We start from the raw sequence: 115,343 nt of genomic DNA, 5'->3' as shown, positions 1-115,343 counted from the left end.
GTGATAACTTAACCTCCATTACCGTTGGGATAGTGCTTTCTAACTATTTATTCGGCAATTCATGGATCAAACTAAAGCTGGGCCGATTATTCGGCTCCGCTTTTTTTTGTTGACGACTTCAGAGAAAAATGTTAGATTGGTTTTACGCAATTGAATTGCATGCAATTAAAATGACGAGGGAGAGATTAGACATGGAAACATTATATACAGCAATCGCAACAGTAGAAGGTGGACGGAATGGCAAGATTACTTCCTCCGACGGTGTGCTTAATCTGGATTTGCGTATGCCGAAGTCGCTGGGCGGTAACGGTGAAGAAGGTACGAATCCGGAGCAGCTGTTCGCAGCAGGCTACTCGGCTTGCTTTGACAGTGCATTGAACTTGGTGGCTCGCTCGCAGAAGGTTCAGCATTCCGGCACGGATGTAACTGCGCACGTGAGCATCGGCAAAGATGCGGAAGGCGGATTCGAGCTGGCTGTACAGCTTCACGTGAACATCGATGGCGTGGAGCAGCACACGGCGGAAGAACTGGTCAAAGCGGCGAAAGGCGTATGTCCGTACTCCAAAGCAACGCGAGGCAACATCGAAACGAAGCTTGTTGTAAATGGACAGCCTGTAGGCTAAAACTTCGATTGTACTTGTGCCATTCCCAAAAAAATGCTATAAAAAAGAGAGTGTTTAGCACTCCGAAAGCTAGAGTGCTAACGACATGACTGCGACATTTTTTGGGAGGGTATCGACTAATGATCAAGCAAGAGTTTAAGGCAGAGTCCAAGCGACTGCTCGAAATGATGATTAATTCCATCTACACGCAGCGAGAAATTTTCTTGCGGGAGCTGATCTCCAATGCGAGTGATGCCATCGATAAGATCTATTACAAGGCCTTAACAGACGATAACCTGGTATTTAACCAGGCTGATTATTATGTGAAAGTGACGGCAGATAAAGAAGCGCGCACGCTCACGCTCACGGATACCGGTATCGGCATGACGCAAGAAGAGCTGGAGAACAATCTTGGCGTCATCGCGAAGAGCGGCTCGCTCGCGTTTAAGAAAGATAATGAAAGCAAGGATGGCCACAACATTATCGGCCAGTTCGGCGTTGGCTTCTATGCAGCGTTCATGGTGGCGGACCGCGTGACGGTAACGAGCCGTGCGCTTGGCAGCGACGAAGCGTTCAAGTGGGAATCCGAAGGCGCGGATGGTTACACAATCGTGCCAAGCGAGAAGGCAACTGTCGGCACGGAGATCGTGCTCCACATTAAGCCGAACACGGAAGACGACAACTATGACGAGTTCCTTGAGGAATACCGTCTGCGTTCCGTCATCAAGAAATACTCGGACTTCATTCGTTATCCGATCAAGATGGATGTGAAGGGTCAGCGTCCGAAAGCGGGCACTGAGGGCGAAGAAGAGGCTGAGCTGGAATCGTACGTGGAAGAGCAAACCGTGAACAGCATGGTGCCGATCTGGCGCAAGAATAAGAGCGAGCTGACTGCAGCCGATTACGAGCAGTTCTACAATGAGAAGCGTTACGGCTTCGATAAGCCGCTCAAGCATATCCATATCAGTGCAGACGGCGCGGTTGTGTACCAAGCGATTCTGTACATTCCGGAGAGCACGCCGTTCGATTATTACACGAAGGAATACGAGAAAGGGCTTGAGCTCTATTCCAACGGCGTTCTGATCATGAACAAATGCGCGGATCTGCTGCCGGACTACTTCAGCTTCGTCAAAGGAATGGTCGATTCCGAGGATCTATCGCTGAACATCTCCCGTGAGATGCTGCAGCATGACCGTCAGCTGACGCTCATCGCGAAGAACATCAAGAACAAGATCAAGAGCCAGCTGCAAAGCCTGCTGAAGGACGAGCGCGACAAGTACGAAACCTTCTACAAAGCTTTCGGCCGCCAACTGAAATTCGGTGTGTACAGCGACTACGGCATGAACAAGGACACGCTGCAGGATCTGCTGCTGTTCCACTCTTCCAAGGAGAAGAAGCTGGTTTCGCTGGACGAATACGTGTCGAGAATGCCTGAAGACCAGAAGTTTATCTACTACGCTGCAGGTGATTCCATCGAGCGGATCGAGAAACTCCCGGCAATCGAGGTTGTTTCGGACAAGGGCTATGAAATTCTCTACTTCACCGACGATATCGATGAGTTCGCGATCAAGTCGATCATGAGCTACAAAGAGAAGCAGTTCAAGTCCGTCTCGAGCGGCGATCTCGGTATTGAGTCGGATGCGGATAAGGATGCGCAGGATGCAGAAGAGAGCGGCAGCAAAGAGCTGTTCGAACAGATGCAAACGATCCTTAGCGGCAAAGTAATCAAGGTTAAAGCGTCGAAGCGTCTGAAGAGCCACCCGGTATGCCTCTCCAGCGAAGGCGAAGTATCCATTGAGATGGAGAAAATCTTGAAGGCGATGCCGAACAACCAAGACGTGCAGGCGGAAAAGGTGCTTGAGATCAACGTCAATCATCCGGTATTCCAATCGCTGAAGGAAGCGGCTGACAAGGATGCGGAGAAGCTGAACCTGTATACGCAGCTGCTTTACAACCAAGCGCTGCTGATCGAAGGCTTGCCGATTCAAGATCCGGTTGCTTTTACGAATGCGATTTGCAAAGTGATGGTATAGATATGAGAAAGAGACCTCGTGTGAGGTCTCTTTTTTCGTGCGCTCTTATTCAGTTCATCCGGCTGAGCTTCTAGCTTATTGCAACGTATTCGAGGCGCCGTATGGGAACTGACTGGAATAGCCGTTGAACTGCTGGTAGGCTTCGTCGAGCTTCGTCTGCTCTTCGGCTTCCAGCTTGTAGTGTCCCTTGCGGAACATCAGCTCGAAGATCTCATGCTGGCATTGATGCGTCTCCGTCAGCACCGTCATAATATCCTGATGGAGGGAGGAATGACTCGCTTCATTGGCTGCGATGCTGAAGCTGTCACCCAAATACTTTTCCGTCGCCAGGATATCGTTGATGCGGTCGCGGTCCGTTAACTCGGGGCCTTTTACCTGCGACTCATAAGGCGGTTTCGGATTTTGGATCGAATTCTGATTGTTCGGGCTCACGATCGGTGTACCTCCTTTCTAATGTTGAGGAACGTTCTTCATTTCCTGCGTGTTGTTGTTCTGCAGATGCTTGAGCAGAAGGGTATAGTGGCGTTCATGCATCATGCCTGCTTTATGAATGGCTTGGCCGATTTCAGGGTCAGAGCATTCTCGGGCAAAATGGCTGCACTTCTTCATGGCCAATAGAAGCCAGGACAATTGGTCTTTCAAATAAGACGCGTCTTTGGTCGTGATGACTTTGGGCGGCACCGGCATGATGCCTGCCTGCTGCTGAGTGGATTGCGTTTGCTGCACGTGAAATGACCTCCTTTACGTATTCCCGTATAGCTTGCGCAATTCCGCCAAAATAACTCGCGTGCTTCTATGGTTCACTTTTATTGCCATGGTAACTTATGACGATTTTAAGCTTTTCTTAAGATTTAGCTTCTATAGTGTTGGGATGTGATGATGATTCGAAACAAGAGGTCACGGTGTGGAAGCCGCGACTACACATACAGACCATACAACAAAGGGGTGCAGCATAATGGACAACAACTTAGAAACGACATCGATGACGCCCAGAAGGCGAACTTCCCATCCTGTGAAAAGCACAAAGAAACGTTGGCAGCGAACGGTCAAGCGGCTGTCTGCCTTACTCGTTGTGGCCGTGCTGGCTGGCAGCGCATGGTTCTACCTGACGCCATCCGGCTCCGATATTCGGTACATGATGGCCGATACGCTGATTACGAGCAAGCATCGGTATTTGGCGAAATATTTGATCGGACAAGCAGAGCTCGATAACCGCGTTGCGGCCTATAACGAGCAGTTCGATGCGATGGCGGACGTCAAAGATAATCATAATGTCAATCTGGCCTCGCACCCGAAGGGGACGGTGACGGTTGAACCGATTTCGCGTAAAGGGTTCAAAGGGTATCTCATGTATGTGCATGATCCGAAAATGATCCGTGTCGTCACGACCAGCATAGTCGGTTCAGGCGAACGAGTGGAGAGTATGGTGAAGCGGACAGGTGCGATTGCCGGCGTGAACGGCGGCGCATTCGATGATCCGAACTGGAATGGTAATGGGTTTAAGCCGGCCGGTATCGTCATGTCAGGCGGAAAAGTGCTGTACAAAGGCAATGGCATGAACGCGAAAGTGAATGTCGTCGGTATCGACCGCAACGGTTTGATGGTGGCAGGTCGTTATTCGCCTAAGCAGCTGCTGGCTATGGGGGTATCGGATGCGGTAACCTTCCAGCCCAAATTTATCGTAAACGGCAAAGGCCTTATTAAGAGCGAGGCCGACGGCTGGGGAATCGCGCCTCGTACTTGCATGGCTCAGTTGAAAGACGGCACGATCGTATTCGTCGTGATTGACGGACGTCAGCCTGGCTACTCGGTCGGCGCAACGTTGTACGATGTGCAGAAGATTTTGCTTGAGAAGGGTGCTGTAACGGCTGCGAATTTGGATGGCGGATCATCCACGGTCATGGTGAAGGATGATGAGGTAGTCAATAAACCTTCGAGTAAGTACGGAGCGCGCTACTTGCCAACGGCTTTCCTTGTATTTGATCATCCCGAGGATGCCGACTTGCCGAACATCTGGTCAGGCATCGATATGAATAACTTCGACTCTACGAAGAAGCGTACGCAGCAGCAGGCCTCATAATTTATTTGTTAGCAAATGCCTTCGTGTCCACTTTAGTATGGTGGACATGGAGGCTTTTTATATGCGGGTCGGTCGCTGTTTGGAGGATAAATCCCAGTTTGCGCGCACATAGTATAAGGTGTTGAATGGATGAACAGGAGGAACGCATGTGGTTGTGGTATGGCGCTGCTCGGCAGTTCTGCTGTGCTTGGGCCTGTTATGCGGGTTTCAGCTGCCGAAGAAAGACCGTTATTTCTATGAGAGCCGGGGGGATATCATATGGGAGGTGCCGCTCGATCAGAAGAAGATTGCGCTCACCTTCGACGATGGTCCCTATCCGGAAATGACGAATGACATCCTGGATCTGCTTAAGCAGTACAATGCCAAAGCGACGTTCTTCGTACTGGGTTACCGAGTAAAAGAATTCCCGGAGTTAATTAAGCGAGAAGTCGCGGAAGGTCATGAGGTTGCCAATCATACATATAGCCATGCTTTTCTGACGAAGGGTACCGCGCTATCGACGATTCAGAATGAGATTATGCAGACGGAAGATTCGCTGGTTGCGCTAACCGGTAAGAAGCCGCATTTATTCCGCCCCCCGGGCGGCTTCTATAGTGATCAGACGATACAAGTTGCACGCAAGCTCGGCTACACGACAGTGCTCTGGTCTTGGCATCAGGATACGAGCGATTGGCGCAGTCCGGGCGTGAATTATATTGTGCGCAAGGTGCTCAAGAATGCAAGGAACGGCGACATTGTTCTGCTTCATGACTACATCCCGGGTTCGATCCATACGGTGAAGGCGCTTCGGATTATCCTTCCGGAGCTTGCGCGGCGAGGGTTTAAGTTTGTCACCGTATCGGAGCTGATTGAAGAGAAAGCACATGCATATCCGTAACACAGACGTTCCCATAAGGGAGGGTGATGGCTTCTGGATCCAAAGACGGCCAAGGAAACACGATGTTTTAAAGTGTCGCGGGTATTCCCGACAGATGTAAACAACCATGAAACGTTGTTTGGCGGGAAGCTGATGTCGTATATCGACGACATCGCTTCCATCTCCGTATCGAAACTATGCCGTGCCGCGGCGGTGACCGCTTCGACGGACTCTGTCGATTTCCTGCAGCCGATTCGCCCCACGGACTCGGTATCGCTGGAATCGTTCATCACATGGACGGGTACGAGCTCGATGGAGGTCTTCGTGAAGGTCATCCGCGAGGACCTAAGAAGCGGCGACCGCAAGATTGCCGCGACCGCCTTTCTCACCTTCGTCGCCCTCGACGAGAACAATCGACCAACGACCGTTCCCCAGATCGTACCGGAGACGGAAGAGGAGAAGAAGCTGCACGAAACCGCCGAACTCCGAGCCGAAATGCGCAAGCATCGCAGAGACGAAAGCAAAAAGTTCGCCGATTACTTGCTGACGAAGTATCCTTGGGAGTAGCTTGTTTGTGCTAGTATGCCTTTGATCGCCAGTGAACGTCTATTTCCGCCTTCTGCGGAAGTGGGCGTTCATTTTGTTGTAGCAGAGTAGCTCCCAAGACCATACATCCGCCGAAACGCGGCGTATTGGAGCAAAGAGTAGCCTCCAGGACTACACATCCGCCGAAACGCGGCGTAGTGGAGCAAAGAGTAGCCCCCAGGGCTACACATCCGCCGAAACGCGGCGTAGTCGAGCAAAGAGTATCCCCCAGGACTACACATCCGCCGAAATGAGGCGGGTTAGGGGATGGGCTTCAAAGTAAAATAGCTCCCTATGTGATCGATAACAGGGATATTCGCTCAAAAACCACCAAAGTGGCTCACTAGGTTCCCATTTAGCACCCCTGGTACGCTTCATGCGCACATTCCGCCCAATTCGCACGAATGTAGACTTGCTGGTACGCTACATGCGCCCAATCCGCCCAATTCCCACGAATGTAGACTTGTCGGTTCGCTACATGCGCACAATCCGCCCAATTCCCGCGAAAGTAGACTTGCTGGTACGCTACATGCGCACATTCCGCCCAATTCCCACGAATGTAGACTTGCTGGTTCGCCTCATGCGCACATTCCGCTCATTTCCCACGAATGTAGACTTGCTGGTTCGCTTCATGCGCCCAATCCGCTCATTTCCCACGAATGTAGACTTGCTGGTAAGCTTCATGCGCCCAATCCGCTCATTTCCCACGAATGTAGACTTGCTGGTTCGCTTCATGCGCCCAATCCGCCTAATTTCCACCTAAGCAGCTCCCTAGTTACCCCAGTCATTCTCACAATCCGCCAACCGACCACCGAAGTAGCTAATCACTGCGACTTCGAGTCAACGCAGCTTGCGAATGACCGCCAAACATTCACGACTCCCCTAGAAATTGGTGAAACGTTTCGCAGCCCCGCCTCATTATCCCATTTCCACAGCCGATTTCCCCTGTAGAAACAGCCCTTAAACAAGTAATCTTAATTTTGGTCACTATCATATAAGAAATGATCCGTATTCATCTTGAAAGCGCTTCATGTATAGTGTGGATATAGAAATGAAGGAGGTAGACGGGTACCTGATACGCACGCGATCTCCATTGGAAAGCGTATTCAATAGCGAAGCGTTGAAGAAACTCCCGGTCTTTTGAAACGTTTCTATTTTGTGGAGAAGCAAGTCGTGCGAACGCTAAGCTCATGAGTCGGAGTTACTCAGCAATTGGCCTAAAGTGAAGTTTGGAAATAGCGGATTTGCACCATCACTTCAAGTAAACAGGGGGATTTCAAAGATGAAAAAGAATTACAAAGTTAAGCTTGCCTCTCTTACATTGTGTCTATCGTTATCGCTATCACTCGCAGCTTGTGGAAACAACAACAATGATGGAGCTTCGTCGGATTCAAATGAAACCGCTGACATCTCTAAACTGCTAGATCCGAACTCGGAGCCGAAAGACCCGGGCAAATATTCGCCGGCAATCGAAGTCACAACCGTTCACACGAACAACGGCGTTCTACAGAACATGCCGAAAGATATCACGATTGAAAACAACATTTACACAAAGACTTGGGAAGAGAAGCTTGGCATCAAGCTGAAATATAACTGGACTTCACCAGGCGAGCAAGCCGAAGAGAAGATGAACCTGATGATCGCAAGCGGCGACTTGCCTGACTTCTTCTATGTAACGCCGCCGCAATTCGAGAAGCTGGCATCGACCGGCCAATTGGAAGATATCACGAAAGTCGTGCAAGACTATGCTTCCAAATACACGAAGCAGTATCTGACAGGCGACTACTTGGGATTGCTTGAAGGCGTAACGAAGAATGGCAAAATCTACGGTTTGCCTAACGGTATGACTTACCACGACCAAGGCAACATGCTGTGGATCCGTGAAGACAACTTGAAGAAAGCCGGCCTAGAGGCGCCTAAGACAGTTGCGGATCTGGACAAAGTGCTCGAAGCGTTCAAGAAGAACGACTACGACGGCACAGGCGGAGAGAAATACCCGATTCCACTGGCAGACGCTAGCATGGATTCTGTGAACTGGGGTATCGGCGGCGCGTTCTTCAATATGTTCCATTCATATCCGGACATTTGGGTGAAGAACAGCAAAGGCGAGCTCGAGCACGGGATGTTCGGTTCAGAAACACGTGAAAACACGCGTGCTGCGCTTCTGAAGCTGCAAGAGTACTACAAGAAAGGCTATATCCACCCAGACTTCGCATCGCTTGACAGTGCGAAATACAACGAGCAAATCGTGAACGCGCAATCGTTCGTCGCTTTCGGCGGTCTGTGGGATGCTTGGTGGCCGCTTAACCTAGAACTTGAGAAGAACCCGAATGCGAAATGGGAGCCGGTAGGCATTCCGTCCGTAGACGACAAACCGGGCAAATCGTCCGTAACAGCAGCAACCGTTCTTGGTGTCAATGTAGCGAAGAAGGGCGTTAAACACCCTGAGGCGCTTGTAACGATGGCGAACCTGTTCCATGATCTGAACAACAATCCAGAGACGATGCAGTTCGGTAAATACAACACAGATCCAACAACGAACGCAGGTATTTTCCAATTGTACTCGATGCCGATCTACAACCCGTCGTTCAACTATCAAGCATTCCTAGACATTAGCGATGCGTTCAAAACAGGCTCGACGGATAAACTGTCCGAAGCATACAAGCTGTTCTATGATCAATCCAAAGCGTATGCAGACAAGAACGATGCTGCCGGATTCCCGTCCTACCTGTCCTATACAGACAAAGGTTCCCTTGCAGTTGTAGATCAATACATCAAGGAAAAAAGATTCGCAATGAACGAGTACACAGCGATGCCGACACAAGAAATGCTCGACAATGCACCAATCATCAAAAAAGCATGGGATGTTATGTTCCTGAACGTAGTGAAAGGCGCAGACATCAAAGCGTATGACGATTTCTTGGCGCAATACGACTCCATGTATGCTTCCGCTGTAAATCCGGTTGTGAACAAATGGTTCGAAGCGAAGAACAAAGAAAGCGTTCAAGAGTGGTTTGAGAAGAAATAAGGAACTGGAGTAGAACATGCAGAGTACGGATGTCACGTACATCCGTACTCTGCATCTATTCTTAGCCTTAAATTTAGTCATCGTAAGGGGCGAGCTTATGAACGCTTTCAAAATTCCGAAGAAGCAGCTGGCGCTGTATCTCATGCTGATTCTCCCAGTCGTAGTCGTATTTATTTATTCGTATCTCCCGATGTTCGGGGTTATCATGGCTTTCCAGAAATATGAGCCGACGCAAGGTTTCTTTGGCTCCAAATGGGTAGGCTTGGATCATTTCAGACGTCTCATGCAAATTCCTGATGTGAAGCAAGTCGTTGCCAACACGCTCTTTATTGCCACGATGAAAATTATCGTCGAAACGTTCGCAGCCATTGCGGTTGCCATTCTACTTAATGAAATTGTATCCAAAGTGTTCAAACGTACCGTGCAAACCATTGTTTATTTTCCTTACTTCCTTTCGTGGGTTATCCTCGGCGGTATCTTCCGGGATATGCTCTCTCGTGACGGTTTAATTAATGTGATGCTTGGCAAAATGGGCTTCGACCCGATTATTTTCCTAGAGAAAGCTTCGTGGTTTCCTTATATTCTTGTAGCTACTGAGACATGGCAAATAACCGGCTTCGGTACGATTGTATATCTTGCGGCAATTACGACAATCGATCCGACGCTTTACGAAGCGTCTGTTATGGACGGCGCAAGCCGCTGGAGACAAACGCTGAATATTACACTTCCAGGCATGAAATCGACCATTGTTCTGATGGGGACACTAAGTCTTGGCTACATTCTGAATGCAGGTTTTGAACAAGTACTTATGCTTTACTCTTCGGCTGTCTACTCGACAGGCGATGTTATCGATACCTGGGTCTATCGGATGGGGATTCAGCAGGCTCAATATTCGTTAGGTGCCGCGATCGGCTTGTTCCGTTCCGTTGTCAGCCTAATCCTCATTGTTGCATCGTACTATCTGGCCCGCAAAATATCGGATCATCGCATTTTCTAAAGTCTGGAGGGGAAATTAAATGGTAGATCGTTCGTTAGGCAGACGTATTTTCTTGAACTTGAACGGCTTGCTGTTCATTCTGTTCTCACTTGCCTGTCTCATTCCGATGCTTCACGTACTTGCGATTTCTTTCAGCAAGAGCAGCGCGGTAACGGCCGGCGAGGTTACGTTCTGGCCGGTACAGTTCTCGCTGAAGTCGTATGAATATATTCTAAGCAACTCCGAATTTTGGACGGCGATGTTCGTTTCTGTGAAACGTGTGTTTCTTGGTGTGGCAATCAGCATGTTCCTTACGGTACTAGCGGCTTACCCGCTCTCCAAGAGCCAAGCGAACTTCAAGCATCAGTCGTTCTTTGCCTGGTATTTCGTCGTTACGATGCTGTTCTCCGGCGGTCTTATTCCGACCTTTATGATCGTGAAGAACACCCATCTGTACGGCACGATTTGGTCGCTCGTCATTCCGGGTGCGATTTCGGTATTTAACGTGCTGCTCCTCTCCAACTTCTTCCGGAATATTCCGAAGGATATTGAAGAGTCGGCGTACATGGACGGCGCAGGACATTTCCGCATTCTCGGCACGTTGTACCTCGCTTTGTCGATGCCGATCATTGCCACGCTGATCGTATTCTCGGCGGTCGGACATTGGAATGCATGGTTTGACGGCTTGATCTATTTGAAAAGCCAGAAGGACTATCCGCTGCAGTCTTACTTGCAGACCATCCTTGTGGAATCGAACAGCAGGCTGCTTACGAAAGCGCAAGCACAGCTGATGAACAAAGTATCGAACCGTACGATCCAAGCGTCGCAAGTGTTTATCGCTTCGCTTCCGATTCTGATCGTCTATCCGTTCATGCAAAAGTATTTCGTATCCGGCATGATGGTCGGTGCGGTAAAAGAATAGGCATGCAGCTAAAAAGCCGACCCTTGTGGGGTCGGCTTTAATCTTGTCTGTCAACAGCGATGGTCGGGCGTCCATGCATTTTCTACTTCGCTGGATGCTGGGCTTCGCCGAATTGGCGAGGCGTCATGTTCGTATGTTTCTTAAATACTTTGAAGAAATGTCGCTGACTCTCGAAGCCGGTCTGCATCGCGACCTCGCTAAGCGGCAAGGAAGGCCGCGAGATGAGCAGCTCCTTCGCTTTGATGACCCGGAGCTGCTGGATATAGGCGAGCACATTCATGCCGGTTTCTTTCTTGAACAGATGGCTCACATAGTTGGGGTGCAGGCCGACGTGCTCCGCAACGGAACTCAGAGACAGATCTCTCACGTAGTTCGCTTCAATATACTCCAGCATTTGCTTGCTGGCTTCCGGCTTCTCCACATAGTCATGCTCAGCGACCTCAGTGAAGGTCTCCTGCTCTTCGGCCTCATGTTTCTCGTGTTCGGCGAGGGCGGCTTGGCCAAGCCGGGTGAGCAGCTCTTCAAGCTGTTCATCATCGATAGGCTTGAGCAGATAGTCGATGACCTGCAGCCGCAGCGCATCCCGCGCATAAGAGAAATCATCATAACCGGACAAGATAATGAAGCGGCTGCATAACCCTTCGTTCTTAGCGGTTTGGATGAGTTCCAGCCCGTTCATCTCCGGCATGTTAATGTCGGTCATGACCAGATCAGCCCCATGCTGCCGCAGCGTCTCCAGTGCTTCCGCCGCGCCGGAGGCACCTGTAATGTCCGTAAAGGGGGTATGGAATTGGTTGATTTTGCGCAGCAATCCCCGCAAGATTGGCGCTTCATCTTCAACGATGAGTAGCTTCAACGGCATTTCCCTCCTTCGGCATGGATAATGTAATCGTCGTTCCGACTCCCAGTTCGCTCTCAATTATAAGCCCATAGGCAGGTCCGAAATGGCTGATCATTCGCTCATGAACATTCATCACGCCGATTCCGCCTTGCTCCTGTTCAGGCTCCTGTGCACTCGCGAAGCCATCAAGCTTCTGACGAAGCATCTCAAGGCGTTCCGGCGGGATGCCGGCCCCGTCATCTTGAATGCGAACCAAGGCTAAGGGGCCTTCGCTATACAAGCGGATGCGCAGCGTGCCTGTGCCGAGCTTCTGAGATATGCCGTGCACGATAGCGTTCTCCACCAGCGGTTGGATGATAAATCGCGGACAGGCGATGCGAAGGAGGCTTTCATCCTCGACATCAATTTCGTATTGAAGCCGCTCTTCCATCCGAACCTTATAAATTTGCAGATAGCTGCGAATATGCGAGAGCTCGTCCCGAAGCACGACATACTGGCTCTTCGATAAGCTGTATCGGATCGATTGCCCGAGCGCAAAGATCATTTTGGCTACGTCAGGGCTATCGCTTTCCTCAGCGGCCATTCGAATGGCTTCAAGCCCGTTGTAGATAAAATGAGGGTTAATCTGGGCCTGCAGCGCCAGATAAGCGGCTTCCTTCTGCCGGAGCTGCGAAATGTCAACTTTGCTCATCAGCTCATCGTTGCGATCGATCATTTTATTGTAAGAAGAGACGAGGAAGGCGATCTCATCGCTGTCTTGTTCTTCTTTATATTTGGCCAGCAGATTGCCTCGCATATGCTTGCCGAGCTTGACGATCCGTTGCACGACGGTGGAGACGGTAAAGAAATAGGCGCATGAGAGGATGAGCAACAAGGCGCTGATCATCAGCAAGTAGAATTGAACGGAATTTTTCGTTTTCTGGAAGAGCTCGCTGGTCGGTGTCACGGTCAAGATGGTGGAAGACAACCGCGGAACATAGAAACTGTTCATCATCAGCTGGCCAAGCTCCGAATCCAGGTACTGCAGCGATTTGGATTGCTGAACGGACGAGTAGATCCGCATCTTGTCGGAACTCTCGAGCGGCAGCTTGGCCGATAACGCCACAATTTCGGTATGGGTGATGCCCTTTCTCGGATTGCTGTCTTCGGCCATGTAATAGTGCAGCGGCGTACCTTTCACATCAGAGGTGTGGAACATGCTGGAGAGGAACGTGTATTTCAGTCGGATCTCCATAAGTCCAATCGCTTGGCTGAAGTTCTCATTGTACAGCTTCTTGTAATAGATCATTTGCAGCGCAGACGGCGTAGACATTTCCTGCAGCCAATAGCCTTCCCCGACCTTCAAGTCGGAGGCTCGCGACGGGATGCTGCCATCGCTGTCCACGATGCTTGTCCCCATGCTCCGCACCTTGGGGTCTGTCTTATAGATGCGGATCTGATCGATGTAGAACGAATTGCTTTTATAGAAGGAAAATAACGGCACGAGCTCCTTCAGATAGACGCCAACTTGCTCAGACTCCTGTTTGTACTTGCCGGATAGCAGGCCGCTCAGCACCTTATTCGTTTGAAAAATATCATGAATCATCTCGATCTGATTCATGTTCATCGTCAGGGAGGAGCCGAACTGTTGGATGAAGTATTCGCGGTTATTGGCAAAATCCTTCAGAGCATTATTATGAATCTGTTTATAGTACAGCAGCCCGATGCAGATAGTGGGCAGCAGAATGATGACGACATAGCCGATAATCATTTTCTTCACGATGCCGATTCGAGGTTTGCGCAGTTTCAGTCCATTCACCTTCTCTGATGTAAGCGTGATCTCCCCACAATTATAATTCACTTGAAGTGTAATATACTACATGGCATAGGCATTTAATATCATTCAATTTTCATGCTATGATGGAAGCAGCACGGCAAGCAACCGGGAGAGGGGGCTATTGCGAATTGAACAAACTAATGAAAGCCGTTTCTTTAGTTATGGCAGCATCCTTAGTATTGGCAGGCTGCGGAGGCGGCAACGCGGACAAGACCGGGAAGATCGACAGCGATGAGGCCAATCCCGAGAAGATTGATTATTTCAAGCTCCCGGAGCCGGTGGAAATGAGCGTTATTAAATCCGTTGGACCCGGTCTGAAGTTGAAGCCCGGCGAAACGATTGAAGATAATGAATATACGGATTATGTATTTAACAAAACGAATATTAAGACCAAGGTGCTATGGGATGCTTCCTCTACGGATTTCGATCAGAAAATGCAGCTTGCGATCGCAAATGACGAGATACCGGACGCGATGATTGTGGATGAGAAGACCTTTCGCGCCATGGCTGCGGCCAATCAGCTGGAGGACCTAACGACGGTCTACAAGCGATATGCTTCGGCTCAAATGAAGGATTTCTACAAGTCGACAAAGGACAAGGCGCTGGAGAAAGCCACGTATGACGGCAAGCTGATGGCGCTGCCAAGCGTGGCGATTCAAGCGGATGCGCCGTCCATTCTGTGGCTTCGCAAGGATTGGCTGGATAAAGTGAAGCTCAAGGCGCCGAGGACGATCGATGAGCTGAAACAGGTACTCCACGCATTCATCGAGAAGGACCCCGACGGTAATGGACAAGCGGACACGATCGGACTAACGGGGAATAGTTTTCAACTTGCAACAGATGGCGGCGGCATTCATGATTTCAAAGGCATCTTTAATGCCTTTCATGCCTATCCGATGATCTGGATCAAGGACGAGAATGGCGACGTGGTATACGGATCTACGACATTCGGTACGAAGCAAGCGCTTAGCGAGATTCACGAGATGTATGCGGAAGGCTTGATTGATAAGGAGTTTGCGCTTCGCAAAAATCCGGACGAGCTGGTTCTAAACGGTAAGAGCGGAGCCTTCTTCGGCCCGTGGTGGGTGCCGTGGGCACTCGTCGATGCGGTGAAGAAGAATCCGAAGGCGGACTGGATGCCATTCATGATTGAGGATGAGAAAGGTCAATATAATATTGCGAGCGTTCCGGTAAGCAACTCTTTTCTCGTTGTGCGCAAAGGTTACGAGCATCCGGAGGCGGCGGTTGTGTACTCCAACATGCGCGTGCAAGCGGAGCGTACGCCAGATGAGCAGGCAGTCAAGCTGGACCCGGGACATGGCCTATGGCCGCTGCTGATGACGATCGACTATGCCGATGCGGCTACGCGTAAGCATGATCTGCTGCTGGATGCTTTGGCCGGCAAGGTGAAGAAGGAAGAGATGGACGGCGAGATGCAGCTGGTCTATGAGCAAGAGCTGCGTGACCGGATGAATCCGAGAAAGAATGCAGATGATTGGGCTCCGCCTGCAGCATATTTAATGGGAGCGGGCATACTGAAACTACCGATGAACGTAACCGAACCGGTGTATTCGGCTATGACGAAGACGATGGAGACGCGCTGGGCGAACCTGCAGACGATGGAGACCGAAACCTTCTACAAGATCGTACTGGGCGATGAGCCGATCAATGCGTTTGACCAGTTCGTCAAGGACTGGAAGGAGCAAGGCGGCGACAAAATCGTCGAGGAAGTCAAGGAAGAGCTGAAGAAGTAAGCGGCTCTTTCCGTGCCCTATTAGGACATGGCTGGAAGTAAGCGTGGTTTTTCGTAATAACGATTGATAGAGTAACCGTTTTCGGGTTATAATAACGTATTCCGTGCCCGCGCACGAAGTTCGGGACTGGTTATTATTATACGTATAGGAGTGAGTATGAATGGCAACAAGAATTTACCTGATTGGCGCAGGCTTCATCGCCCGCACACACGCAGAAGCAGCTTATAAATTTTACGGGGAAACACCGACAGACATCGAACTGAAGGTTGCGGATCCGAATCCGAAAGCATTGGCTAGCTTCGTTGAGCAGTTCCCGCACGCGGTTACGTTCAGCGATATGAAGGATATGCTGGCAGAAGAAGCACAAGAGCATGATGTCGTTGTTGTATGCACACCGCCATTCACGCATTTCGAGCTGTCCAGCTATGCGCTGAAATCAGGCCGTCACGTGCTTTGCGAGAAGCCGCTTGTTATGAACGCTGCCGAAGCAGATGAGCTTTCGCAGCTGGCGAAGGACCAAGGCAAGCTGTTTGGCGACTGCAGCGACCGCTTTATCGGTCTGCCTAAGACGGAGCAAGTGAAGGCGATTGTGGCTTCCGGCGCCCTGGGCGAAATCTACAAAGTGAGCTTCATTCACCGCGATCAACGCGGAAGAGCAGGCGTCGAGTACCAACCGGAGAGCCGTTGGTTCTTGAACAGCAAGCTTTGCGGCGGCGGCATTCTGACGGACTGGGGTCCGTACGACTTTACCGTACTTGCTGATATTCTTCAGCCATCGGCTGTAGATGTGCTTGGCGGCTGGATCGCAAAACCTATAACAGGCGCAGATCCGCAAGATGTCGTGTACGATGTAGAGCATAACTCCGGCGCTCTCATGCGCTATCATGCACAAGGCCAAGACCGTCCTGTGCTTGTACAATATGAGCGTTCTTCCTGTACGCATGGCGAAGCTTATTCCTTGGTTGAGATTGAAGGAACGCTTGGCGCAGTGAAATGGTCGCCGTATTTCGGCGGCGATGCAGTCGTTCAACGCTTCGACGAGCAAGGCTCCGTAGCCGAGAAAGAAGCTCAAGTTCCGAATGACAATGCGTACAGCTTTATGGATGCGCCGCTTTACTTCTTCGTAGAACGCGTACTGGGTCATGATTCGGCTGCGCTCTTGAATGAAGATGCGGTGTTTAACTTCAAATGTATCCAAGCGGTATATGAGAGCGCGGCATCCGGCAACATTCAATCCGTTACACGCGGTTAGTTTGTAAAGGGATAGACGTCTTAAGGAAAAAGCGATCATTTCCGGCATTTTGCCAGTAAATGGTCGCTTTTTTGCCTTATTTGCCCGCGCACAGCGATTCATAATTGAAGTATAATGGGTAAAATTAAGGTTTAGCGAGTAGTTGATGAAATAGGTATTGTAATTCCGAGTATTCCGATGTATGATTACGAATATCAATTGAAACTCTTCATAGAGATACTTGGAGGATGAGAGAATGCGCAGCAAGAGAAGTTTACCCGTCGTTATCGTACTAGCCCTACTTACCCTGGTAATCAGTGCATGCTCCGGTGGCAATTCGAACTCGAACAACACAGCTTCGAATAACGCTCCGGCCAATAATACGCAAGCGTCTGACAATGCGGGTACCGACGCATCGCAGCCGAAGGATGGCGGCAGCCTCATTATTGCTGTAGCAGCTGATCCGACAATCCTTAACCCGAACTATGCAAGCGACCGTGTCAGCCTGACAATTGACCAAGCTCTATATGCACCATTGTTCCAAATCAACAACGGCAAGAAGACCTTCTATCTTGCAGAGAGCTTAACACCGTCTGCTGACAACCTTACTTATACATTGAAACTGAAGAGCGGCCTGACTTGGCACGATGGCGAGAAGCTGACTGCCGATGACGTTGTCTTCACATTCAATAAAATATTGGAAGAGAAACAAAACAGCTTTCTGCGCGGCAACCTGATCATTGGCGGCAAGCCAATCGAAGCGGTTAAAGTGGATGATACTACGGTTGACTTCAAGCTTCCGAGCGTAAGCCCGGCATTCGAAGCTACCTTGGTACAAATCACGCCGATTCCGAAGCACATCTTCGAGAACGAAGCGGATATTGAGAAAAGCACGAAGAACGCAGCGCCAATCGGTTCCGGTGCGTTCAAATTCAAAGAATACAAAACAGGCGAGTACCTGACGCTTGATCGTTTCGATAACTATTTTGGCGGTAAACCGCATCTGGATTCCATTACGTACCGTGTTGCGAAGGATGCCAATGCAGCGAACCTTGCTCTGCAAAGCGGCGAGATCAACGTGAAATACTTGGATCCGCAAGATGTAGCGACAATTGATGCAACAGGTAATTTCGAAATTAAGCCTTATAGCGAAGGTCGTCTGTCTTACCTGAACTTCAATGCAAACAGCGACACTGGCATTCTGAAGAAGAAAGAAGTTCGTCAAGCGCTGTCTTATGCGCTAAACCGTGAAGAGCTCATCCAAGCGGCTTACTCCTCTGCTGATTATGCAGAACAGGCTCATTCGATCCTGACGCCGGATACCCTGTACCAAACGAATGACGTTGCTTCATTTGACAATGATACAGCGAAAGCGAAAGACCTGTTGAAAGCAGCAGGCGTTAAAGAAGGACAGAAGCTGCGTTTCATCGTGTCGAGCGGCAACAAAGTGCAAGAGTCGGTTTCCTTGTATGTACAACAGAAGCTTAAAGAAGTTGGTCTGGAAGTAGAACTGCAGAACATGGATGCATCGGCTTTCGGCGATAAGGCTTACGATCCGAAGGCAGCTGATTTCGAATTCTTCGTGGGTGGTTACATTATGGGTTCTGACCCTGATGCCTACAGCATCTTGTACGCTACAGGTGCTGACTACAACACTTCACATTACTCCAATGCGGAAGTAGACGGTTTGTGGAAACAAGGCGCTGCAGAAGGCGACACTGCAAAACGCGGCGAAGTGTACAAGAAGATTCAAGAAATCGTTGCGGATGATGCGCCACTGTTCCCAATCGGTTACACCAAAACAATCGTTGCTATGGACAAGCGCTTTGGCGGTATTGACGAAGCGGTTCTGAAACCAGTCGTTATCTTCGAAGATCCGTCCAAACTATATTTGAAATAAGAACGTTCAAAAAATAAGCTGGATCGTTCCAGCTTATTTTTTGCTACTTGAAAGCAAGGAGAATTCAGCATGAGACAGCTCATCGCCAAACGATTATTGCAGACCATTCCGATGCTCTTCTTCGTCTCGGTTGTCTGCTTCGCTATGATTAAGATGGCTCCGGGCGATCCGGTGCTTTCGTTCGTTACGCCAGCTATGCATGCGGACGATATAGAACGGATTCGGCATAATATGGGGCTCGATCAGCCCGCGATTGTACAGTATTGGGAGTGGCTGAAAGCTTGCTTAACAGGTAACCTGGGTTACTCCTTCATTAATCATCAGCCGGTGACGGAGCAAATCATCGATCGGCTGCCTGCAACCGCAGGGCTGATGGGCGCCGCGATTGGTTTGGCAGTACTGCTTGCGATCCCGCTGGGGCTGCTGGCGGGGGCATACCGTAATAAATGGGTGGACAAGCTGATTAATTTCCTGTCTTATATCGGTATTTCTGTGCCGCTGTTCTGGCTTGCCATTCTGTTTATTTATTTCTTTGCGGTTAAGCTGCACTGGCTGCCTAGTATGGGCATGCGGACAATCGGTACGAACTCTGCATGGGATGTCATCAAGCATGGCATGCTGCCTTGTCTTGTGCTGGCATTCGGGTTCATGCCCGGCTATGTTCGCTATATCCGTTCGAGTACGATCGGACAATTGAAAGAAGACTATGTACAAATCCAATATGCATTCGGTTCAACTCGAATGAAGATTCTATATCGCCATGTCATGAAGCATGTGCTGCTGCCTGTTATTACGCTGCTTGGGATGTCCATGGCCGATTTGGTGGCAGGCGCTATCGTGACGGAAACGATATTTTCCTGGCCGGGTATCGGATCACTGGGCATGACAGCCGCGAGGGGAATGGATTATCCCGTTATTATGGGCATAACGCTGTTCTCATCCGTGATGCTGATAATAGGGAATCTGGCCGCGGATCTGCTGTACGGCATTGCCGATCCGAGAATCAAACAGACGAGGTGACTTCATGAATCGCACCAAATGGCGCAATGTTAGAATCGAGCTACTGTCGAATAAATTTGGGATCGCGGCCGTCGTTATTTTGGCGGTGCTGACGATTGGCGCTATTCTGGCGTTTCTCTCCTCGCAGGATCCCAATCAATTGAATGTATTGGAGCGGCTGAAGAAGCCGAGCTCGGCCCACTGGTTCGGGACGGACGACTTCGGTCGTGATTATTTTACAAGGGCATTGTTTGGCGGTCGTGTGTCCCTAATGGTTGGTTTCGCCTCCATGTTAGTGGCTACGGGTATCGGCGTCACCATCGGGGTGGTAAGCGGCTACTTCGGCGGCAAGCTGGATAATGTACTGATGCGGGGCGTGGAGGTCATCATGTCGATTCCTTCGTTCCTAGTCCTGCTCTTGCTCAGCATATTCTTAAAGCCGAATGTCGGCAGCATTATTCTAATTATTGCCTTATTAATGTGGATGAATATCGCCCGAATTATAAGGGCGGAGACGATGACGGTGAAAGAGCGTGAATTCGTGCTGTATGCCAAAGCATCCGGGCAGAGTGCCGTCGGCATTATCATTCGGCATATTCTGCCGAACCTGATGCCCGTCATTATCGTAGGCGCTACGAATACGATCGGTAACGCGATTATGATGGAGTCATCTCTTAGTTTTCTCGGCTTTGGGGTGCAGCCGCCAAGCGCGACATGGGGCAGCATGCTCAACAATGCGCAGGGTTATATCGCACAGGCGCCTTACTTGGCGGTGTTTCCAGGATTATTTATACTACTGACGGTTCTTAGCTTCAACGTGCTGGGCGATATTTTGCGCGTCGGTTTTGAACCGAAGCTCACTCGGAGATAACCGGTGAACAGCAGGCCACAAGGGAGTGAGTCACAGATGACAAAACGGTTACTGACCGCCACGGACCTTAAGGTTTCATTCTTCACCCGTGAAGGGGAGAATCAAGCTGTCCGGGGCGTCAGCTTTCATATTGATGCAGGGGAAACCGTCGGTATCGTCGGCGAATCCGGGAGCGGGAAGAGCGTAACAGCCAAAGCGCTGATGGGACTTATTCCGCCGCCTGGCAAAGTGCTTCAAGGGGATATTGAGTTTGACGGGAAATCAGTCACCAATCTAACGGATAAAGAATGGCGGAAGCTGCGCGGCAATCGGATCGCGATGGTGTTCCAGGACCCGATGACGGCGCTCAATCCCGTGCAGCGGATCGGCAAGCAGATGTCGGAGATTATTGAGCGGCATCGCGGTTTGAAGCCGAAGGCCGCGCTCGCGGAAGCGATCGAAATGCTGCGTCAAGTCGGCATTACGGAGCCGGAGCGGCGCGTACAGCAATATCCGCATGAATTCAGCGGCGGCATGCGCCAGCGGGTTATGATTGCGATGGCGCTGTCCTGCCAGCCGGAGCTGCTCATTGCCGATGAGCCGACGACGGCGCTCGACGTGACAATTCAGGCGCAAATTCTGGATTTGCTCAAGGAGCTGAAAGAACGCTCCCAGACTGCGATTGCGCTCATTACGCATGATTTGGGCGTAGTGGCGCAGGTGTGCAGCCGCGTAGTCGTTATGTACGGCGGCATGGTGATGGAGGAAGGACCGGTAGAGCAAATCTTCTATCATCCGCAGCATCCATATACACAAGGACTGTTGCGCTCCTTGCCAAAGCGTGACAATGGTTTTAAGGAAAGGCTTGTCTCCATTGAGGGTACGCCGCCGAATTTACTGGACCCGCCGCCGGGCTGCCCGTTCATGGCGCGTTGTCCTCATGCCATGTCCAAGTGCGCGGCGCTACCGACGGTCGCGGAGGTTTCGCCGGGGCACCGATCGCTGTGCTGGTTAACGGTTGATAAGGAGGTCGGCAACCATGAGTGAACGACGTGATGATTTGCTCGTCGAAGTGCGAGGACTGAAGAAGCATTTCACGAAGAGCACAGATGTATGGGGCAGACCGACCGAGGTGCTGAAGGCCGTTGACGGCGTCAGCTTCGGCATCAAACGCGGAGAAACGTTCGGTCTTGTCGGCGAGTCCGGCAGCGGCAAGTCTACTGTCGGCCGCTGCTTGCTTCGGCTTTATGACTATACAGCGGGTGAGGTTCGCTTTGACGGCCACGAGCTGTCATCGCTTGGCGAGCGGCAGTTGAAGCCGTTCCGCCGCCGCATCCAATCGGTTTTCCAAGATCCGTATTCATCGCTTAATCCCGGCATGAACGTGCTGGAGCTAATTGGGGAGCCTATGGATATTCACGGGCTGCATCGCGGTTCTGAACGCAAGGATGCCGTGGCTGCACTTCTCGAGAGGGTCGGACTGAAGCGGGAGCATCTGCTTCGTTATCCGCATGAGTTCAGCGGCGGTCAGCGTCAGCGGATCTCGATTGCCAGAGCGTTGTCGGTGCGACCGGATTTCGTCGTATGCGACGAGCCGATCTCGGCACTCGACGTATCCGTTCAAGCGCAGGTCATTAACATGCTGGAGGATTTGCAGCAGGAGTTTGGCTTAACGTATCTCTTTATTGCGCATGACTTATCGATGGTGCGGCATATTTCGGACCGGATTGGCGTTATGTACGGCGGCCGATTGGTTGAGGTAGCATCAAGCGAGGAGTTGTACGAGAATCCGCTGCATCCTTATACGAAGGCGCTGCTATCCTCGATCCCGGTACCGGATCCGCGTGCAGTAAGCGAGCGCGTGATCTGGACGAAGGAAGCCGGGGCAGTCGTGCCGGAATTGCGGGAAGTCAGCCCGGGTCATTTTGTAGCGTTGGAGTAAGAGCTATTAGTCGTACCTTGACGTCCACATGAGCGGGATTGCGGAGTTTTCGGCGCAAGAAGCGTACGTGGACGTCTACATGTGCGAGATTGCGGAGTTTTCGGAGCATGAAGCGTACGTGGACGTCTACATGAGCGAGATTGCGGAGTTTTCGGAAGATGAAGCGTACGTAGAGGTCTACATGAGCGAGATTGCGGGGTTTTCGGAGCATGAAGCGTACGTGGAGGTCTACATGAGCGAGATTGCGGGGTTTTCGGAGCATGAAGCGTACGTAGAGGTCTACATTGATCGATACAGCGAGGAGGAAATCATGATGACAGCAGAAGGAACGGAACGGGTGAAATTATCCCAATGGGACGCAATGCTGATTGAATCGCTGCGTGTACTTGGCTGGTCGGATGATGAACTGATTCATCGTACTCAGCAAGGCGACCTGCCGAAGGATGACACCAGCATCTATGAGTTCAACTACGAGGAACTGGCGGCCTTCGCTGCCAAAGAACCGGCGACGTTCGAAGCGGCGGTTCGCTCGGGGTATCAGATCAAGTACAATACCATTCGCGGCATCCGCAGCTGGATCGCCATTGCATTCGTTCAGGAGCCTGAGCTTGTGCTGGAAGAAGGTCGCGAAGCGGTTGTCGCTACACTGACGCCGGCTGAGAAGGCGCGCCTGTCGGCAGTCTTGTCGCATGGCTGGACGATTCTCGGCGGCGAGGATGAGGCCGGGGCTGGCGCAGGTGCGTCGGTGTATCGGATCGTGCCGCAGCCGCAGGCTTAACGGCCTAAAGTAGCATCATGAAAAGCTGTTGCCCAAGTGCGTCGTGTGACTTGGTGAGCAGCTTTTTTGTGTTGAAGAGTTGGTGGGCCCCCTTGATGCAGGATTTCCACTATCGCTCGGGGTGGTTTTGGCTCTAACAAATCCTATTTGGGCTAAATCAGCGGACCACCGAAGTCCCTTCCAACTAGCACATGTGTAGCACTGAGAACCACACATCCGCCGAAGTCCCCGCCAACTAGCACATGTGTAGCACTGAGAGCTACACATCCGCCGAAATCACCGCCAACTAGCACATGTGTAGCACTGAGAACCACACATCCACTGAAGTCCCCGCCAACAAGCACATGTGTAGCACTGAGAGCTACACATCCACCGAAGTCCCCTCCAACTAGCCCATGTGTTGCTCTGAGAACCACACATCCACCGAAGTCCCCGCTAACTAGCACATGTGTAGCACTGAGAGCTACACATCCACGGGAAGCGTCGCAGTATTGCTCGCGCGGCGCGTCTCTCCTCTAAACTAAGGCAGCGCCTCCGGCCGCATGTACCGGTCGCGGAACACAGAGGGCGTCACGCCTTCGGCGAGGCGGAAGCGCTCGATATAGTAGCTCGGCTTCGAGAAGCCCGCCTCAAGGGCGATTTGCTTCACGGGTTTGGACGTCGTAATCAACATCTGCTTCGATAGCTCAATGCGCAGCATATTGAGATAGGTTAGCGGGGGCATCCCCATCTGCGTATGGAAAGTCCGGCTGAAATAAGCCGGGCTTATTCCGCATTGATCGGCCAGCTTCTGCAAGGGCAAATCCTTGGCGCAGTTCATGCGCATGAATTCGGCGGCGCGTCTGATGGCATGCACCAAGCCGGGCTCGCTTGGCGCGTTCAAGTCAGCGGAATGGAGCAGAATTTCGAGCAGGATCTCATACGTTAAGGCGGCATACCGTGGCACATAGGCCATATCGTTCTTGCTTGCCGCATCCCATAGTTCTTCCATCAGCGCAATCAGCCGCGTATTGCCTTCGAACGAGAAAGCCCAGACATCTCCAATCCGCTTATCGCCAATCAAATCCCGGATCCCTTCCCCGCTCAAGTAAATCCACCACACTTCCCAAGGGTCATCTGCGTAGGTTCCGAAATGCTGATACTGATCCTCCGCATAGACGAAGCCCATGCCGGACTTCAGTTCAACGGATCCGACACCAGTTCGGAGCCACCCGCTGCCACGTACAACAAAGTGAATATTATAGAAATTCTGCCCATAGCGCATGCCGTTAACAAGGTGGTTCGGCTCATCGAAGATATGACCGACACCGATCGGATAAGCAGGGAAACGGTTGAAATCAGGTTTGGCTAAAAAGTGGGCATCGTACATCTTCATCAGCTCCGCAAAAAGTTGGTATACAAAACGCAAAAAACAGGCATCCGATTGCTAATAGTAATAGTATATATTGAGGTTATGAAAGAAGAAATAACAAAATCATCATACTTCTTAAGTGAAAGGACGCTGAGGCATGGAGTATACGACATTTGGACGAACGGGACTGAAGGTATCCAAACTTGGCCTTGGAGGGGCACCAATCGGCGGCGACTTCAAGGATGTCAATGAAGCGGAAATCGAGCGCGTCATTCACGAGTCGCTGGATCTGGGCATTAATTTCATCGATACGGCTCCCTTGTACGGAAGCGGTTTATCCGAAGAACGCTTCGGCCGGGCGCTCGTCGGCGGAAGACGCGAGAAGATTGTCCTCGCCACGAAAGCGGCGCGTTTCGATAAGGATTACGATTACGAGGGCATCATGAAGTCCGTTGAAGAAAGTCTACAGCGCTTACAGACGGATTATATCGATCTGCTTCAGCTCCATGATGTGGAGAAGAAACCGTATGACGTCATTATCAACGAAGCGATTCCGGCGATGCTGAAGCTGCGGGAGCAGGGCAAGATTCGTTTCCTCGGCGTGACAACACGCAATTTGGATTTGCTGAAGCGGTATATGGAGACCGACGCATTCGACTCCATTCAGTTCTACGCACGCTATATGCTGCTCGATTATTCGGCTGCCAAGGAGATCATTCCGCTCGCCAAGGAGAAGAACATTGCAGTTATTAACGGCAGCGTTCTCGGCATGGGGCTTCTCGCGGATGCGCCTGCGAAGTTCCTGAATGAAGAACTGACCAGCGAAGCAGCCAGACGCATGGAGAGTTTAGCATTCCTACGGCGCACGGAGCCCAAAGGGTTGGTTGAACCGGGGATGCGGTTCAGTTTGCAGAATCCTGATATTCATGTCACGCTGACCGGCACTGCTTCAAGCCGTTCATTGCGCGCCAACATCTCCTATTGCGACGGCCAAGGCTTGGCGCCCGAGGATCACAGCCGAGTGATGAGTTTGTTCGCCGACAGCCCGTCTTTATTTGTCTAATCCCATTAATAATCACACACTAATTAACCATCTAAAGGAGCGTATACGACCATGACCTATATTGTGAAAAACACCCATACGATCAGCGACGAATTGCTGGAGGAATTGAAGCTTGTCAGTGTCAGCACGGCTTCCCATACCCTTGTTGAGATGGGATACCGCAACGCATATATGCAAGGCATTATGCCATTAAGCTTTCCCGAAGGTCAGGAAAGCGCGGTAGGCCGCGCGGTAACCTTGCGTTTCGTTCCACTGCGCGAGGATCTCGTGAAACAGCAGTACGATACCCTTCCGGAGTCGCCGCACCGGGTTGCGCTGGAGTCCATTACGCCGAACGATGTGCTCGTGATCGATACCGGCAGTCATATGGAAACCGGCGTTGTCGGGGATATTTTTACGCGTCGTCTGCGTTACCTGGGTGGTCAAGCCATTATCGTCGATGGTTGCATTCGTGATTTGCAGCGGGTAAAAGCCGTGAATTTCCCGGTGTTGGCCAGAGGCGTTCACGGCGGCGCCATTCCGCGGTCGTTAATGTCCGTTGGTTTTAATGAACCGATTCGCTGCGGCGGAGTGTCAGTCGTGCCGGGCGATATTATCCTGGTCGACCGTGATGGCGCTGTAGCGATTCCGCCGCAATGCGTGGAGGATATCGTGAAGATTGCCAGAGCGCATGACGAGCTGGAGGAACGCTGGATTAAGATGAAGCTGGACGAAGGTGCGTCACTGCATACTCATTACCCGCCAAACGCAGAAGCGAAGATCGAATTCGAGAACTGGAAGAAGGAGAATGGCTATGCTTAAACTGCATGCTAATCTTGCTTTCTACGAGCCGCCGAAGTGGGCGTTGCTTGAACGGCAGCTCATCAATCTGATGAATGATGCAGTTGAGCCGCTTATCGAACGCTATATCCGCCCTGACGGCACGATTCTGTGGCCTACCACGGATACCCATACCGGCATTGACGCGCTGGATGACATGTATGAGAGCTTTTTCAATTGGCCGTTGTTCTATATCTTGGGCGGTCATGAGAAGTTTAAGACGTTGTCCAAGAAGGAATTCGACGCGATTACGACGCAATTCGCGCGTTACGATTCCGGCACCGGCCACAAAATGGTCGAGAAGGAATATGAGCAGGGCTACGACTGGTTCCACCAAGGCGAAGGGTATACGATGTTTTACCACATGGGGTTAATGGACCCGAATGATCCCGTTATCAAAGAGCGTGCGAAGCGTTTTGCCGGACTATTCTTAAACGAAGACCCGGAAGCGATCAACTATGACCCGGAGCACCGCATCATTCCTTATCCGCATTCCGGCAGTAAAGGGGCGACGGACCGCAATTTCACGACTCATTTCAGCGGCTGGTATTATATCGATTGGATGAGGCATTACGGGCTGCATTTTCAGGATGTGCCGGGCGTGACAACGTTGGATGATTTGAAGCATGACGAGGGCGCGCTGGCGATGGGCAAGGCGATTGTCGAACGTGCCTCTCGCGGCGATATTCCGCTGAATTTGCTCGCCACCAGTATGGTGACGAATGCTTATCTGCACACGGGCGATCCCAAGTATAAAACGTGGGTGAAGGAGTACGTGGATGCTTGGATCGACAGGGCCAAACAGAACGGCGGCCTGATTCCGGATAATGTCGGCTTGAACGGAATCATCGGGGAGCATAACGGCGGCAAATGGTACGGCGGCTGGTATGGCTGGACTTGGCCGCATGGCTGGGTAAGCATTGGTCAAGGCGTTGGCGTAGCTGTGCAAAATGCCCTGCTGCTCGAACGTGATCCGGCATACATGGAGTTTCTGCGCTCACAGCTGACCATCATGAACGACAAGGCGATCGTTGGGGAAGATGGCACCCGCTATCTGCCTAATAAATTCGGCGATCCGGGTTGGTATCAGTATACGACCTCGAATATTATTCTCGATGACGATGGGAAGACGGTGACATGGAAGGATCACGCTTTCGAGTTCACGACCATCGAGCCGTTCTATCCGACACATCTCTGGTACATGTCGATGGAGGAAGCCGACCATACGCTTCTGAAATCGCTACGCAATTATGCGAAGCCGGACTACAATCAAATCCGTTATTTCCGGAACAAGGACCAAGCCGGACACGATTATTGCTGGGTTTCCTATCTAGAAGGGGAATATCCGAGCTATCCGGAAGAGATCTTGAACTATAATTTGACCCAGATCTATCAGCGTCTGAGCTTCATGCGGACGGACACGGAAGATCCTGCAGGCTATCGCGACGATTACTTGCAAATTCGCAATACGGTAACGCTGGAAGGGTTGCTGCAGCTAACACTCGGTGCGCCGTCTCCGCTCTATAACGGCGGCTTGCTGCAGGCGCGACTTCGTTACTACGATGCCGATGCGAAGCGGCCGGGATTGCCTGCCGACGTTGCGGCACTGGTTGAGAAGCTGGAAGCGGATCGGACGACGGTGAAGCTGGTCAATCTTCACCCTACGGAATCACGCACCGTTATCCTGCAAGCGGGTGCATTCGGCGAACATCAATTTACGGATGTGGTGTATACGGTGTTTGGTGCTGCTGTGAACGATGGCAGCCAGCTTAGCGCGTCCACGACGATGGAGAAGCTGCCGAGCGGTTTGTTCAATCCACAATCGACAACAGCTACCGCAGAGGTAAACGATAAGTGGCTGCAAGTGACCATTGAGCCAGGCAGCCATACGACGCTTGAACTCGGCATGGTCCGGTTCGCAAACGATCCATCCTATCAGGAGCCTTGGAGTGAATAACATGTCTAATGACATCGAACGGATCATCTGGATTTCTGCCATTAAGCCGGGTATGGAGGAGGCGTTCCTGACCGAGCTGGCTGGCGCGGATGCTTCATTAAAGGCGCGGCTGAAGCAGTGTGGCGTGGAAACATGCAGCGTATTTCGCGAAGGGCGGTACCTCTTCACGTATTTGGAGCAGCTGCTGGGTAGCGCTGCTATCGAGCGGGCTCGCTTATGGGCTGCGGACGAGAAACTGTTGTCGCTGCTGGAAACTTGGCCGAGTATCGACGGTGCCAAGGGTACGTACGAACTGCGGATGAACGATATTTTTCACGATGACCTTCCGCAGTCTGACGTACCTTGGCGGCATCCGGATTACCGGCCGACGCAGCGGGTCGGCAGTCTGTCGAGGCTGAAGCCGAATCAGTACGCCAGCTATGTGTTCTTGCATTATCAGCTGCAAGAAGAGAAGCCGAGACTGTTTAATAAGTATTATATAATCGGCAGTCTGGGCGAATATATCTTCTCTTATCAGGAGCTCCCTGCCATAGTGGAGGCACCTCGAAAGGGGCTGCTGTCAACGAAAGAAACGCCGCCGGATTGGGGCGTGGCGATGGAGCCGCATTTCGAGCCGTGGACGGATAAACCGGAAGCGGAGCGGCTGTGGTGCGTGATGGAAGAGCTGTTCTACATGGGCAGAGAGGAATAGTACTCGCTCCATAAGAAAAACCTTACCAAGCTTGGAGATGCCGCGAACGTTGCGAGCCACCAAGGCAGGGTAAGGTTTTTTCGTTTGTTTAAGCCGACTGTTTATCGAATAAGTTGAACATGCTGTTGTAAATGACCGCAGAGAGCGCGGCGAGCACGGCCAGCAGCGTGAACGTCCATGTGAAGCCAATCCAGCTGGTTAGCGGGATGGTAAGCGGCGAGAGTGTCCGTCCGAGCGTATAGCGTAAGCTGGCTGCGGCAAAATATTGTCCGCGCATATCCTCCGGCGCGAGCCTTGCGATGAAAGCCTGCTGCGGTCCGGCGGACATCAGCTCGGCCAAGGTGAAGATGGCAATCGCGAGCGCGAAGCCCCAGAAGGTGGACATGAGGCCGAACATCTGAATGCCTACGGCATAGAGTAAGGCGCCTCCGATGAAGATGTACCGATCGCGGAAGCCGACGATCCACTTGGTGACAAGGACGGTGAAGAGGGCGACGAGCAGTCCGTTCTCCGATACAATCAGGCCGAACAGCTGTTGTCCGGTGACTTCCAGATGCCAGTCCTTGAACGAGAAGATCGTGGCCTGCTGAACGGTTTCCTTCAAGAAGACCGGGAACAAGAGGTCGAGCTGCATGAACGTTTGCGAGAGCAGAACGCCGGCTATGGTGAAGAGCAGAAAGACGCGGTCCGACGCGATAACCTTGTAGTCCCGCAGTTGTACAGCGACTGCGCGGTACCAAGGATCGCCGGCGTTCGAGCGTTTGCGTTCGGTGAGTTTCTCCGGAAGCGTCTCTTGCAGACGATAGTTCATGAAGAGCGCGAGCAGCATACAGATAATGGCGGCTCCCAGCAATACCGAATAGGGATTATCCTCGTATAACAGCGACCCGAGCAGCGGTCCGACAACAACGGCTACGTTGGCCGCAGTATAGAAGATGGCGAAGACGCTCGCCTGGTCTTTCTCCTCGACCACATCGGCGACCATTGCTTGGCTGGCAGGCCAGTACAAGGCACCGAAGAAGCTCGCCATGGTGAAGCCGGCGAAACCGAGAACCGGCATGGACAGCCATGGAGATGCGGCAGCGGCGAACAGTCCATATCCGACGGCTTGTCCATATGCCGCAAACACCATCATGCGCTTGCGTCCGAATCGGTCCGCGCAGTAACCACCGAGCAAGTTCGCAAATACGGATAACAGTTGAGACAATACGAGGAGGATACCGGTCCAGCCTTTGCCGAACTCACGGGTGAAATAGATGGAGAGGAATGGAAAGAAGGTCCAGAAAATAACGTTAAAAGCTGCTTCCCCGCCAAGGCGGATTTTTAAATTTGAATCCCAATCTCTGATTTTCATGGTGTGCAAATCCCTCTGGTTCTAAGTGTTTAACCATCATACACCTTCTATTCATATTGAAACAACAAGAAATGGCTGTCATAATTGAACGAACAGCACAAATGACGAAGAGGTGTCTATGTCCAGCGATACGTCTTATACGACCGAAGAAATAGCCAAGCTGCTCAAAATATCCAAGCTCACCGTGTATGATCTAATCAAGAAAGGCGAGCTCCCATCTTACCGGGTCGGGAAGCAGATCCGCGTGGATGCTTCCGCTCTTGACGTGTACAAGCATCGGGCCCAAGGAACTGGAGCCTCCGGTCAAGGAGCCGCGCAGCAGGCAATTATGTCACCGTCCTCGACTATTCCGTATACACCGCCGCCAAGCATAGCTTCAGAACGCTCGCTTGTCATCACCGGACATGATATTAGCCTCGACATGCTGAGCAAGCATATGGAGAAGCAATTGCCAGGCTATCGGCCGCTGCGTGCATTCGTCGGCAGCATGGACAGTTTGATCTCCATGTACAAGGGCGAATCCGACATCGTAAGCACCCATTTGCTCGACGGAGATACAGGCACTTATAATTTGCCCTATATTCGGAAACTGCTTGTCGGCAAGCCGGTGATTGTCGTTCATCTGCTCGCGCGCTCGGCTGGCTTCTATGTCAAAGAAGGGAATCCGAAGCAGGTGCAGACATGGGCGGATTTGAGCCAGCCGGGGCTAAGAATCGTGAACCGCGAGCAAGGCTCGGGTGCGCGCGTGCTGCTCGATGAACAGCTGAGGCTGCATCAGATTTCGGCGCAGCAGCTGAAGGGTTACCGGGATGAAGAACATAGCCATCTAGCTATCGCCGGCAAAATCGCTTCGGGTGAAGCCGATGTTGGCGTTGGGATCGAGCAGGCAGCAAGCATCGTCGGAGGCGTTGAATTCGTGCCGCTCATTCAGGAGCGTTACGATCTGGTCATGCTGAAGCGACCGGATAATCTGCGGTGGATTGAAGCCGTCGTGCAGATTCTGCAATCCGACGCTTATCAAAGCGAGCTGCGGAGCATTCGCGGTTATGATTTACGGGAGAGCGGACGAATTCTGCTCGATATGTAATGATAAATAGAGCCCCTCGGCGAGCACTTCATTTCGATGTGCGCGCCGAGGGGCTCTTATGCGGAAAATCCCCTTCACCACGCAGCATGCGAGGCAAAGGGGATTCTTCAATTAGTGATCTTCTTTGGTTATTCGATTGACGATCAGGAGCATGATAAAGGAGAGCGCCACCATGGATCCGGCCCACGCCCATGCCATCCGCATGCTGCCTCCGTCCATCGCAACATAGATGGCGGTAGGAATCGTCTGCGTTCGGCCCGGAATATTCCCGGCAATCATGAGCGTTGCTCCGAATTCGCCGAGCCCGCGTGCGAAGCCTAGAATATAGCCTGTCGTCACGGAGCGAAAAGCAAGGGGAAGCGTAATGTAGCGAAAAACCTGCCATTCCGAAGCTCCGTACACCCTTGCCGAATTTTCCAGTGAGCGGTCTATTCCCTCAAAGCCGGCTTTCATTGTACGATAAGCTAGCGGAAACGCGACGACTACAGCAGCGATGACGGCAGCTTCCCAAGTAAAGATGATCGGTCCGCCGAACAGCTTCTCATACAGCTTGCCGGGCCAGCTGCGCCGTCCGAAGACTACGAGCAGGATGAACCCGATGACCGTTGGCGGCAGCACAAGCGGCAGCATCAGAATCGCATCGACGATGCTTTTGCCGAAGAATCGCATGCGGGCCATCCGCCAAGCAATGAAGACGGATAACACCAGCATGATGACGCTGGCGATCAGCGATACTTGGATGGAAAGCGATATGGGTTCAAGAAAAGTTGGCCAATCCATTGTTCATCATCCTGTCTTATGGCAGCATAAAACCGTATTTGACGAATATAGCATCAGCCTTGCTGCCTTGTAAATACGAATAGAAATCCGCAGCTTCTTTCAAATGTTTCGTGTCCTTCACGATACCGGCCGGATAAAGAATCGGCTTATGAACGCCCGGAATAATACGAAGAGCCACTTTTACTTTCTTGGAAGTGAGCGCATCGGTCTTGTAGACGAAACCTGCATCTACATTCCCGGTTTCAACGTAAGTTAGCACTTGACGAACATCTTTAGCGTAGACAAGTTTAGACTCTACGGAATCCCATACTTTGCGGGTAGTTAATGTGTCTTTCGCATATTGACCGGCCGGAACGGATTCCGGTTGACCGATGGCAATGGTTTTCACATCTTTATCCGCCAATTGCTTAACCGTGTTGAAAGCTTTCTTGCTAGTGGTTGGCACTACCATGACAAGCTCATTCTTTAGCAGCAGGGAGCTGCGTTCAATCAGCTTCGCATCCGTCAGTGCATCCATTTGCTTCTGACCTGCGGAGAGGAACAAGTCAGCTGGCGCGCCTTGCTCGATTTGCTTCTGCAAGGTACCGGATGAACCAAGGTTAAACACCAAGTCAATCGTAGGATGGCTGGCTTCATAGCCTTTCTCGATTTCAGCGAGGCTGTCCTTCAAGCTTGCGGCAGCCGAAACAAGCAGCTCTGTTTTCTTCGAAGCAGCGATTGCAGGTTGTGCCGTTGCAGCAAGAAGAGCTACCGGTAGGGCGATGCTCAGCATTATTTTCGACGTGCGTTTCAACATAAGTAATAACACTCCATTTCATCGTCTATGAAATTATCTATGTGATATATCGTAACATAGTAGACTACTGATTTGAATGTCTATTTTATATTTATATCTATTTAGTATGGTTTAGTTATAAATAGAATGAAAGCTAATCTGCATAATCGGGAGAAGATCCTAGTGAATAGACGTTACAAGCGCAAGCTTCTTATTCTGTGCATTGGTTTTATCTTTGCAATTCTATCCTTCACTATTGGCGTGAATCAGCTGCTTACCTACAAGAAAGCGGTGGTTGTATTCGCCTCGGGCAGGGAGTCGGAGGTTCAGATTCCGGTGCTCTGCTATCATTCGATCACGGATAAGAAATCAGGGGAGTATGTGGTCAGTCCGGCTCACCTCGAGGAACAGATGCTTTGGCTGCACGAACAAGGTTATCGGAGCATTAATCTGAATCAGTTTGAGCTATTAATGAAAGGAAAAATACCGAACGATGGACGCAATGTGCTGATTACGTTCGATGACGGGTATAAGGACAACTATACGAATGCCTATCCGATCTTGAACAAGTACGGGTATGCAGCTGTGGAGTTTCTGGTGACCAACTGGGTTGGCGGGCCGGACTATATGAATTGGAGCGAAGTTGATCAACTTGGCAGGGGCGGCTGGGATCTGATGTCGCACACGCGGACGCATCCGTATCTGCCCCTCCACACGGCGAAGGGCCAGGTCGATGAAATTGCCGGTTCCAAGGCCGCGCTTGAGAAACATCTGTCCAAACCGGTTCGCGTCATCGCTTATCCGTATGGACTGCGCAGCTTTGAGACCATGAAGATCGTAAAGGACAGCGGGTATGATTATGCATTTACGTTCGATGACGGCATGACAACCTCGTTGCAGGATCCCTATCTTCTAAAGCGCTTGTTCATCTCCGGCGAGATGGAGCTGCCTGCGTTTGAGCAGAAGATGGAGCCGGATCGTGAAAGCTAATCGTTCGTATGGATGAAAAAAGAACCTTCAACGTCACTGCAGCAGTGGGTTGAGGGTTCTTTTGCATATGCGTGTTATTCGGTTGTGTATCCCTGAAAGAACTGTCCGTTCTCGAGCTGATGGACGAATTGCTGCAGCCATTCATAGTAACGTACGGCATGTTTTAATTTATGGAGGTCCTTGAGACATAACATCCGCTCTTCCTCCGAGGTATCCAGCTCGAGGATCATCTCCGATAAGGAAGGGAACACTTCGTCAATGGCGCTGCGCATGACATCAATTTCCCGCTGCAGCTTCGCTGCGAAGAATTGCTGGAACGCTTTGAAGAAATCCGTCTCGACTTCATAGAGCTCTTTGCGGTCAGCCTTCTCTTCGAGCTTGACCATCATTTTGGAATCGATTAATGCGCGGACGGCGTAGCTCATATTGCTCTTGCTCATGTTCATGCTGGCTTGCATCTCTTCTTGGGTCATGGGCCGATCCTCGAAGAGCATAATGCCGTAGAGCTGGCCGAAGGAATAATTAACGCCGTACAAGTCCATTGTTTTGGCAATGGCATCGATGACCTTCATGCGAAACTGCTCGCGCGGCGACACCGGTTCTTTCAGTTTCCCCGAAGTGACTTTCTTCACGTTCTCCGCCTCCGCCTACGAATGTACAAGGGTTCCGAAAAATTATACCAAACCGATGGGGGAAACGAAATAACCATGTTTATTTCGTTCAAAAATTATTGAATTTAAATCATTTATCACGTAATAAAGCTATTATTAGATGAAAATTAAATATTTATTGAACAAATTAGGATTGATGAAGGCGTATGATATGAGTATAGTGGTGTAGAGGGGGCGACGACTTGAATCAATTGACAGCAGCAGGTAACCGTTATCCGATTGATGCTATTTTATTTGATAAAGACGGCACGTTGATCGATTTTATTTTCACTTGGGGACGATGGAGCGAGCATATGCTGGAAGCATTCGCTAACCAGCTCGAGGCCAAGCAGCTGCCGCCGATGCAGCTCGATATGGCAACCTTGTGGGGGACTCGTCATGCCTCGAACGGGGAGATTATCGACTACGATCGTAATGGTCCTCTTGCGATGGGCACGATCGATGATCTGATTGCCGTGCTCGCCTGGCAAGGATATCTCGCCGGTATGTCATGGGCCGAGGCGAAGCTTGCCGTGCAGCAATGCCGGCAATATGCGGATGCGCAGCTTCATGCAGCGCGAGCAGCCAAAGCGCTTCCCGGCGTTATTCCATTCTTGGAGCAATGCCGCGAGAACGGGCTTATACTTGCTGTCGTAACTGCGGACGAGACAGACGCAGCCGTCAAGCAATTGGAGTGGCTGGGGCTTACGTCTTATTTTGCAGCCTGTATCGGTACGGATCAGGTGGAGCGGGGTAAACCGTTCCCGGATATGGTGGAGCTGGCCTGCTCAAGACTGTCGCTTTCTCCTTCGCGGGTGGCTGTCATTGGGGATACCAATGGCGATATGAAGATGGCTAAGTTTGCGGGAGCGGCCGTTGCCATCGGTATTGCGTCTGACGCTAGCGATGGCGCTAGGGCGAAGCTGTCCGATGCGGATGCCGTTATCGTCTCGATGTCTGAATTAGAACTGCGTAAGCAGCTATGATGAAAGGTGAGAGCACCGTGGGTTGGATTTTATTAGCGATAGCTATCGCTTTCGAGCTAACCGGTACAATTTCCATGAAATTGTCCGCAAGCTTCACGAAGCTGATTCCTTCCATTATCATGTTTGTCTGCTATGCAGCAAGCTTCACATTAATTAATTACGCGCTTGGTTATTTGCAGGTTAGCATTGTCTATGCGATTTGGTCAGGTGTCGGAATCGTGCTGATTACGATTGCCGGGTATTTTATTTTCGATGAAAAACTGCCTCCGATCTCCTTCTTATGGATTGGTTTGATCCTTGTTGGCGTAATCGGATTGCAAGTGAGCAGCAAAGGACATTGAAACCGAAATTCAAAGGGGATATTTGAAATCAATGGAAACGACAATAAACCAAGAGCAGTCGGAGCGGCCTTTACTCTCCTTCCAAGTCATAACGGATACGCATATTACCAATGATCCGGCGCATGAGCATAATCGCAATTTGGAGTGGGCATTAGCTGATATTGCGGCGAATGGAGAAGGAAGCTGCGGTATCATGCATGCGGGGGATTTGACGGATAACGGGATTATCGAGGAATATGAGGAATTTCATCGGATATGGAATGCGAGCAGTGAGGCGCTGCCGAAGCTCTATGTGACAAGCGGCAATCATGATATTGGTGATGAATGGCGGCACCATATGGAGCTATTCTTAGCGCAAACGGGCATGACCGGTATGTACCATGACCACTGGATTGATGGATATCATTTCATCTTCCTCGGAACGGAGGAGGGGATCGGTCTGTACTGCACCTTGTCGGAGACGCAGCTTGCTTGGCTGGATGCGAAGCTTGGGGAAGAGGCCTCGCCCGATAAGCCGGTGTTTGTATTCTTGCATCAGCCGTTGAAAGATACGGTAGCAGGCTCGCTTGAGGCGCAGAACTGGTACGGCGTTACGCAGGACGAGGAGCTCAAAGCGGTTCTGGCCAAACATCGCCAAGCGATCATGTTTACCGGTCATACGCACTGGGAGCTGGATGCACCGCATAATTTCTTTGACGGAGGCGGGCAGCTGCCCGCGATGTTTAATGCCGCTTCGACGGCATACCTATGGACGGATGAGGATGAGCATAAGGACGGCAGTCAAGGCTATTATGTAGAAGTGTATCCCGACCGTGTACTTGTGATAGGCAGGGACTTCGAGCGAGGCGAATGGGTAGAAGGCGCGCAATTTCAAGTGAAATATCCGGTCTCATTTTAGATGCAGTAGGGCACCTTTGCGGGTCAAAGTCATGGAGTTAAGACTTAACTTCATGTCATTGACCTAGGGGTGTCCTATTTTATTGTTGTCATTCGGACTTTGTGGATGTATTATTTTACCAAGTTAATTGGCGGGAGGACGCTGTGAATGGCATTGTATAAGCATAGCTTGCAGACCGAAATCAGGAAGCCGATCTCGATTGGCTATCAGCTGTTTCTGCCATCGGCTTATGACGAGCATGAAGAGAAGGACTGGCCGCTGATCGTGTTTCTTCACGGCATTAATCGTCGGGGCGACGATCTGAGCGCGCTTGACGGATACGGACTGCCGGCGATTGCGGAGAGCCGCGGTATTTTCAAATTCGTCGTCGCGGCTCCGCAGTGCGGGACACATTCGTTCTGGCCGATCGAGCGTGATGGCGTGATGGCGATGATCGATCATCTCGTTGCGACCTGCCGAATCGATGAGCGGCGTATTTATTTAACCGGGTTTAGTATGGGCGGCAACGGGGCTTGGGATCTGGCGGCTCGTTATCCGGAGCGGTTCGCGGCGGTGGCTCCGCTCTCCGGCTGGTACCAGCCCGAGGCAGCGGCCTTGCTGAAGGACGTCCCGATCTGGGCGTTCCACGGCGAAGATGACGATGTTGTGCCAGTGAGCGGTTCGCGCGATATGGTGCAGGCGCTCCAAGCGATCGGCGGCAATATCGCCTTCACGAGCTACCCGGGGCTGAAGCATCCCATCATGAATGAAACGTACCGAAATACGGAGTTGTACCAGTGGTTTTTGCAGCATGAACGGAGAGAGAACCCAGCCGGTTAGTGGCTGGGTTTTTTGCATGAAGCGGAGCTGTCCGTGTGCGTGCAACCTTCTGTGTAAGGCGGCCGTCTGTTGAGGTGAAAAGGGGGGCTTGCGTTGAGAAGAACTACGATTATACTGATTGCGCTGTTCGCGCTCGCAGGTGCATTCTATGGAGGTTTCTTTGTCGGCTCGCATCAGAACAAGGCAGGGGAAGGGGCTGTCCAAGAAGCAATTGCTTCAAGATGGGTCAAGGCGGAAAAACCTCCATTACCGAAGATTATTATCGTTGGGGAAGCGATCCCTGTGAAGTTGAGTGCGTACTCGTGGTGCGGTCCATCCGTAGGCGATTCAGCGACCTGCACAAGTGTAGATGCGTCCATTCCGGAAATCGAACCTGTTGTCGTGAAAGGCGGTTCTCTGATTGAGCAAGTCCCGCCACCGAGAATTAAAGAGTTTTCCTTGACCAACACAAGCAAAGCTGCCGGTGGCAGTGACGATCCTTATTACGTCCCCGCCGAGAAAGGTGTTTACTTGTACCACATCCACTGCGAGTGGTTTTTGGACCAGGGGCAGGCAGAGTTTTATTTTGCGGTTGAGGTAAAATAGATCGGAATAGAGAGGCGACCTATGATGGGTCGCCTTGTTGTTGACTCCAATTCCCTTCAACTGGGGGTGTCCGCTATCCTCGCTCGATTGTCGAGACCATCTCAACAGTTTCTCAGCAGACTTACACGCTAACGAACCACTGAGGGCTTATTTTGGGGAAAAGAGTGCTTTTGAAAATCTAACGGATTCTACAGGTCTTATTATTGAATTTATAGCCTTATATTGTTTGAATTCACCGAATAAGACCTGTACGGTTCGTTAGAAAAATTCAGGTGCTGATTTTCCTTAAATAAGACCTCTACGGTTCGTTAGAATTTTCGAATCGTAAAATGACAACAAGTGGACGGTTCAGGAACAAGCTGCTTGGTTTGCAGGAGCGGCGAACGAGGCATCTGCAGCGCGCAGAAGCGGCACAGTCGTGCCACAAAAAAAAGCTTCCTCAAAAGCCGCCTGCTGCGGCACTTCTGAGGAAGCTTTGTTTATCCTACCATCCAATCGCGGCGCAGAGTGAACATGTCCTTCAGCGCTTCGGTTGACAGTTCGGTGATCCAGCCTTCGGAGCTAGTGATGACGTTGTCGCTCAGCTGCTGCTTGCTCTCCAGCATTTCGTCAATCCGTTCCTCCAGCGTGCCGAGCGAGATGAACTTATGCACCTGCACATCGCGCGTCTGGCCCATCCGGTAAGCCCGGTCGGTGGCTTGGTTCTCGACAGCCGGGTTCCACCACCTGTCGAAGTGGAAGACATGGTTCGCCGCCGTCAAATTCAGTCCAACACCGCCGGCCTTAATGGACAACACAAACACGTTCGGCTGTTCGGCTGCCGGGAGCGACTGTGACTGGAACTGCTCGATCATCCGGTCGCGGCCCGTCTTGGACGTTCCGCCGTGCAGATAGAGCACCGGCTCCTGCAATTCCTGCCCCAGCACGCGCTGCAGCATTTGCCCCATCCCAATGTACTGCGTGAAAATCAAACAGCGCTCGCCTTCCTCGCGCAATTCTCTCACCATCGCGAGCAGCCGCTCCAGCTTAGCAGACCGGCCAATCAATGGCTCTGTTGCAAGCAACCCTTCCTCATCCGGCTCCGGAATCGGTTCCTTCGTGAGCAGCATCGGATGATCACAAAGCTGCTTGAGCTGAGTGAGTGCAGCGAGAATGGCCCCTTTGCGCTCAATGCCTTCCAGCGACTGCATCTTCTCCATCAGCTGATTAACCGTCTGATCGTAGAGCGCGCCTTGTTCAGCAGTGAGGTTAATGTAGGTTTTCATCTCATTCTTATCCGGCAGATCGAGCTGAATCGCGGGATCCTTCTTCTTCCGTCGAAGCATGAACGGCTTCACGAGCTTCTGCAAATCCTGCGTACGTTCTTCATCGCGCGCCTTCTCGATGGCTTGGCTGAACTGCTCATTGAAGGCGCGAGAGCTGCCAAGATACCCCGGATTAATAAAATCATAGATCGACCATAGCTCGGACAGTCGATTCTCAATCGGCGTACCGGTCAGCGCGATACGGTGCCTAGCCGGGAAGCTACGAACGGCAACAGATTGTTTGGTCCCGGCATTCTTAATGTTCTGCGCCTCATCCAGACAGACAGAAGACCAGGTAAAGCTGCTGATGGTATCCTGATCCAGCGCAGCGGTAGCAAACGATGTGAGCACAAGATCCGCTTCCTTTACCTCTGCGAGGAAAGCTTCGCCGCTCTGGCGCCTGCTTCCATAATGAAGCATGATGCGAAGCGAAGGAGCGAAACGCTTGAGTTCCTTCTGCCAATTGCCGAGCACGGAGGTGGGACAAATCAGCAGAGACGGTACCGTTTCAACGCCGCCGTTAAGATCAGCCATCTCCTTCACGTGGAGGAGATAGGTGATAAACTGAACGGTTTTGCCAAGCCCCATGTCGTCGGCGAGACAAGCACCAAGCCCGAAGCGGCGCAGGAAGGCGAGCCACGCAAAGCCGTCCCGCTGATAGCTGCGCAGTTCCGCCTGCAAGCCTACGGGAATAGGGACCGAAGGCCATTCCGTCTGCTGCGTCAGCTGTGCCATGAGCTTCGTCAGATGCTCGTTAAGCTCCACTTCAAGCTGAACGCGGCCCGAATCTGCCTCGCCGCCGCCAGCGCCGCCGCTATCTGCTGCACCGTCACCCGTACCTTCCGCACCGTTCCCGAGCAAATGCAGCTGCATAATATCTTGAAAAGACAAGCCGCTGCTGCGATCCACGCTTGCCATCGCTTTGCGAATTTGAGCGAGCAGCACCGGATCCAGCGGCACCCAGCGGCCCCGGAAACGAACGAGACGTTCGCCGCGGGCAACAAGCTCCGCGAATTCAGCCTCGGTCAGATCGGTATCCCCGATCGCGATGCGCCAGTCGAAATCCACGAGCGAATCAAGACCGAACAGTGAACCGCCTGCGCTTGTGCGATCGCCGCCTGCGCCCGGGCGAACCTTCGCCCGCAGCCGCGGCTTCTTGCGGCTGGCTGCTTCCCACCACGCGGGAAGCAGCACTTGCCACCCCGCTGCGAGCAGCCGCTGGCTGCCCTCGGTCAAGAACTGCCAGGCATCCGCATCGGTCAGCGGGCAGTTCAAGACGTCGTCGTCGCCGCCGTCAAGCCGTTCTGCAGGCAAGCTTGCCTGCAGATGCGTCAGCCAAGCGGCTGAACGCTCGCGCACATGCGGCGTCCACGAAGCCGGCCACGAGCCTAGCGCCGAGCCATCCCTCGTCAGCCGCAGCGGAACGAGCAGCGAGGGCTCGCGCTTATCTTGCAGTACGAGCGCAAGCTGCCACTCATCCTGGCCTTCATCCGACGGCTCAAGCAGCTGAAGCAAGGGCCGGAACGGCGACGTATCGGCCTTCCAGCCGGCAGCGACTAGCCAGGCTTGTGCATCCATGCCGGCAACGGCCGATGCGCGATCCTTCGCGAAGAGCAGCGGGTAGTCGCGGCGCAAATCCGCCGATGTCTCTTCTGCCCCGTAATAGCGCGAGAAGACGGCCGCTGAGAACGCGGCTCGCAAACCGGCGAAGAAAGCATCATCCCCGCCTTCTTCACCTTCATCTTCACCGGCTTCGGCCTGTAATCCATACTGCCGAAGCAACCGCAGCTCCTCGGCTTCCAACTGCGCCTCGTCCCAGACCCACTGCAGCTTGCCGCTCCGGAAAGCCGCGAAGCTCGGCACATATTTCCGCTCCGCCAGGCACGCGGCGAGAACAGGGGCCAGCACTGTCAGCGTCTCGGCATCATGTTCCCAATTCCACTCCATATGCTCAAGCAGCCGGCGCTCGCCGAAGAAAGGGATGACATGCTCCGAAGGGAGTACAACAAGCTCCATGTCCTGGACCTTCTCGATCTCCAGCTCCGTTCCGTAGAAGGACGGCTCATGCCATGCGAACAGCCGATGCTTCACGTACACGCCGGTTACGAGGAGGCCCGGTATCGTACCGTGAATGAGTGCGTCGCCATGCGAAGTCAGGCTGACTTGAATCGAAATCGTCTCCGTGTACGTGCTCATGACAGCAATCCTCCTTTCCGAAGCTCTTCTTGCAAAGCGCGAAGGCGGCTATGGCGTGCAACAAAGCCGCTGATGAAGACTTCCCAGCGCTCATCCTGTTTGGTTTTCTTGTACAGCTTGTTAAGACGTTTCAACAGCTTCACGGCAGCTTTATAGCTGTCTCTATTCTTCAGCAGCACGTAGCGCTCAACGGCTTGATGGTAGAAAGGAAGCAGCAGCTCCGGCGCTTCTTTCTCGATTGGCTTGAACACGCCAACCTTGAACTCAAGAGGCTCACGGCCTGAGCTGATTTGATAATCCATCCACTGCTGCCATCTGCCGTAGGACAGCAGCGCTTCTTCGTAGAGACTTCGGGAATAGGGGAGCATGGCGCCGAGTGTCGCCCACATCCGCGGCTCCGCATCATGAACATGCGTGAGCGCAGTCTCCCAATAGCCGCCATAGGCATTGAAGTCATCGCTTCGATAACGGCTTAGCATTGGACCTACCTGCTCCAGCCAGTTCACGAGTCTCGGCCATGCCTCGGCCTGCACGAGCGCTTCTAATAAAGGGTCTACTTGGCTCGGCTGCAGAGAGGCTCGTTTACCTTCTGCTTGCAGCAGCGCCCAAGCATCCTCGTCTTGGTGAAGTTCGAAGAACAGCAAGCATTGCGCCAGCATCCAAGGCACACGGGACAGATGCTGCCCATGTACGTCCTCGGCCTGCTGCAGCTCGCGTAATTCCTCTTGCACCAGCCCCTCATCATCCAAGTTTGGCCGGACCCACTTCATCCAGAACAGCTGATACAGCTTGGCAAAACAGTTCAAGCTGCGATCTTCCCTCAGCATATGCGCTCGCAAATAAGCCAGCGTTTCCTTCACGCGCGGCCAATAGTCAGACTCCGAACCAATAGGCAGCGGCTCGGTCAAACAGCGAAGCGCGGCTTCGAGCAGTTCATCCATCGCAAGCTGGGTATGATACCCCATGAAATGGCCGGAATGGCGCCAGTCCTCTTGGGCGGGCTTCACCAGCTTCTCCAGCACGAACAAGTAAGCATGCAGATTAAAGAGCTGCTCCGGCACCAGTGTGAGAGGCGGCTTCATGCTGTGGATGCCCGCGAGCATTTCCTTCGCTTCCTGCAAGAAGCGAGGACTGTGATTGAGTGGGCCTAATGATTTGCTAAACCTCGCATGCCACTCGGCAATGCTCAGTGCTGCGAGCTCATCGGCACTAAATGCTGCGGGACGAACAAGTTGAGCCTTTCCGGTCCCAATAGCGCCTTTAGCCGCGGTATTTGCATTGGCTCCTGCCGCGGAGCGAGCATTTACAATAGCATGCACGGAACGCCCTTGCGAGGCGGCGTAATAGAGCAAGACTGCGATAATATGCTTGCAGCCTTTCGTTTTGACAGGACAAGTGCACATACTTTCTAGAAAATCATCCAGATACAAACTTACGTCGTACATCTCTGAGCCATCTACGGCAGCTTCCACTGTTGTAGGTTCAAGCATCATAACCGTATGGACCCGGTCTTGCTTATAGTATTGAAAGCCTCTTTTAATTGTAAGGTCGTCGAAGTGCTTGCCCACCTGCAAGACAAGTTCAGTCCACTCGGCGTCACTGATGGAAAAAGGGAGTGATATCGTCATAATTGGCGTCTCCTGCAAATGAATTCTTAAACTGCATTCTATTATATCAGGTTTCGATTCACACAAAGGCGAACAGAGACAATATTCCTGTACATTTCATTAGCAGCCCATTGGGTACGTGTGTCTATGACCTTCCCTATGCTTGCAGGTTAGGTTTTTTTGATTTGGGGGAAGCTAGGTCAACAAGGTTTACAGGAGGCGCTGCAAGACATGGACAACCTATTTAAGCTGCAAGAACGTGGTACTACGGTGTCAACGGAAGTGATGGCAGGGATTACGACGTTTCTAACCATGGTTTATATCGTCATCGTAAACCCGGGTATTCTGAGCGAAGCGGGCATGGATTTCCACGGCGTATTCATCGCAACGGTGCTGGCCAGTATAGTCGCCACGCTAATTATGGGGTTATTCGCAAACTATCCGATCGTGATTGCGCCCGGGATGGGGTTAAACGCCTATTTTGCCTTCAGTGTCGTAGGTGGAAGCGGGATATCTTGGCAGGTGGCGCTTGGAGCTGTGTTTGTTGCGGGAATTCTGTTCGTGCTGCTGTCTCTCACTTCGTTCCGCTACGCCCTGCTCGATGCGATTCCTACCAGTCTGAAGCATGCCATCACAGCAGGGATCGGGTTGTTCATTACCTTCATAGGCTTGCAAAATGCGAAGATTATCGTCGACTCCCCGGCAACGCTGCTGACACTGGGCGATCTCTCTGCTCCGATGACGCTGCTTACTATAGTGGGTCTTGTTATTTCACTTATTCTAATGGCTTACGGTGCGCGAGGTTTCCTATTTATAGGCATGATTATTACAGCGATCATTGCGTTGATAAGCGGACAAATGCACTTCCCCGATGCGATTGTTGCGATGCCAAGCGGACTGTCTGCAACGGCCTTCCAATTGGATATAGGCAGCGTGTTTACGAAAGGGCTCTATTCGGTGATTTTCACCTTCCTGCTGATCACGTTATTTGATACAACGGGTACGATGCTGGGGGTGGCCGAGCAGGCCAATCTGCTGCAAGACAATAAATTCCCGCGTTCGCAAGGAGCGCTGCTGGCTGATGCTGCAGGTACAACGATCGGTGCGCTGCTAGGAACAAGTCCGACTTCCGCTTATATCGAATCCAGTGCAGGCGTTGCGATCGGCGGCAGAACAGGGCTTACCGCTGTAGTCGTGAGTATCCTGCTTGCGGTAACCTTATTCTTCTCACCTGTTGTGTCCGTACTGGCCGGCATTCCGGCGATTACAGCGCCTGCCCTTATTATCGTCGGTTTCTTGATGCTGAATGTGCTGCGCAAAATCGAATGGCATGACATCGAAGAAGCATTTCCTGCCTTCCTCATCGTCGTCCTTATGCCGCTAACATATAGCATAGCGACAGGCATCGGTGTCGGCTTTATCGTCTATCCAGTTCTGAAGCTCGTACGCGGCAAAAGCAAAGACGTCCACCCGATCTTCTATTTGTTCGCTGTGTTATTCTTCATCCAGCTCACATTCTTCAATCATTAAAAAGTTTGAAAAGTATGAGTGAAACTTTCTTGAATGCAACTTGTACGCTAGATAAAATCTAACATTTTCTTGCTATACTGGAAGAGTAGTATGCAAATGTAACCGCCACAGGGGATAGGAGTCAGTCAGCATGAATAGAGTCGTTGGATTGGGAGAATGGGTTTGTTCAGGCAACCAAGTAGAGACTATCACAACCTTCTCCCTGTCCACCTGTGTGGCGGTTACAGCATACTGCCCGGTTAAGAAAGTAGCGGGCTTAATTCATATTGTGCTTCCGCAGCCGCTTTCCGTGAAGGACGAGCTCAAACGGCCGGGCCATTTTGCCACTACAGGCGTTCCACTCCTTATTCGCAAGATGGTGGAGCAGTTTGGCTGCCGCAAGCACAACCTGATTATCCAGCTGTTCGGAGGCGCACAGCCGAAGAAGCGTGATTACTTTCGAATCGGAAGCCGCAACTTGGAGCAAGTCCAGCTCATGCTGCAGCATATGAATTTAGAACCCATCAAGGCTGAAGTCGGCGGCCAAGTAAGTCGTACGCTTATTATGAGCGTGAAGACTGGCGAGATTAAGCTCTCCACGTTACCTCTAAGTTCGTAAGAAGAGTAGACATGCAGTGGTATTACATTTAGAGGGAAATTCACCATTGTTGTCGAATGATGACTGATAAACCTATCAAGCAGGTGTGCAGACATGACGACTTGGATCAGTACAACAACAATTATAGTTGCAATTTCAGCGGCTCTCTTATGGGGCCGCTTCTATTACGTTCGGATGAACGGAGCGGTGGCGCAGTTCAAGGCGCTTCAGTTGGAGTATGCGACCTTGCTGCGGGAGCAGCAGGGGGTTACGTTTAAGATTAAGAAGGTAGATGGACGCTACCACTACACGATGGCAGACGGCCAACTGTTCTATCGGCTTGGACTGACGCAAGCGGATATCGGCAAAACCATGGAAGATATCGTACCGGAAAGTATGCATGCTTATATTAGAAGCGTTTACGACCGAGCATGGGCAGGGGAACAGTTTCAATATGAGTCCGAGCTAAAGGGGTATACCTATCTGAACAGTGTCATGCCGATTAGGAAAGACGGCGAAACGGTGGAAGTCATCATAGTTGGCAGCGATATCACCGGGCGGAAGAAAGCGGAGCAGGACATGCAAGAGAGTGAAGACCGCTATCGCCGTTTAGTAGATCTGTCGCCGGATGCGATTATGGTTATCGCGAACAGCAAGCTTGTGCTCGCCAATCAGAAGGCGGTTCAATTTCTCGGTGACGGCAGTCTCGAACGGTTGATGGAGCGTCCGCTTCGGGCGATGGTGCATCCCGAATATGTGGCAAGAGCAAGCAAGCATGTCCAGCAAGTGCTTGAGAACAGGGATGTCCTGCGGCCCTTCGAGAGTGTCTATTTACGCGTGGACGGGAAGCCGATCGATGTGGAAGTGACGGCATCTTGGATGCAATATAATGGCGAGCCTGCCGTTATGATCATTTTCCGAGACATCACGCAGCGTAAGCTTGAGAAACAACTATTGCAGGAAACGAATAAGATGCTTGCTGAGCTGGCCCACGTCGACGGACTGACGGGCATTGCTAACCGCCGACATTTCGATGACCTGTTCGACAAAGAGTGGGAGCTGGCCGTTCATGGGGCGCTTCCGCTGTCGGTTATCCTTTGCGACATCGACTATTTTAAAGCGTATAATGATAGCTATGGACATCAAGAAGGGGATACCTGCTTGCGGCAGGTTGCCGGCGTACTAAGCAGTTTACCGCTGCCGAACGGCGGTTTCGTTGCGCGATACGGCGGTGAGGAATTCATCGTGCTGCTACCGGAAACGAACCTTGAAGATGCAGCGGTGTTTGGCAGCATGCTGGGCAATCAAATCAAGAAGCTGGGTATCCCGCATCGTGCTTCGCGCGTAAGCAGCTCGGTTACAATTAGTGTAGGTGTAGCGGCCTTAACGCCGACGGTCTTGATCGACAAAGAGATGCTCGTTCGCCATGCGGACAAGGCGCTCTACGAGGCCAAGCAGCAGGGACGGAATCAGATGAAGGTCTATGGCAGTGAATCTTTCATTAAAGAAGGTGTGTAGGTAGGTGGCCAAGCAGAAGTTTTATGTCGTTTGGGTAGGAAGAAAGCCAGGCGTATACAGCAATTGGAGTGAGTGTCAGGCTCAAACGAGCGGATTTGACGATGCGAAATTTAAGTCCTATGAAACAAAAGCAGCAGCCGACGAAGCCTATCAAGGCGGATGGAAGAAGCATTGGGGACAAGGCAGCAGCAGCGCTTCAAGCAGCTCCGGGCAGCACTTTAAACGCAAGAGCTCCGCAGTGGAAGCAGGCAACGAAGAGATCGATTATAACAGCATCTCCGTAGATGTTGGCACAAACGGTAATCCCGGACCTGTGGAATATAAAGGCGTGGATACGCAAACAGGTGAAGTGATCTTCGCTGTAGGCCCGGTATCCAAAGGCACGAATAACCTCGGAGAGTTTCTCGCCATTGTACATGGACTAGCTTATTTGAAGAAGCTCGGCAGCAATAAGACGGTGTACAGCGATTCAATGAATGCACTCAAATGGGTGAGGCAGAAGGAAGTATCCTCTACGCTTGTCAGAGATGCGTCCACGGCGGAAATCTGGGGCATGGTAGACCGCGCCGTCAAGTGGCTGCAAACCAACTCGTATTCGAATAAAGTGCTCAAGTGGCAGACGAAGCAGTGGGGCGAGATTAAAGCGGATTACGGGCGCAAATAAGCGTCCGTTTTACGTAGAATACAGGCAGAAGATTGGAGTACGCATATGGCTTTTCAAGAGATTACCGAGCAAGAATGGCTGGGACAGCCCAAAGCGGAGAAGGAGCGGGAAGCGATCTACTTCTTCACGCCGCTATGCGGGACATGCAAGCTGGGGCTGCGCATGCTCGAAATCGCAGAAGCAGCCGGCAGCACGACGCCGATTCGGACGATGAATATCAATTTCTCGCCGACCTTGCGAGACGGGTGGCGAATTACCAGCGTGCCTTGCCTCGTAATTGTTGAAGGCGGGGAACCTGTCCGTTTCGAATATGCAATGAGGTCTGTCGATGACCTGTATCGACTGCTTAAGTAACGTTCCTTTCCTCACAGATTGGAACGTTTTTTTATTTTTATTGAGAATAAATAGAAATCTAACAGTTACTAAATAACTTTACTAACGACTGTGTGGTACATTAGTATCAGATTAGTCCGAAAGCACGATTTTTGGTGAAATTTGTCGAAGATTCCGCTTTACTACATATAGATGCTGATTGAGGAGGCGGAGTTTGTGAAGGCGAATTTCAAGCCCTTTTTATTTATATTATTATGCTCTACCTTGCTGGTCGCCGGAATCAGCTTCTTCTCTTACTCACAGTCCAAGTCCATTCTGAAAGAGAAGATGACGCTCTCGGCGCAGCAGATGGTTATGCAGTCTGTTGATAAACTGAACCTCACGTTACGGGGTTATGAGGACCTGACGTACAACTTTATTACAGACAGTATGATCTTAAGCAATTTGGCCGATTACAGCAGCAACAGCAGCGGACAGCTGGAACGTTATACCGCTTCGAATGCGATCAAAACAACCATTGCGGTCCGTTTCTTCAGCAAAGGGGAAATTACGGCCGTCCACCTCCTGCCTCGGGATTCCGATTTGAAGGTTATCACGACCACCCCTCCTGATGTACCTAGTATTGACTACACCCATACCGCTTGGTATAAACAAGCCTTGGCCGGAGGCAGGATCGTATGGCATGAAACGAAGAGCGAGGGTTACATGTCCGGCTTGTCATCGTTTGCGATCAGCCGCAATTTGACACTGAGCTCCGGCCGACAATATCTGCTCCTGGTCGAGATCAGTACCCGTGTATTGAACGATACGCTCTCCGAGAGACGGCTTGGCGGCAGCGGCGAGATGGTGCTGTTAGATGGGAACAATCGTCTGCTAAGCGCGGCACGCGGTGCCGGCGAAGGAGAGGTTTACGGAATTCCTGCGCTGAACCGGACGGATATCGACAAGGATGCCTCCTTATCGACGATTGATACCGCTACGATCAAGGTAAACGGCACGCAGCAGTTGATTGTGGCGGGCAAGCTGTCTACCGCGGGTTGGAAGGTGGAAGCGGTGATTCCGGTCTCGGAGCTTGTGAAGGATACGCGTAAAATTCGCAATACTACGCTTGCAAGTGTGCTTACCATTGCGATTGTGACGTATTTGCTCAATTATTTGTACCAGCGCAGACGAAGTGAGGCCAGAATCCGCTATATGGCATATCATGACCATTTGACCGATTTAGCCAACCGAAAGCTGTTTAACGAACTCTTAGAGAAGGAGATCGTCACAGCCAAGCAGCATGGGCAGCGTTTTGCTGTCCTGTTTATTGACTTAGATCGACTCAAGATCATTAACGATACCTTCGGACATGGTGCAGGCGACAAGCTGCTCATTGATATTTCGGATAAGCTGAAGCGGCACCTTAATAAAGCCTTCACCATTGCACGGTTTGGCGGGGATGAGTTTCTTGTATTAATGCCTCAAATCAGTGAGTATGACGAGGTTGAAACGGTTATTTATGAAATTGCAGCCCTTATCCAGCAGCCTATTTATTATCAGGATAAAGAATTGTTCGTTTCCGCCAGCATCGGAGTCAGTATTTATCCGCAGCACGGCGAGGATGGACAGTCGCTCATTAAGAATGCCGATATGGCGATGTACAGCGTCAAAGAAAGCGGCCGAAGCAGTCACAGGTTATACGATGCAGCGATGGATAAGAAATCATACGGCAACCTGTCGCTGGAGCGGGATTTGCGCAAGGCGCTGGAGCGGGAGCAGCTGCTGCTGATGTATCAGCCGCAATACGAGCTCGCAACCGGAAGAATCGCCGGTGTCGAGGCGCTGGTCAGGTGGAGGCATCACGAGCATGGGCTCATTTCGCCGGCTGATTTTATCCCGATTGCCGAGGATTCCCGTCTCATCATTCCGATCGGGGAATGGATTCTATATACGGCCTGCAAGCAGAATAAGGCATGGCAAGACGCCGGATTACCCGCGGTACAAGTTTCCGTCAACTTATCCATTCATCAATTTCAGTGCAACGGCATTATTGAAACGGTATCGAACATTTTGCAACAGACAGGGCTTTTACCGCAATATCTGGAGCTTGAAATTACGGAATCGATCGCGATGCAGGATGTCGAGAAGGTCATTCTTACGCTGCAAGGCCTTTCTAAGCTTGGTGTCAAAATTTCCATCGATGATTTTGGGACAGGATACTCTTCGCTCAGCTACTTGAAGAACTTCCCCATTCATCGGCTGAAGATAGACAAGTCCTTCTTGGATGATATGATTGAGAACCCGAAGGAGCGTGCGATTGTCGGAGCGATCATCGTCATGTCGCACAGTTTGAATTTATGTGTAACGGCCGAAGGCGTCGAGACGATGGAGCAAGTGAAGCTGCTCAGCGAATTGAACTGCGATGACGTTCAGGGATACATATTCAGTCGCCCTCTCTTACCGGAGGAATGTGCGAATCGTTTAGTCGAAAATGTCAGTTTTGCAGGCAGGAGGCTATAGCTATGGGAGTTTATCCTACTAGAAAGCTGCGCCCGTTTGTTTACGCATTGATGATGGTGACCATGGTCACAGGCTGCAGCGCCAAGAACAATTCGGGTTCGGAGAATGGTAGCCTACTGAGCGAGCCGGTGCAGGCGAATGCGCCATCGGAGAAGGTTACCCTTAAGATGATGGAGAGTTTGACGAACCCCCAGCGAACAGTCATCTTGAAAGATCAAATTGCGGAGTTCGAGGCGCAGAACCCGATGATTCATGTGGAGCTGATCTCGCCTCCATTCGACCAAGCGGACGAGACGATTCAAACGATGCTGGCTGCTAAACAAGATCTGGACGTGATCGAGGTACGGGATGTTAATATTGCGGATTATGTAAGTAAACAGTACATTGATCCCCTGGATGCTTACGCTGCGAATTGGAAGGATTTCTCGACGGTGGCTGAAATTCCGCTGAATGTTGGCAGTGTGCAGGGGAAGCTTTATTTTCTGGCTAACGGCTTGTATGAACGACAGCTCTATTATCGTAAGGATTGGTTCGACAGTCAGAAGCTAAAGCCGCCGGCAACGTGGCAGGAGCTGTATGAGACGGCCGTGAAGCTGACCGATCGCAGCAAGAACCGCTACGGATTCTCCTTCCGCGGTGCGAAGGGAGCCAATTCGATCTTTGATACGATGGTCCGGACGTACAATGGCGATGGGATGAATGTGGAAGACGGCGCCTTCCGCAAAGACGGCACGAGTGCTTATTCGTCGCCTGAAGCGGAGGAGGCTCTTTCGTTGTATACGTTACTCTATAAGAATGCCTCTCCTGAGGAATCGTTGTATTATGGATTTGAAGAGCAGGTCAATGCGTTCACCTCCGGACAGACGGCTATGCTGCTTCAAGATTCGGATGTCATACAGACGCTTCAGGCCAAGATGCCGCATGGCACATGGGCAACAGCCCCGATGCCCGCAGGACCGGACGGCAAAGCGCTAATTACAGTCGGTGCAGCAGGCTGGGGAATTCCCGTACAATCGCTGCATAAGGAAGAGGCATGGAAGCTCATTGCGTATCTGTCTAGCCCGAAGCAGAACATCTCTATGGGCAAACGATACGGATTGGTGCCGATTCACACGACTGCGGCTGCAGATCCTTTTTTTATGACCGGTCCCTATCAACCATTGATCGAAATGAACAATAACACGGATAAATACATGTACTATCGACTCCCGATTCAATACCCCAGCTATTCCGAATGGGAGAGACGCTCGACTAAAGCAGAACAGCAGATGCTCCTCGGGGAATTAACGGTGAAGGAAACGTTGACGGCTTGGGATACCTTCTGGAAGGAACAGAAGGAGCTCATGCAGCGTTAGTAAGAAGCAAGTCCGCCAGCTGGGTGGGCTTGCTTTTTTTTACAAAAAAACGTTGACAGTTTGTCCCAAGCGGGAGTAGCATAGGTGCCATGTTACAAAAGTAAACCGTTTTCATTCTAACGTAGGGAGTGTACAGCGACTTGTATAACTTTAATGGTTTGGATTTGGGAATTGGAAACTTAGCACGACTGTCGAATGCCAAGACAAGATCGATCAGCCCGGAGAACTTTACGGGTGAGCCAGGCAAAGGAGCCATGGCTGCAGAGGGAACAGGTGCAAACTGCGCACGTGATTTGGGAGTCGGCTGGAAAGTATCGCCATCCGTCGAAATCGCGGCGGGCGAAACATTAACGATGGGCGAAATTGCCGGACCCGGTGCGATTCAACATATTTGGTTGACCTGCCATCCCGGTTCGTGGAGAAATATGATCTTCCGCATTTATTGGGATAATGAGGAGACGCCTTCCGTAGAAGTACCTGTCGGCGACTACTTCTGTAATGGCTGGCAAGAGCGCTGCAACGTGAATTCGTTCCCGGTTGCGGTTAATCCGGCCGGAGGCATGAACAGCTACTGGCAAATGCCTTTCCGCGGCTCGGCGCGCCTCACGATGGAGAATACGTCGAAGTCGGACAAGGCTGTCCTGTATTATCAAATCGATTACACCCTTACGGAAGTGCCGGAGGATATGGCGTATTTCCACGCGCAGTGGAGAAGAAGCAATCCGGTCGCTTACAAGGATGTTCATACGTTAATTGACGGCGTTAAAGGTAAAGGCCATTACGTAGGTACTTACCTCGCTTGGCAAGTAAACAACACCGGCTGGTGGGGCGAGGGCGAAATCAAGTTCTTCATGGACGGGGACACGGAATACCCGACAATCTGTGGAACGGGTACGGAGGATTATTTCGGCGGCGCTTGGAACTGGGAGCATCCGCAGGGACAATACGGAGTTTACTCCACGCCGTTCCTCGGCATGCACCAAGTCATTAAGCCGGATGGCCTGTACCGCAGTCAACAGCGTTTCGGCATGTATCGCTGGCATGTGCAGGATCCGATTCGTTTCGATTCCGAGCTGCGCGTGACGATACAAGATCTGGGCTGGCGGTCCGGCGGTCGCTACCTGCCGCAGCAAAGCGATATCGCTTCGACTACGTTCTGGTATCAAGCGGAGCCGCATGCGCCATTCCCGGTTTTGCCGGGTAACGATGAGCGGGAAGTTATCTAATTGATGGATGCCTCAGGCAGAAGCCGGCTCAAGATGAGTCGGCTTCTTTTCTGTGCTATGATAATGACAACCTAAACATTGGAAAAGCAGGTGGTAGTCCTATGCCTTCGCGTAAGTTCGCCGGGTTATGGAAATGGGTCGCACTAACAGCCGTGTATGCGGTCTTGATGGCTGTATATGTCTGGTTTACGTCTCCGAATAACGTACCGGCAGCGTATGTCGGGACCGCCGCCGATCCGGCGACCTTCTTCAGCGCGGAGCAGTTGAAGGATAGTGCGGTGTTGAATGCGCTGCGTAATTGGATATTCTTCATTAGCGGGCCTTGGGAATGGTTGATTTATCTGTTTCTGCTCTTCGGCGGTCTCGCTCGTTATTGGCGGGATGCCTTGGAGCGCCGGGGGCTGCCGCTTGTTGTGCGGTTTCCGATCTTCGTGCTGCTGGTTGACGCGGCTTCGTTTCTGCTCTATTTGCCGCTTCGTGTGTTTGGCTATAGCTTGTCGAAGTCGTATGGCATTACGACGCAGCCTGTGCCGGGGTGGATTCGGGATAAGCTGGTTGCCTTTGGCGTGGGGTATGTGACGCTGCTCGCCGTCTCTGCAGTTGCGTTCTGGATTCTCTCGCGCAAGGGCAGATGGTGGCTGAAGCTGTGGCTGATTTCGGTCCCGTTCACGGTATTCATGATGTATGTGCAGCCGGTCGTCATCGATCCGCTGTACAATCATTTTACGGAGCTGTCTAATCCGCAGCTGGAGCAACGTATTCTGGAGCTTGCTGCGAAAGCGGATATCCCTGCTGATCGTGTGTATGAGGCGGATATGTCCACCAAGACCAATGCGATTAACGCTTATGTGACAGGGATTGGTTCTTCTCTGCGAATCGTGCTGTGGGACACGACGCTGAAACAGTTGACCGAGCAGGAGATTCTGCTCATTATGGCGCATGAGATGGGGCACTATGTGATGCACCACTTAGAGTGGAGCGCACTAGGCGCTGTCGGTTCGTCCCTTGTGGTTATTGTTGTTGGCGGCTGGATCTACACTTGGAGCATTCGCCGCTACGGGGATCGCTTCGGCATTCGCAGTCGCTCCGATATAACGGCACTGCCGCTCTTGCTGCTGATTATCGCGGTGCTGTCCTTCGCGTCGCTGCCGGTTAGCAATCTCGTATCGCGAGGCGCGGAATCCGCGGCTGATGCCTATGCAATGGATTTGCTCGGCAGTGCGGACGGCTCGATCTCGATGCAGCAGAAAACTGCGGTCATTACGCTGAGCGATATTAATCCTCCGCTGCTCGTGCGCTGGTTCCGGGATACGCATCCGAGCGATCTGGAGCGGATTGCGGCGGCTATGAAGTTCGAACGTGAGCATAAAGGGGAAGGAACGCATGAGTAATCCTCCTGCCAAAGGCGAAGTCTCGCTCTATCTGCTGAGCGGTCTGGCGACTGCTCCGCAATTCATGGAGAGCTTTCGAGCTTCGCTGCATGCTATACTGACTCGAGAAGGCTACGAGGTAGGTGCTTCGCAGCTGCTCTTCCCTTATGGGGATTGGAGTCGGAACGTCATCCCTCAGCTCTGGGAAATCGGGCGTGATATGCGGCTTAGCTCGCGGCATGCTGATCGCTCCATTGGCGGGAAGCGCGTGGTCGCCGAGATTCAGGCCGGACGACTTCGCCGCGGGCAGCAGGGAGGCCGGACGATTCTGATCGGCCACAGCGGCGGAGGCGTAGCAGCCGTGCAGGCGGCGAAGCTCCTGCATGAGCAAGAGGGCGGGGCACCGAGCCCGGTAGTGATGATTGGCTCGCCGCGATGCCGCATTGCGCAGGAGCTGCGGCAGTCGGTACTGTTTGTTCATGCTACCGCGGAGTCGGCTGGTGACAGAGCGGTGGATAGGATTAGCCGGTTGGGCACATTCGGCGGCTGGGCTCGTGGGCAGCGCGGCTTCCTGCCTGTATGGCAGCCGGATAAGCATGGGCCGGCCGGAGCATGCGGCGTACCGATTATTGGCAAACATGCGGATTATTTTCGAGAGCATGCGCCGTATACGAATCGGATGGGCTTGTCGAACCAGTGGCTGACGCTGCAGGCGGTTTGGGGCTGGCTTAGCGGGATCATCTAGAACAAAGTCTTGCTGTTCTCGGGTAATTTTGCTATTTTGCTTAATAGATAAACTAAATATGGTGACACAACGACTGGGAGGAACTGGGGACAATGCTTATTGGAGCGGTGGAAGCCGGCGGTACGAAGTTTGTTTGCGGGATCGGTAATGAGAAAGGCGAAATTCTGGATCGGGTAAGCTTCCCGACCGAGCAGCCGGAGAAGACGCTGGCGAACGTGATCGCGTATTTCCGTGAGAAAGAAGTAGAAGCCATCGGAATCGGCTCGTTCGGTCCGATTAATATTGATCCGGATAGCCCGTTATACGGCTATGTTACGACAACGCCGAAGCCGGGCTGGGGCAACTATCCATTCCTGCCGGAGCTGCGCAAAGTGTTTGACGTTCCTTTTGGCTGGGATACCGATGTAAACGCGGCAGCGCTGGGTGAAGCTACTTGGGGCGCGGCTGCCGGACTGGACAGCTGTCTCTATTACACGATCGGTACCGGTGTCGGTGTCGGCGTATATGCAGAAGGCAAGCTCGTTCATGGATTGGTTCACCCAGAAGGCGGACACGTGTTGACGCGTCGTCATCCTGAGGATACGTATGAAGGCTTCTGCCCGTATCATGGCGATTGCTTGGAGGGTATGGCTGCAGGTCCGGCGCTTGAGGGCAGATGGAAAGTGAAGGGCAGCGAGCTAGGCGTGGATCACCCGGCTTGGGCGATGGAGGCTTTCTATATTGGACAGGCCGTATCGAGTGCGGTTCTGCTCATGTCGCCGAAGCGTGTTATTCTAGGCGGCGGCGTTATGCATCAGGAGCACCTCTTCCCGCTCATCCGTGAAGAGGTTCGTAAGAACCTGAACGGTTACGTCAGTGCGGAAGCGTTGCTTGGCGGCATCGACGAGTACATCGTGCCACCGGGTCTTGGCGACAACGCCGGCTTGAGCGGCGCGCTGGCACTCGGCCTGCGTGCGCTTGCCGCGAAGTAAGGAATAAAAGCTGCTCCACTAGTTGCGATTAGGCGACTATTGGAGCAGCTTTTTGTTTTGTTGCGAGCGGGCTAGGCGGCTGGGCGTGAAAATGATGCCGGAAATGCAACATTTCACCTCATCGGTGGGTAAATGGAGCCCAATGTTGCACAAATGGCAACATTTCCATGAAGAATGGCCCGCATACGGCTTAATGAGATGAAAATGTTGTATTTAGCGCAACATTTCCTCCGTTAGGCGGGTATTGCTCGATAAATGTTGCATAAATGGAAACATTTCCTCAATCAAGCGCGAGGTGTGATGGTCCTGATGATGTGAGATAGTGCGTGAAGTTGCAAGATGGTGCGCGATGGCCGTGAAGATGAGTAATGGTGTGTGAAGATGCGTAATAGTGAGTGCTAGTGTGTGATGGTGTATGGTTATACGAAATGATGCGCAACGCTGTCAATATCCTGTCGCATCCGACAGCGTTGCGAACAATTGCCACCAGCAGATAATACATACTTGCACCTGGAGAAGCTGCGCTAGGGAACCCGACTATCGCTACTCGCTCAGCGAGCGCACATAACGCAGTGCCGTGCTCGAGAGCTCTTCCCACTGATCCGCGTGGTCGGGCGGGACCTGGATCCAGCCCTTCATCGCTTTGCCGGGGGACGGCTCGAATGTCCCCGCGCCGTCAAGAGCTGCGGCACCGTTGTCCGCAGGCAGCTTGAAGACCATGTTGCCACGGTGGAACATGGCAAAAGCTTTCTTGTTAATTTTCAGACATTTGGCGCCGAACATGCTGCCCTTCACGACTTCATCGCTGAGGACCAGTTGATCGCCGATTTCGTTGTATATGTGCTCATACTGCGACATATTCGTTCCTCCTACTCCTCCCGAACAAGCAGCTTCCCGCTGAAGTTACGCACCTCAACCGTAAGTTCTGTCGGTGCCGATAACCGGTAACGAAGCTCGCCATTCTCAATGCGCCATTCCAGTTCGACAAGCCCCTCCGGCGTCGGCAGCTTCCCGCTGCACCATTGCAGCGACGTATTCGTGAAGGCGATCAGCAGCTTATTCTGCAACAGATCGAGCGACTCGATGCCAAGCGCATCGCGGTACAGACTGCGTACGACATGGGAGGCAAAGCCGTGGTTGCAGCTGGCGGTCGTTCGGTTATGCTCCCAGAGCGTGCCGGTTTGTTCAGCCATACGGCCGAAGAAGGCTTTGATCTCCTCGAGCAGCTGTGCGGAGGCACCTAGTTGCGATAACAGCTCCATGCGCAAATAGTAGCCGATAAACGCGTTTGCAGGATGGATGTCGCTAATGTCGGCGATAGTTGGTTCGTCCGCGCCGCGGCTCGGACTGAAATCGTGAACGAGGCTCGCGTACCAATCGTGCTGCGTCTCGGCATCCGCAATCCCGAAGAAGGCAGCGTAGTATTGGCACACTTCAGTGCGGTTGTCGGTCATTTCGATTTCGCCATCGGCATTCTCAATCGCCTGATCAACGAAGAACTCCCCATCGAACGAAAATTCCCTAATGACCTGCTTCAGTGCGACCCCTTGCGCCAAGTAATCGTCGTTCTGATAAAGCCGGCCAGCTGCTTCCAGCGCTCCGGCGTAGAGCATGTTGGAAGGGAAATTAATGCCGCTAACAAAACTATTCGCCTTCGACCATTCGATAAACACCCAGCTCTCCAAGTTCTCCAGCAGCCCAAACTCATTATGGAAGCCTTCGAAATAGCGCAGCAGCGCATCCACTCGAGGCTGCAGGGAACGGATCAGCGCCTCATCCCCGCCGCGCGAACGGAATTCCTCCAGCTGAATAATGAACCACAGCGACCAATTGGGAATGAATTCACCGCTGTAATGATCTGCGGGATAACACATGGGCAGCATGCCCTCAGGCAGATGAGCGAAGTGCTCAGGCAGCGCGAAATTCTCAAGGAAATTGTGTTCAATGACGGAACGTCCGGTCAAATCGGCCTCAACGCGTGCCGTGAAGAAGCTGTCGCACAGCCAGCCGGCACGTTCACGAGAAGGGCAGTCCATGAAGATATCCACTGCATTCTGACGGAACGATTCCCTCGCTGCATCGAAGATTGACCCCAGCGCTTCATCAGAGCTGCGGAAATCCGCGCGATCCGCATCCGGATTCGCATATTCCCGCAAGCTGCAGCCGGAGAGAAGGCAGTCACCTTCGAGAACGATGATTTTCATATATTTCAGCGTATACGGCTCAATCGATTCGAAGGCATAAGTACCTGGCTCACAGGCGAGATGGATGACGTTCGAGCATTCCAGCCGCAGATGATCGACATCGCCATTCAAGAGAATCTCATCGAATGTAATCGCAATACGCGAAGCCCGCTCACAAGTGAACTGAATCCCAATAAACCCGGATAGATTGCGGTCAAAAGCCAATATAACAGTATCCTGCGTGCCCAACTGAAGGGGTTGTCCTTCATATGAAACGGCTGCAGCATCGTTGTGCAGGCTTGTCTCCAGCTCTCCCAACTCATCCGTAGGCAGGAGCGCCAGCTCGCTGATCTCGAAGCCTTTGAACAAGGGGCCAATTCCGGTTAACGCCCGGTCCCGCCAAGGGGAATTTACGTCAGCCCCGCCAGCGGAGCGTTTCGCAACCGTGCCGGAGGCAACGATGGCAGCCAGAGCTTTGACCGCAAAGTCCGAATAACTTACCCGCCGCGGGAGAAGCTGTTTCTCTTCCATAAGGGCACCTGAAGCTGCCGGGGAAGCGGGAATCGAATCCGCGTTTGTGCGCCACTCATGCACATGCGCATCCAGCTGGTAGGCCTCGATAAAAGCACGCTGGAAGCTGTAACGCTGCACCTTCTGCACGCGTTCCGGAAGCACGAACACGTCGAAACCTCGAGCCGAGTCGCCTGTTGCAGCTACTACAATGCCATCAACCTCAACCTCTGCTTGGACAAAAGAAGGCTGGTCGAGCGTGTAAAAGCTGTTCACATTGTAGCCTGCGACTTCAATGGCGACGATGTTCGAGCCTTCCTGCACCACACTCGGCGAAAGCTCCCATTCATCGACCCGGTAATGGGCATGCGGTCCTGCCGCCGGTCCATGACCGCAGAAATGTCCATTCACATAAACGCGATAGCGGGAGGAAGCCGTGATTCTTACAATCCGGCGTTCAGTCCCAATCCCTTGAAACTGAGCTCTGAAGCCGCCGGTGCAATTCATTTCCTGCTCTAGCCTTTCCGGCCAGATGGGGCGTGCATAGTTGAACATAGAGAGTTCTACCTCCGTGAATGATTTATCTTCTGATTCGCGCCGCCGCAGCTGGATCTAATAATAAGCTCCGAGGGGATGACGATATTCTGAGCGCTGCGTTCTTTCTTGCGGGTGAGCAGTTTATAGAGGAGCCTCGCGCCTTCCCTGCCGATCTCATGCAGATCTGTTGTCGCCGATGAAATACCGTATTTCTCGGCGAGCTCGGAGTTCTCGAAGCTGATGAGCGCGAGGTCATCCGGGATGGAGATGCTATGCTCCCGCGCATATTCGTACACCCCGACAGCCTGTGTATCCCGACCGGATACGATGGCAGTCGGCGGTTCCTTCAAGTTAAGCAAAGCATGCGCAGCACGGTAGCCGCTTCCTTCAAGCTCATCACCGATAAACAGGTACTCGTCACGGTACCGAATTCCTGCCTCTTCAAGAGCGCCACGATAGCCTTCCAGCCGATCCTCGCATACGAGAAATTCGAGTGGTCCCGGGCTGATGAATGCGATTCGCGTATGCCCGAGCGCCAGTAGATGCTGCACGTTGCGGTAGGCGATATCGTAATTATCGACGTCGACGGAATTGACCTGGTTCTTCAGTCCGTTGCTGCCAATGATGACGACGGGAAAATGATGCTCGAGCAGCTCCTCAATAACCGAGGAATCGTGGCTAGGCAGACAGATTAGTACGCCGTCCATGGCCCGCTCTCGCATCAGCTTGATGAGCTTCGGCGTTTTGGCTTTGTGGCCAAGGTTGTCCCAAGAGATGAGCAGATTATAATCCTTCTGGTCCAGAATCTCGCCGATGCCTTGCAGCAGGTGGGCGAACACACTATTGCCTGCGAAGGAGAAGAAACTGGAAGCAGGTTGAGGCGTAAACAAACAAATATTGTTCGTCCTGCGCGTGACAAGGCCGCGGGCTGCGGAGTTCGGCTGATAATTCAGCCGTTTGATGACCTCGAAGATGCGTTCTTTCGTATCAGGTGCGACAGGTGCGGTGCCGTTAAAGGCGAAAGAAACCGTAGAAATCGATACGCCGGCTTCTCGCGCAATATCTTTGATCGTGACGCTGCGGTCTGACTTTCTCATCGCTCGCACCCTCTAAAAACGTTTTATACGGGTAACGTAGCACACCGATTTGAGAGCGTCAATATATGGAATTTGTTATAATCAATTCACAAATGCCGGGGTATACTCTGTACAGCAAGCGGGCAAAGCGTACCTTGGGAGGGAGGAAATCTGAATTGAATCGAAATGGCCAGACCGTTCCATATGGCTACGAGCCGCCTAAGGAGCAGCTAAAAGGAACCATGATTGTCTATGATTCCTTCCAGCGGATGTCCAACGAGAGTCTTGCTTTTGCCGTGGAAACGGCGGTAAAGCTTCGTTTTGCCAAGCTGGTGCTGTACCCGCTGCATGAAGAGACGATCAGACGGATGACGAAGGAAACCGTGCTGCCCTATTATAAAAGGCTGGATCGGCTGCATGATTGGAAGCGTGAGCTTGAAGCTCGGGGTGAGGTCGGCGGTAGAGGCAGCGGCGAGCTGACGATTGTCATAGAAGGGCTGGAAGGCAAGCGGAAGAAATACACGCCGATCGAAGCGGCACTGCGCCATCTGGCAGAGTCTTACCCATCGCCATACTTCTTGTATATCACACCGGAGACGGCTAATTTGTTCGCTTCCTACTCTTCGTTCGAGGAGTGGATCGTCAAATTAAGATTGCTGCTGGCATCTAAACCATCGCAATCGCTGCATCCGAAGCTGGAACAATATCGTCATCGCTGGAATATCGCAGGTGAATAATAAGCAAAGAAGCCCCGGCACTTGATCTGTGACCGCGGGCTTGTTTTAGCTTAGTCAGGGTTTGGTTGTAATACGGTGTGGTTAACGGGTAAATGAGCATATAGATCAGAATGGAAACGAGGATTAGGCAGCTTTCGAAGGGGAAAGGGGCTTGTCCGTATGGAGATCTGCGATTACGCGAAGCTCATGAAGCAAGACGTTCAGTTCGTTGCGCAGGTCGCTTAGTTCTTTACTGCAGCGGGCTTGGAGCTTGTTTAGCTCTCGATCCGACAGTTGATGCTGTTTCACCTGGTAAATCAGTTTGTTGGTCACGGTGTCGCTTTCGCTCAACCTTGTGGTGTAGATGATGCTGGAATTCGTAGACGTAGACGTGGACATGGGCTTGGTGCAGCTCCTTCGTGGTTGATTTGAACCCAGTATAGCAACGAATGATTAGAGGTAGATGTGAGAAGTGTAAAAGCTGTGTTAGATTTTGGTTCCATGTCCTGCAACCGGCCGATTCGTTCACTCGTCAGAGGAAGAAGAGATAGAGAATGGGGATTGTTGGGTAATCTACGAATATGAGGTGATGTGGATGAGAAGAGGAAGAAGAGTTGCGATGTGGGTGATGGCCGTGCTGCTTGGGACATCTTTGTTGGTGCCGGCGGCGTATAACGCTTCTGCACAAGCGGCAGCGCCGGCACCGGAGGCTTCGGCAGCCTGCAGAACCGATAATCATGGATTGAACTTACAGGCGATGACGGATACGAGCGCTCCGCATATACAGGCGATTCAGTTCTTAGGCGCCACTATCGGACGCGCGGCCGGGAACGGCTTCATGATCGGCACGTCGGACGGCGGCTGCCACTGGCAGGCCATCTATAACACAGGCAAGCTGAGCTTCAGCCAGATGGAGTTCTTGACCAATTCGGTCGGCTATGTGCTGGCGAAGACGAGCGCAACGAAGCAGAATACACTGCTCAAAACGACAAATGGCGGCGCAGACTATACGTGGGTGCCTACTGGGCAGTATGGCTTTGAGCGGATTGATTTTCTGAATGAGCAAGTGGGTTACGGGTTTACGCGTGCATACACCTTCAAGACCAACAATGGTGGCAAGACATGGACGAAGGTGGCGACACCACCGAACTCTCGCTATGTGCATTTCGTAACGGAGGCTAAAGGCTGGGTCATTACGGTGCTGGCTGCCGGCGGGTATGAGGTGAAGCGCACGATTGACGGCGGTCGCCACTGGACCGATTTCCTTAAAGTCAAAGCGACTGTTAACTACGGCGGAGCCATCTACGGCACGGACAGCTCGGATATTTGGGTGATGCTGTATGGGGATTCCGGGATGTCGCAGACGTCCTACTCGCTGTTCCATACCACGGATGCAGGCGCTCACTGGAAGCAGGTGATCTCGCATCCTACTGCAGGAGGCGGACCGGCGCCGGGACCGGTTGCTCCAGCGGGTACACTTGCAGGACCGGCGGGAAGTCCGACAGATATGGCGGTGATCGGGCGCAAAGGAGCATTCCTCGCAGCCGGAAGCGGAGCGCTGGATAATCTGCAATTCGGCCGATCGCTGGATGATGGCAAGACATGGAGCAATTTGCCGATCGCTGTGCCGGGGTATGAGGGGAAGCTTTCGTTCGTGTCGCCGACTACCGGCTATCTGGCGGTAACGAGCCTGTCGAAGTCCGGCGTCTACCGGACCGTTGACGGCGGGAAGACGTGGACGAAACGATTTTCGCTGCCAGAGCCTCAGTAAATGATGCTATAATGGTGGAAAAAAGGCGGTGAACGAACGCGATGATTCACCATGAGGGCATTCATCATGTGAGCTTGATTGTTACGGATATCGAGCGGGCGAAGGCATTTTATCGAGATGTGATCGGCTTGCAGGAGATTCAGCGGCCGGCGTTTGATTTTGAAGGGGCTTGGTATGCCGTTGGCGGCAGTGGCCAGCAGCTGCATTTGCTCGTACATGACGGCGAGACGAAGCGCACCGGCAGCATAGATACGCGAGATGGACATTTTGCGATTCGCGTAGCCGACTTTGACGAAACCATTGATTGGCTGAATGAGTGCGGCATCCCGCATCGTCACAACCGTAACAGTATCACGGGTTTCTCTCAGATCTTCCTGCTCGATCCCGATCATAATGTCATTGAGCTCAATGCCGCACGGCACGATTCCTAAGCATACAAGTTAAGGCCGACTAGCACGCGTAAACGTCGATGACGTTCATGCATGGGAGTCGGCCTTTTCGATTTACAGGATGTTCGCTAGCCTTCCACCATGAGCAGCTCCTGAATTTCCTCGGCAGTGAGGGCGGAGAGCGCCTCTTGACCGGGTTGAATGACCTCGTCGATGAGGTTCTTCTTGCGCTGCTGCAGCTCGTACATTTTGTCCTCGACTGTGCCTTCGGAGACGAGTCGGATGACTTGGACGACCTTCTTCTGGCCGATGCGATGCGCGCGGTCTGCGGCTTGCTGCTCCACGGCAGGGTTCCACCAGAGGTCATAGAGAATGACGGTGTCTGCACCTGTGAGGTTAAGTCCGGTACCGCCGGCTTTGAGCGAGATGAGGAATAAATCCCGCTCGCCGTCGTTGAATCTTGTGCTTAGCTCCGCTCGTTCCGAAGACGGTGTACTGCCATCTAAGTAGAAATGGGGGATTTCTCTCCGCTGCATTTCCAGCTTGATGATCTTCAGCATCTCCACGAACTGCGAGAACACGAGCAGCCGCTTGCCTGCTTCGCGGCATTCATCGATCAGCTCCAGCAGCTGCTCGAGCTTGGCAGAACTGCCCGCATAGTCCTCGATGAAGAGAGCGGGATGGCAGCAAAGCTGGCGCAGACGGGTAAGGCCGGCTAAGATACGGATCCGATTCTTATGCAGCGTATCCTTGTTCAGATGCTTCAATGTCTCCTCGCGAAGCTTGGCGAGATAGGCGGCATACAGCTTCTTCTGCTCCGGCAGCAGCTTCGACACCTGCGTGGACTCGATCTTCTCCGGGAGCTCCTGCAGAACGTCGGTCTTCACGCGGCGCAGCAAGAACGGACGCGATCGCTTCGCGACGACTTCGCGAGGCAGATCGCCGAAAGCACGTCTTGCCGGGAAGAGCTCGGGGCACACCGCATCGAAGATCGACCAGAGATCCTCCAATCGATTCTCTACAGGCGTACCTGTCAGTGCAAAATGATGACGCGCCTTCAGCAGCTTTACGCTTTGCGCAGTCTGAGTGTTGTAATTCTTGAACGCCTGCGCTTCATCCAGAATTAACGTGTGGAAGGACATTGCGGCATAAGCTTCGATGTCCCGGCGCAGCAGCGGATATGACGTAATTAAGACGTCAACGGTCGAGCTTCTTCTCAGTATGGCGTCTCTTTCTTGCTTCGTCCCATCGACAATCGCGACGCGAAGGCTCGGCGCGAATTTACGCAGCTCATTGCGCCAGTTGTAGGTGATGGAGGCGGGGGCTACAATTAATGCGGGCAGTCGTTCTTCCCGAATATCCGGTAGGAAAGATTGCAAGAACGCGATAGCCTGCACCGTCTTGCCAAGTCCCATATCATCCGCAAGAATGCCGCCGAAGCCATACCTGGCCAGCGTCCGCATCCACTGATAGCCGTAGCTTTGATAATCCCGCAGCACGCCGGACATGCCTTCGGGCAGCTCGAAATCCAGGTTATCCGGATTTCGGAGGTTCTCGAGCAGCTGTCTGAGGGGTTTAGCGAGCTTGACCGAGCTGCCTTGTCTCGGCGTATCCATGAGATGCAGCCCGCGGAAGAGCGGGATGGAAATGCCGGAATCGCGCAGATCCTTCAGCGTGAATCGGGCTTCGTTGATCATGCGAATGATTTCCTGCATAGCTTCGGTCTCAAGCGGCATTAGCGCGCCGGTTGCCAAGCGGTGAAATTTGCGCTTCTCCTCAATGGACTTCAGCAGCTTGCGAATTTCGGCCTCAGGTATGCCATCGATATCGAATTTGAAATCCAGCCAATTCGTTCGTTCGTTAAACTGGACTTTCACAATCGGCGGCATGCTTCCCGTGTGGATGCGTGTACGCACGGCCGAAGTGGCATGCACCGTCAGCAGCTTCTCCAGCTGCGGCACGACATGGTAGAGGAAGTGATATTCGCTGTCCTCGTCGCCTAAGAAGTAGCCGGCCTCCGTCTTGGCGAAAGAAGCCTCTTCCATGAGCGTGAGGATCTGGCGCTCATGCTCGCCATCGCGCACGAGAATGGGTCCGTTCGTGCGGACCTCGCTCTCCGCTTCCAGCGGATTGATGATGAGGTCGCCGTAGTGGAATTCCAGCGCAGCAAGAAGTCTGTCCCTTATGCGGTCGAGGAACAGCTTGGCCTTGAGCGGCCGATGCGTGATGCGCCGCGACACGTCTTCCGCGATATGAACAGTGCCCAGCTTCAGCAGTTCCGGCACGACGCGCTCCATGAAGGGCTCGATCTGTTCCGGCAGGATCGGGATATAAGGCATGGAGGACCGTTCTTGCAGCTGCTGCAGCTCTGCCAGTCGGCGGCATGCCGCTTGCTGCAGCTCAATAAATCTGCCTTCCGCGAGCACAAGCCCATAGGCTTCAATGATGACCAGTTGGTCCAAGCCTTGTGCTTGAACGTGATAGCTGCCTCGATCATTGCCAATAGGAGCACTACTTGCATGAAGCTGCTGAAGATCGAAGGTTAGCGGGGGAATCCGCTCCTCGGATATCGCAATGGTTGGATAAGTGGTATTGCCTTGCTCGAGCATTGTCGAAGGCGCGCTAACCAATGTGGCGAGCAGAGGCTTCCAAGCACCGGGCGGGATCGGCAGCATGCGCTGGCCGCTAAGCGGAGCCGCATGTATGGCATAGATGCTCGATGTTTCTTGGTATAAGCGTTCCTGCTGCAGCACCGCAATCAGCTGCCGAATCACCTCGAAGTCTTCCGGCAGGAAGCTGTGCAGCTGCGGATCGTAGTGAAAAGATTTCGCAATCGCAAAGGGTTCGCCGAGTTCAACGTGACGGAGAAACTCGCGAACCTGCTGTACGATAATCGGCCGCTTCGATCCGACCTTCAGCTCGATGCCAAGCAGCAGCTTGCCGCCGCTGTAAGTGAACGGCTTGCAGACGAAGGTGACGGCAAGCGGTTCGCGGGTATCGAACCGGGTCTGAGCGCTGCGAATGGACTTTCGCGAGTTCGCCGGAGCGAACATGGAGAGCAGCTCGCGGGCGAGCTCGCCGCTGGATTCGTGGGAGGCAGAAGTAGGGCCGCTGCCTGCATGTCCGGTTTGTCCGGTTTGGCTGCCTCCTCCCATCGGCGCTCGGCCGCTCTGCTGCGCATCGTACAAGAGCAAGAGGACGGACGCTACATGGGAGCAATATTTGTCATAGGAAGATAAGGAGGGGCAGCTGCATTTGGCGGCAACATCTCCATCGTCATCGAAACGGATGCTAACTTCAAACGTTTCCTGCAGCTTGACTGTCGCCTCGCATCGTGCGGCGTCCGGATCATAATAGGTAATCGCTACTTTCCGGCTGCGGAAAGCGGATTCCCCTTTCTTATAAGAAAGCTGTCCGCACATGGATAAGATGGCGGACTGCGTCAGATGGTAGCTCATGTGCGGTATTCCTTTCTTTTGTGCCCGATCGGGCAAGGTCTGCTCGTGAAGCTCTATCAGCATCATAACCGTTTTGATCATGGCTGCACCAGCTTATTGCCTCTCTATACAATAAAAGAGCTGAGTCCCGGACATTGCCGCCGGATCTCAGCTCTTCTTGTTTTACGATTCGTCTTGCAGCTGTTCAAGCGCCCATTCCGCCCAGTTCAGATCGGACTGCGTGGCGAACCGTCCTCTCTCGAGCAGCAGCCGCATGCCCCGTGAAGGAGGCGGCTCCTTCGAGGAATAGAATTCGATTTTGCGATCCAGCCAGTGGACCCTGTCGCGGCAGTAGTTGATGCGCAGCTCCAGCTGGCGCTTCATATCGTCCGGGTCGCCTTGATCCATGGCAAACACTTTGAGTATAAGCTCGTCACGTATTACGGGGTCGTTGGCAGGCACAGTCAGCCAGGCGCGAAGGGCGTCGCGACCTTTATCGGTTATCGAATAAACCTTCTTATCCGGCTTATCGGTTTGGGTGACGAGTACGTGCCGAACGTAGCCCTCGCTCTCCATCTGGGAGAGGAGCGGATAGATTTGGCTGTGCTTGGCGGGCCAACAGGACTGGATTTTTAACATCAGGTCATAACCTGAATCGGGAGAATAAGAGAGCAGACTAAGGAGCCCATAAGCAAGCGTGTTCATAGGATGTCCTCCCATATGTTAGTTTTGACATATTTATGGTAGTGGTATATGATTGTCATTGGTTTTGATTATATGTAAATACCGACATATATGCAACGGCGCCGGGAGAGGTGCCTGTTTGATTACGATGCTCTGGTATTGAGGGGGAAATGAAATTGACTGAACAGGAGCAGCAGGACAAAGTAAAGTTTTGGCCGATTATGACGGCGATCTTTGTCGGCTCTTTTTTGTGTGTTTTGGCATCGAGTACGATTAATATTGCGCTGCCGATTTTGCAGGACCATTTTCATACCACGCTCGGCTCCATTCAATGGACGCTGACGGGCTTTATGCTGGCGATGGGTACACTGGCTCCAATCGTTGGGTACTTGGGAGAGAAATTCAGCTATAAGCGGCTTTATTTATTCGCGCTTATCGGCTTTGTAGTTGCATCTGTGCTGTGTGCCGCATCTTGGGATGAGTATTCGCTTATCGCATTCCGTGTTATGCAGGGCGCATTCAGCGGTTTGATCTTGCCGGCATCGATGGCCATTATCTATCAAGTGGTTCCGCGTGAGAAACAAGCGATGGCGATTGCTCTCTGGTCGCTTGCTGCGATGATGGCCCCGGCAATCGGACCGACATTCAGCGGCTGGTTATTGGAGAATTTTGCGTGGCAGTGGCTGTTCTTGATGAACATTCCAATCGGTTTGATTTCGATCGTGCTGGTGTTTGCCTTTATTCCATTCTATCGTCTCAGCGTGCCGAAGAGCTTCGATGGCATCGGGTTTATTACCGTCCTTGTCAGCAGCTCTTCGCTCCTGCTTGCGCTTGGTCAAGGCCACAACTGGGGCTGGGATTCGGGCCGGATTATTTCGCTTCTCGTCGTAGGTGTTGTGATGCTGGTGCTATTCATTTGGCGGGAGCTTACGACCGATACGCCGCTGCTTAATTTGCATGTGTTCAAGAACGGACGTTATACGCTGAACTTGATCATTACGATCGTTCTGACGATCAGCTTGTACTCCGGTACATTCCTGACGCCGATCTTCCTGCAGCGCATTCAGCATGTGTCTGCGATGGACACGGGGCTGATTCTTCTTCCGGCTTCGCTGGCTATGGCTCTTATTATGCCTGTTGTGGGCAAATTATATGGCAAAATCGGACCGCGCTGGCTGATGGCGATGGGCATTCCGCTGCTTGCGCTCGGTACGCTGACGCTTAGCTGGCTCAGTATCGACGTTTCCCATTCCTACATCCTCTGGTGGATGACGGTTCGAAACCTTGGTATCGCGATGGTGATGATGCCTGCGAGCAACGCGGCGATGGAGCAAATTCCTCGTCACTTGGTTGGTCATGCTTCTTCGATCTCCAACTGGACGCGTAACGTATTCGGTTCCTTCGCGATTGCGATCTTCACTACGCTGCTCGCATCGCGTTCCGTTACGCACGGTACCGATCTGGCCATGGCCGGCGATACCGACCAGCTGCATATCGCGAACATGGCGTTCACGATGAGCGTCAACGATGTGTATCTGCTGGCAACCTTAATCGCTGCTGTTGCATTCCCGCTGGCCCTGTTCGTCGGCAAAGCGAAGCAGCAGAAGGTTGCTGCCGTGGAAGCACGCCAATCGGCGTAACGTATGAATGGATGGGAGCCTCTCCGTTGTCTGATGAGACAATGGGGAGGCTTTTTTTGCGTTTGCCGCCTGCCGCTCAAAGCTCTAACGAACCCCAGGGGTCTTATTTAGTCGAAAATCGGTGTTTCTAAATTCTAACGAACTCAGGAGGTCTTATTTGGTGAAAATGAGCCTCGCCAGACCCGAAATCCGCTAAATAAGGCTCCGTAGGTTCGTTAGAATTTTTAAGTCGGCGTTTGTGCACGAATAAGACCTCCACGGTTCGTTAGAAGTTGCAGCGCACGCACGCAGATGTCACTTTTCGTATAGTAAAATATGGTATGGTGAGTAGATCGAACGTGGATTGCTTAATGTAGTTGGCGGTGGATAGAATGAATCGGGAAGGGACGAATATGATGCGATTTGACCGGATGGAAGAACGTTATCTACCGCAGGTGCTGGAGATTTACAATCATTATGTCGTGCATACGACGGTTTCTTTTCACACGCTTCCCCTGACGATGGACGAAATTCGGGCGAATGTACTGCCTGCCAACCCGCTGTACTGCACCTATGTGTGTGAAGAAGACGGTGTCATAATAGGCTACGGACTGCTTACGCAGCATAAGAACAAGCAGGCGTATAATACGACGGCGGAGGTCACGATTTATCTGGCCCCGGAGCATCTCGGCAAGCGGATTGGCGCAGAGATGGTCGCTTTGCTGGAGTCGCAAGCGCGCGAGCGCGAGTTTCATGTGCTTGTTGCCACGGTGTGCACGGAGAATGAGCGAAGTATTCGCATGTTTGAGCGACTGGGTTACGAGCGGGCGGCACTATTCAAAGAAGTGGGCCATAAGTTTGGCAGATGGCTCGACATTGCCAGTTATCAGAAGATCCTCCGATAAGGGGCGGGGCTCCTGGCTCACGGGACCGACCTTATGAATCCAAACGAAAGAAGGAGATACATACCTATGAATAACTTGACCAAATTTCGAATCGCCAGACCCGCACACGACCTGTTCGAAGCCTTCGTAGACCCTGCGAAGATCGGCAACTTCTGGTTCTCATCCAGCTCGGAGCGATGGGAGAAGGGCAAGACGGTTACGCTGATTTACAAGGAGTACAATGCCGAAGTAGGCATTGCCCTGCTCGAGGTTGAGGCAGATAAGAAGATCGTGTTTCAATGGGCCGGCGAGGATCATATTGTGACCATCACCTTGGAAGAGCAGCCTGACGAGAGCACGATTATTGCCATTAACGAAGAGGGGTTTCGGGAAGATGATCCTGAGCTGTTAAGCAAAATCGTGGATAACAAAGAAGGCTGGGTGTTTGTGCTGACGTGCTTGAAAGGGTACTTGGAGTTCGGCGTGACGCAGCTCCGGACGGGCATTGTCAAATAAATGAGCAGGGCGGTCAAACTCCTGTGTCACGCTGCTCCAAGATAACGACGTGTAAAGAGTACAACACAATTGCTGTTTTCTAGTCTCAAATGACGTATGACGTGTACCTAGTACATTTCATACGTTTTTTTGCAGTGAATATAGTTGGTTATCCATATTTCAAATGCATGTTATGCATGTTAAATACCTTTTTTCTCAGAAGGCTTCGATTTGTCGTGTAGGTTGTACAGCTCAAGGAGAAAGCCGATCTCCTTCTCATGCGATCACCGTCGCCGTCACCGATAACGCAAGCGGAACTCCTTCGGGCGAGCACCAGTGTGCTTGCTGAAGCAGCGGACGAAGTAGGGGAAGGTTTGGAAGCCGGTTTCTTCGGCAATCTTACCGATGGGCTCACTGGTATGAATGAGCAGCTGCTTCGCCTGCTCGATGCGGTAGCGAGTAAGGTAGTCCTGCGGCGTGCATCCGAATGCTTTCTTCATGCACAGCGCGATGTAGTTGGCGTGAAAATGCAGCTGATCCGACAGCTCCTTGTAGCTGAGCTGTTCCCGGTAATGGCGGCGCAAGAAAGCAGCCGCTTCATCTGCCAGCGTCAGCTGCGGGTCCTTGGCAGTAGCTGCACTGCTGCCTTCCTCTTGCAGTTGAAGCAGAAGCTCGAGCAGCAGGGTTTGCTGGCGGAAACGGGCTGCGGCATGGAAGTCGGCATGGAGCTGCAGCAGGTTCTGCAGCCGTTCATAGACGCCTTCTCTTGCGAGCAGCTCACCGAATCTCGGCACATGAAACGCGAAGGTTTCGATTTGTGGGTAGGGATCGGTAATAGGCGGGGACATATGCGGTTCGCGTTCTGCAACAACGCTCCAGCTGCCAAGCGTTTGAAAATGAAGCCAGTAGAAATGCGTCTCCTCTTGGCAGGGAATCGCGGTCTTGTGCGCGCGATCCGGACGCAGAATGGCAAACTGATTGGCGCTAACGGTGAGCGGCACACCATCCTCCTCCAGATAGAGCGCTCCACGCGTTACGGCAAGCAGGTCGAATACGCCGATGCTTGCGCGGCCCGGATGCTTGCCGCCTGCTGCATAGGTATCCTCGCCTGACGTGATATAGTGCGGCATGGGCGGAGAAGTAAATCGGAACATTCGGCATTGGCTCCTTTCGGAGAGTTTTGCTTATATCATAAGTGTTTATCAGGGATTATGCCATATAGGAAATATTCACTTCATGTTGTGATTAGATAAAAAAGGGTTGTCATCGGCTATCGGCTGCCTGCACGTATCCGTGCTATATTCGCTTCATAGCTATCTTATTATGAAGATCCGAAGGAGACGAACCGCATGGAGACGACGACAACGAAACTCATCGCCACGGCATTTCAAGCTTTACCGCTGGGGGCGATTAAACCCGCAGGATGGCTGCGCAATCAGCTGCGCATTCAGGCGGATGGATTAACCGGGCATTTGGAAGAGCATTGGAGCGATGTTGGGCCGGATAACGGTTGGATCGGCGGCCAAGGCGAGAGCTGGGAGCGCGGTCCTTATTATTTGGACGGACTGCTGCCGCTTGCTTATTTGCTGGAGGATGAGGGGCTGATCGCCAAAGCGCAGCGCTGGGTGGAATGGTCGCTCGCAAGCCAAGGCGAGGATGGCAACTTCGGTCCGCGTGGAACGATTCAATCGGTCAACGATGACATCAACAAAAAGCACGACTGGTGGCACTACATGATCATGCTCAAGGTGATGACGCAATATGCGGAAGTGACGGGGGACGAGCGTATTGTTCCGTTCTTGACCCGATATTTCCGTTACGTTCACAGTCATATTGCAGCTAACCCGCTTGAGGGATGGGCAAAAGCACGCGGCGCAGAGATGGTGCTGTGCGTGCAATGGCTGTACAAAGAGACAGGGGATGCGTTCTTGCTGGAGCTGGCAGCGACGGTTGCCGAGCAGACGCTCGACTGGACAGACGTGTTTCACGACTTCCCATACTGGCGCAAGGTGGAGGAGTGGGATTGGAGCACGCATGTCGTCAACGTGGCAATGGGCATCAAAACACCGGCGATCCGTTATGAGCTAAGCGGTGAAGAGGTTGAACTTGCTGCCGTTCATCGCGGCATCGACAGCCTGATGACGTATCATGGGCAAGCGCATGGCATGTTCTCCGGTGACGAGTGGTTATCGGGAACGAGCCCAAGTCAAGGCGTCGAGCTGTGCGCCGTGGTCGAATATATGTATTCCATGGAGCATCTGACGCGCGTGTTCGGCGAAGGACGGTTTGGGGATATTTTGGAAAAGGTAGCTTTCAACGCGCTCCCGGCCGCAATCTCGAAGGACTGGACTTCGCATCAATATGATCAGCAGGTGAATCAAATCGTGTGCAACGTGGCTCCGCGGGCTTGGAGCAACGGCCCCGATGCGAACTTGTTTGGTTTGGAGCCGCATTTCGGCTGCTGCACGTCGAATATGCATCAAGGCTGGCCTAAGTTTACGTCCCATCTATGGATGGGCGACGGGAACGGCGGATTGGCTGCTGTATCGTACGCGCCTAGCGTGGTGAACGCGTCGGTTGGGAGCGGTGCGACGGCAACGGTAACGGTGAGCGGCGAGTATCCGTTTCGTGATACGGTTCACATAGCTGTGGCGCTGGATCGTCCGAGCGAAGCCTTCGCTGTTTCGCTGCGCATTCCGGCCTGGTGCGGTTCGCCAAGCTTGTCGGTTAACGGCGCTAACGTTTCGCTAAACGTCGTTAATGGTTATGCACGTGTGGAACGCGAGTGGAAGAACGGGGACGTGCTGACGCTTGGTTTGCCGATGGTCGTTACGACGACATCCCGCAACTTGTACGCGATTAGCGTCGAGCGCGGACCGCTTGTCTACGCCCTGCCGATTCAAGAGAACTGGCAGCTGCTCACGAAGCGGGCGAAGTTTCACGACTGGGAGGTTTACCCGGGTTCGCCTTGGAAATACGGCCTGTTGGCAGACAACGACTATGCGGTTAGCGAGCGTGAAGTGCCGTATCAACCATTCGATGCAGAGCATGCGCCTGTTCGGTTGAAGGCAGTCGGTCAGCTGGTGCGGGAGTGGAAGATGGAGGGCAACAACGCGGGGACGCCGCCGATCTATCCGAAGACCGAAGGTCAGGAGATCGCGGAATTGACGCTTGTCCCTTATGGCAGCGCGCGCTTGCGGATTGGAGAATTCCCGCTGATCGGAGAACGCGAGAAGGCGTGGAAGAAGCGGGTGTAAGTGAAGCTGGGTGTGTAAACGAAGTGGCTGAATGGGGGGATCTCCTGTTCAGCCACTTTTTGTATGGCTTGCAAACTCATTTAATGCGGACAAGCGCATGCTGCAGCACGTTGTTGCCGGTCTGCGGCGTGAGCGGCTCTTTGCTGAGGCCGAACACGTTGAGGATCACGTTGCGATTGGCTGTGCTTCGGCTGATGCGCACTTCGTACTTATACGAAACGCTCGACACGTCCGCGTACACGAAATTCGATGTGCCCGGGGCAAGGGGGACGAAACACTTGGTCGTATTGCACGGCGACACCTTGAGTGCGACAGGCAGGCCGCTCGACCAGTCGAATACTTGAACACACATTCGCAAGGCATTTTTATAGCCTAGGTTAACAAGGTCAACGAGGGCAAAGTTGGTGCCGGGATTCCTCCGGAGAATTCCCGTTGAATACACGGCTCTGCTGTAGCTTTTCCTGGTGCGCCCCGAGCAGCATTTTTGAAATTTACGGCTGCTTTTGACGGGAGTTCCTTTTGTTTTGCCGCTGCTCGTGGTGGCTCGGCTGAATTGGAGCTTACGGCTGCTTGTGAAGACTCTGCTGCTGTTTCTCTTCATCGACATTCTCTTATCCCCTACTCTCTCATTCATGTCGCTGCTAGTTACTATACTCCAATTAATAGATGCCGAGAGTTCACCTTACGTGCATGAAATCAATGGAAATGTCCACAATAAAGGGGCTAACCCTACCGACTATACCGGCCTCACAAAAAAGGAGAAGAACAACAATGCGGATGAGAAAACAATGGCTGAGCCTAACGCTCGTATGCGTGCTGCTTGGGCTGGGAGTTACCCCAGTACATGCCTCAGCGTCAAGGCAGGATCATCATGCCCATCAACTACGCTATACGCAGTCGATGGTAAACCTGAACAAAGAGCTCCGAAAGCTGTGGGGCGACCATATCTACTGGACAAGAGCCTACATCGTGAGTGCAACCGAAGGACTTGCAGACCGCGATAAGGTGCTGGAACGTCTGCTTCGCAATCAACAGGATCTCGGCAACGCCGTTAAGCCGTACTATGGCGAGAATGCAGGCAACAAGCTGGCTGAGCTGCTGCGGGAGCATATCCTGCTTGCCGGGCAAGTGCTTGAAGCGGTGAAGTCCGGCAACCAGGCAGACTTGGAGAAGCATACTAAAGCGTGGTACCGCAATGCCGACGATATTGCCAAATTTCTAAGCGGTGCTAACCCGAATTGGACCTACAAAGAAATTAAGGACATCATGGATCGGCATTTGCAGTTCATTACGGTCGCTGTGGCCGCGAGGATGAAGAAAGACTGGAATGGCGATATTCTGGCTTTTGACGAGGGATTGGCACACATGCTGATGTTCGCGGACATTCTCACGCAGGGGATCGTTGCTCAGTTCCCTGATAAGTTCAAATAAATAACTTCATAGCACGAAGAATTGGCCACCGGGAAAGTACGGTGGTCTTTTTTATGCTGCGAGCAGGATTCAGCAAGAATCATCAAGAAATTAGGCTGAAGCCACGTTACAATTTGTGGAGTACGAGTACTGCAAGTTAGAGGAGGTCGTGCATTCGAATGAGGGAGGATTACCTGCTGCAGATCCAAACGACTATCGATTACGTAGAAGCACATGTAGCGGAGGAGCTGTCCTTATCGCGGCTGGCGCAGGTCGCGAGGCTGTCCGACTTTCATTTCCACCGGGTCTTTCTGTCCATGGCGGGAGATACCGTAATGGAATACGTGCGTAAGCGTCGTCTGGCGTTATCGGCATGGCAGGTGGCCTATTCGGATACAAGGCTGCTCGACATTGCGCTGAACTACGGCTTTCAGAATCATGAAACGTTCACCCGCGCCTTCAAGCGCATGTTCGAGATGACGCCTGCTGACTATCGCAAGCAAGGGATCAAGCCGCCGGCTTACTCGAAGCTAAACGTGCTGCAGCGCAAATACAATCCATATTTGGGAGGCATTCGCATGAATTACCGGATTGAAACCAAACCAGCGTACAAGGTCATCGGCTACGAACTTCAAACCTCCACGAACGACGGGGAGAATCAGCGTCAAATTCCAGCCTATTGGCAGGAGTATCTGAAGAACGGCTGGGCGTGCCGTATTCCGAACCGCGTGCATAAGGAAAGCCCGATTGAGCTCGGCATCTGCCACGGCTTCGATATGGCGACCGGAAGCTTCAAGTACCTAATTGGCATGGAAGCGGAGAGCTTCGACAACGTGCCGGAGGATCTTATTTGCCGCGAGTTCCCTGCTGCTGAATATGCGGTGTTTACGACGCCAAAGGTGCCGACGGAGCAGTTCTCGAACTCGATCCAAAGCACGTGGGGAGCAGTCTTCGGCGAGTGGTTCCCGCACTCCGGCTATGAGCATTCCGGTGCTGCGGAGTTCGAGCTGTACGATTATCGCTGCCACCCGGACCAAGAGCTGGTGGAGATGGACATTTATGTCCCGGTGAAACGCAAAGCGTAAGCGGCTTTAATCGAATAGTCTGATTAGGAAAAGGTGCGGTCGATAATCGGCTGCGCTTTTTCTCATTTCTTCCGGAAGGCGAATGATGTGCGATTGGAGGATGCAAGTTTCGCCGACATCTCCTTTTTCAACGTAGAAGGGGCTTGAGAAAATGGTGTAGTGCCCACTTCAGGGTGGAAAAAGGTGAACTTCCCGAAAAAATCCCGTTGAGCGCAGGAAGTACCGCGTTTATCCTATGTCTACAAGACAGAGGCAAGGAGCGAGCATATTGACCCATTTTTCTATAGAAGGAAATGCGTTTGTGTATGAAGGCAAGCCCGTCCGACTTCTGTCCGGCGCTATGCATTATTTCCGGATTGTCCCTCAGTACTGGCAAGACCGTTTAATGAAGATGAAAGCTTGCGGACTAAACACGGTGGAGACATATATTCCCTGGAACGTGCATGAGCCGTATGAGGGGCAGTTCTGCTTCGATGGACTAGCCGATGTGTTCGCTTATATCGAGCTTGCGGGCAGTCTCGGCATGCATGTCATTGTTCGTCCGAGTCCATATATTTGTGCGGAATGGGAATTTGGCGGTCTGCCTGCATGGCTGTTGGCCGATTCCGATATGCAGCTGAGATGCAGCTATCCCGCGTATCTGAGCAAGGTTGATGCTTATTATGATGTACTCATTCCGCGGCTGAGGCCGCTGCTTTGCACAAATGGCGGACCGATTATCGCCGTACAGATCGAGAATGAATATGGCAGCTATGGCAATGATGCCGTATACTTGGACTATTTGCACCAGGCTCTGATTAATCGCGGTATCGATGTACCGCTGTTCACCTCAGATGGCCCCACAGATGCGCTATTGCAGGGCGGATCTGTCCAAGGCGTGCTGTCAACGGTCAACTTCGGATCCAATCCAACCTCTTCTTTCGATAAGCTGAAGGAATATCAGCCGGATTCGCCGCTGATGTGCATGGAGTATTGGAATGGGTGGTTTGACCATTGGGGCAAACCGCATCATACACGCGATGCTGCAGACGCGGCAGCAGTGCTGGACGAAATGCTGGCTGCCGGCGCTTCCGTCAACTTCTACATGTTCCATGGCGGTACGAATTTCGGGTTCTATAATGGCGCCAACTGCCAGGAGCCGAATCTCTACGAGCCTACGATTACGAGCTATGACTACGATTCTGCGTTGGATGAGTCTGGTGTGCCGACAGCCAAGTACTATGCGTTCCGCGAGGTCATTGCACGGTATGAGGAGCTTGGTCCGTTGGCGTTGCCTCCTGTTATCCCTCGCCGAGCCTACGGGCAAGTCGAGTTGACAGAGCAGGCAGCGTTATGGGAACAGCTCGATGCTCTGTCGGCACCGATCCAATCCGTTACGCCGCTTCCGATGGAGAAGGTTGGACAGAATTATGGGTTTATCTTGTATTCAACGCACATTTCCGGACCGCGGCCTTCGGAGCAGCTCCACCTGCAAGAGGTACGCGACCGGGCATTGGTTTATGTGGATGGCGAATTCAAGGGCGTAATCGAACGATCGCAGACACCGCAATCGCTGGCGATTGAAGTGCCGGCCGAAGGCGCGAGGCTGGATATTCTCGTTGAGAATATGGGCAGAATCAACTATGGCCCTTACCTCAGAGATCGCAAAGGGATCACGGAAGGGGTTCGACTGGGGTTCCAATTCCTATTTAATTGGACCATTCGACCGATTCCGCTGGAAGACTTATCGAAGCTGGCTTGGGCCGCTGACAGCTCGAATGCAATTGCGAATGCGGCGGATAGTCCTCGGTTCTGTAAAGGAAATTTCCACGTTTCCGAAGCCGGCGCAGATACGTTCCTGGACATGCAGGGCTGGACGAAAGGTGTCGTCTTCATCAATGGCTTCAACCTGGGGCGTTACTGGAGCAAAGGTCCTCAACAAACGTTGTATGTGCCAGCCCCTCTTCTCCGAGAAGGCAGCAATGAAATCATCGTATTCGAGCTGCATGATGCTTCGCAAGCATCGACGGTTATGCTTACGGATACGCCGGTTCTAAACCGCCAGCCGCAGCAAGCCGAGTAATAAGAAGGAACTACAAAATACACATAAGAAGGTGAATCCGCTTGACAACTTCAATCCAAATGCCGCAATCGATTCAAAATATTCTAGCTATGGCGGAAACAGAGCTAGCGCAGCATCCGAAGCTGCTTCATATGTTCAAGCAATGCTTCCCGAACACATTGGAAACAACCACGCGTAAGCTGGAAGACGGTACGTCCTTCGTATTTACCGGCGACATCCCGGCGATGTGGCTGCGGGATTCCAGTGCACAGGTCAGGCCCTATATTCAGCTGGCTTCGGAAGATCCGGAGCTTCGCGGCATTATCGAAGGGCTGTTGAAGCGCCAATTCCGCTGCATCCTCATCGATCCTTATGCGAATGCCTTCAATGAAGAGGCCAACGACATGCGCTACGAGAACGATGTGACCGAATTGCCTGCGCCAAGCCCATGGGTGTGGGAGCGCAAATACGAGATTGATTCCCTTTGTTATCCGCTCCAGATCAGCTACCTGTACTGGAAACAAACTGGCAGCACAGCTGCTTTCGATGACGATTTCAAGCAGGCGGCGGTACGTATTCTACAGCTATGGCGCACGGAGCAGAAGCATGTGGAGGAGTCGCCTTACCGCTTCACCCGTCTATCAGGCCCGCCAAGCGATACGATCCACAACAACGGAATGGGCGCACCGGTCAGCTACACAGGCATGACATGGTCCGGCTTCCGGCCAAGTGATGATGCATGCGCCTATGGGTATCTGGTTCCGGCTAACATGTTCGCGAGCGTAGTGCTTGGCTACTTGGCAGAGATCGCCGCCGAAGTGCTTGGCGATGCGTCTATGCAGAGCGAAGCCCTTGCACTGCAGGAAGACATCGACCGTGGCATTCGCGATTTCGGCATTTACAAGCATCCGGTGTACGGCGATATGTACGCGTATGAAACCGATGGGCAGGGCAATTACACGCTGATGGACGATGCGAACGTGCCAAGCCTGTTGTCCATTCCTTACCTGGGCTATGCAGCCAAGGAAGATCCGATTTATCTGAATACGCGCCGATTCATTCTAAGCAAGGACAACCCTTATTACTACGAAGGCAGCTGTGCGAAGGGCATCGGAAGCCCGCATACGCCGCCGCGTTATATCTGGCACATCAGCTTGGTTATGCAAGCACTCACCTCGACCGATGATCAGGAAATCGCGGAGCTCGTGAAGCTGCTGATCGCTACCGATGGAGACACCGGCTTTATGCACGAAGGCTTCAGCGTGGATGATCCTACGCAGTTCACAAGATCGTGGTTTGCTTGGGCAAACACGTTGTTCGGCGAGCTGATCCTGAAGCTGATCAATGAGAAGAAGCTTGGGGCTATGCTCGCATAAGCAGCGAAGCATCGTTAACATTAAGGAGGCTAACAACATGAGTGAAACCGTACATGAAGTGGAAAATGGCGTTCATAACTATAGCAGTGAATCCGATTGGGTCAAACCGACGGACCCAGTAACCTTGGAGCGTCTGGAATGGTTCCAGGATCAGAAGCTCGCCTTGATGATGCACTGGGGTCCCTATTCCCAGATCGGCATGGTGGAATCGTGGACACTTAGTGACGAAGACGGCGACTGGGCACGAAACGACGTCGATTGGACGAATGACTATGAAGAAATGAAGCGCGAGTATTTCGCGCTGAACAAGACGTTTAATCCGATTCGCTTCGAACCGGAGAAGTGGGCAGAAGTAGCTGCCGAAGGCGGCTTCAAATACTTGATCTTCACGACTAAGCATCACGATGGCTTCTGCATGTGGGACACGCATACGACGGATTACCGCATTACGGGCAAGGAAACGCCTTTCCATGCACACCGTTACGCTGATATCTGCAAGAATGTATTCGATGCCTTCCGTGATAAAGGGCTGGCGATCGCGACGTACTTCTCCAAAGCGGACTGGAATACCCCTTATTACTGGGCACCGGGAATGGAGAGAGGTCGTCATATGTGGCGCGGACCTTCATACAATCCGGCGGAGCATCCTTCGATGTGGGAGAAATTTGTCCAGTTCACGCATGAGCAAATTATGGAGCTGATGACTCGCTACGGCCGTATCGACATTCTATGGCTGGATGCCGGTTGGGTACGAGACGGCGGCAAAGTGAATCAAGATATTCGTCTGGGCGAAGTGGTTGAGCGTGCGCGTCAGACATCGCAGCCATGGCTGCTGTCGGCTGACCGTACAGTTGGCGGCGCATATGAGAACTACGTCACACCGGAGCAAACGATCCCTGATCGTCCGCTGCATGTGCCGTGGGAAAGCTGCATCACCATTGGCACGTCGTTCTCGTTCGGCTTCGAGGACAAGTACAAGTCGGCTCGCCAATTGGTTCATATCTTGATGGAGGTTGTAGCTAAGGGCGGCAACCTGGCGCTGAATGTCGGGCCACAGCCTGACGGCAGATTGCCTAAAGGCGCAGTGAAGAGCATGAAGGATCTCGGAGCTTGGATGAAAGTGTATGGCGAAGCGGTCTATGGCACGCGCATTTGCGCGCCTTACTATACAAGTGATTGTGCATTTACGCGCAAAGGTGACACCGTTTACTGCACGTATCTGTACGCAAGCGAGGATTCACCGGTTTCCGAACAGATCCGAATTCCGTATACAGAAGCGATTACGGGCATTGAGCTCGTGGGAACGGAAGAAAATGTGTTCTACACGCGGGATCAAGAAGGCATCATCGTACATCTTCCGAAGAGTCAGCTGGACGGTGCAGCTCCGATTGCACATGTTTTCCGCATCGCTACGAAGTAAATGATAGGATCGATTCACTAGGGGGATTGGAAATAAGCGATTGATTAGTGTAGAATAAAGTGTATTTTTAACCGGTAGCGCGGGAAATAAGATAATGGGGGATAAACATGAACAGCAATTGGTTCCGTAAATTACTATTATCTTATCTTCCCGTGTTTTTTGTCGTGGTAACCATACTATTCGTGGTGTTCTTCCAAACGCTGAATGAACAGAACCGCAAAGAAGCGATTAAAGCCAATGAGTTTCTTGCCCAGCAGGTTGTACGGTTCACGGACAATTCGCTCAAGACGCTGGATTATCGCATCCTGCGGGATACGCTTTCGACTGCGGAGCTAAGGAAGTTCTTTAATGCGAAGAGCGAAGATGTGTACATCACGATGCAAGCGAATACGCTCATGGATGACTGGAAGCTTAATTATCCGATCATCGATTCCGCCTATCTCATTCGGTTAAAGGATGATTTCGTCGTTGGCGACGGATCGGGCATTACCTCAGACTTCGTGGACAAGCCATTTATACAACCTTACATAGAGAAAAGACTGCCGCCTGGGAAATGGACAGGAAAAAGAAGCTATAAACCCTATACGGCTGAGAAACTGAAAGATGTCATTACGCTTGTGCAGGATTATCCGCATTTTACGACCGAGAAGAAGGGTTATATCGTCGTGAATGTCAGCTTGTCCAAGTTGAAAGCCTCCATTTCGCCGATGTACGATCAGAATCTCACTTTTGTTCACATCAGCGACAAGCTTGGCAGCAGCTTAGTGGATAACAGCACGGCAAGCCAAGGAAGCAGAAGTGTGCTTTCCCATTATGTTTCTCCGTATACAGGATGGGAAGTGGAGAGCGGGCCGGTTGATTCGGTTTTGTCGCGGCTTGCCCTCAATTTCTATAGCATTTGGGTCATCATTGCCATCGTTGCCGTTCTTCTTGGCGTGATCTGGGTCGTTCACGTGACGAGGCGCAATTATAAACCGATCAGTCAGTTGGTCTCCCTCATTCGGACAAGTGCGTTAATTAAACCGGAGGATGGCAAAACCGGGGACAATGAATTCGGGTTTATCCGCGGTGCGCTGGAGCATCTGATGGAGGAGACGACGAAGACAAGAGAGCAGAACAAAGAAACGGTTATTCTGAAGAAGAAGCATCGCTTCCATGAGGCCATGGAAGGCCGGGTGCCTATTCGAGAGTCAGAATGGCAGGCGGATTTGCTTACCTATCATATCAATCCGGCGGGCTTGCAGGCTTTCGTGCTTGTGCTTGAAATTGACCGTTATCAGCAGTTTATCGAGAATTATCATCACCAGGATCAATCCATTCTCAAATTCGTCGTATCCAGCGTTACGCAGGAAATGTCTGCGCTTAGCGGGGCAAGCGTTTGGGCGGAGTGGATTGTAGACAGTAAGCTGGCCGCTGTCGTATGGGTACCGGATGAAGCAGATGCAGCTGCGCTGAGCGTGCACATCGGCGGGCAAATCGTGGAATGGGTTCACAGCAATTTGAGCTTCACGGTTACGATCGGCTCAGGAGCTGTGGCGCACAGTCTCGAAGGCATTCGAAGCTCCTACGAGCTCGCAGGCAATTTGCTGCAATATAAAGCCGTGCTCGGGACGGGGAGATTGCTTCAGCCATCAGAGCTTGATGCGTCTAAGTTCCGTGTACATGATTATTTTGGCACCATTCACTCTCTATCTCAGGCGATCAGGCTTGCTGAAAGCAGTTGGAAGAAACATCTGGACGAGCTGTTCGAACAAATCCAAGATTCCATCTCATCGCGGAAGGAAATCGAGAGCTTCCTGCAGTTCCTGCACCAGCAGCTTAGCCGCGTATTCGTGGAGCTGTCCAAGGATTATCGCAATGTGTGGAAGGATGCGGGTGCTGAGCTGGTTGAACTGGGGAGAAGTTGGGAAACGGCAGCGGAATTGAAGCAGGGCTGCACCCGAATCTTCGAAGCTGCTACGGATCGCTTGCAGGCGCTGAAGGATTCCCAGCGGACGCGTGCCGTAATTGGCGATATTCGAGCCTATATCGAAGAGCATTATGCCAATCCGGAGCTCTCGCTTGACCATCTTAGCGACAAATTCAACATTCATGCGAAGAACATCAGCAAGCTGTTCAAAGAAGAGTCCGGCGGGAATTTCGTGGATTTCTTAATCGGACTTCGAATGGATAAAGCCAAACAGCTGCTGCTCACTACCGATACATCTTTACAGGAAATAAGCGCGCAGGTCGGCTATTTTAATTACAACTCCTTCAATCGTGCCTTCAAGAACGTTGCGGGACTTTCACCAAGTGATTATCGCAAGCAGCAGAAGTGATGGGCATTCTATAACCTTGGGTCATGCCAGCAACCGTGGCGGATACCAAGGTTTTTTTGCGCTTAAAGGCCGTAACTACACGAAATTCGGAGTTATATGGGGGCGAAAAAGTCCATCTGTAGAAAAATGAGGAGTACCCTTATTTCCTTACGCTATAATCCGTCAACCGTGCACTATGCGAAAAAGGTGGTATCGCGGAATCTTACGAATTGCTGGTGTTGTCCTCGGCGGGCTAGAATCGAGCTATCGAATACGACACTGAATAAAGGGGTAATGCGGATGGCGCAGACATGGGGCAAAATGAAGCGGAGTTGGGAGCTATACCTGCTTGTCCTTCTACCGGTACTCTATCTTATCATCTTCAAATATATACCAATGTTTGGAGTAATCATCGCGTTTAAAGACTTTAACGTCATTAAAGGGATCTTGGGCAGCCCATGGGTAGGGTTTAAACACTTTGATAATTTGTTTAGCTCGCCGAACTTCCCGATCCTAATTAAAAATACGCTGATCATCAGCTTCTACTCGCTCTTGGCAGGATTCCCGATACCGATTCTGCTGGCGCTGGCGTTAAACGAAATACGGACAGGCTTCTTTAAACGGTCGGTTCAAATGATCACGTACGCGCCTCACTTTATTTCGACGGTAATCATGGTATCGATTATTATATTGATGCTTTCACCGCATGTCGGGGTAATTGACAGGGTCATGTCCTTCTTAGGATGGGAGTCCATTAACTTCATGGGTGAGCCGAAGTTGTTCAAATCCATTTATGTCTGGTCCGGCGTGTGGCAGGAAATGGGTTATGCATCCATCATCTATATCGCGGCATTGGCCAGCGTCGATCCTTCGCTCTATGAAGCTGCACGAATGGATGGCGCATCGCGGTTTAAGAAAATCATTCATATCGATTTGCCTTCCCTGCTCCCGATTACCATTACGCTGCTCATTCTAAGTCTGGGCAATGTAATGGCAGTCGGCTTTGAGAAAATCTTCTTGATGCAAAACTCATTGAACTTGAGTACGTCCGAGGTTATCTCGACTTACGTGTACAAGGTTGGTTTGCTCGGAGCGAACTTCAGCTTCTCATCTGCGGTTGGACTATTCAACTCCGTCATTAACTTGATCCTGCTTGTCGGTGTCAACGCAGTTGCACGCAGAGTATCACAAAACAGCTTATGGTAGAAAGGCGGCCGTCTATGACAATCAAACAAAAAATCAGGGAACCTTTCGGCGACCGTGTCTTGCTGATAAGTCTTTATCTCTTGCTTGCGGCAATTACGCTGACCGTACTTTATCCGTTGCTTTATATTTTCAGCTCGTCGCTCAGCTCGCCGGATGCCGTTGTTTCGGGCAAAGTGTGGCTTTATCCGGTTGACTTCTCCTTCAGAGCGTATAAGTCGATCTTCCAGAGCTCGCAGCTTATGACAGGTTATTATAACAGCTTTATTTATACGATTTTTGGAACGCTGATTAACGTCGCTTTTACGGTCCTCATGGCTTTCCCGCTGTCGCAGCGTTCGATGCCGGGCCGCAAATACATCATGATTCTCATGATGGTGACATTATTCTTTAGCGGCGGACTCATACCAACGTACTTGTTGGTAAAAAATTTACACATGCTGGATACGCGCTGGGCGCTATGGCTCCCCGGAGCGTTCTCCATTTTCCAAGTCATTATCGCCAGAACCTTCTTCCAATCCTCGATTCCGCAGGAGCTCCAAGAAGCTTCGCAAATGGATGGTTGCCGAGATATACGCTATCTGATGAGCATCGTATTACCATTGTCCAAGCCGGTTCTGGCCGTCATGACGCTGATGTATGCCGTAGGACACTGGAATGCCTACTTTGATGCCTTGATTTACTTGAGGTCGGAACATCTCTTCCCACTTCAATATGTTCTTCGCAACATGCTGATTCTGAATGCAGCTGATCCTGCGATGTTGGCGAATACCGCGCAGAGTCTCCGGGATAAAGGCTTCGAGCAGGTGTTGAAATATGCGCTTATCGTCGTAGCCTGCGTACCGGTTCTCATCATGTATCCTTTCGTACAGAAGCATTTCGTCAAAGGTGTTATGGTTGGTTCCTTAAAGGGCTAACTTCAACAATAGCGTGAACTACTTGTGGAGGTGGGGCAACGACATCATCGATCAGTCAGTAGCGCGTCGTCAATCAGGCAATCAGGGGGAACTGCTCGAGAAGTTCGAGCAGCTGCAACGAAACAATTCATTCTAGGAGGAGTTCGTTTTGAAAAAGTCCATCTGGGTATCACTCATGATCGTATTGATCAGCAGTATCGTTCTTTCCGCATGTGGCAGCAACAACAAAGAGAATGCCGGTGCAGGCAATGAAACAACTGGAGCTACTGAAGAGGCTTCTGGTCCAATCAATATCGGTTTTTTTGCACCACAAGGCAAAGCGCCGCTTGAGGACAATGATTACACGAAACTCGTGGAAGAGAAATTCAACGTTAAAATCAAGTGGGATGTCGCTCCTACTGACGCGCTTGTAGACCGTAGACAGCTGCTGCTTGCAAGCGGCGACTATCCGGAAGTGTTCCTGGAAGCGAAATTTACAACAGGAGACTTGATGACTTACGGCAAGCAAGGCGTTCTTATTCCGCTTAACGATCTCATTGACAAATATGCTCCGAATTTGAAAGCGATGTTCGAGAAGAAGCCTTATGTGAAAGAAGCGATGACGGCGCCGGACGGCAATATTTACGGCATTGCTCGTACGAATGAATGTTACCACTGTACGCATGCACAGAAGTTCTGGATGAACAAAGCATGGCTCGACAAGGTAGGACTTGCTGTTCCTACGACGACTGATGAGCTGTATACGGTTCTGAAAGCTTTCAAAACGCAAGATCCGAACGGCAACGGCAAGGCAGATGAAATTCCTTTGACAGGTGCTCCGAACAAATCGGTTTGGAACGGTAATATCGACTCCTATCTCATGAATTCATTTATTTATAACGATAATGACAAGTATTTAACGGTAACAGATGGTAAAGTAGACTTTGCAGCGAACAAGCCGGAGTGGAAAGAAGGCTTGGCTTATATGCACAAGCTGTACGCCGAAGGTTTGATCGACAAAGCATCCTTCACACAGAACGACCAAGCGGTTGGTCAACTCGGCCAACGTGAAGGCGATGAGATTGTAGGTTCCATTACGACAGCTCTTGTCAGCTACCTGGTTAAAGCTTACGAAGATACAGATGAGCGTCAGAAGCACTGGGTTATCGTACCACCGGTAAAAGGTCCAAGCGGCGTTCAACTTGCAGGTACATCCCAAGGGATCAGCGAGTTCCCAATGGCCATTACGAACAAAGCGTCTGAAGCGCAGCAAATTGCCGCAATCAAAATTATGGACTATGCTTATAGTGAAGAAGGCTCGTTGTTCAGCGAATATGGCGTCAAAGAAGGCATTGGCTGGAAGAAAGCAGAAGCAGGCGAGCTTAACATTAGCGGTCAACCTGCGAAGTACAGCTTCTCCGGACTGCAGCCGCTAGACGAAAATGTTGTGCGCAATGATAGCTGGTCGCTTCTTGGACCTAAAGACTTGTCCAAGGAATTCCGCGATTTGTTCGCGACAGCTCAAGACCCGCTGACAGCTGCCGGTTACGAGAAACGCCTTGCAGATGCAACAGCAGCATATGATGCCTATGCACCGAAAGAAACTTACCCATCCGGCGCTTATGTGAAAGCAGAAGATACGGATACAATCGCTCAATTGGCGACTTCCATCAAGGATTACGTCAATTCGAACATGGCTCAGTTCATCATCGGCGACAAGGACATTGAAAAAGATTGGGATGGTTACGTGAAAGGGTTCGACGGTTTGAACCTGCCGCAATACATCCAAATCTATCAATCCGCAATTGAGAAGAAATAATACAAAGATCAGGGAAGTATTCCTTCGGGCGTACTTCCTTGTGCTTGTCTTGGGGGACAGAAGGAGGAAGGTACTATGCGTTACAAAGACGCTTCGCTTACAATCTCTGAACGGGTAAGTGATTTGCTGGCACAGATGACAGTCGAAGAGAAGATCGGTCAGATGACTCAGCCATTCGGGTGGAAAACGTATCATAAGAAGGCTGATGGCACGATCGAGCTGGACGCTGACTTTCAGGAGCAGGTTAAGAAGGGCGGCATCGGCTCCCTCTACGGCACGCTTCGTGCAGATCCGTGGACAGAGGTGACGCTTGAGAACGGACTTTCGCCGGAGGAAGGCGCGCGCGCGGTTAATGAAATCCAGCGCTTCGCCATGGAAGAGTCCAGACTCGGCATTCCGATCCTGTTTGGTGAAGAGTGCTCGCATGGTCATATGGCGATTGGCGCTACCGTATTTCCGGTTCCGCTTCTGATCGGAAGCGCATGGAATGTGGAGCTATACCGCGAGATGTGCCGCGCTGTTGCCCTCGAAACCCGCAGCCAAGGCGGGGCCGCTACCTATTCGCCGGTGCTTGACGTCGTACGGGATCCGCGCTGGGGCCGGACCGAGGAGTGCTTCGGGGAAGACCCGTTCATGATCGGAGAGCTGGCGGTTGCTGCCGTACAGGGATTGCAAGGGGAACGGCTTGATGGAGAAGGAAGCGTCATTGCTACGCTGAAGCATTTTGTCGGCTATGGCGCCTCGGAGGGAGGACGCAATGCCGGTCCTGCTCATATGGGCAAACGGGAGCTGCATGAAGTCGACCTGCTTCCGTTTCGTAAAGGCGTCGAGGCAGGTGCGAAGTCGATCATGCCGGCTTATAACGAGATCGACGGCGTGCCGTGCACGTCGAATGCCGAGCTGTTGGAGCAAGTGCTCCGCGAAGAATGGGGTTTTGACGGGTTCGTTATTACGGATTGCGGAGCGATTAACATGCTGGCTTGGGGACATGATGTCGCCGCGGATGGAGAAGAAGCATCGGCGATCTCGCTCAAGGCCGGCATCGATATGGAGATGTCGGGGGCGATGTTTGCCGTTCATCTCCATAAAGCACTGCGTAACGGCTTAATTGAGGAAGCGGATCTTGATGTGGCCGTTGAGCGGATTCTTAGGGCCAAGTTCGAGCTCGGCTTGTTCGATCGTGCGTATGTTGATCCGGCTGCGGCCGGGAAGATTATCGGCAGCCCGGAGCATGCGGAGCTGGCGCGCGAGGTCGCTCGTCAAGGCATCATCATGCTAAAGAACGAAGGTGCGGCACTGCCTCTGTCCAAAGCTAGCGGTAGTGGCCGAATCGCCGTGATTGGTCCCAATGCCGATAACATCTACAATCAGCTTGGCGATTACACGTCGCCGCAGCCGCGCGAGCAAATCGTTACTTTGCTAGACGGCGTTAAGGCAGCGCTTGGCGAGCAAGCGCAGGACCGTGTGCTCTACGCCCCGGGCTGCAGAATTCAAGGCGATTCCAAGGAAGGTTTCGCTTCCGCTTTGGCTTGCGCGGAGCTAGCCGATGTGGTCATACTGGCACTTGGCGGTTCGAGCGCGCGAGACTTTGGCGAAGGCACGATCGATTTGCGCACAGGTGCATCCGTCGTATCGGAGCTAGCTTGGAGCGATATGGAATGCGGTGAAGGGATCGACCGCACGGGACTTCATTTGATGGGCGTGCAGCTTACGCTGGCGCAGGAAATTCATAAATTGGGCAAGAAGCTCATTGTCGTCTATATTAACGGGCGTCCGATCGTAGAGCCATGGATCGACGAGCATGCGGATGCCATTCTTGAGGCTTGGTATCCAGGGCAAGAAGGCGGCGCAGCGCTCGCCGATATTCTGTTCGGCGATGTGAATCCGTCCGGCAGACTGACGATATCGGTGCCGAAGCATGTCGGCCAGCTTCCGGTCTACTATAACGGCAAACGCTCCCGAGGTAAACGGTATTTGGAAATGGATGCCAAGCCGCGTTATCCGTTTGGCTTCGGACTAAGTTATACTAGCTTCGAATACAGCGAGCTTGCTGTTTTCCCGGAAATGATCGCACCGGATGGGGAAGCGGTCGTTACCGTAAAGGTATCCAATACCGGTAAAGTTGCAGGTACAGAGGTCGTTCAATTCTATATCTCCGATAAAGTGAGCTCCATTACCCGTCCGGGAAAAGAGCTGAAAGGCTTCGAGCGCGTGGCGCTTGAGCCGGGAGAAACCAAGACGGTCAGCTTCAACGTAAGGAAGGAACAGCTGCAAATGCTGGATGCCAACCTGAAGCCTTTTGTAGAAGCAGGGGAATTCCTGATGATGATCGGAAGAAACGCAGAAGACGTAATCAGCACATCGTTGCATGTGCGAAGTGAGGTGTAGGGCATGTATCGCATTCATCGTTTTATTCGTAACCTGTCGGAGCGTCAATGGGCAGAGGCGACGACTTTGCTGGATTGGGAAATGAGAAAGGTTCGTTACGGCTTGCCGGGCGAATATGAGACGCTTCCGGGCGGTGAGCCAAGTATCCTGAAGGACACGCGTCTTGATGGGAAGCATGGCATTACTTATTTTCTGAAGAAGCAGATCACCATTCCTTCGCATTGGGAGGACGGGACGGCCGGTTTGACGTTGAGCGGCGGCGGCGAAGGGCTGCTGCGCGTGAACGGTGCGTCTTACCAGGGCTTGGACCGCAATCATGATTTCGTTCCGCTTTATCTGAAAGGGGCAGGCGGTCGTGAGCCGCTGCTTGAGATTGAATTGTTCGATCCCATTCCGGAGCCGGTTGATCCACTGAACAATCAAGCTCCTGTTGTATCGCCGGTAACGAATTACGAGGTAAAGCTCGTTCGCGTGAATAAGGCGGCGCAGAGCTTGCTTTACAGCGTTCAGGCTGTCTACGAGACGATGCGTATGCTGCCAGAGCAGGACTATAGCCGCCAGCAGATGATGGACGCGCTGTATGGGACCATGAAAGAAGCGGAGCAACTGCCGGAGGATAGCTGGCATAGTCCGGAGCTGCTTGCTGCCATCGAGCAGGGACTTCGCGATCGAATTAATGAGCAATTCCCGGCGAACGCATCGCAGGGCAAGATGCATCTGGTCGGTCAATCCCATATCGATATCGCGTGGCTGTGGCCTGTTCGGGAGACGGTGCGCAAAGCGAGCCGTACGTTCTCGACCATGACGTCGCTAATGGAGGAATACCCGGAGTTCATCTATTCCCAGAGCCAGCCGCTCCTGTATGCGTTCGTGAAGGAGCATGATCCGGCCCTCTATGCCAAAATCAAACAAGCCATAGCTGATGATCGCTGGGAGCTCGTCGGAGGTATGTGGGTCGAACCGGATCTGAACATCCCAAGCGGAGAGTCGCTCGTTCGCCAAATGCTGTATGGCCAGCTCTTCTACCGAGATGAGTTTAACAAGAGCTCGGCGATCGAATGGCTGCCGGATACGTTCGGCTATTGCGCGTCATTGCCACAACTGCTGAAGCTGGCAGGCGTCGATTATTTCATGACGACGAAGCTGAATTGGAACGATACGAATAAGTTCCCGCATGAGCTGTTCCACTGGGTCGGCATCGACGGGACTGCCATTGTCTCTTACTTGAACCATGGCATTAATGAGCATACGAGACCCAAAGACGTGGAGGAACACTGGAGAGAGTACCGTCAGAAGGACAAGCTGAACGAGCTGATGCTGCTGTACGGACATGGTGACGGAGGCGGCGGGGTAACGCGCGAAATGATCGAGTTCGCGAAGCGCGGCTCGCTGATGCCGGGTCTTCCGACAAGCAGCTTCAGCACGGCGGCTGCCTTCTTCGAATCGGTGGAGGAAGTCTCGCACACCTTGCCGGAGTGGCATGGGGACTTGTATCTGGAGCTGCATCGCGGCACCTTGACGACGCATGGCCTCAATAAGAGAAGCAACCGTAAGGCGGAAGTACTGTACCGCGAAGCGGAGATTTGGAGCACGCTGGCTCGTGCATATACGGGTGCCCGCGGTGATGCGGAGGCGCTTGCCGAAGGCTGGAAGCTGATGATGCTTAACCAGTTCCATGATATTATTCCGGGTACCGCGATTACGGAAACGTATGTCACGTCAGCTGCGGAATACGAGCGAATCTTTGCGCTAGGCAACCAGGAGCTTTCGCAAGCGATGCTGTCAGTCGGGGGAGTGGTAGGCGCCGTCGGCGAAGGCACGCCATACGCCGTGTTTAACAGTCTTGGCTGGGAGCGCGATGAAACGGTCGTTCTTGAAGTCGGCGCACATCAAGTAGGCGTTAGCGCATTTGATGGCGAAGGCAATCGCCTGCCATGCGACCGGATTGAGCTTGAGAGCGGCAAAGTTGCGTTGTCGATTGTCGTCTCCGCTATCCCGGCTTTCGGCTACTCGACGATCTGGCTGCGGGAGTCCGCAAAAGATGAGGCGAAGCAGCGTCAGGTGAGCCGCGCAGCAGCTGCCGAAGGCGATTCCCTGAACGAATGGGAAACCGTTCACTATAAGCTGGCGTTTAATGAGCGCGGGGAAATCGTCCGCTGGCTCGACAAAGCGGCGAACCGCGAGCTGTTGCCTAAGGGTGCGAAGGCGAATGAGCTGCAGTTCTTCCACGACAGACCGCTGTACTGGGACGCGTGGGACATCGATCCAAAGTTTGAGCAATACAGAGCGGGCGAAGCGGAGCTGATGTCGAAGCGGCTTGTGCTCGCTGGCGAAGCGCTTGACGTCATTCGTTTCGAGTGGCGATTGGGCGAGTCGGTAATTGAGCAGGATCTCATGCTGTACCATCATCAGAAGCGGGTTGATTTCAAGACGCGCGTGCAGTGGAACGAGAGCCATAAATTGCTGAAGGTTGCCTTCCCGGTGGACGTCTTAAGCACGAAGGCAACGTATGAAATTCCGTTTGGCGCTATGGAGCGTCCGACGCATCGCAATACGAGCTGGGAGCAGGCGCAATTCGAAGTCTGCGGCCATCGCTGGGCGGATCTATCGGAAGGCGGCTACGGCGTCAGCCTGATGAACGATTGCAAATACGGCTACGACGTGAAAGACGGCGTTCTGCGCCTATCCTTACTGCGCGCTCCAAAATGGCCGGATAATACGGCTGATCTGGGCGAGCATGAGTTCACGTATTCGTTGTTCCCGCATGAGCAGGACTGGCGTCAGGCAGAGGTCGTGCGCAGGGCAGCGGAATTGAACCATCCGGCGATTGCCCTCCGTCTTCCGGAGAGCAAGGCATCGGCTCATGCGCTGCCGGCATCGTATTCGATGCTGCAGCTGGACAGCCGCACGGTGCTGCTCGACACCGTCAAACCGGCAGAACGCGGCGAAGGAACCATTCTCCGTTTCTATGAATCGACGGGCAGCCGTGATCAAGTGAAGGTGCAGCTGCCAGCAGGTACGAAGCGGGCGAGCATCGTGAATTTGCTTGAGGATGAGCTGGAACCTTGCAGCATCGGTGCAGACGGCGTACTGACCTTGTCGTTTAAGCCATACGAAATCCAAACGGTTCGCTTCGAATAAGACAAAGAAAAGCTGTCCTAAAGTGTTAGTCACTTTGGGACAGCTTTTTGTGTGTTAGGGCATCGAGAGGTCGAACAGGTTCCTTCTTTCGAGGCAGGGTCAGGGTGAGGTTGTGGTGGTGGTGGTGGTGGTGGTGGTGGTGGTGGTGGGCGAGTTTGGCAGCTGAGCGTCGGATTTTCCGACGCTCAGCTGCCTTTTTTAGTGAATTTACGATCGAGAGTCGGGTTTTCCTACTCTCAGAGGGTGGCGAAGGTGGAGGTTAGCGAGTTTGACCGCTGAGAGACGGATTTTGAGACTCTCGGCATGTTTTTTCAGTGATTTTACGGTCGAGAGTCGGGTTTTGCGACTCTCAGAGGGTGGCGAAGGTGGAGGTTAGCGAGTTTGGCATCTGAGAGACGGATTTTCCGACTCTCAGATGCCTTTTTCAGTGAATTTACGATTGAGAGTCGAGTTTTCCGACTCTCGAAGAGTGGCGAAGGTGGGGGTTAGCGAGTTTGACCGCTGAGGGTCGGATTTTCCGACTCTCGAGGAGTGGTCATGGTGGTGGTGGTGGTGGTGGTGGTGCGCGATTTCCATCGAACCCGGCCGATTGTTGCACAAAAGGCAACATTTCAACCCGTGAACGGTCGAAAACGATTAAATGTTGCAGAACATGCAACATCTCAAAGCTAATTAGCGGCCAAGTGGCTCTGGGTGAAGAAAATGTTGCAATAAAGGCAACAATTCCGCTGATGGAGCTCATTTACGGAAGGATTGTTGCATAAAAGGCAACAATTCAACTCAAGAGGTCGAACCCGGCCGATTGTTGCACAACATGCAACATTACAACCCGTGAACGGTTGAAAACAATTAAATGTTGCATAAAATGCAACATCTCAAAGCTAATTAGCGGCCAAGTGGCTCTGGGTGAAGAAAATGTTGCAATAAAGGCAACAATTCCGCTGATCGAGCTCATTTCCAGAAGAAATGCTGCACAAAATGCAACAATTCAACTAAGGAGGTCGAGCCTAACCGGATTGTTGCTCACTAAAGGCAACAATTCAACTCAAGAGGTCGAACCCAACCGATTCTTCGGGTGCTGCCAACAAGGCAATGCAACTACTTTTCTGCTCCTGGGAGTGCGAGGTGTGAGCCGGCAATCCTACTAATTATGCGCCTACTGGGCTACCTTCTGCGAATCTCGAAGAACTCGCATGCGTTGCGGTCGTGGTAAGCGACGTCGCTGATGCTGGATTGACTGACGACAATCGAGTCATCGAAGCGGATAATGATGCCGCCGGAGTCGACGATATGGTCGTCCTTATAGACGCGAAGCTTGAACTGGCGCTCCATCGCCTCCGTGAAATCGGCATCCGTCTGAAGACGGCGGTACAAGGCCATGAAAGTCCCTCCTTTCTTTCTTAGCTTTCTGCACTAGTGAGCATGCGCTCGAAGTGATATTCCATGTCTCCGGCCATTGCGGCAGGGGTATCGCCCATCACGCGGAAATCGTGGCGGTAGAGCAGCTCGAAATCGCCGAAATCAACCTGCTTATAGAACTCGAAGCAAGGGAAACCGTCATGTCTGCCCTTTACTTCGACTTGTCCGGTTTCTTCATGGACGGTCACGTACAGCTCATAATCTACTGCCGGATCAGTTGGACGCAGCGGATTCGCAGCAGTCGCGCTCATGACGAATGAAACCGAGGAAGCGTCCCAGGTTTCATTCGAAACGATCACGCCATCGGCAGAAGCCTTGCCTCGCTTAAACTCCGATATCCCGCCAGGCTTGGTCACGCGCAGCGTAGTAGAGCCCGTATTCGCGAAGGTGAACAGCTTGCGCTTCACGAAATCAACGACGACCTCTTGCTCCACGCGAGATCGATCCGTATTCACAGCATGAGGCGTGAATTCCCGCGCATCGCCCGCATATTCATGGATCAGGCCGGTATCGGGGTCGGTGATGGCAGGGAGCCACTGGAGGCCGCCGATAAAGGCACTTCCTCTTATTTTCACAATTGCAGCAGTCATTGTCGATTTCTCCTCGCAGTCGGCATTTACTCCGCTTATTTTAGCATAGAAATGACCAAGACCTTGCAGCTTGTCCGCAAAATGCACATAACTTCCAGCCATACAGGATAAAGTAACTTCTGTATGGTTTCAATTCCAACATGCAGCAGGCAACATGCGAGAAGAAAGTGGTGAGCATCGAACATCATGTACAAACCAAACCGTCTTCGCCCACAAGCTTGGCTTTCTCTGTTGGCGACGCTTGTCCTCATGCTATCCGTTGCAGGAACAGCGATGGCATCGGGAACAATTGGTGCGCCGGGAGGCCCCTTTCATTTTGGATTTAAGAAGAGCGTCGGCGGCACGCTGCCCTCGATCAGAGAAGAAGGCTTTCAGCCGATTCTGGAGCAGCATGGAGCGATCTTCCTTGGCGATACGAAACAAAGAGAGCTGTATCTGACCTTCGATAACGGCTACGAGAATGGCTTCACAAGCCGAATCCTTGACGTGTTGAAGGAGAAAGGCGTACCGGCCATCTTCTTCGTAACCGGTCATTATGTCAAGGACAAGCCCGAACTAGTGAAACGGATGGTCGCAGAGGGCCATCTGATTGGCAACCACTCCTGGAGCCACCCGGATATGAGTATCATTCCAAGCACGCAGATTCAAACGGAGCTCGCGAAAGTGAAGACGGCCGTCACGGAGCTGACCGGACAGCAGGACATGCAGTTCCTTCGTCCGCCGCGGGGGATTTTCAATAGTCGGGTGCTTGCCGTCAGCAAGGAGCAGGGGTATACGAGCGTGTTCTGGTCGGTTGCCTACAAGGATTGGGACCCCAATGCTCAGCGCGGCTGGCGTTACGCTTACGATAACGTAATGAAGCAGCTTCACCCGGGAGCGGTCATTCTGCTGCACAGCGTATCCAAAGACAATACCGAGGCGCTCCCTCAAATCATCGATGCGGCAAGGCAGCAAGGCTACACGTTTAAACCGCTTAATGAGCTCGAAACCAAGACTTATTAACCGTATGGAAGAGGACGAATGCGAAGAGAGGTGCTGATCCGGCACCTCTCTTTTATTTGTCGACAAGCAGAGGGGATTGGCGAATTATGTCGAATACTGGATAAGAATATCCATGACATTCACAGCGGGATGGTGAGCATCAATGATAAAAGATTTGGTTGTTAACGCAGCATTCATGACCATGATCACTTTCTTCTCCAGCAGGCTGTTTGCGACAAACAGAAAATATAGCAAGTGGAAAGAAATCCTTATATTGGGCCTCGTACAAGGGGTGCTTGGCTGTATTCTGGTCTATTACGGCGTCCGGCTAAGCGACAGCATCGTTATCGATTTACGCTATGTTCCGGTGTTGATGGCGACTTATTTCGGAGGGTTCTGGGCTGCGGCTATAGCGGCGGCATTAGTCATGTTATATCGGATGACGGTGTCTCCGTTCGGGATCGGCACCATTACGGCGATCGTGACGATGCTGGTTTATGTAGGCGGGGCCGGATTCATCATGCTGCGCGTCAAATCCCTCTTCCGTCAGTGGGTATATGCCACGCTGTTCAGTGGAATTGCTTTCCTGATCATCGGAACGCAGATGATTCACATCCCTGTGAAGATCCTGTTGATTCTCAGCACGATGAATACACTGGGCTGCTACGCGATGATTTATTTCCGGTCCTACATTATCCGTGCGAGTGAGCTGGAACAGAAGAACCTCCGCGCAAGCGAAGAGATGCATCGGTTGCTGCATCTCCAATCCGGGATGACGGCGAAGATCATTCGGGACAGTCAAGGCGATTACCGCTATTCCTTAATTGAAGGACAGCTGCTGCTCAAACAAGGCTGGAATAGCAGCGAGATAACGGGTAAACGGCCTATTGATTTGGAAGGGCTGACACAAGAGCATGTGGAACGGGTCTCAGCCATTTACGATCGTGCGTTTAGAGGCGAGGAAGTCAGATACGAGTCCGGCTTTAACCAGTTTCGGACGTTTAACATCGTGCAGCCGATCATTAAGGATGGACAAGTCACGGAGATCATCCTCTCCAGCACCGATATTACGAATTGGAAGCAAGCAGAAGATGATCTGCTCGAGAGCGAGGAACGATACCGGACCATCGTAGAGAATTCGAACGATATCTTCATTGCGTTCAATAGCGATGGGACGATTCTGTCGGTTAACGCGAAGCTGGCTCAGATGCTGGATCTGAAGATGGAAGGGATCGAGGGCAAACGGCTGACGGATTTGGTGCGCATCGGCAAAGAGGAAGAGTGGGAGCGGTATTTCCGTGAAGGCGTAGAAACGAAAGAGAGGCAACGCTTCGAGCTGGATCTTTACTTCGAGGGCCAATCCCCCAGAAGTTTCTCCGTCACGATTCTGCCTATGACTGTGAAGGGGAAGATGCGGATCAAGGTCACCTTCCACGACTTGACCGACTGGAAGCTCAAACGCGAAGCCGATGGGGCGAACAAAGCGAAGAGTCAGTTCCTGGCGCAGATGAGCCATGAGATTCGGACGCCGATCAATGCGATTCTGGGGCTGAATTATTTGCTGCAGAAGACGGAGCTCTCGGACAGACAGAAGGACTATGTCAACAAATCGCTTCTATCGACGAGAAGCTTGCTCAATATCATCGACGACATTCTGGATTTCTCGAAAATCGAAGCGAACAAAATTGTGCTCGAGCAGGTTGCTTTTGACCTGTACGAAGTCATTCATGATCTCTCTAATATTGTGGCGGTTAAAGCGTACGAGAAGGAGCTGAAGCTGCATTTCGCGATTGATCACCGTGTACCGCAAATGCTGAGCGGCGATCCGCTGCGCCTGAAGCAGGTCCTGCTTAACCTCGTTAACAATGCGGTGAAATTCACGCATCAAGGGGAAATTGCGATTGCCATCGATTATGTGAAGAGCGACGAGTGCGAGGTCACGCTTCATTTTGCAGTGAAAGATACAGGAATAGGCATCAGCGCCGAGGAGCAGAAGAAGCTGTTCCGTAATTTCACACAGGCGGACATGTCGACGACGAGGCGTTACGGCGGGACAGGATTAGGGCTCGTGATCAGTAAGAAATTCGTGGAGTTGATGAACGGTAAGCTTGAAGTAGAAAGCACCCCCGGCGAAGGCAGCTGCTTCTCTTTCAAAGCGGAATTCAGAAGTACGGATGTACCGGCCATGCGGCAGGGGCTGGAGCTGGACATGAAGTTTCTGCGCGTGCTGCTCATTTGCGATAATCCGGAGATGCAGCAGGTGCTGCGCAATCAGCTGGAGCAGTTTAAGTTTATTGTCAGCTTGGCAGCATCGGAGCAAGAAGCGATCTATACCATTTCGATGCATAACCGGTATGACTTAATTATGGTGGATTGGAAGCTGCAGGCCGGAGATGCGGTGCAGCTTGCGGAGCGGATCAAACGTGATCTGCCAGACAAATCGCAGTCAATCGTGCTTACGAGCGCCTATCACGAAATGGAGCTGCAAAAAGGCGTACCTTCTCCGGCAATCGAGAAAGTGTTCTTCTATCCGATTAGCCAGTCGCATCTGTTTGATGAAGTCATTTCGCTGATGAAGCCGCAAGCCGGTGCGAAGCCTCTCAAAGCGGAAAATGCGGAGCATGCCGAGAAATACGCGCCGCTTCGCGGTGCTTCCGTACTGCTTGTGGAGGATAATGCGATTAATCAGCTTGTTGCGATGGAGCTGCTCAAGGGAATAGGCATGCTCATCGATATCGTCGATAACGGCGAGGAGGCGGTGAACAGCGTGCGCGGCAAGCGATACGACGTGATTCTGATGGATTTGCAGATGCCGATTATGGATGGGTACGAGGCAACCAAACTGATCCGCCAGATCGAGCATGCGAAGCAAACGCCAATTATTGCGATGACCGCGGATGCGATGAAAGGCGTGCAGGAAGAAGTGCTCGAAGCGGGCATGGATTATTATTTGACCAAACCGTTTGATCCGGCCCTGATTTACACGGTGCTGCTGCAATCTATGCAACGAATAGCCTAGTAAGGTGGGGTGCGGAAACCGGGAATAATTCACCACTACAGATGAGCCGCGGATGATATACTTTGTTGTATAGCTGGTCATTATTCGGAGCGAGGTGAGTAAGGAATGAATGTGGCAAACAATGTTTCCCGCTTAACGAAGCCCTACTCGGAGCAGCAGCTTGGCTTGACGGAGCTTACGCCTTCTTACCGGGTTGACCTTCGTCCGCACAAAGACAAGGCATACGAGAAGTTTATTCGTGTGAATACGGTGCAGGATTGGTCGCAGCTGACCTGGGAGCGGATAGGCAAGCCTTACGAGGTGCGGACAATGTCGGAAACCCGTAAGCAGTGGGAGCAGGAGCATGAGAAGGCGATGGATGCGAAGACATCCTGGACGTATTTCAACAAAGCCTTTCATGAGTGGTTCGATAAGGATATTCCGCAAGAAATCAGCGGCGAGCAGTCTGCGTTTCTGAAGAGTCTCGCGACGTTCAAGCCAGCGGAGATCCGTGCGGCCTTGGGCGATGTGGCCCGCATTCATCTATGGAATTATGTGCACCGCATACAAGACGGCGTATGGGACCCGCGGGGCAAGCGCTCCTTGTTCGAAGGGCTGAATGTCTCTCGTCCGCGCATTCTGTTTCTCGGTGCAGCGGAGGGGTATGAGGCGATGCAGCTTGCGGCGCTTTATCCGGGAGCCGAAGTGGTTATGGTCGACTATGACGCCTATTGCAAAACCGTTCGTCACGGCGAGTTTCCCGATTCCTATCCGTTTCTGGGCTCGAGCTCCTCTACCGGCGGGGCGAAGGTGTATTATAAGCCTGATTTCAATATTGAATACGTAGTCGATGATGTTCGCAATCTATCGTTTGGCAAAACGTTCGATATTGTGCTCTCGGTCGGCTTGCTGGAGCATTTCCCGGACACCTACAAACCGGAGGTTGTGGATTGGCACCGCAGATTCCTCAAGGACGGCGGCTATGCGATCTTCACAACACCGCGCAACCAGTGGAAGAGCAGGCTGTTCTACGTCATTATGGCCGATATTATGAATCACACGTATCGCGAGCTGATGACGGTAGAGCAGATGGGTCTGTATATTTACGAGAATGGCTTCGACATCATCCGCCACGGCTATATCAAGGCGCACAATGCGGTCATTGCCCAGGTACGCTAATCGGGGGCGAATGCTTCTTTGTTATAGATTTTTGTAAGCACTTACATTCGGAGGGCCGGCTTCGTCCGGCTCACCGGGAGAGCAGGGATATCATGGCTTCCTTTGAGGAATTGTTGAAACGGCAGCAGGTCTGGTTTCAGACAGGCGAAAGCCGAGGTTATGCGTTTCGATTGGCGCAGCTGCGTAAATTGAAACAAGCCGTGGTGGAGCGCGAGGCTGCGATTATCGCGGCGCTCCACACGGATCTAAATAAGAGCGAGCATGAAGCGTACACGCTGGAGATCGGCCCCTTCTACACCGAGATCAACTTCGCGATTAAACATCTGAAGAAATGGATGAAGCCTAAGCGGGTCAAGACGCCGTCTACGCATCTGGGCAGCCGGGGTTATACGATACCGGAGCCGCTCGGTTCATCGCTCATCATTGCCCCTTGGAATTATCCTTTTAATCTCACCCTAGTTCCGCTAATCGGCGCCATCGCTGCAGGCAATACCGCTGTACTGAAACCATCCGAGCTATCGTTCGCAACGACGGAAGTGATCGCCGCTATTATCGAGGGCAGCTTCCGGCCCGAGTATATTGAGGTCGTTCAAGGCGGGGTAGAGACGAGTCAGGCTTTGCTCGAGCTGCCATTCGATCATATCTTCTTCACCGGCGGGGTAGAGGTGGGCAAGTCCGTGATGGCTGCGGCAGCGAAGCATCTTACCGCCGTGACGTTAGAGCTCGGAGGCAAGTCGCCGTGCATCGTCCATCATGATGCGTCCATCGCGCTTGCGGCCAGACGGATTGCCTTCGGCAAATTTCTCAATAGCGGGCAAACCTGCCTCGCGCCTGATTATCTGCTCGTGCATCACAGCGTGAAGGATGAACTGCTCGCCTCTATCCACCAATCGGTGACGGCATTCTATGGCGAGGCGCCATTGGAGCACCCGGACTATGGCGCGATCGTCTCGCGCCGTCACTATGATCGTCTTCGCGGTTTCCTGAAGGATGGCACGGCTGCCATCGGCGGAGGAGCGGACGACGAGAAGCTGCGCATCGCACCGACTGTGCTAGAAGACGTGTCGTGGGACTCCCCTATTATGCAGGAAGAGATCTTCGGTCCGCTCCTGCCAGTGTTCACTTATGATGACCCGCGCGAGGTGGTAGCGATTGTGAATGCGCGGCCCAAGCCGCTGGCGTTGTACGTTTTCAGCAAGGATCAAGCGGTACAGCAGCTGTTTACGGAGAAAGTCTCCTTCGGCGGCGGCTGCATTAACGATACGCTGCTGCATATCGGAACACCGTATTTACCGTTTGGCGGGGTAGGTCACAGTGGTGCGGGCAGCTATCACGGCGAACAAAGCTTCCTCACGTTCTCCCATAAGAAGAGTGTGCTGAAGCAAACCACGTTGTTTGATTTTCCGTTCCGTTACCCATCTGCCAAGAATGGGCTCAAGTTTATTCGCATGCTAATGAAGCCTTAGGTGGAAGAGGATGTGCAGACGACTATGAAGGATACCTATGCGTATTACAAAACGGCTTTTGCGGGTCTGCCGATGCCATTTGCATTCGTGGATTTGGATAGGCTGGACCGCAACATCGCGGCTATTGCGCAGGCTGCGGGACACAAGAAGGTGCGGATCGCGAGCAAATCGATCCGCTGCCCGGAGATCATGAGACGCATTCTGGCCAGCAGTCCGGTATATCAAGGGATCATGTGTTATACCGCCGACGAAGCAGCGATGCTTATTCGCGAAGGATTCGATGATCTGCTGCTTGGTTACCCGCAGTGGCAGCCGGATCGGATTGCCGAGCTGGTCAGGTCCGTCGGGGAGGGGCGTTCCATTACATTCATGGTCGACTGTGCCGAACATGTGCAGCACTTGGAGCGAATAGCCGCGGAACAGGGGATTGTCGTGCCGTTATGCCTTGATGTCGATATGTCGGCCGATTATCCGGGATTGCATTTTGGCGTCTGGCGTTCGCCATTAGCGAGCTGGGAGCAAGTGCGCCCCGTTGCAGAGCTTATTATCGCATCACCGTGGCTTAAGCTGGATGGCATTATGGGCTACGAGGCGCAGATTGCCGGTCTTGGCGATCAGGTGCCCGGCAAGCCGCTGAAGAACAGCGTGATCCGCTGGCTGAAGAAACGCTCGATCGCCGAAGTGGCGAAACGTCGCCGCGAAGTCGTGGAAGGCCTCGAAGCGATAGGCGCTTCGGAGGAGCTTCGTTTCGTGAATGCCGGGGGAACGGGCAGCATGGACAGCTCGCGTCTGGAAGCGTGCGTGACGGAGATCACGGCAGGCTCCGGGTTCTATTCGCCGGGCTTGTTTGACGCATACAGCGGGTTTCGCTATGAGCCTGCGGCAGGGTATGCGGTGGAGATTGTCCGCCGTCCAAGGCCGGATATCGTCACCTGCATGGGCGGGGGTTATACCGCCTCAGGGGCGGTAGGGATCGAGAAACAGGCGCAGGTATATCTCCCGGAAGGGCTGGAGCTTTTACCGCTGGAGGGGGCAGGCGAGGTGCAGACACCTCTACGTGTGAAGAGGGGGCTTTCACTGTCGTTAGGCGATCCGGTCTTCTTCCGCCATGCCAAAGCAGGAGAGCTATGCGAGCGCTTCTTGCAGCTGGTCGCTGTATCCAATGGGCAAGTCGTCGGTGAATATGTAACCTATCGCGGAATGGGGGCTTGTTTTGTATGAATGGACATGCGGCAATGCGCGTAGCTTGGTCGAATTGGTCAGGCTCCGTACAGGCCACGCCGAGTATGGTGCTATATCCCGAATCCATTGAAGACGTCGTCGAAATTGTACGGATGTGCAGGCGAGAGGGGAGGAAACTCCGGGTTGTCGGAACGGGGCATTCGTTTACGCCAGTCGCGGCTTCCGGTGATGTGCTGGTCTCCCTTGACCGCATGCAAGGCTTGGTTCAAGTCGATGCCGAAGCAGAAACCGCCACGGTATGGGCAGGTACGAAGCTGAAGCTGCTAGGGGAGCTGCTGTTTCAGCAAGGGTTGGCGCAGGAGAATCTCGGTGATATAGACGTTCAGTCCATTGCGGGTGCAATAAGCACCGGCACGCATGGCACAGGCCGGGAGTTCGGCAATATCGCGACGCAGGTGATTGGGCTAACGTTTGTAACCGGATGCGGTGATGTCGTGGAGTGCTCGATGGATTCACATCCGGAGACGTTCCGGGGTATGCAAGTATCGCTTGGCGCACTCGGCGTATTGGTGCAGGTGAAGCTGAGACTTCGAGCTGCATTCAAAATGCGCTACGAGAGCAAGCGGACGAAGCTCACGGAAAGTTTGACGCAGCTGACAACGCTTGCGGACTCGCACCGTCACTTCGAGATGTACTGGTTCCCCTACGCGGAATCGTGTCAGCTCAAAATCATGAATGAAACGACCGAGCCCGTCACGCCGAGGCGGGTATGCGATTATATCAGCGACGTGGTGCTGGAGAATGGCGTATTCGGTTTGTTATCCGGCATGTGCCGACAGGTTCCGAAGCTGTGCAGGCCCATAAGTCGGTTCTCTGCGGCGCAGTTCCCTCTGTTTAGCAAGGTGTCGTACAGCCATCGTCTGTTCGCGACGAAGCGGCTCGTGCGTTTCAATGAGATGGAATACAATCTGCCTGCGGAGGCGATGCCGGCTGTCATCGCAGAGATGCGTGCCGTAATGGAAGAAGAGCAGTTTGCGGTTCATTTTCCGATTGAGTGCCGCTATGCCAAAGGAGATGACATCTGGCTGAGCCCTGCCTATGGCCGGGATTCTGCTTACATTGCTGTACATATGTATAAAGGGATGCCGTACGGGGCTTATTTTGCGGCGATGGAGAAGATCTTCCTGCGTTATGGAGGGCGGCCGCATTGGGGCAAAATGCACTCTCTGCGCGCATCGCAGCTGCAGGAGCTGTATCCGATGTGGAACTCATTCGTCATTCTGCGGGAACAGTATGATCCGGATCGCGTTCTATTGAACCCTTATTTAGAGAAGCTGTTCGGGGTTCCGGAGTTGTCGCTATGATGGGCGGCCAAGGCTTGAATCAGGGGGATGAAGAAGGACGAGGGCATGAGCATGGCGCTTCGCGTTGGTCCGTTATCGCTGCTTATGCGGGAGTAGTGGCAGTCACTCAGCTGCTGTGGGTGACTTTTACGCCGATTACGACGGATGCCTCCGAGCTGTGGGGAGTATCTATTGATGCTGTCGGGTGGCTATCGCTCGTTTTTCCGCTTGTCTATGTGCTGCTGTCTATCCCGTTTGGCTTCGCATCGGATCGCAGTTTCCGCGGCGTACTCACTTGGGGAGCGGGACTTACTGTCGCCGGCGCCTTGATTCGGGTTGTGCCCGGCTATGAGTATGCGCTTGCCGGACAGTTCATCATCGCTGTCGGTCAGCCGCTTGTGCTGGGTGCGGTGAATAAAATGGCGGTGCTCTATGCAGCACCGCCTAAACGTCCAATAGCCATTGCAGCCGGCACGGCCAGCTTGTTTGTCGGCATTATGATATCCAATGTGACAGTGCCCTTCCTGCTGGAATGGGGCGGAATGCCTGCCGTTCTGTGGACGCAGGCCATTATGGGTGCGGCGGCTTGCCTCGCGCTGCTGGTTACCCTTCGGAAGCCGCCTCTTTATGAAGGGGCGACGACGGATGTGGAACCCGCGCCGGCGCTTCGCACCTTGCGGGCGCTTTGGTCGCAGCAGTGGGTTCGGTTGTTCAGTTTGCTCCTGTTTGCGGGCTTCGGTATTTTCATTACGTTGGCAACATGGCTCGAAGTATTGGCAGATGCCATCGGCTATGATTCGGTGCAGGTCGGAACGGGCCTCGGACTCATGACGGCGGCTGGTATTATCGGGGCGGCGGTGCTGCCGGACTTCGCAATGCACGGGAATCGCGCACGAAACGTACTTGTGCTGTCACTCGCGGTTAGCGCGGTATTGCTTGTATTCCTTGCGGCAGGGATGCCTGCCTGGCTGTTTATGACCCTGCTGGCTTTGGCCGGACTGCTGCTGCTCGCCGACTTGCCCATTGTGCTTTCGTTTGCCGAGGCCAAAGCGGAGCCGCGCACTGCCGGAGCGGTTACGGGGCTGCTGCTCTTGTTCGGCAATCTAGGCGGCATCGTGCTGTCGCTGCTCGTACAGCTGCTGCTGGATGAACGCGTTCTGGCTATCGGAGCACTCGCGGTCGTAACGGTCGTCATTCTGCCCTTTGCGCTCCTATTTCCGGGGAAATCAGAACCACATAAATAAGGAGCGGAACAAGCCGCGTTTGCGTGCGGGCGATGGGACGGAAACCGGCAATTCGATGGCTGCCGCTGTCTCGGCGGCGTATGGCGGTATGCTCAAGGGCGGAATAGGCTGCTTGGCATATTCGATGGCTGCGCTCAGGTGATCGATCATCTTGCGCAGCTCCTCCAGCTCTGAGCGATGCTGCAAGATTTGGGCGGCGACAACCTCGTCTGCCTTGTGTTCGAGTCTGCGCTCAACCAGCATCAAGCGGCAGTGAAGCTCGGAATCATGCGATTCTGATGCGGCAGCCACCTGCTCGTTGTAGCCGGATAGCAGGGGCTGCGAATCGGAATGGTTTGCCCGTTCCTGTTCGTCGGAACGGTGCTCCGGCTGCTGCTCGGGCTCAGGCAACACAATCATATCCATCGTTTCTCCGCGTTCGAGCGAATCTTTGATATAAGCGAGCATCCACAGGTCACTGCGCGTAAATACATAATGGCCGAATTTATCCTTTTGAAAATAATGAGGGAAGTGGGAAGCCCAGCGTTTGACTGTGGTTTGGCTGACGTTCAACGACTCAGCTGCGTCCTTGCTCTTGACAAGTTCCAATCCTATCACTCCGTTCAGGTGGAATGCATAGGTAATTCGCGCTCCCGCAACCACTCCCTGCAAGGGTGACAAAGGAAGTGCTCATTCGCTAAACAAAGTGGTTTTACGCGCCATCTCGCGCTCTCGTGGCAGGTGCTGTTCGTCAAGTTTCTCGTTGCTTACGGCAATTACACGGAGAAGTGGTGGTGTGAAAAACATTCGTAATTAATAATTTTCTTGGTATCCGTTAAGTGTCAAGGTTGTTTTCGTGTTGAACTTTCTGTGTTAAAATTCGCATTGCCTACTTTTGCTGTCTTATAAGTTGGAGATTTAGGGTTCATATCATAGACGATGATTTCTTGTTTAACTACATATTCGCCTTGCTCCTTAACTATTGTTACTGGTGCAGGAGGCATTGTGCCGGATCCCTCATAAGTGAGTGCTACCTGCAATTGAACATTGTTTACATCTGTCGAATCTGCAGAAAGAATTTTAAAACTTTTAAGTGGAGTGCCTTCATTACCATCCGCGCTCGTTTCGATAATATCTTGGTAGTATGCTGCTGCCGCTGCTACGGCAGCCTGACCATTACTTGCGTTTTTGCTGGGGGTAGCACTTGAAACCACAACAACAGACGTTAATACCAAAGATAGCATTCCGAGTGCCATTAAAAATGTCTTGATTTTCAATCCCGTCACCTCATCTAGTTGTTTGATATTTCCATTTCATAGAATATCTTTTTTTCTATTTAATGTAAATTATTTAGAGTTAAACTTTTGCTAAAGTCAAGGGATATTCATATAGATGCAATGTATCGAATTTAAAAAAACTCCACTCTTTATTCATGATTCCAAGAAAATAGTCTGATATCTATTAAAAGTAAAAAAGCCTTGTAGCTCTCCGTCAAAGACGGCAGCTACAAGGCTCAATCGTTATTAATAGACCACAACCTAAGTTTGCCCCTTGATCCAAACCTACTTCCCGCCGCTCCCAAAACTGCTCACATCGATAAACGGTGTCGCTCCTCCGGTCACGTTAGGCAGACTGCCGTTCCATTTCTCCACGGCCATCTCCTGCACCTCGATTTGCTTCAGCTGGATGAGCTCCGGCGTCACCTCTTGCTTCTTCAGCTTCAGCGATTCCGCTTCCGCCTGCGCCTGCGCGATCTTCTGCTTCGCTTCGATTTGCACCCGTTTGAGGTCGTTCTCGGCTTTCAACGCCTGCTGCTGCGCAACCTGCTTCGCTTCGATCGACGCGTTGAACGCATCGGAGAACTTGAAGTTCACGATGTTAATGTCTGCCACGATTAAATTATACTTGGCGAGCCGCGTCGTCAGATGCTCCCGGACTTCGGCGGCAACGACGTCGCGCTTGGCAATCAGATCTTCCGCGGGATAACGGGCGGTCACTTCCTTGACGATTTCCTGGATAGCCGGGTTCACGATAACGTTGTCGAACGAGCCGCCGACGTTGTTCATCAGCTTATATGCGGCCGCTTTGTCGACGGAATAGTTGACGGCCACATGCGTGGAAACCGGCTGCAGGTCCTTAGAGGACGCGCTCGTATCGGTCTCTGCCTTGGTCACCTGCACATTCACCTGAATGATGCTCTGCACGAACGGGATCTTCATGTGAATGCCCGGTGCCAGTATGTTATCATTTAATTTACCGAATGTTTTGTACAAGCCGACGTTACCGTACTGGACCGTTTGAAACCCGTTAAAGGCGACAATAACGCCGACGACAATCAATAGGCTGAATAAAATGTAAGGCTTCAAATTTACTTTTTTCACCGGATTCGGTTCAACAACATGCATGGACGACCCCTCCTCATAGATAGCTATGCGCATTATTAGGGATACATACGAAGCTGCATGGAAAAAGGTTCCTAAATGGAACGAAAAGGGAGATGGCGAGATAAATGGAACATACAGCGCAAGAAGCAGCAGAGTGGATGGTGCAGGAGTTGATGTCGGCAGGCATGCTGCGTCAGGAGCAGGCGGTTGCGCATATCAAGGCGCATTTCGGAGAGAAGTTTATTTATATCAACGAGAATGGCAACGAGTCCATCGACAAGGAAGTTAAGAAAGCATTCAAAAAGCTGCACGGCGGGCGCGCAGCTTGGGAGCGAGACGGGTTTTTCTGGGGTTGGGTATAAAGGTGAAGCAAGCTTACACAAGCTAGACGGTGTAGTCGATTTTGCCATCGGCCCAGATGATGAGCTGTTTGGCTGCTGCGTCATATTCAACGAGGCCATGTGTAGAATAATACCAAGTCTTCTGATCAACAGCGCCATCGGCGACGACAAAGATATTCAGCTCGTCATGATGCCGCGAAATCGGTGTGCCGATGGACTCTTCCACCGCATCAATACAGAGCTTCCAGCCTTCTCGGCCCTCTGCAGGTGAGATGGAGAACGTAAGCTCATGCTTCTTCGAATCGAGAAATAATCGGCCGCCAACCGTGTGGCGAATGTACAAATGATCCAATGGAATCCCTCCTTGACAAAGCTAACTATAGCACACATACTTACATAAAGTAAGTGAGTAAAAAATGAAATCATGAGGAGTGTTCTGGAGCATGATCGCAATCTATCCGGCAGCATCGAGGCATTCTGGAGACTTGGGATGGCTACAGTTTAATTTTAGTTTTTCATTTGCAGATTATTACGATCCGGACAATTTGAATTTTGGTCCGCTGCGCGTATTTAATGAGGATTATATTCAACCAAGTAAAGGATTCGGCACGCATCCGCACCGGGATATGGAAATCGTTACGGTCGTGATGAGGGGCGAGCTCGCGCATGAGGACAACACAGGCGGCAAAGAGGTTTTAAGAGCCGGCGAAGTTCAGCGCATGACAGCGGGAACGGGGATTCTTCATTCCGAGGTCAATTCGTCAGACACCGAAGTAGCTAACCTGCTGCAGATGTGGTTCCTCCCAGAGGCGAAGGGGCTTACACCGTCATACGAGCAAAAGGCGTTCGATTCTGCTGCTATGAAGAATGCACTGCTTCCCATCGTGTCGCAGCGCCTTCAAAGCGAAACGATTACATCGATTCATCAGGATCTCACCATTTACCTTTCTCGCCTTGAATCGGGCAACAGCGTCTCGTTCGAGCAGGATGCCGCACGCAAAATCTTCCTGTTCGTGATGGAAGGTGAAGTCACCTTAAACGGCGAGCATCAGTTGAGCCGAAGTGATTCCGCGCGCATTACCGATCTGGAGGAGCTCGTTATTGCCAGTAAGAATGGCGGGCAATTTATGCTCATCGATTTGCCATAAATCTGTCCGAGCAACGCATAAGCAGGGCTATTGCAGTTAACAATGAGAGTAAACCTGAAATCTAGCAATGGAGGGACTCTCGTGAATTATAAACCAGCTCAACTAGACGGACAGCTATTGGCGCGGCTGCAGCAATTCGAATCGGATTTGCGTAAGCAAACAGCCAGCAATATCGTGTTGATTGCCTATCAAACTACCGGCGAGGATGCAGATAACGGAGCGGCAGCAGGCGGGAAGTAAGCGACTGCGGAGAGTAAGGAGAGCACAGGCCCGATGAGGTTTGTGCTCTTTTTGTGTTGTTCCCTACTTTTATCTGAATGGGACTTTTTTCCTGAATAATGATTGTGACTTTTGGAGGATATTGGCTCTGTGCTGTCGAAAATTACTAATAGATGTCACTAAACATGTTCGGGTAGGAGAGGCCGTTTATGAAATTAATTTCGGGTAACGCGTTCGGGCAAACCTTACGCAAATTCGGCGAAGACAAGGAAGAGTATACGAAGGTGCTTTTCCTCTTTATTTATTTGTTTGCGGTTTCATCGGCTTCGACGGTTGGCAGAACGGCGGCGGATGCGCTGTTTCTGTCCCGTTTCGGCGCCTCGCAGCTTTCCTTTATGTATGTGCCGCAGTCGGCGGCGCTTCTATTAATCGGACTCCTGTTCCAACGATTCAGTCCGCGGTTTCGGATGGATCATTTGCTGAAGCTGCTCATTCCGCTAATTTCTGTGCTGGTGTTGATTTCGCGGCTTGGCGTGGGCATGGATTTCAGCTGGGTATATCCGGTTATCTACGTTGGTTATGATGTGTTCAATTTCCTGATGATCGTCTGTTTCTGGCAGTTTGCAGCGTCCATTCTGGATCAGCGCAAGGTCAAGCGGACGATCGGACTTGTCGGCAGCGGCGGTCTTATGGGCGGTATTATAAGCGGTTTTGGTTTGAAGCTTATCGTTCCTTTGGTGGGGACGGCGAACCTCATTTGCTTCTATGCCGCACTTCAGCTGCTTGCGCTTGTAGCGGTTATTCGGTTATTGAAGCTCGCAGGGAAAGGGTCAGATCTGTTCACCTCCGTTAAGCCTCAACGCAAACAGGCTGGCGGCAGTGGTGCGAAGAAGAAGGAAAGTGGCGGCTTATTCCGCAATGTCCCCCATCTCAAATATATTGCAATCATGTCGGCGGCGCTCGTGATTACCCTGACGCTCATCGACTATCAGTTTAAGGTTATTTTGCGCGGTACGCTTCAGGATGAGGCATTGGCCGGATTTATGGGAAGTTTCTATGGATTCTCCGGCTTGCTGGCGTTGTTTATTCAGCTCTTCATCGCAGGTAAGCTGCTGACAAGGTTCGGTGTCATGACTGCGATCTTGGTATTCCCGATTGCCCTGTTCACTGGAAGTCTCGGCGTATTGATGATGCCAGTGCTGGCGATGGTTGTGATCGTAAAAGGGAGCGACAAGGTGCTTGGCGATACGATTTATTCATCGGTCAGCCAGCTCGTCATGTTCCCGATTCCGCCGGAGTGGCGAAATTCGGCGAAGAGCTTCCTTGACGGCGTCGTTCGCAACGGTGCCAAAGGAATCGCCGCTGTAAGCTTGATCCTGCTCTCTCAACTGCTCACGACGCAGCAGTTTAGCTATGTGATTTTGACGCTGCTGTGCGTCTGTATCGTAGCGGCTGTGAAGGTGAAAGGGGCTTACCTGGAAGCGCTTCTGTCTACTTTGAAGACCAGGGGACATGACCTGCATGAAGGTCAGCTCGATCTGATGGACCCTGCCAGCTTGCGGGTGCTGACGGATACACTGGTGCAGCCCGATAAGGTGCAGGTGCTGTATGCGCTGAAGATTTTGCAGGATATTGATGGCTTTGACCTTATGCCGCACATGGAAGGATTGATTCGTCATCCTTCGCAAGAGGTTTGCGTAGAGGCGCTGCGTTACATGGAACGTAATCAGCCGGCAGGGCAAGAAGAAGTGCTGCTGGCGCTCATTAGGGAAGGACATAGCGGAGTTCGGGCTGCTGCCATTCTTGCTTTGGCGGCTTATGCGAAGGATGAGCATTTGGATGACATTACGTCGCGGCTTGGTGAAGAGGATATGGATGTGAAGTCGGCGGCCATAGCGGGTTTGATCAAATATTACGGCATCGAGGGAATGTTCCGCGCCGTGGGCACGTTGAAGGAACTCATGGAGAGCTCTCGTGAGGATGAGCGTACTTCAATGGCCATTCTATTCGGTCAAATCGGCATACGGGAGTTCTACAAACCGCTAATTCCGCTGCTTCGGGATGAGGCGCCACAGGTTCGTAAATTCGCTGTTCAATCTGCTGCTGTGCTGCAGGTGCCGGAGCTTGTGCCGCATATCGTGCCAATGCTGCAGCATAACGAGACAAGGGAAGCCGCTGTTGAAACGCTGGCTGCCTATGATGAGCGGGAGATTCTCAAGCTGCTCGCAGCCTACTTTGATGTGGAATCGGTAACCTTGCATTTGCCAAAAGTGTTTGAACGAATCGGTGGGCAGCAGGCTTTCGATTTGTTGTTCCAGCGATATGAACCTGCGAATTTCGAAATGCGAGATAAGCTGCTGGAAGCGATGACCCGGATGCATAAAGGCATCCAGCAGGTGGATGCCAAGGGGTTCGAGGCGAATATTTTGCTCGAGCTGGAGCTATACGGACGGTTTACGTCGTACCAAGGGGATCTCCTTGCAGTTGAAGGTTATGAGGAAGTGGCAGAAGCGGTCGAGCAGGTTCGTTCTGCGATGATTAAGCGGATCTTCTTGCTGCTGGGTTTTATCTATGAAGCCAAAACCATTCAAGCGGTGTACGTGAACTGGACTGAAGGCGCGGCACGCCAACAAGCGAATGCGGCGGAAATTATTGACCAGCTGGTGCAGGGGAATCTGCGCATGGAGCTGGCGAAGCTGATGTCGGCTTCCCGCACCGTGACGGCGAATGTCATGAAGAACGAAGCGGCGCTTGAATTAGACTGGATGAATGATCAGGGCGATGAGTGGCTCTGCCAAGTCATTCAGTTTGCTTCACGGAGCAAGGTGGAAGCGTCGGTACCTGGCCGGCATTCCGTAGATGAGACCTGGCTGAGCGAGCAGATGGAACGGATTGCAATGTTGAAGAAGGTCTCCTTGTTCGATGGCTTGTCGGCACGGGAGCTGTCGATGATTGCGATGCGCATGGAGCGGGTGTCCTATTCGAAAGGGGCTACCGTGTTTCAGGTGAATGATCCCGGAGATGCGCTCTATCTCATTCAAAGCGGGCGAACCGGCATTTATCGTGGAGCTGAGAAGCTCAATGAACGCAAGGCCGGAGAGTGCTTCGGACAGACCGCTATATTGACGCGCCGATTGCGCACGGCTACGGTTATGGCTGAAGAGGATCTTGTATTATGGCGGCTCGATTCGTCTGGCTTCTATGATGTGATCTTTGACCGTACGGGCATTGCGCTTGAAATGATGAAGCTGCTCTCGAGGCGTCTGCGCTCGAAGCTGGCGCAGCAATCATCGGTAAGTTCGGCACAGGCTAGTGAGCAGCAGGCGGAAGTTGCAGCGGCTTCGGCGCTGGATGCAGGAGGGGCAGTCACGGAGTCCTCGCAAGAGGGGCACGGCATGGCGAATGATATTATTTTGCGGCGGGTACTTATTCTGCAAAAGATTGATCTGTTTGCCCGTTTATCGCAGGAAGATGTCATCGCTCTCGCGCAGCTTGTTGAGGAAGTGGAGTACGGGGCGGGAGAATCGATCTGCCGGGTTGATGATTACGGCGATACGTTGTACGGTATTATAGAGGGAAGCGTACGTGTACATAAGGGCAGCCAAACTTTCGCGACGCTAGGGGAAGGCGAATGCTTCGGTGAAATGGCCGTCATCGACAGCGGACTTCGTTCTGCAGATTGCACGGCAGCGAGTCCGACCGTTCTGCTTCAATTGCACCGCGACCAAGTGTTCACGCTGTGCTTCCAGAACATTGGCGTATTGCGCAGCATGATGCAGGTGCTTGCGGACAGGCTTCGTGGGATGTTGTAAGCTGCAGGTGGAAGTCGGAGTGCAGAGAAGTCAGGACGCAGAAACCTGAATGGCTGGAATGGCGCTGGAATTTGAAACGCTGAATGCTGGAGATTGGAAACACGGTAGTGAAAGCCGGAAGTCGTCAATCGCGCCGTTTAAGTGTAAGAGGGAGTGAAGGTTTGCAGTGAAACGCATCATGCAATTCATAATTTTAATAAGTGGCTTAGCTGTATTGCTTACGGCTTGCGGCGGCAAGAGTGAAACGCCGTTAACGTTCATCGACCAAGTCGACTCCACGGACTTGAGTGCGGAGAAAAGCGGGGATAAGGTGGAGCTGGGCCTTACCGAGCAGGAGCTCGTGACCAAGTTAGGCAAGCCGCAGCGTACGCTTAATAACGGCAGAACTTTTCTATTCATGTACGAGGAATATCAGTACACCTCGCTCAGTAATATCGTACTGGCCTACTCGCTCAGCCCTAAGGTCGCTACGGCGAAGGGCGTGAAGCTGGGTGATACCCGGGAGAGCGCACAGAAGCTGTACGGGGAAAGTTACTATACGCGTGGAAATGCAATTGGCTACATCGACAAAGAGAAGCGACTGGCGCTGGAGTTCGAGTTAAAGGACGACCGAATCGCAGCAATCTCGGTGTCGGCACTTGCGATGTATGAGTAAGGGAAAGGACAGCTCCAGATTTTGGAGCTGTCCTTTGTTGTTTGCTGGCGCGCCTCCGCGAAAGATGGCTGAGAGTGCGGAAATTGAACGCTCAGCGCTAGAACCACTCCGAAAAGAAGCTGAGAGTTCCCAAAAAGGACTCTCAGCACCTCAACTAACCTGTCTCCCCTGCGAAAGTTGGCTGAGAGTGCGAAAACTGAACTCTCAGCGCCGAAACCACCCTGAAAAGAAGCCGAGAGTTCCAGAAACGGACTCTCGGCTCCAAACTAACTCTGATTAGGTCAACACATTCGACGAAAAGCGGGGGATGTGAGCAAAGAGTAGTCTTCAGGACAACACATTCGCCGAAATGTGGGGGATGTGAGCACAGAGTAGTCTTCAGGACAACACATTCGCCGAAATGTGGGGGATGTGAGCACAGAGTAGTCTCCAGGACAACACATTCGCCGAAAAGCAGGGGATGTGAGCAAAGAGTAGTCTCCAAGACAACACATTCGCCGAAATGTGGAGGATGCGAGCAAAGAGTAGTCTCCACGGCTACACATTCGCCGAAATGCGGGGGATGCGAGCAAAGAGTAGTCTTCATGGCTACACATTCGCCGAAATGTGGGGGATATGAGCAAAGAGTAGTCTCCAGGACCCCACATTCGCCGAAATGTGGGGGGATGCGAGCAAAGAGTAGTCTCCAGGGCAACACATTCGCCGAAATGTGGGGGATGTGAGCCAAGAGTAGTCTCCAGGACCACACATTCGCCGAAATGTGTGGGGATATGAGCCAAGAGTAGTCTCCAGGGCTACACATTCGCCGAAATGAGGGGGGTGCGAGCAAAGAGTAGTCTCTAGGGCTACACATTCGCGGAAATGTGTGGGATGCGAGCAAAGAGTAGTCTCCAGGACAACACATTCGACGAAAAGCTGAGGATGATAGCCAAGAGTAGTCTCCAGGGCCACACATTCGCCGAAATGTGTGGGATGCGAGCCAAGAGTAGTCTCCAGGACAACACATTCGCCGAAATGTGGGGGGATGCGAGCAAAGAAGCCCACCAGGAAGTCTACATGGTGGCGGAAGCAGTGAATTTAGCGAAAGAAGCCAACCAGGAAGTCTACATGGTGGCGAAAGCAGCGAATTTAGCGAAAGAAGCCCATCAGGAAGTCTACATGGTGGCGAAAGCAGCGAATGTAGCGAAAGAAGCCCACCAGGAAGTCTACATGGTGGCGGAAGCAGTGAATTTAGCGAAAGAAGCCCACCAGGAAGTCTACATGGTGGCGAAAGCAGCGAATGTAGCGAAAGAAGCCCACCAGGAAGTCTACATGATGGCGAAAGCAGCGAATGTAGCGCAAGAAAGAGCCCATACAACAAAAAAACCGCCCCACATAACCGGGGCGGTCCATCAATCAAATCATGTCCACATAAAGTGGACCATAAGTCTCTTCCTTGCCACCGGCAATCAGCTTCATCTCAAGCATGTCGCCATCCGCAAGCGGACCGACACCTGCCGGTGTGCCGGTGTAGATGACATCGCCTGCGCCGA

Annotated in this window: 95 protein-coding genes (1 of these 95 only partly in view); 69 read left to right on the top strand and 26 right to left on the bottom strand. The window is 52.3% G+C overall.

The annotated features are described in order from the left end of the window. Positions 1 to 191: 191 nt before the first annotated feature. Entirely contained in the window at positions 192 to 623 is a 432-nt protein-coding gene (locus BLW29_RS19625; protein WP_090982709.1) for an organic hydroperoxide resistance protein, read from the top strand. Between the two features lie 119 nt (positions 624 to 742). Further along, a complete protein-coding gene (htpG, locus tag BLW29_RS19620) occupies positions 743 to 2,635 on the top strand; it encodes a molecular chaperone HtpG (RefSeq protein WP_090982707.1) in 1,893 nt (630 codons plus the stop codon). A 75-nt stretch (positions 2,636 to 2,710) separates the two neighbouring features. Here the strand turns inward: htpG and BLW29_RS19615 are convergent, their stop codons facing one another. Both BLW29_RS19615 and BLW29_RS19610 read right to left on the bottom strand, forming a co-directional pair. Beyond that, complete coding sequence (locus BLW29_RS19615; RefSeq protein WP_371264753.1) at positions 2,711 to 3,067, bottom strand: spore coat protein; 357 nt, start codon at positions 3,065 to 3,067, stop codon at positions 2,711 to 2,713. 18 nt (positions 3,068 to 3,085) lie between these two features. After that, the gene (locus BLW29_RS19610; RefSeq protein WP_371264752.1) at positions 3,086 to 3,361 is read right to left on the bottom strand and encodes a hypothetical protein; all 276 of its coding nucleotides are present in this window, start codon (positions 3,359 to 3,361) and stop codon (positions 3,086 to 3,088) included. Positions 3,362 to 3,590: 229 nt separating this feature from the next. Between BLW29_RS19610 and BLW29_RS19605 the strand changes: the two genes are divergently transcribed. From BLW29_RS19605 to BLW29_RS19575, 6 genes are all read left to right on the top strand, one after another. Beyond that, positions 3,591 to 4,715 (top strand): phosphodiester glycosidase family protein, encoded by a 1,125-nt coding sequence (locus BLW29_RS19605; protein ID WP_256208732.1) that lies wholly within the window; start codon positions 3,591 to 3,593, stop codon positions 4,713 to 4,715. Positions 4,716 to 4,869: 154 nt separating this feature from the next. Next, positions 4,870 to 5,592, top strand: coding sequence for a polysaccharide deacetylase family protein (locus BLW29_RS19600; protein ID WP_371264757.1), 723 nt, complete (start codon positions 4,870 to 4,872; stop codon positions 5,590 to 5,592). Positions 5,593 to 5,625: 33 nt separating this feature from the next. Then, complete coding sequence (locus BLW29_RS19595) at positions 5,626 to 6,138, top strand: acyl-CoA thioesterase (protein WP_090982703.1); 513 nt, start codon at positions 5,626 to 5,628, stop codon at positions 6,136 to 6,138. A gap of 1,300 nt (positions 6,139 to 7,438) precedes the next feature. After that, positions 7,439 to 9,184, top strand: a complete 1,746-nt coding sequence (locus BLW29_RS19585; RefSeq protein ID WP_090982700.1) for a type 2 periplasmic-binding domain-containing protein — start codon at positions 7,439 to 7,441, stop codon at positions 9,182 to 9,184. Between the two features lie 97 nt (positions 9,185 to 9,281). Next, entirely contained in the window at positions 9,282 to 10,181 is a 900-nt protein-coding gene (locus BLW29_RS19580) for an ABC transporter permease (protein ID WP_090982813.1), read from the top strand. Positions 10,182 to 10,200: 19 nt separating this feature from the next. Beyond that, positions 10,201 to 11,082, top strand: coding sequence for a carbohydrate ABC transporter permease (locus tag BLW29_RS19575; protein ID WP_090982698.1), 882 nt, complete (start codon positions 10,201 to 10,203; stop codon positions 11,080 to 11,082). Between the two features lie 82 nt (positions 11,083 to 11,164). Here the strand turns inward: BLW29_RS19575 and BLW29_RS19570 are convergent, their stop codons facing one another. Together BLW29_RS19570 and BLW29_RS19565 are read right to left on the bottom strand one after the other, a co-directional pair. After that, positions 11,165 to 11,938, bottom strand: coding sequence for a response regulator transcription factor (locus tag BLW29_RS19570; RefSeq protein WP_256208730.1), 774 nt, complete (start codon positions 11,936 to 11,938; stop codon positions 11,165 to 11,167). Then, positions 11,919 to 13,763 (bottom strand): sensor histidine kinase, encoded by a 1,845-nt coding sequence (locus BLW29_RS19565; protein WP_177186715.1) that lies wholly within the window; start codon positions 13,761 to 13,763, stop codon positions 11,919 to 11,921. Before BLW29_RS19565 ends, BLW29_RS19570 begins: the two co-directional genes overlap by 20 nt. A 104-nt stretch (positions 13,764 to 13,867) precedes the next feature. Between BLW29_RS19565 and BLW29_RS19560 the strand changes: the two genes are divergently transcribed. The 8 genes from BLW29_RS19560 (at position 13,868) to BLW29_RS32145 (ending at position 23,193) form a co-directional block, all read left to right on the top strand. Then, the gene (locus BLW29_RS19560; protein WP_177186714.1) at positions 13,868 to 15,493 is read left to right on the top strand and encodes a type 2 periplasmic-binding domain-containing protein; all 1,626 of its coding nucleotides are present in this window, start codon (positions 13,868 to 13,870) and stop codon (positions 15,491 to 15,493) included. A 160-nt stretch (positions 15,494 to 15,653) separates the two neighbouring features. Next, on the top strand, positions 15,654 to 16,745 hold the full coding sequence (locus tag BLW29_RS19555) for a Gfo/Idh/MocA family protein (RefSeq protein ID WP_090982690.1): 1,092 nt from the start codon (positions 15,654 to 15,656) through the stop codon (positions 16,743 to 16,745). Positions 16,746 to 16,980: 235 nt separating this feature from the next. Further along, the gene (locus BLW29_RS19550) at positions 16,981 to 18,624 is read left to right on the top strand and encodes an ABC transporter substrate-binding protein (RefSeq protein ID WP_090982689.1); all 1,644 of its coding nucleotides are present in this window, start codon (positions 16,981 to 16,983) and stop codon (positions 18,622 to 18,624) included. Positions 18,625 to 18,693: 69 nt separating this feature from the next. After that, positions 18,694 to 19,644: an ABC transporter permease gene (locus BLW29_RS19545; RefSeq protein WP_090982687.1), complete on the top strand. Its 951-nt coding sequence runs from the start codon at positions 18,694 to 18,696 to the stop codon at positions 19,642 to 19,644. Positions 19,645 to 19,648: 4 nt separating this feature from the next. Next, complete coding sequence (locus BLW29_RS19540) at positions 19,649 to 20,494, top strand: ABC transporter permease (protein ID WP_090982685.1); 846 nt, start codon at positions 19,649 to 19,651, stop codon at positions 20,492 to 20,494. Positions 20,495 to 20,530: 36 nt separating this feature from the next. Continuing rightward, positions 20,531 to 21,520 carry an ABC transporter ATP-binding protein gene (locus BLW29_RS19535; RefSeq protein WP_090982683.1) on the top strand — a complete coding sequence of 330 codons (990 nt, stop codon included), beginning with the start codon at positions 20,531 to 20,533 and terminating at the stop codon, positions 21,518 to 21,520. Continuing rightward, positions 21,513 to 22,415, top strand: a complete 903-nt coding sequence (locus tag BLW29_RS19530; protein ID WP_090982681.1) for an ABC transporter ATP-binding protein — start codon at positions 21,513 to 21,515, stop codon at positions 22,413 to 22,415. The genes BLW29_RS19535 and BLW29_RS19530 overlap by 8 nt, the downstream gene beginning before the upstream one ends. A gap of 28 nt (positions 22,416 to 22,443) precedes the next feature. After that, on the top strand, positions 22,444 to 23,193 hold the full coding sequence (locus BLW29_RS32145; protein ID WP_371264751.1) for a hypothetical protein: 750 nt from the start codon (positions 22,444 to 22,446) through the stop codon (positions 23,191 to 23,193). Between the two features lie 520 nt (positions 23,194 to 23,713). On the opposite strand, the gene BLW29_RS19520 is transcribed toward BLW29_RS32145, so the two are convergent. Beyond that, positions 23,714 to 24,562 carry a helix-turn-helix transcriptional regulator gene (locus tag BLW29_RS19520; protein ID WP_177186713.1) on the bottom strand — a complete coding sequence of 283 codons (849 nt, stop codon included), beginning with the start codon at positions 24,560 to 24,562 and terminating at the stop codon, positions 23,714 to 23,716. Between the two features lie 139 nt (positions 24,563 to 24,701). Between BLW29_RS19520 and BLW29_RS19515 the strand changes: the two genes are divergently transcribed. The 4 genes from BLW29_RS19515 to BLW29_RS19500 are packed head-to-tail and all read left to right on the top strand — an operon-like array spanning position 24,702 to position 29,074. Next, positions 24,702 to 25,607 (top strand): aldo/keto reductase, encoded by a 906-nt coding sequence (locus BLW29_RS19515; protein ID WP_090982677.1) that lies wholly within the window; start codon positions 24,702 to 24,704, stop codon positions 25,605 to 25,607. Positions 25,608 to 25,658: 51 nt separating this feature from the next. After that, positions 25,659 to 26,408: an RraA family protein gene (locus tag BLW29_RS19510; protein WP_090982675.1), complete on the top strand. Its 750-nt coding sequence runs from the start codon at positions 25,659 to 25,661 to the stop codon at positions 26,406 to 26,408. Then, on the top strand, positions 26,401 to 28,383 hold the full coding sequence (locus BLW29_RS19505) for a DUF8034 domain-containing protein (RefSeq protein WP_090982673.1): 1,983 nt from the start codon (positions 26,401 to 26,403) through the stop codon (positions 28,381 to 28,383). Before BLW29_RS19510 ends, BLW29_RS19505 begins: the two co-directional genes overlap by 8 nt. A 1-nt stretch (position 28,384) precedes the next feature. Next, entirely contained in the window at positions 28,385 to 29,074 is a 690-nt protein-coding gene (locus BLW29_RS19500; protein WP_090982671.1) for a hypothetical protein, read from the top strand. A gap of 88 nt (positions 29,075 to 29,162) precedes the next feature. Here BLW29_RS19500 and BLW29_RS19495 read toward each other — a convergent pair whose 3' ends face one another. Next, entirely contained in the window at positions 29,163 to 30,428 is a 1,266-nt protein-coding gene (locus tag BLW29_RS19495) for an MDR family MFS transporter (protein WP_090982669.1), read from the bottom strand. A gap of 118 nt (positions 30,429 to 30,546) precedes the next feature. On the opposite strand from BLW29_RS19495, the gene BLW29_RS19490 reads away from it, so the two are divergent. Next, positions 30,547 to 31,515: a helix-turn-helix transcriptional regulator gene (locus tag BLW29_RS19490; RefSeq protein WP_090982668.1), complete on the top strand. Its 969-nt coding sequence runs from the start codon at positions 30,547 to 30,549 to the stop codon at positions 31,513 to 31,515. A 111-nt stretch (positions 31,516 to 31,626) separates the two neighbouring features. On the opposite strand, the gene modB is transcribed toward BLW29_RS19490, so the two are convergent. Further along, positions 31,627 to 32,295 carry a molybdate ABC transporter permease subunit gene (gene modB / locus BLW29_RS19485; protein WP_090982665.1) on the bottom strand — a complete coding sequence of 223 codons (669 nt, stop codon included), beginning with the start codon at positions 32,293 to 32,295 and terminating at the stop codon, positions 31,627 to 31,629. Between the two features lie 16 nt (positions 32,296 to 32,311). Then, positions 32,312 to 33,091 (bottom strand): molybdate ABC transporter substrate-binding protein, encoded by a 780-nt coding sequence (gene modA / locus BLW29_RS19480; RefSeq protein ID WP_090982663.1) that lies wholly within the window; start codon positions 33,089 to 33,091, stop codon positions 32,312 to 32,314. Between the two features lie 162 nt (positions 33,092 to 33,253). Here modA and BLW29_RS19475 point away from each other — a divergent pair, with 162 nt between their 5' ends. Then, the gene (locus BLW29_RS19475) at positions 33,254 to 34,060 is read left to right on the top strand and encodes a polysaccharide deacetylase family protein (protein WP_177186712.1); all 807 of its coding nucleotides are present in this window, start codon (positions 33,254 to 33,256) and stop codon (positions 34,058 to 34,060) included. A 74-nt stretch (positions 34,061 to 34,134) separates the two neighbouring features. Here BLW29_RS19475 and BLW29_RS19470 read toward each other — a convergent pair whose 3' ends face one another. Beyond that, complete coding sequence (locus tag BLW29_RS19470; RefSeq protein ID WP_090982660.1) at positions 34,135 to 34,692, bottom strand: GbsR/MarR family transcriptional regulator; 558 nt, start codon at positions 34,690 to 34,692, stop codon at positions 34,135 to 34,137. A gap of 221 nt (positions 34,693 to 34,913) precedes the next feature. Between BLW29_RS19470 and BLW29_RS19465 the strand changes: the two genes are divergently transcribed. From BLW29_RS19465 to BLW29_RS19445, 5 genes are all read left to right on the top strand, one after another. Next, positions 34,914 to 35,696 (top strand): HAD family hydrolase, encoded by a 783-nt coding sequence (locus BLW29_RS19465; protein WP_090982658.1) that lies wholly within the window; start codon positions 34,914 to 34,916, stop codon positions 35,694 to 35,696. A 17-nt stretch (positions 35,697 to 35,713) separates the two neighbouring features. Beyond that, a complete protein-coding gene (locus BLW29_RS19460; RefSeq protein ID WP_371264750.1) occupies positions 35,714 to 36,037 on the top strand; it encodes a DMT family transporter in 324 nt (107 codons plus the stop codon). Positions 36,038 to 36,068: 31 nt separating this feature from the next. Continuing rightward, the gene (locus tag BLW29_RS19455) at positions 36,069 to 36,935 is read left to right on the top strand and encodes a metallophosphoesterase family protein (protein WP_090982654.1); all 867 of its coding nucleotides are present in this window, start codon (positions 36,069 to 36,071) and stop codon (positions 36,933 to 36,935) included. 147 nt (positions 36,936 to 37,082) lie between these two features. Then, positions 37,083 to 37,754, top strand: coding sequence for a carboxylesterase family protein (locus tag BLW29_RS19450; protein WP_090982651.1), 672 nt, complete (start codon positions 37,083 to 37,085; stop codon positions 37,752 to 37,754). Between the two features lie 93 nt (positions 37,755 to 37,847). Beyond that, positions 37,848 to 38,339: a hypothetical protein gene (locus tag BLW29_RS19445; protein WP_090982649.1), complete on the top strand. Its 492-nt coding sequence runs from the start codon at positions 37,848 to 37,850 to the stop codon at positions 38,337 to 38,339. A gap of 479 nt (positions 38,340 to 38,818) precedes the next feature. Here the strand turns inward: BLW29_RS19445 and BLW29_RS19440 are convergent, their stop codons facing one another. Both BLW29_RS19440 and BLW29_RS19435 read right to left on the bottom strand, forming a co-directional pair. Then, positions 38,819 to 41,839 carry a DEAD/DEAH box helicase gene (locus tag BLW29_RS19440; RefSeq protein ID WP_090982647.1) on the bottom strand — a complete coding sequence of 1,007 codons (3,021 nt, stop codon included), beginning with the start codon at positions 41,837 to 41,839 and terminating at the stop codon, positions 38,819 to 38,821. Next, on the bottom strand, positions 41,836 to 43,467 hold the full coding sequence (locus BLW29_RS19435) for an SWIM zinc finger family protein (RefSeq protein WP_090982645.1): 1,632 nt from the start codon (positions 43,465 to 43,467) through the stop codon (positions 41,836 to 41,838). Before BLW29_RS19435 ends, BLW29_RS19440 begins: the two co-directional genes overlap by 4 nt. Positions 43,468 to 43,677: 210 nt before the next feature. Here BLW29_RS19435 and BLW29_RS19430 point away from each other — a divergent pair, with 210 nt between their 5' ends. The 11 genes from BLW29_RS19430 (at position 43,678) to BLW29_RS19380 (ending at position 56,237) form a co-directional block, all read left to right on the top strand. Then, positions 43,678 to 44,976 (top strand): NCS2 family permease, encoded by a 1,299-nt coding sequence (locus tag BLW29_RS19430; RefSeq protein ID WP_090982643.1) that lies wholly within the window; start codon positions 43,678 to 43,680, stop codon positions 44,974 to 44,976. Between the two features lie 130 nt (positions 44,977 to 45,106). Further along, entirely contained in the window at positions 45,107 to 45,574 is a 468-nt protein-coding gene (locus BLW29_RS19425) for a chemotaxis protein CheD (RefSeq protein ID WP_090982641.1), read from the top strand. A gap of 93 nt (positions 45,575 to 45,667) precedes the next feature. Further along, the gene (locus BLW29_RS19420; RefSeq protein WP_090982639.1) at positions 45,668 to 47,071 is read left to right on the top strand and encodes a GGDEF domain-containing protein; all 1,404 of its coding nucleotides are present in this window, start codon (positions 45,668 to 45,670) and stop codon (positions 47,069 to 47,071) included. A 4-nt stretch (positions 47,072 to 47,075) separates the two neighbouring features. Beyond that, positions 47,076 to 47,735 (top strand): ribonuclease H, encoded by a 660-nt coding sequence (rnhA, locus tag BLW29_RS19415; protein WP_090982637.1) that lies wholly within the window; start codon positions 47,076 to 47,078, stop codon positions 47,733 to 47,735. A gap of 45 nt (positions 47,736 to 47,780) precedes the next feature. After that, on the top strand, positions 47,781 to 48,089 hold the full coding sequence (locus BLW29_RS19410; protein ID WP_090982635.1) for a thioredoxin family protein: 309 nt from the start codon (positions 47,781 to 47,783) through the stop codon (positions 48,087 to 48,089). 195 nt (positions 48,090 to 48,284) lie between these two features. After that, on the top strand, positions 48,285 to 50,570 hold the full coding sequence (locus tag BLW29_RS19405) for a putative bifunctional diguanylate cyclase/phosphodiesterase (RefSeq protein WP_177186711.1): 2,286 nt from the start codon (positions 48,285 to 48,287) through the stop codon (positions 50,568 to 50,570). A 2-nt stretch (positions 50,571 to 50,572) separates the two neighbouring features. Beyond that, entirely contained in the window at positions 50,573 to 51,925 is a 1,353-nt protein-coding gene (locus tag BLW29_RS19400; RefSeq protein WP_177186710.1) for an ABC transporter substrate-binding protein, read from the top strand. Between the two features lie 140 nt (positions 51,926 to 52,065). Further along, entirely contained in the window at positions 52,066 to 53,151 is a 1,086-nt protein-coding gene (locus tag BLW29_RS19395) for a glycoside hydrolase family 172 protein (protein WP_090982630.1), read from the top strand. Positions 53,152 to 53,252: 101 nt separating this feature from the next. Further along, positions 53,253 to 54,542, top strand: coding sequence for a M48 family metallopeptidase (locus BLW29_RS19390; RefSeq protein WP_090982628.1), 1,290 nt, complete (start codon positions 53,253 to 53,255; stop codon positions 54,540 to 54,542). Next, on the top strand, positions 54,535 to 55,266 hold the full coding sequence (locus tag BLW29_RS19385) for an alpha/beta hydrolase family protein (RefSeq protein ID WP_090982627.1): 732 nt from the start codon (positions 54,535 to 54,537) through the stop codon (positions 55,264 to 55,266). The genes BLW29_RS19390 and BLW29_RS19385 overlap by 8 nt, the downstream gene beginning before the upstream one ends. A gap of 92 nt (positions 55,267 to 55,358) precedes the next feature. Further along, positions 55,359 to 56,237: an ROK family protein gene (locus BLW29_RS19380; RefSeq protein ID WP_090982625.1), complete on the top strand. Its 879-nt coding sequence runs from the start codon at positions 55,359 to 55,361 to the stop codon at positions 56,235 to 56,237. A 543-nt stretch (positions 56,238 to 56,780) separates the two neighbouring features. Here BLW29_RS19380 and BLW29_RS19375 read toward each other — a convergent pair. From BLW29_RS19375 to BLW29_RS19365, 3 genes are read right to left on the bottom strand one after another with little or no spacing between them, the layout of a single operon-like run. After that, positions 56,781 to 57,095, bottom strand: coding sequence for a TfoX/Sxy family protein (locus BLW29_RS19375; protein ID WP_090982623.1), 315 nt, complete (start codon positions 57,093 to 57,095; stop codon positions 56,781 to 56,783). 11 nt (positions 57,096 to 57,106) lie between these two features. Then, positions 57,107 to 59,485, bottom strand: coding sequence for an alpha-L-rhamnosidase-related protein (locus tag BLW29_RS19370; protein WP_090982621.1), 2,379 nt, complete (start codon positions 59,483 to 59,485; stop codon positions 57,107 to 57,109). A gap of 8 nt (positions 59,486 to 59,493) precedes the next feature. Next, positions 59,494 to 60,564 (bottom strand): LacI family DNA-binding transcriptional regulator, encoded by a 1,071-nt coding sequence (locus BLW29_RS19365; RefSeq protein ID WP_090982620.1) that lies wholly within the window; start codon positions 60,562 to 60,564, stop codon positions 59,494 to 59,496. A 155-nt stretch (positions 60,565 to 60,719) separates the two neighbouring features. On the opposite strand from BLW29_RS19365, the gene BLW29_RS19360 reads away from it, so the two are divergent. After that, positions 60,720 to 61,280: a hypothetical protein gene (locus BLW29_RS19360; RefSeq protein WP_090982618.1), complete on the top strand. Its 561-nt coding sequence runs from the start codon at positions 60,720 to 60,722 to the stop codon at positions 61,278 to 61,280. Positions 61,281 to 61,403: 123 nt separating this feature from the next. On the opposite strand, the gene BLW29_RS19355 is transcribed toward BLW29_RS19360, so the two are convergent. Next, positions 61,404 to 61,658, bottom strand: a complete 255-nt coding sequence (locus BLW29_RS19355) for a hypothetical protein (RefSeq protein WP_090982616.1) — start codon at positions 61,656 to 61,658, stop codon at positions 61,404 to 61,406. Positions 61,659 to 61,854: 196 nt separating this feature from the next. Here BLW29_RS19355 and BLW29_RS19350 point away from each other — a divergent pair, with 196 nt between their 5' ends. Both BLW29_RS19350 and BLW29_RS19345 read left to right on the top strand, forming a co-directional pair. After that, a complete protein-coding gene (locus BLW29_RS19350; RefSeq protein ID WP_143044434.1) occupies positions 61,855 to 63,030 on the top strand; it encodes a WD40/YVTN/BNR-like repeat-containing protein in 1,176 nt (391 codons plus the stop codon). Between the two features lie 41 nt (positions 63,031 to 63,071). After that, positions 63,072 to 63,461: a VOC family protein gene (locus tag BLW29_RS19345; RefSeq protein ID WP_090982612.1), complete on the top strand. Its 390-nt coding sequence runs from the start codon at positions 63,072 to 63,074 to the stop codon at positions 63,459 to 63,461. An 86-nt stretch (positions 63,462 to 63,547) separates the two neighbouring features. On the opposite strand, the gene BLW29_RS19340 is transcribed toward BLW29_RS19345, so the two are convergent. Together BLW29_RS19340 and BLW29_RS19335 are read right to left on the bottom strand one after the other, a co-directional pair. Continuing rightward, positions 63,548 to 66,877, bottom strand: a complete 3,330-nt coding sequence (locus BLW29_RS19340; protein ID WP_090982810.1) for a DEAD/DEAH box helicase — start codon at positions 66,875 to 66,877, stop codon at positions 63,548 to 63,550. A 162-nt stretch (positions 66,878 to 67,039) separates the two neighbouring features. After that, a complete protein-coding gene (locus BLW29_RS19335) occupies positions 67,040 to 67,561 on the bottom strand; it encodes a PadR family transcriptional regulator (protein WP_090982610.1) in 522 nt (173 codons plus the stop codon). 155 nt (positions 67,562 to 67,716) lie between these two features. Here BLW29_RS19335 and BLW29_RS19330 point away from each other — a divergent pair, with 155 nt between their 5' ends. From BLW29_RS19330 to BLW29_RS19320, 3 genes are all read left to right on the top strand, one after another. Then, positions 67,717 to 69,180, top strand: a complete 1,464-nt coding sequence (locus tag BLW29_RS19330) for an MDR family MFS transporter (protein WP_256208729.1) — start codon at positions 67,717 to 67,719, stop codon at positions 69,178 to 69,180. A gap of 371 nt (positions 69,181 to 69,551) precedes the next feature. Beyond that, complete coding sequence (locus BLW29_RS19325) at positions 69,552 to 70,064, top strand: GNAT family N-acetyltransferase (RefSeq protein ID WP_090982606.1); 513 nt, start codon at positions 69,552 to 69,554, stop codon at positions 70,062 to 70,064. A 66-nt stretch (positions 70,065 to 70,130) separates the two neighbouring features. Further along, positions 70,131 to 70,559: an SRPBCC family protein gene (locus BLW29_RS19320; RefSeq protein ID WP_090982603.1), complete on the top strand. Its 429-nt coding sequence runs from the start codon at positions 70,131 to 70,133 to the stop codon at positions 70,557 to 70,559. Positions 70,560 to 70,834: 275 nt separating this feature from the next. Here the strand turns inward: BLW29_RS19320 and BLW29_RS19315 are convergent, their stop codons facing one another. Next, positions 70,835 to 71,692, bottom strand: coding sequence for a helix-turn-helix transcriptional regulator (locus BLW29_RS19315; protein WP_090982601.1), 858 nt, complete (start codon positions 71,690 to 71,692; stop codon positions 70,835 to 70,837). A gap of 195 nt (positions 71,693 to 71,887) precedes the next feature. Here BLW29_RS19315 and BLW29_RS19310 point away from each other — a divergent pair, with 195 nt between their 5' ends. Continuing rightward, entirely contained in the window at positions 71,888 to 73,795 is a 1,908-nt protein-coding gene (locus BLW29_RS19310; protein WP_090982599.1) for a beta-L-arabinofuranosidase domain-containing protein, read from the top strand. 76 nt (positions 73,796 to 73,871) lie between these two features. On the opposite strand, the gene BLW29_RS19305 is transcribed toward BLW29_RS19310, so the two are convergent. Continuing rightward, entirely contained in the window at positions 73,872 to 74,402 is a 531-nt protein-coding gene (locus BLW29_RS19305) for a hypothetical protein (RefSeq protein WP_256208728.1), read from the bottom strand. Positions 74,403 to 74,572: 170 nt separating this feature from the next. On the opposite strand from BLW29_RS19305, the gene BLW29_RS19300 reads away from it, so the two are divergent. The 12 genes from BLW29_RS19300 (at position 74,573) to BLW29_RS31845 (ending at position 93,543) form a co-directional block, all read left to right on the top strand. Beyond that, a complete protein-coding gene (locus BLW29_RS19300; protein WP_090982806.1) occupies positions 74,573 to 75,226 on the top strand; it encodes a glycosyltransferase in 654 nt (217 codons plus the stop codon). A 158-nt stretch (positions 75,227 to 75,384) separates the two neighbouring features. Further along, positions 75,385 to 76,290, top strand: coding sequence for an AraC family transcriptional regulator (locus BLW29_RS19295; RefSeq protein WP_090982597.1), 906 nt, complete (start codon positions 75,385 to 75,387; stop codon positions 76,288 to 76,290). A gap of 268 nt (positions 76,291 to 76,558) precedes the next feature. Next, the gene (locus BLW29_RS19290; RefSeq protein ID WP_090982595.1) at positions 76,559 to 78,352 is read left to right on the top strand and encodes a glycoside hydrolase family 35 protein; all 1,794 of its coding nucleotides are present in this window, start codon (positions 76,559 to 76,561) and stop codon (positions 78,350 to 78,352) included. A gap of 59 nt (positions 78,353 to 78,411) precedes the next feature. Then, the gene (locus tag BLW29_RS19285; protein WP_090982804.1) at positions 78,412 to 79,707 is read left to right on the top strand and encodes a glycoside hydrolase family 125 protein; all 1,296 of its coding nucleotides are present in this window, start codon (positions 78,412 to 78,414) and stop codon (positions 79,705 to 79,707) included. Positions 79,708 to 79,744: 37 nt separating this feature from the next. After that, entirely contained in the window at positions 79,745 to 81,127 is a 1,383-nt protein-coding gene (locus BLW29_RS19280; RefSeq protein WP_090982593.1) for an alpha-L-fucosidase, read from the top strand. Positions 81,128 to 81,234: 107 nt separating this feature from the next. After that, entirely contained in the window at positions 81,235 to 83,445 is a 2,211-nt protein-coding gene (locus BLW29_RS19275) for a helix-turn-helix domain-containing protein (protein ID WP_090982591.1), read from the top strand. A gap of 279 nt (positions 83,446 to 83,724) precedes the next feature. Next, positions 83,725 to 84,630 (top strand): ABC transporter permease, encoded by a 906-nt coding sequence (locus tag BLW29_RS19270; RefSeq protein WP_256208727.1) that lies wholly within the window; start codon positions 83,725 to 83,727, stop codon positions 84,628 to 84,630. 14 nt (positions 84,631 to 84,644) lie between these two features. Continuing rightward, entirely contained in the window at positions 84,645 to 85,544 is a 900-nt protein-coding gene (locus tag BLW29_RS19265) for a carbohydrate ABC transporter permease (RefSeq protein ID WP_090982588.1), read from the top strand. 148 nt (positions 85,545 to 85,692) lie between these two features. After that, entirely contained in the window at positions 85,693 to 87,342 is a 1,650-nt protein-coding gene (locus BLW29_RS19260) for a type 2 periplasmic-binding domain-containing protein (RefSeq protein WP_256208726.1), read from the top strand. A gap of 75 nt (positions 87,343 to 87,417) precedes the next feature. Further along, entirely contained in the window at positions 87,418 to 89,730 is a 2,313-nt protein-coding gene (locus BLW29_RS19255) for a glycoside hydrolase family 3 N-terminal domain-containing protein (protein WP_090982586.1), read from the top strand. 3 nt (positions 89,731 to 89,733) lie between these two features. Beyond that, a complete protein-coding gene (locus BLW29_RS19250) occupies positions 89,734 to 92,871 on the top strand; it encodes an alpha-mannosidase (RefSeq protein WP_090982584.1) in 3,138 nt (1,045 codons plus the stop codon). 537 nt (positions 92,872 to 93,408) lie between these two features. Continuing rightward, positions 93,409 to 93,543, top strand: a complete 135-nt coding sequence (locus tag BLW29_RS31845) for a hypothetical protein (RefSeq protein WP_256208725.1) — start codon at positions 93,409 to 93,411, stop codon at positions 93,541 to 93,543. Between the two features lie 492 nt (positions 93,544 to 94,035). On the opposite strand, the gene BLW29_RS19245 is transcribed toward BLW29_RS31845, so the two are convergent. Together BLW29_RS19245 and BLW29_RS19240 are read right to left on the bottom strand one after the other, a co-directional pair. Beyond that, complete coding sequence (locus tag BLW29_RS19245; RefSeq protein ID WP_090982582.1) at positions 94,036 to 94,251, bottom strand: hypothetical protein; 216 nt, start codon at positions 94,249 to 94,251, stop codon at positions 94,036 to 94,038. A gap of 20 nt (positions 94,252 to 94,271) precedes the next feature. Continuing rightward, positions 94,272 to 94,880, bottom strand: coding sequence for a DUF3238 domain-containing protein (locus BLW29_RS19240; RefSeq protein ID WP_090982800.1), 609 nt, complete (start codon positions 94,878 to 94,880; stop codon positions 94,272 to 94,274). Positions 94,881 to 95,066: 186 nt separating this feature from the next. Between BLW29_RS19240 and pdaA the strand changes: the two genes are divergently transcribed. The 7 genes from pdaA to BLW29_RS19205 all read left to right on the top strand — a co-directional run bounded on the left by pdaA (position 95,067) and on the right by BLW29_RS19205 (position 105,273). Beyond that, positions 95,067 to 95,882 carry a delta-lactam-biosynthetic de-N-acetylase gene (gene pdaA / locus BLW29_RS19235; RefSeq protein ID WP_090982580.1) on the top strand — a complete coding sequence of 272 codons (816 nt, stop codon included), beginning with the start codon at positions 95,067 to 95,069 and terminating at the stop codon, positions 95,880 to 95,882. A 142-nt stretch (positions 95,883 to 96,024) separates the two neighbouring features. Continuing rightward, positions 96,025 to 98,880: a response regulator gene (locus BLW29_RS19230; protein WP_090982578.1), complete on the top strand. Its 2,856-nt coding sequence runs from the start codon at positions 96,025 to 96,027 to the stop codon at positions 98,878 to 98,880. 105 nt (positions 98,881 to 98,985) lie between these two features. Then, positions 98,986 to 100,038: a class I SAM-dependent methyltransferase gene (locus BLW29_RS19225; RefSeq protein ID WP_090982576.1), complete on the top strand. Its 1,053-nt coding sequence runs from the start codon at positions 98,986 to 98,988 to the stop codon at positions 100,036 to 100,038. Positions 100,039 to 100,130: 92 nt separating this feature from the next. Next, the gene (locus BLW29_RS19220) at positions 100,131 to 101,504 is read left to right on the top strand and encodes an aldehyde dehydrogenase (RefSeq protein WP_090982574.1); all 1,374 of its coding nucleotides are present in this window, start codon (positions 100,131 to 100,133) and stop codon (positions 101,502 to 101,504) included. 24 nt (positions 101,505 to 101,528) lie between these two features. Further along, positions 101,529 to 102,725 carry an amino acid deaminase/aldolase gene (locus BLW29_RS19215; protein WP_090982572.1) on the top strand — a complete coding sequence of 399 codons (1,197 nt, stop codon included), beginning with the start codon at positions 101,529 to 101,531 and terminating at the stop codon, positions 102,723 to 102,725. Continuing rightward, positions 102,722 to 104,050 (top strand): D-arabinono-1,4-lactone oxidase, encoded by a 1,329-nt coding sequence (locus BLW29_RS19210; protein WP_256208724.1) that lies wholly within the window; start codon positions 102,722 to 102,724, stop codon positions 104,048 to 104,050. The genes BLW29_RS19215 and BLW29_RS19210 overlap by 4 nt, the downstream gene beginning before the upstream one ends. Further along, positions 104,047 to 105,273 carry an MFS transporter gene (locus BLW29_RS19205; protein ID WP_090982569.1) on the top strand — a complete coding sequence of 409 codons (1,227 nt, stop codon included), beginning with the start codon at positions 104,047 to 104,049 and terminating at the stop codon, positions 105,271 to 105,273. Before BLW29_RS19210 ends, BLW29_RS19205 begins: the two co-directional genes overlap by 4 nt. On the opposite strand, the gene BLW29_RS19200 is transcribed toward BLW29_RS19205, so the two are convergent. The 3 genes from BLW29_RS19200 to BLW29_RS19190 all read right to left on the bottom strand — a co-directional run bounded on the left by BLW29_RS19200 (position 105,256) and on the right by BLW29_RS19190 (position 107,657). Then, positions 105,256 to 105,861, bottom strand: a complete 606-nt coding sequence (locus tag BLW29_RS19200; RefSeq protein WP_090982567.1) for a MerR family transcriptional regulator — start codon at positions 105,859 to 105,861, stop codon at positions 105,256 to 105,258. The genes BLW29_RS19205 and BLW29_RS19200 overlap by 18 nt on opposite strands. A gap of 233 nt (positions 105,862 to 106,094) precedes the next feature. Continuing rightward, on the bottom strand, positions 106,095 to 106,529 hold the full coding sequence (locus tag BLW29_RS19195; protein ID WP_090982565.1) for a hypothetical protein: 435 nt from the start codon (positions 106,527 to 106,529) through the stop codon (positions 106,095 to 106,097). Positions 106,530 to 106,814: 285 nt separating this feature from the next. Beyond that, on the bottom strand, positions 106,815 to 107,657 hold the full coding sequence (locus BLW29_RS19190; RefSeq protein WP_090982563.1) for a prohibitin family protein: 843 nt from the start codon (positions 107,655 to 107,657) through the stop codon (positions 106,815 to 106,817). A gap of 104 nt (positions 107,658 to 107,761) precedes the next feature. On the opposite strand from BLW29_RS19190, the gene BLW29_RS19185 reads away from it, so the two are divergent. Continuing rightward, positions 107,762 to 107,998: a DUF6953 family protein gene (locus BLW29_RS19185; RefSeq protein WP_090982561.1), complete on the top strand. Its 237-nt coding sequence runs from the start codon at positions 107,762 to 107,764 to the stop codon at positions 107,996 to 107,998. A 22-nt stretch (positions 107,999 to 108,020) separates the two neighbouring features. Here the strand turns inward: BLW29_RS19185 and BLW29_RS19180 are convergent, their stop codons facing one another. After that, on the bottom strand, positions 108,021 to 108,329 hold the full coding sequence (locus BLW29_RS19180; RefSeq protein ID WP_090982559.1) for a hypothetical protein: 309 nt from the start codon (positions 108,327 to 108,329) through the stop codon (positions 108,021 to 108,023). 91 nt (positions 108,330 to 108,420) lie between these two features. Here BLW29_RS19180 and BLW29_RS19175 point away from each other — a divergent pair, with 91 nt between their 5' ends. The 4 genes from BLW29_RS19175 to BLW29_RS19165 all read left to right on the top strand — a co-directional run bounded on the left by BLW29_RS19175 (position 108,421) and on the right by BLW29_RS19165 (position 113,811). After that, positions 108,421 to 109,125 carry a pirin family protein gene (locus BLW29_RS19175; protein ID WP_090982557.1) on the top strand — a complete coding sequence of 235 codons (705 nt, stop codon included), beginning with the start codon at positions 108,421 to 108,423 and terminating at the stop codon, positions 109,123 to 109,125. 81 nt (positions 109,126 to 109,206) lie between these two features. Further along, the gene (locus BLW29_RS31190) at positions 109,207 to 109,365 is read left to right on the top strand and encodes a hypothetical protein (protein WP_256208723.1); all 159 of its coding nucleotides are present in this window, start codon (positions 109,207 to 109,209) and stop codon (positions 109,363 to 109,365) included. Positions 109,366 to 109,553: 188 nt separating this feature from the next. Beyond that, positions 109,554 to 113,156: an Npt1/Npt2 family nucleotide transporter gene (locus BLW29_RS19170; RefSeq protein ID WP_090982555.1), complete on the top strand. Its 3,603-nt coding sequence runs from the start codon at positions 109,554 to 109,556 to the stop codon at positions 113,154 to 113,156. 166 nt (positions 113,157 to 113,322) lie between these two features. Continuing rightward, positions 113,323 to 113,811: a hypothetical protein gene (locus BLW29_RS19165; protein WP_090982553.1), complete on the top strand. Its 489-nt coding sequence runs from the start codon at positions 113,323 to 113,325 to the stop codon at positions 113,809 to 113,811. A gap of 1,395 nt (positions 113,812 to 115,206) precedes the next feature. On the opposite strand, the gene BLW29_RS19160 is transcribed toward BLW29_RS19165, so the two are convergent. Then, positions 115,207 to 115,343 carry the end of a fumarylacetoacetate hydrolase family protein gene (locus BLW29_RS19160; protein ID WP_090982551.1) on the bottom strand. Its footprint extends 499 nt past the window's final position, so the window shows 137 of its 636 coding nt (coding positions 500–636); its start codon lies off the right edge, out of view; it ends in the stop codon at positions 115,207 to 115,209.

The sequence above is a fragment of the Paenibacillus sp. CF384 genome, from assembly GCF_900106745.1.
Lineage (GTDB): Bacteria > Bacillota > Bacilli > Paenibacillales > Paenibacillaceae > Paenibacillus_Z.
Note: the sequence above shows the minus strand (reverse complement) of the source record. Positions and strands in the feature narration are given on the sequence as shown.

Excerpts from the sequence above, each read along its gene's own strand:
- BLW29_RS19625 (WP_090982709.1), top strand. The coding sequence starts at position 192 with ATGGAAACATTATATACAGCAATCGCAACAGTAGAAGGTGGACGGAAT.
- htpG (WP_090982707.1), top strand. The coding sequence starts at position 743 with ATGATCAAGCAAGAGTTTAAGGCAGAGTCCAAGCGACTGCTCGAAATG.
- BLW29_RS19605 (WP_256208732.1), top strand. The coding sequence starts at position 3,591 with ATGGACAACAACTTAGAAACGACATCGATGACGCCCAGAAGGCGAACT.
- BLW29_RS19585 (WP_090982700.1), top strand. The coding sequence starts at position 7,439 with ATGAAAAAGAATTACAAAGTTAAGCTTGCCTCTCTTACATTGTGTCTA.
- BLW29_RS19580 (WP_090982813.1), top strand. The coding sequence starts at position 9,282 with ATGAACGCTTTCAAAATTCCGAAGAAGCAGCTGGCGCTGTATCTCATG.
- BLW29_RS19575 (WP_090982698.1), top strand. The coding sequence starts at position 10,201 with ATGGTAGATCGTTCGTTAGGCAGACGTATTTTCTTGAACTTGAACGGC.
- BLW29_RS19555 (WP_090982690.1), top strand. The coding sequence starts at position 15,654 with ATGGCAACAAGAATTTACCTGATTGGCGCAGGCTTCATCGCCCGCACA.
- BLW29_RS19550 (WP_090982689.1), top strand. The coding sequence starts at position 16,981 with ATGCGCAGCAAGAGAAGTTTACCCGTCGTTATCGTACTAGCCCTACTT.
- BLW29_RS19545 (WP_090982687.1), top strand. The coding sequence starts at position 18,694 with ATGAGACAGCTCATCGCCAAACGATTATTGCAGACCATTCCGATGCTC.
- BLW29_RS19540 (WP_090982685.1), top strand. The coding sequence starts at position 19,649 with ATGAATCGCACCAAATGGCGCAATGTTAGAATCGAGCTACTGTCGAAT.
- BLW29_RS19535 (WP_090982683.1), top strand. The coding sequence starts at position 20,531 with ATGACAAAACGGTTACTGACCGCCACGGACCTTAAGGTTTCATTCTTC.
- BLW29_RS19530 (WP_090982681.1), top strand. The coding sequence starts at position 21,513 with ATGAGTGAACGACGTGATGATTTGCTCGTCGAAGTGCGAGGACTGAAG.
- BLW29_RS32145 (WP_371264751.1), top strand. The coding sequence starts at position 22,444 with ATGAGCGGGATTGCGGAGTTTTCGGCGCAAGAAGCGTACGTGGACGTC.
- BLW29_RS19520 (WP_177186713.1), bottom strand. The coding sequence starts at position 24,562 with ATGTACGATGCCCACTTTTTAGCCAAACCTGATTTCAACCGTTTCCCT.
- BLW29_RS19515 (WP_090982677.1), top strand. The coding sequence starts at position 24,702 with ATGGAGTATACGACATTTGGACGAACGGGACTGAAGGTATCCAAACTT.
- BLW29_RS19510 (WP_090982675.1), top strand. The coding sequence starts at position 25,659 with ATGACCTATATTGTGAAAAACACCCATACGATCAGCGACGAATTGCTG.
- BLW29_RS19505 (WP_090982673.1), top strand. The coding sequence starts at position 26,401 with ATGCTTAAACTGCATGCTAATCTTGCTTTCTACGAGCCGCCGAAGTGG.
- BLW29_RS19500 (WP_090982671.1), top strand. The coding sequence starts at position 28,385 with ATGTCTAATGACATCGAACGGATCATCTGGATTTCTGCCATTAAGCCG.
- BLW29_RS19495 (WP_090982669.1), bottom strand. The coding sequence starts at position 30,428 with ATGAAAATCAGAGATTGGGATTCAAATTTAAAAATCCGCCTTGGCGGG.
- BLW29_RS19490 (WP_090982668.1), top strand. The coding sequence starts at position 30,547 with ATGTCCAGCGATACGTCTTATACGACCGAAGAAATAGCCAAGCTGCTC.
- modB (WP_090982665.1), bottom strand. The coding sequence starts at position 32,295 with ATGGATTGGCCAACTTTTCTTGAACCCATATCGCTTTCCATCCAAGTA.
- modA (WP_090982663.1), bottom strand. The coding sequence starts at position 33,091 with ATGTTGAAACGCACGTCGAAAATAATGCTGAGCATCGCCCTACCGGTA.
- BLW29_RS19455 (WP_090982654.1), top strand. The coding sequence starts at position 36,069 with ATGGAAACGACAATAAACCAAGAGCAGTCGGAGCGGCCTTTACTCTCC.
- BLW29_RS19450 (WP_090982651.1), top strand. The coding sequence starts at position 37,083 with ATGGCATTGTATAAGCATAGCTTGCAGACCGAAATCAGGAAGCCGATC.
- BLW29_RS19440 (WP_090982647.1), bottom strand. The coding sequence starts at position 41,839 with ATGAGCACGTACACGGAGACGATTTCGATTCAAGTCAGCCTGACTTCG.
- BLW29_RS19435 (WP_090982645.1), bottom strand. The coding sequence starts at position 43,467 with ATGACGATATCACTCCCTTTTTCCATCAGTGACGCCGAGTGGACTGAA.
- BLW29_RS19430 (WP_090982643.1), top strand. The coding sequence starts at position 43,678 with ATGGACAACCTATTTAAGCTGCAAGAACGTGGTACTACGGTGTCAACG.
- BLW29_RS19425 (WP_090982641.1), top strand. The coding sequence starts at position 45,107 with ATGAATAGAGTCGTTGGATTGGGAGAATGGGTTTGTTCAGGCAACCAA.
- BLW29_RS19420 (WP_090982639.1), top strand. The coding sequence starts at position 45,668 with ATGACGACTTGGATCAGTACAACAACAATTATAGTTGCAATTTCAGCG.
- BLW29_RS19410 (WP_090982635.1), top strand. The coding sequence starts at position 47,781 with ATGGCTTTTCAAGAGATTACCGAGCAAGAATGGCTGGGACAGCCCAAA.
- BLW29_RS19400 (WP_177186710.1), top strand. The coding sequence starts at position 50,573 with ATGGGAGTTTATCCTACTAGAAAGCTGCGCCCGTTTGTTTACGCATTG.
- BLW29_RS19390 (WP_090982628.1), top strand. The coding sequence starts at position 53,253 with ATGCCTTCGCGTAAGTTCGCCGGGTTATGGAAATGGGTCGCACTAACA.
- BLW29_RS19385 (WP_090982627.1), top strand. The coding sequence starts at position 54,535 with ATGAGTAATCCTCCTGCCAAAGGCGAAGTCTCGCTCTATCTGCTGAGC.
- BLW29_RS19380 (WP_090982625.1), top strand. The coding sequence starts at position 55,359 with ATGCTTATTGGAGCGGTGGAAGCCGGCGGTACGAAGTTTGTTTGCGGG.
- BLW29_RS19375 (WP_090982623.1), bottom strand. The coding sequence starts at position 57,095 with ATGTCGCAGTATGAGCACATATACAACGAAATCGGCGATCAACTGGTC.
- BLW29_RS19370 (WP_090982621.1), bottom strand. The coding sequence starts at position 59,485 with ATGTTCAACTATGCACGCCCCATCTGGCCGGAAAGGCTAGAGCAGGAA.
- BLW29_RS19365 (WP_090982620.1), bottom strand. The coding sequence starts at position 60,564 with ATGAGAAAGTCAGACCGCAGCGTCACGATCAAAGATATTGCGCGAGAA.
- BLW29_RS19355 (WP_090982616.1), bottom strand. The coding sequence starts at position 61,658 with ATGTCCACGTCTACGTCTACGAATTCCAGCATCATCTACACCACAAGG.
- BLW29_RS19350 (WP_143044434.1), top strand. The coding sequence starts at position 61,855 with ATGAGAAGAGGAAGAAGAGTTGCGATGTGGGTGATGGCCGTGCTGCTT.
- BLW29_RS19345 (WP_090982612.1), top strand. The coding sequence starts at position 63,072 with ATGATTCACCATGAGGGCATTCATCATGTGAGCTTGATTGTTACGGAT.
- BLW29_RS19340 (WP_090982810.1), bottom strand. The coding sequence starts at position 66,877 with ATGAGCTACCATCTGACGCAGTCCGCCATCTTATCCATGTGCGGACAG.
- BLW29_RS19335 (WP_090982610.1), bottom strand. The coding sequence starts at position 67,561 with ATGAACACGCTTGCTTATGGGCTCCTTAGTCTGCTCTCTTATTCTCCC.
- BLW29_RS19325 (WP_090982606.1), top strand. The coding sequence starts at position 69,552 with ATGAATCGGGAAGGGACGAATATGATGCGATTTGACCGGATGGAAGAA.
- BLW29_RS19320 (WP_090982603.1), top strand. The coding sequence starts at position 70,131 with ATGAATAACTTGACCAAATTTCGAATCGCCAGACCCGCACACGACCTG.
- BLW29_RS19315 (WP_090982601.1), bottom strand. The coding sequence starts at position 71,692 with ATGTTCCGATTTACTTCTCCGCCCATGCCGCACTATATCACGTCAGGC.
- BLW29_RS19310 (WP_090982599.1), top strand. The coding sequence starts at position 71,888 with ATGGAGACGACGACAACGAAACTCATCGCCACGGCATTTCAAGCTTTA.
- BLW29_RS19305 (WP_256208728.1), bottom strand. The coding sequence starts at position 74,402 with ATGTCGATGAAGAGAAACAGCAGCAGAGTCTTCACAAGCAGCCGTAAG.
- BLW29_RS19300 (WP_090982806.1), top strand. The coding sequence starts at position 74,573 with ATGAGAAAACAATGGCTGAGCCTAACGCTCGTATGCGTGCTGCTTGGG.
- BLW29_RS19295 (WP_090982597.1), top strand. The coding sequence starts at position 75,385 with ATGAGGGAGGATTACCTGCTGCAGATCCAAACGACTATCGATTACGTA.
- BLW29_RS19285 (WP_090982804.1), top strand. The coding sequence starts at position 78,412 with ATGCCGCAATCGATTCAAAATATTCTAGCTATGGCGGAAACAGAGCTA.
- BLW29_RS19280 (WP_090982593.1), top strand. The coding sequence starts at position 79,745 with ATGAGTGAAACCGTACATGAAGTGGAAAATGGCGTTCATAACTATAGC.
- BLW29_RS19275 (WP_090982591.1), top strand. The coding sequence starts at position 81,235 with ATGAACAGCAATTGGTTCCGTAAATTACTATTATCTTATCTTCCCGTG.
- BLW29_RS19270 (WP_256208727.1), top strand. The coding sequence starts at position 83,725 with ATGGCGCAGACATGGGGCAAAATGAAGCGGAGTTGGGAGCTATACCTG.
- BLW29_RS19265 (WP_090982588.1), top strand. The coding sequence starts at position 84,645 with ATGACAATCAAACAAAAAATCAGGGAACCTTTCGGCGACCGTGTCTTG.
- BLW29_RS19255 (WP_090982586.1), top strand. The coding sequence starts at position 87,418 with ATGCGTTACAAAGACGCTTCGCTTACAATCTCTGAACGGGTAAGTGAT.
- BLW29_RS19250 (WP_090982584.1), top strand. The coding sequence starts at position 89,734 with ATGTATCGCATTCATCGTTTTATTCGTAACCTGTCGGAGCGTCAATGG.
- BLW29_RS31845 (WP_256208725.1), top strand. The coding sequence starts at position 93,409 with ATGGTGGTGGTGGTGGTGGTGGTGGTGCGCGATTTCCATCGAACCCGG.
- BLW29_RS19245 (WP_090982582.1), bottom strand. The coding sequence starts at position 94,251 with ATGGCCTTGTACCGCCGTCTTCAGACGGATGCCGATTTCACGGAGGCG.
- BLW29_RS19240 (WP_090982800.1), bottom strand. The coding sequence starts at position 94,880 with ATGACTGCTGCAATTGTGAAAATAAGAGGAAGTGCCTTTATCGGCGGC.
- pdaA (WP_090982580.1), top strand. The coding sequence starts at position 95,067 with ATGTACAAACCAAACCGTCTTCGCCCACAAGCTTGGCTTTCTCTGTTG.
- BLW29_RS19230 (WP_090982578.1), top strand. The coding sequence starts at position 96,025 with ATGATAAAAGATTTGGTTGTTAACGCAGCATTCATGACCATGATCACT.
- BLW29_RS19225 (WP_090982576.1), top strand. The coding sequence starts at position 98,986 with ATGAATGTGGCAAACAATGTTTCCCGCTTAACGAAGCCCTACTCGGAG.
- BLW29_RS19220 (WP_090982574.1), top strand. The coding sequence starts at position 100,131 with ATGGCTTCCTTTGAGGAATTGTTGAAACGGCAGCAGGTCTGGTTTCAG.
- BLW29_RS19215 (WP_090982572.1), top strand. The coding sequence starts at position 101,529 with ATGAAGGATACCTATGCGTATTACAAAACGGCTTTTGCGGGTCTGCCG.
- BLW29_RS19210 (WP_256208724.1), top strand. The coding sequence starts at position 102,722 with ATGAATGGACATGCGGCAATGCGCGTAGCTTGGTCGAATTGGTCAGGC.
- BLW29_RS19205 (WP_090982569.1), top strand. The coding sequence starts at position 104,047 with ATGATGGGCGGCCAAGGCTTGAATCAGGGGGATGAAGAAGGACGAGGG.
- BLW29_RS19190 (WP_090982563.1), bottom strand. The coding sequence starts at position 107,657 with ATGCATGTTGTTGAACCGAATCCGGTGAAAAAAGTAAATTTGAAGCCT.
- BLW29_RS19185 (WP_090982561.1), top strand. The coding sequence starts at position 107,762 with ATGGAACATACAGCGCAAGAAGCAGCAGAGTGGATGGTGCAGGAGTTG.
- BLW29_RS19175 (WP_090982557.1), top strand. The coding sequence starts at position 108,421 with ATGATCGCAATCTATCCGGCAGCATCGAGGCATTCTGGAGACTTGGGA.
- BLW29_RS19170 (WP_090982555.1), top strand. The coding sequence starts at position 109,554 with ATGAAATTAATTTCGGGTAACGCGTTCGGGCAAACCTTACGCAAATTC.